This window comes from Bradyrhizobium sp. CSS354 (genome assembly GCF_029051725.1).
Classification (GTDB): domain Bacteria; phylum Pseudomonadota; class Alphaproteobacteria; order Rhizobiales; family Xanthobacteraceae; genus Bradyrhizobium.
In genome coordinates, this window is record NZ_JAACFU010000015.1 from 56,901 (window position 1) to 168,270 (window position 111,370).

Sequence of the window (111,370 nt, forward strand, 5' to 3'; positions counted from 1 at the left end):
AGTTCGATCACCACGCGGTAGGACCGCGCGCAACCCATGAGCATGCAGCAAAATACTTCCGGCACCGCAAGCCCGCAGCCGGGCTCGACCGTCGACGCCGCCGAGATCGCAAAGTTCTCAAAACTTTCGGCCGAGTGGTGGGACCCCAACGGCAAGATGGCGCCGCTGCACCGGATCAACCCGCTGCGGCTCGGCTATATCCGCGATGCCGCCTGCCGCAAGTTCGAGCGCAATTTGCGCAGCCTCAACTGCCTCGGCGGTCTGCGCGTGCTCGACATCGGCTGCGGCGCCGGCCTGCTCTGCGAGCCGCTGTCGCGCCTGGGTGCGCAGGTCATCGGCGTCGATCCGTCGGTCAGCAATATCGCGGCCGCAAAGCTGCATGCCGACAAGGCGCATCTCGCGATCGACTATCGCTGCACCACGGCGGAAGAGATCGACCCGCGCGAGCGATTCGACATCGTGCTGGCGATGGAGGTGGTCGAGCACGTTGTCGACGTCGGCGTTTTCCTGAAGCGCTGCGCCGCGATGCTGAAGCCGAACGGGTTGATGGTGGTCTCGACGCTGAACAGGAACTGGAAGAGCTTTGCGCTGGCCATCGTCGGCGCCGAATACGTCCTGCGCTGGCTGCCGCGCGGCACCCACGAATGGAACAAGTTCGTCACCCCCGACGAGCTGACGAAATACCTGCTCGACAACCGCCTGGTCATCACCGAGCAGACCGGCGTTGTCTACAGCCCCTTCGCCGACAAATGGACCCTCTCGTCAGACATGGACGTGAACTACATGGTGGTGGCGGAAGGCATGGTGTGAGGCCGCGCCGCTTCCAAATATTCGGCGTCGTCCTGGCGAAGGCCAGGACCCATTACCCCAGGGTCTAATTAGGCGAAGGCTGATAACCACGAGTCTTCGCCCAATCACTCCCTGGGGTAATGGGTCTTGGATCTGCGCTTCGCCTGTCCATGACGACACTGAGTTTGTCAGGCAAGCATCGCACCCATGACATCCGCGTGATTGACCTGCTTGAGCGCGAGCGGCACGTTGACATCAACGTCCTCTTCCTCCCACCGCCATCCCACCCATGTTCACCATCGCCAGCCTCTGGATTCCCTTCACCGTCATTGCCGCGCTCGGCCAGGTCGCGCGCAATGCGATGCAGCGGTCGCTGACAAAGCCGCTGGGGACCTGGGGCGCGACCAATATCCGCTTTCTGTTCGGCTTTCCGTTCTCGCTTCTTTTCCTGGCGGTGGTGCTGGTCGCCACCGGCGATCATCTCGGCATGCCGCCTGGCGTGTTCTGGCCGTGGCTGCTGCTCGGCGCGCTCAGCCAGATCGTCGCGACCGGCCTGATGCTGCTCGCCATGAACGACCGCTCCTTCGTGGTGACGACGGCCTATTTGAAAACCGAGGCGATCCAGACCGCCATCTTCGGCTTCGTCTTTCTCGGCGATCATCTGACATGGCTCAAGGTGCTGGCGATCGTGATCGCGACAATCGGCGTCGTCATCACCGCGCTGAGGCCCGGCGGCGAGAAGAGCTTTGCCGAATTGAAGCCGACCATCACCGGTCTGGTCGCCGCGGCGGCGTTCGCGTTGTCAGCGGTCGGCTTCCGCGGCGCCATCATCAACGTGCCTGATGTCTCGTTCGTGACGGCGGCATCATTCACGCTGGTGCTCGGCCTGTTCGTGCAGACGCTGATCCTGACGATCTATCTGCTCTGGCGCGCGCCGAAGGTGCTTCAGGCGATCCTGAAGCTTTGGAAGCCGTCGCTGCTCGCCGGCTTCATGGGCGCCTTCGCCTCGCAGTTCTGGTTCCTGGCGTTCGCGCTGACGGCCGCCGCCAATGTCCGCACGCTCGCTCTGATCGAGGTGCTGTTCGCGCAAGGCGTGGCCTACTACTCGTTCAAGCAGCCGATCGCGCCGCGCGAGATTATTGGCATCGCGCTGATCGTGATCGGCGTGGCGGTGCTGGTGGGAGTCTAATTCCGATCTTCCGGCAGCGTCGGCAGCGGAGACACCTCGATGCCTTCTTCGATCAGCGACTTTGCCTCGTCGGGCGAGGCCTCGCCGTAGATCGGACGGTGCTCCTTGTCGCCGTAATGCATCGCGCGGGCTTCATTGGCGAATCGCTCGCCGACATTGTCGGCGTTCTTCACGATGTGATCGCGCAGCTCCTTGAGCTTGGCGCGCAGCTCGCGCTCCTGCGCCATCAACAGCGAGGTCGGTGCGGATTGCGCAGGCTCAGGCGCGGTCGTCGTGGCGGTGGGCTCAGGCGGCGGCGTGGCGCGTCCGCGGCCCTTCTTGCCGGCGATGCGCGGCGCCATGATCGCCTTGTCGACCTTGGCCGAGCCGCAGATCGGACAAGTCACGAGCTTGCGCTTCACCTGCTGGTCATACGCGGCCGAGCTCTGGAACCAACTCTCGAAGTCGTGGCTCCGGTCGCAGCGGAGAGCGTAGCGGATCATGCCGATCCCCGCACCAGGTGCAGATGGTCCGGCCCCGCCTTGGGGTCGGCGACGCCGAAGCGGCGGCCGTGCTGGAGCGAGGGGATCGCGCGGCGCGCGGTCTCGACCTTGGCCGGATCGATCTTTGCCATGATGATGCCGGGCTCGACATCGCCTTCGGCGAGGATTTCGCCCCAGGGATCGATGATCAGCGAATGGCCATAGGTCTCGCGCTTGTTCTCGTGCAGGCCTGCCTGCGCCGCGGCGAAGATGAAGCAACCGGTCTCGATCGCGCGCGCACGCAACAGCACGTGCCAATGCGCCTCGCCGGTCTTGCGGGTGAAGGCCGAGGGCACCGTGATGAAGTACGCGCCGCTTTCGGCCAGCGCGCGGTAGAGCGCGGGGAAGCGCACGTCATAACAGATCGTCAGCCCGACGCGACCCCAGGGCAGGTCGGAGATCACGGCCGTCTCGCCCGGCTGGTAATTGGCGGATTCGCGATAGCTCTCGCCGTCCGGCAGCTCGATGTCGAACATGTGGATCTTGTCGTAGCTCGCGAGCACATTGCCCTCGGGCCCGATCAGGAACGAGCGGTTGACCGCTTTCTCGTCCGAAAAGCGCAGCGCCAGCGAGCCGACATGGATGTGGATCTTCAGTTCCGCCGCGAGCGCCCGGTACGCCCTTAGGGAGTTGTCGTCGTCTTGGCTCTGGAGGTGCTCGAACAGAGCCTTGCGGTTGAGCTGCATCATGTTGCTGACTTCGGGCGTCTGCACGTAGTCGGCGCCATTGGCCGCAGCCTGGCGGATCAGCCTCGTGGCCTGCTCGAGGCTCGGCTCGGGCATCAGGCCGGTGCGCATCTGCACCATCGCCGCAGTGAAGGTCCTGGTGTCGCTCATGACTCCGCCTTGACGCTTTCGAGCATGCCGTCGAGCTTGCCTTCGCGATCGAGTGCGTAGAGCTCGTCGCAGCCCCCGACATGGGTTCCGCCGATCCAGATCTGCGGGAAGGTCGAGCCCTCGCCGGCGCGATCGTACATCTCCTGGCGCCAGGACGGGTTCTTCGCGATATCGAACTCCGTGAAGGTCGCCTTCTTGCGGGTCAGCAGCGACTTGGCGGCGGAACAATAACCGCAGCCCGGCCTCGTGTAGATCTCGACAGCAGCGGTCATCTTGTCTGGCGCTTTCATGTCATGAATTCATTGAATTATATGGGACTTCACCGGCTCTCGACAACCCGGGCAAACACCAGCACGTCCACTTGCGCCGCCTTGGCCCGGAGCAGGGCCCGCGCACAGGCGTCCAGCGTCGCACCCGACGTCAGGACGTCGTCGATGAGGACAATGCGCCGACCCTGGACGTCCGCCTGACGGTCCGGGGATACCTGGAATGCGCCCTGCACATTGGTGGCGCGCTGGGCCCGCGACAGGCCGATCTGCTGCTCGGTCGCGCGTACCCGGCGCAGCACCTCAGCCTTCGCTTTCACCCCGCTCTGCCGCTCGATGATCCGCGCCAGCGCCCCGGACTGGTTGTAGCGGCGGCGCCAGGCCCTTCGCCAGTGCAGGGGAACGGGCACCAGCATGTCGGCCTCGGTGAGCAGCTCGCCGCCCGCGCGCGCCATCCAGCGCCCCATGGCGGGCGCCAAATCCGTGCGGTCCTGGTATTTCAGCGCATGCACCAGGGTGCGCGCGACGTCGTCATAACGCACCGCGGCGCGCGCTCGCTGGTAGGCCGGCGGGCTCGCGATCGCCTCCATCGACAGCATGTCGGGGCCGGGATCGTACACAAAAGGAATGCCGAGCCGCGGGCAGTAGGGCCGTTCGATGAACGACAGCCGCGCCCAGCACGCCGCGCACACGCCCTCGCCGTCGACCGGCTCGCGGCAGGACACGCACAGCGTCGGCAGCGCGATGTCGAGCGCAAGCCGTGCCGCACGTGACAGCACATGGCGGCCAGCCGTCCATGCGACACGCAGGGGGGCGGCGATGGAACGAGAAGGGGCGTTGCCGGCTTCCATGGGACGAGGCTAGCGTTCCGCGATTGTCGGCTCAAGCAGGACTCTCGTGCCCCGGACGCAGCGCAGCGCGTAGCGGTGCGCTGCTGAGCCGGGGCCCAGGAGCTGTGTGCGCAGAAGCATGGATCCCGGCCCTGCGGAGCGTCACTGCGTGCCGCACCGCGTCCGGGACAGGAGAGAGGAGATTGCCAGAACCAGCGTGATCGGCGTAACCAGCGGCATGGCTCAAGACCCGCAAACCCCGCCCGTTTTGCTCGATCGTGCTTTGCTGCACGGGCGACAGCGCCGTGCGCAGGCGCAAGGTGCCGTGAGCTTCCTGTTGGATCGGGTCGCCGAGGACATGTGCGACCGGCTGGCTGCGGTGATGCGGGAGTTTCACACAGCGGCCGATCTCTGGACGCCTGGCGAGGGTCTCGCGGTGCTGCGCGCGCGACTGCCCTCGATCGAGCGCATTGAGCTCGATGCGTCCGGTGCGGAGAAGCTGCCCTTTGCACCGGAAAGCCTCGATCTTGTCGTCTCGGCGCTGGCGCTGCAATTTGTCAACGATCTGCCGGGGGTGCTTGCGCAAATCCGTCGCGCGCTGAGGCCGGACGGCCTGCTGCTGGCGGCGATGATCGGCGGCGACAGCCTGACCGAGCTGCGCCAGGCCTTTGCCGCGGCTGAGGCCGAATGCGAGGGCGGTGTTTCGCCGCGTGTGGCGCCGTTCGCCGATCTGCGCGACGTTGGCTCGCTGTTGCAGCGAGCAGGATTTGCGCTGCCGGTCACCGATGTCGACCGCGTCGTAGTGCGCTACGCCAACGCGTTCGCGCTGATGCACGATATCAGGCGCATGGGTGCCGCCAATGTGCTGATCGAACGGCGGCGCACGCCGAGCCGGCGATCGACGCTGCTGCGGATGGCTGAAATTTACGCGCAACGCTTTGCCGATGCCGACGGCCGCATCCGTGCGACATTCGATATCATCTGGCTCTCCGGTTGGGCCCCGCATGCGAGCCAGCAGCAGCCGCTGAAGCCGGGGTCGGCGAAGGCGAGCCTCGCGGAGGCGGTGCAGAAGGCGCGGAAAGAGTGACGTGTCCCGGACGCGCTGCAGCGCCCTTGCGCTGCTGCGCAGAGCCGGGACCCAGCTCTGCGGCCTCTGGGCCCCGGCTCTGCAGCGCACCGCAAGAGCGCTGCGCTGCGTCCGGGGCACGCGCAACTCACATCAACAAATCAATCAAATGCGGGATCAGCGGAATGTCCGCGGGCGGCATGGGGTAGTCGCGCAGCTTGTTGGCGCGGACCCAGGCCAGGGTCTGGCCTTCGCGCGGCATGACTTGCCCTTCCCAGCGCCGGCAGATGTAGAGCGGCATCAGGAGGTGAAAGGTCTCGTAGCCGTAGCTCGCGAACGTCAGCGGCGCCAGGCACGGCTCGGCGACGGTGATGCCGAGCTCTTCGTGGAGTTCGCGGATCAGGCTTTGCTCCGGCCGCTCTCCGGGTTCACACTTTCCGCCGGGGAATTCCCAGAGGCCCGCCAGCGTCTTGCCCGCAGGGCGCTGCGCGATCAAGACGCGCTTGTCGGCGTCGACCAGCGCGCAGGCCACCACGAGCGTCAGTTTGAGATCAGCCATGCCTGGAATGTCGCTCCCTGAAAAGATCATCCGCAACGGTTGGTTAACCCTGTTAGGGCCGGTGTTTCCGAGGTCACCATAAGTCATATTTAATCCACGGATCCTAGGGTGGAAACGCTGAAACCATTCCGGGCCAGATCCATGCGCGCTGAGTTTCGTACCGTCTTCCGCCGCTTCCGTCGCGACCGGCGCGGCAATGTTGCGGTGATCTTCGCAATCTGCTGCGTTCCCCTGATCACGTTCGTCGGCAGTGCGATCGACTACTCCCGCGCGACGCAGGTCCGGGCGAAGCTTCAGGGCGCGGCCGACGCGGCCAGCGTCGGTGCGATCGCCAAAGCCTCGCCGGGGTTTGCTGCCGCGGGCTCGATGACCACGGATGGTTCGATCACCGTGGGCGTCACCGACGCCCAGAAAATCTTCGATGCCAATCGCGCCAACCTGACCGGCTATACGCTCAACAGCGTCACCCCGACAGTCGTCAAGACCGGCTCGACCATCAACTCGACCGTCTCGTTCACCGCCACCATCAACACCATGTTTCTCGGCCTGATCGGCAAGACCACACTGACCATGAGCGGCACGTCGGCGTCGACGGCCAACATGCCGCTCTATGTCGACTTCTATCTCCTGCTGGACAATTCTCCGTCGATGGGCGTCGCAGCGACACCGGCCGACATAACGAGTTTGCAGGGAAAGACGGGTGGATGTGCATTCGCCTGTCACGACACCACCAAGGCGGCCGGCACAAGCAACTACGACATCGCCAAAGCAAATGGCATCACGACCCGAATTGACGTGGTGCGCCAGGCGAGCGCGAACTTGATGGACACAGCCCAGAGCACGCAGACCTATTCGAACCAGTTCAGAATGGCGATCTACGATTTCGGCGCTTCGTCAGCGACGATCGGATTGAGAAATCTGTTCGCGCTCTCGTCGAGCTTGAGCTCCGCCAAGACGGCGGCGGGAAACATCGACCTGATGGCGGTTGCCGGTCAGAATGACGTGTATACTATCGACAAAGATACTCCCTTCACCACTATTTTTCCCGCAATCAATACCGCAATCGCCGCGCCTGGAGCAGGTACGTCCGCGTCACCGCTGAAATATCTGTTTTTTGTATCCGATGGGGTCGCTGACGAAGCCAACTCGGGCATGACGATGTGTAGTGTCTCGTCTTCTTCGTATCCTCTCGCGTCATCGAACCGCTGTCAGTCGCCGATCAATCCGGCGCTCTGCACGACCATCAAGAACCGCGGGATCAAGATCGCGGTGCTGTACACGACATACCAACCGCCTACTGACGGCTGGTACAACACATGGATATCGCCCTTTAACCCCGGGCCGTGGGGGCCGTCTCCGAACAGCAAGATCGCGCAGAACATGCAGAGCTGCGCTTCGCCAGGATTCTATTTCGAGGTGAGCCCCACCCAGGGCATTTCGGAAGCGATGAACGCGCTGTTCAAGAAGGCAATCGCGGACGCGCGGATTGCGGGTTGAGTTGGATCAAGGCTCTTTCACCGTCACCCTGAGGTGGCCGCTTCTTCAGCGGCCCTCGAAGGCCGACGGCCCGGCTATCGGTAGTCCTAAACACTACGACCTGTAGTCCCCGTTGATCGCGACATACTCCTTGGTGAGGTCGCAGGTCAGCACGCGGTCGCGGCCCTTGCCGAGGCCGAGCGAGACCTTGATCGCGATCTCCGACGCCTTCATCGCCTCCGACACCTGCGCCTCGTCATAGGACGGATCGCGCGCGCCGCTCTTGGCGACGCGGATGCCGTTGAACGAGATCGAGAGCTTGTCGCGGTCAGCCGGCTCGCCGGCCTTGCCGACCGCCATGACCACGCGGCCCCAATTGGCGTCTTCGCCGGCGATCGCGGTCTTCACCAGCGGCGAGTTCGCGATCGACATCGCGATCTTGCGCGCCGAGGCCTTGGTCTTGGCGCCCTCGACGGTGATCTCGACCAGCTTGCGCGCGCCTTCGCCGTCGCGGGCCACCTGCTCGGAAAGGTTGGCGAGCACCTGGTTGAAGGCCTTGACGAAGGCTTTCAGGCGCGGGTCGCTGGCGCGGCTGATCCTTGGCGCGCCGTGTTCTGCAGCAGCACCGGTGGCAAAGGCCAGCAGCGTGTCCGAGGTCGAGGTGTCGCCGTCGATCGTGACCGCGTTGAACGTGTCCTCGACGCCGCTCTTGAGCAAGGCTTGCAGCGCGGCAGGTGCGATCGGTGCGTCGGTGAAGATGAAGGACAGCATCGTGGCCATGTCGGGCGCGATCATGCCGGCACCCTTGGCCATGCCGTTGATCGTGACCTTGGCCTTGCCGAGCTTCACGGTCGCGGTCGCGACCTTCGGGAAGGTGTCGGTGGTCATGATCGCCTTGGCGGCCGCCAGATAATCGCCGGCCTCGGCGGTTTGCGCGAGCCGACCGAGCACGCCGTCGAACTTGGTCGCATCCAGCGGCTCGCCGATCACGCCGGTCGAGGCCAGGAAGATCTCGCCCTCGGTGCATCCGACGGCCTTGGCCGCGATCTTGGCGGTCAGCGCGGTGGAGCTGCGGCCGGTCTTGCCGGTAAAGGCATTGGCGTTGCCGGAATTGACCACCAGCGCGCGCGCCTTGCCGCCCTTGAGCTTGGCGCGGCACCATTCCACCGGTGCGGAGGGGCATTTCGACTTGGTGAAGACGCCTGCGACCGCGGTGCCCTTGTCCATCACCGCCAGCAGCACGTCGGTACGGTTCTTGTAGCGGATGCCGGCCTCGGCCGTCGCGAGACGGACCCCCGCAATGGTGGGCATGTTCGGAACGTTTTTCGGGGCGAGGGGAGAGACGGTGGAGGACATCGCGGGCGCCTTGATGGGATCTGGATATGCAGATGCCCGGCGCGGGGGCCGGGCATCACAGAGGCTTAGATACTCTTCACGTCACCGAAGTGACAGCGAATTCTTACTTCTTCGCGGGCGGCGCCATCTTGCTGTCAGACGGCTTGGCCGCATCGGCCGGCTTGGCGTCCTTGGCCGCATCCGCCGGCTGGTCCATCCGCTCGACCTTCGCCTCCGCGCGCAGCTTGGCGACATAGTCGGCCTGGGCCTTGCGGGTGACATACTGCTCGATCTGCGCCTTGACCTGCTCGAAGTCCGGCGCCTTGCGGCTGCGCTTTTCCTCGACCTTGATGATGTGCCAGCCGAACTGCGACTTCACGGGGTCGGAGATCTTGCCCGGCTCGAGCGCGAAGGCGATTGCCGAGAATTCCGGCACCATCTGCTCCTTGGTGAAGAAGCCGAGGTCTCCGCCGTCGGCCGAGCCCGGATCCTTGGACTTCTTCTTGGCGAGCTCGGCGAAATCGGCGCCCTTGTCGAGCTCGGCCTTCACCGCCTTGGCCTCGTCCTCGGTCTCGACCAGGATGTGGCGGGCGTGCACTTCCTGCTCGCCGGTGATCTGCTTGGAGGCCTCCTCATAGACCTTCTTCATGGCATCCGGGGTGGTGGCGGCCTTGCCCTCGCCGGCAAGCAGGCTGTCCATCAGGAGGCGGTTGCGGGCGAACGCCAGGCGCTTCTTGAACTCCTCGCCGTCGGCGAGCTTCTTGTCCTCGGCGGCCTTGCCGACGATCTTCATGTCGATCAGGAAGGACAGAACGTTCTCGTCCTTGGTCGCCGGGTCCATCTGGGCGAGGCTCGGCCCGAGTTCCTCTTCGGCCATGGCGACGTCGCTCTTCTTGATTTCAGCGCCATTGACCTTCGCCAGCACCGGATCGTCGGCAGCCCGGCCGGGCCCCGCGATCAGCGCCAGCGCAAGGCAGCCCACCAGGGCGGTGGCGAGGCCGAAGCGCAGGCCGGTTTTGGTTACCGGGAACGAGGTGGTCATGGAAAATCCTTTTGTTGAAGCAGGGGGCTGCTCGAGCGGGGCGGACACTCGCCCAATTCAGGGGGCCTTGGCAACGCGAAAAGTCTGTCAAAATGATGAATTAGCCGCAATGCACCCGCCGTTGACAAGGCCCTGACCGGGCCATATCTCTGCCCGGTCGCGTCCATGCGATGGCGTTTATTTTGCTGCGTTTTTGGCCGTTGAACCCAGACTTGCCCAACTCCCACCCATATGGCGGATGGACCCCCCGCAGTCCGGGCTCCGGCGCCCAGCAGGCGTCACGGTGAGTTGATAGGCAGGAGGGTGACAACCTCTTGGCTGCAACGCGAACGCGGTTGAATCGCGAACACAGGAACTAAGCATGATCGGCGCGCTCGCCCGCAAGTTTTTCGGCTCCGCCAACGACCGGCGGGTGAAGGGATATCAGTCCCGCGTCAACGCGATCAACGCGCTGGAGCCCGAGGTCTCGAAACTCTCCGACGAGGCCCTCAAGGCTCGCACTGTCGAGTTCAGGAAGCAGCTCGCCGAGGGCAAGACCCTGGACGACCTGCTGGTCCCCGCTTTCGCCACGGTCCGCGAAGCCGCCAAGCGCACGCTCGGCCAGCGCCATTTCGATGTCCAGCTGATCGGCGGCATGGTGCTGCACGAGGGTGACATCGCCGAGATGAAGACCGGCGAAGGCAAGACCCTGGTCGCAACGCTTGCGGTCTACCTCAACGCGCTCGCCGGCAAGGGCGTCCACGTCGTCACCGTCAACGACTACCTCGCCCGCCGCGACTCCGGCTGGATGGGCCAGATCTATGGCTTCCTCGGCCTGACCACCGGCGTGATCGTGCACGGCCTCGACGATGCCGAGCGCAAGACCGCCTATGCCTGCGACATCACCTACGGCACCAACAACGAATACGGCTTCGACTATCTGCGCGACAACATGAAGTACCGGCTCGAGGACATGGTCCAGCGGCCGCACTTCTACGCCATCGTCGACGAAGTCGACTCCATCCTGATCGACGAAGCGCGCACGCCGCTGATCATCTCCGGCCCGCTCGACGACCGCTCCGACTTCTACAACACCATCGATGGCTTCCTGCCCAAGCTCGACAAATCCGACTACGACGTCGACGAGAAGCAGCGCACGGTGACGCTGACCGAAGCCGGCATGGAGAAGATCGAGACGCTGCTGCGCGATGCCGGCCAGCTCAAGGGCGAGTCGCTCTACGACGTCGAGAACGTCTCCGTCGTACACCACATCAACCAGGCGCTGCGCGCCCATACGCTGTTCACGCGCGACAAGGACTACATCGTCCGCGACGACGAGGTCGTCATCATCGACGAGTTCACCGGTCGCATGATGCAGGGCCGCCGCTATTCCGAAGGCCTGCATCAGGCGCTGGAAGCCAAGGAGCACGTGCAGGTCCAGCCGGAAAACCAGACGCTGGCCTCGATCACCTTCCAGAACTATTTCCGGATGTACGAAAAGCTCGCCGGCATGACCGGCACGGCGCTGACCGAAGCCGACGAATTGTTCGACATCTACAAGCTCGAGGTCGTGGAAATCCCGACCAACCTGCCGGTCGCCCGTCTCGACGAGGACGACGAGGTCTATCGCACCCAGAACGAGAAATACGCCGCGATCCTGGCCGAGATCGAGCGTGCCAATGCGCGGCTGCAGCCGGTGCTGGTCGGCACCGCCTCGATCGAAAAATCGGAAGTGATCGCCGAATATCTCAAGAAGCACGGCTATCGGCAGATCGATTTCGGCAGCGAACATTCGATGCAGAAGCTGTACGCCGCGGCCCGCGCCGGCAAGCCGGCAAAGCTGTTCGCGGTGCTGAACGCGCGCTTCCACGAGCAGGAAGCCTACATCGTCGCGGAAGCCGGCGTACCCGGCGCGATCACGATCGCGACCAACATGGCCGGCCGCGGCACCGACATCAAGCTCGGCGGCTCGCTGGAAATGCGCATCCAGCAGGAGGCCGCTTCGATCGAGGACGAGGCCGAAAAGGCCAAGAAGATCGAGCAGATCAAGGCCGACATCGAGCACTTCCGCGACATCGTGCTGAAGGCCGAGGAAGAGGTCGAGATCGAGCCGGCGAAGGGTTCGAAGCCCGCCAAGACCGTGAAGAAGCCCGGCGGCCTCTACATCATGGGCTCCGAGCGCCACGAATCCCGCCGTATCGACAACCAGCTCCGCGGCCGTTCCGGCCGTCAGGGCGACCCCGGCCGCTCGAAATTCTTCCTGTCGCTGGAAGACGATCTGATGCGCATCTTCGGCTCGGATCGCCTCGACAGCATGCTGCAGCGTCTCGGCCTGCAAGAGGGCGAGGCGATCATCCATCCCTGGATCAACAAGGCGTTGGAGAAGGCGCAGCAGAAGGTCGAGGCGCGCAACTTCGACATCCGCAAGAACCTGCTCAAGTTCGACAACGTCCAGAACGACCAGCGCAAGGTGATCTTCGACCAGCGCGTCGACCTGATGAAGGACGACAGCGTCGCCGAGACCGTCGCCGACATGCGCCACGCCTTCATCGACGACCTCGTCGCCAAGCACGTGCCCGAGCATGCCTATGCCGAGCAGTGGGACGTCGCGGGCCTGAAGGAAGAGCTCAAGCGCGTGCTCGATCTCGACCTGCCGGTCGAGGACTGGGCCAAGGAAGAGGGCATCGCCGACGAGGAACTGCTCACGCGCATCGAGACCCGCGCCGACGAGCACATGGCCGCCAAGGTCGCGCAATGGGGCCCCGACGTGATGCGTTACGTCGAGAAGACCATTCTGCTGCAGACCCTCGACCATCTCTGGCGCGAGCATCTGATCATGCTCGACCATCTGCGCCAGGTCATCGGCCTGCGCGGTTACGGCCAGCGCGATCCGTTGCAGGAGTACAAGACCGAAGCGTTCAACCTCTTCCAGGAGATGAGCGCGCATCTACGCGAGGCCGTCACTGCGCAGCTGATGCGGGTCGAGATCGTGCCGCCGGAGCAGGAAGCCCCGGTGCTGCCGCCGATGGAAGCCCACAAGTTCGACCCGAACACCGGCGAGGACGAAATGGCGCTCGCCAGCGTCACGCTGGGCGCGCAGGCCACCGACGCCGCGTTGCGCGATCCGAAGAACCCGGCCAGCTGGGGCAAGATCGGCCGCAACGAGGATTGTCCGTGCGGCTCAGGCAAGAAGTACAAGCACTGCCACGGGCGGTATGCGTAAGGCTTGAATGTGAGGCGTCGACGTCGGCGCCTCAGTCTCCGCTGTCGTCGCCCGGTTTAGCCGGGCGACCCAGTACGCCGCGGCTTCTCGGTTCAAATCACATGGGTCTCTGGAATACTGGATCGCCCGATTAAATCGGGCGATGACAGCGAGTATGTGGCGCGCAGCTCTATCTCCATCGCCGGGACGACCGTGTTAAGGGAGCGCGCTAAACGCACCCTCAATTCGAGCTGTCGATCAAGCTCTCCAGCAGCCGCTTCAATTCGCTCGTCGACTTGTCGCCGTAGCTCTCCAGGATGTGCTCTTCCTGGTCGACCGCGAGCGAGTTGAGCTTCTTGCTCAGCACCTTGCCGCGGTCGGAGATGAACATCAGGACCTTGCGGCGATCGTTCGGGTCCTGCACGCGGTAGACCAGCGTGTCAGAGACCATGCGGTCGATCATCTTGGTCAGCGTTGGATGGTTGAGCAGCACGGCATCCGCCAGCTCGCCCATCGAATGGCCGTTGCCATCCGACAGCACTTTCAGGATGCGCCACTGCTCGACGGGGACGCCTTCCTTGCTCAACCGCAGTTCGAGCTGCCGGTTGATCTCCCGGTTGGCTTGCGCGAGCAGGTAGGCGAGGTGTTCGGTGATCGGGGTGTTCGGTTTTGCCACGGCTAAGACTTTGTCTTGACCCAAATGAGTGAATGTCTTGCAATCGATGCTGCATCTATATGCACTTCAATTCTTGAATATTCAATATTTTCAAAATAGGATATTGCCCAACAATAGGGCGGGTGCCGCGGCCGCCTGCTGAATGAGCTTTCAAGTCTGGTGTCAGACAGGAGTTGGCGTGCGCGCGACGGTAAACTTCCCGGCTCACGGCGGTCCGGCCTTACCGCCGTCCTTGCTGTTCAGGAATCTGTCGCCCGCGGCAGCGGATTTCGACCTGTCGCCGGTTGACGCGCATTTCATGAAGCGCCGCGGTGCACACAACAAGCTCCGCATCGGAGGCTTCATGTGCTGCACCGGCTCGCCCGGCGTTTGGGGCCCGTGCGCGACAAGCAGCGCGCAGCTCGCGGTCGCCGAGATCAACAAGCGCGGCGGCATCCTCGGGCGCGAGATCGAGCTTTCGATCTATGACGCTGGCGGTCCGCTCGACGAGATTCTGAGCCGCGCCGAGCAGGCGATCGCTTCGGATGAGATCGACCTCATCGTCGGACTGCATACCAGCGCGGTGCGCGTGGCGCTGCGCAAGGTCACCACCCGCCACCGCATCCCCTACATCTACACACCCGTCTACGAGGGCGGCGAGCAGACACCGGGCGTCATGGCGATCGGCGAGACGCCGCGCTGGCAGAGCCGCCCCTCCATTCACTGGCTCGCCGACGTCAAGAAGGCGGCGCGCTGGTACCTGATCGGCAGCGACTATGTCTGGCCCTGGCAGTCACACCGCGCGGTGAAGCGCTACATCAAGGAGGCCGGCGGCCATGTCGTCGGCGAAGAGTTCGTTCCCCTCGGCGAAGACAACCACGAGCCGCATCTGGAGCGCATCCGTGCCGCGAGGCCGGACGTCGTGCTGATCTCGTTGATCGGCACCGACAGCATCACGTTCAATCGCGCGTTCGGCGAATGCGGCCTGGGCGCCACGACGCTGCGGCTGGCCGGGGCGATGGACGAGACCGTGTTGCTCGGAATCGGCGCCGACAACAGCGAGAACCTGTTCTGCGCCTCCGGCTATTTCCCCGGCATCGGATCGCGGGCCAACGACGACTTCCAGAGCCGCTATCGCGCGATGTTCGGGCCGAACGGGCCTCCGATCGGCTCGCTCGGTCAATCCAGCTATGAGGGACTGCGCTTCCTCGAGGCAGTCGCGAACAAGGCGGGCACGTTGGCGATGGGCCCGATGCTCGCGGCCGGCCGCAACATCGTCTATGGCGGCGCGCGCGGCCCCGTCACCGTCAGGAACGGTCACACCCGGATGCAAATGTATCTCGCCGGGGCGGATGGCCTCGACTTCAAGCTGATCAAACCGATCTGATGCCGGCGCGGCCATCTGCAAACGCCAGATTCCAAAATAATACTTGAAAAGGAAAATATTTCCGTCTGTAATATCGAGGTGAAGCCGATTGGCGCGCGCCGCACACGTGCGCCCATGAGGCTCCAATGCCAGGGATTCCAATTCCAGGGATCAAGAAGCCTTTGAGGAGAGCGCCGTGACAGTTGTCCTTCCCACGCCAGCCCAATTGCGCAGTGTCGCCGACCAGTGCGGCCTTTCGCTATCCGACGACGATGTCGCCTCGTTCCGCGGCCTGATGCAGGGCTCGATCGAAGCCTACAATCTCGTCGGCGCCATGCCGGACGAGGTGCCGGAGGTCAAATATCCGCGCACGCCGGGCTATCGGCCCTCGCCGGAAGAGAACCCGCGCAACGCCTGGTATCGCAAGTCGACCGTCAAGGGTGCGGCGAGCGGCAAGCTCAAGGGCAAGACGGTCGCTCTCAAAGACAACATCATGCTCGCCGGCGTTCCCATGATGAACGGCTCGGCGACGCTGGAAGGCTACGTCCCCGATTTCGACGCCACCATCGTCACGCGCATGCTCGATGCCGGCGCCGAGATCGCCGGCAAAGTCCATTGCGAATCCTTCTGCATGTCCGGCGGCAGCCACACCAATGCGGTCGGCGCCGTCCACAATCCGCACAAGATGGGCTATTCGGCCGGCGGCTCGTCGTCAGGCTCAGGCGTCGTCGTCGCGCTCGGCGAGGTCGACATGGCGATCGGCGGCGACCAGGGCGGTTCGATCCGCATGCCGTCCTCGTTCTGCGGCACCTACGGCATGAAGCCGACCTGGGGCCTCGTGCCCTACACCGGCATCATGCCGATCGAGGTGTTCGTCGATCACACCGGCCCGATGACGGCGACCGTCGCCGACAACGCGCTGCTGCTCGAAGTGCTCGCCGGCGACGACGGCTACGATCCCCGCATCAAGGCGCCCAAGGTCGAGGAGTACACCAAGGCGCTCGGCCAGGGCGTCAAGGGCATGAAGATCGGCATCCTCAAGGAAGGTTTTGAGCAGGCGAATGCCGAAGCCGCCGTGAACGAGAGCGTGCGGGAGGCCGCAAAGCGTTTTAGGGATCTCGGCGCCACGGTCGAGACGGTTTCGATCCCGATGCATCTCGCCGGCCCCGCGATCTGGACGCCGATCGGCACCGAGGGCATGACCCAGACCATGATGTATGGCGACGGCTATGGCCTGTCCCGCTCCGACCTCTATTCGACCACGCTGATGGACTTCCATCGCGGCTGGCGCCGGCAGGCGGATTCACTGTCCGAGACCACAAAGCTGTTCCTGCTGCTCGGCACCTACATCAACAATACTTTCGGTCCCCGTTATTACGGCAAGGCGCTCAACATCTCCCGCCGCCTGACGGCGGCCTACGACAAGGCCTTCAAAGACTACGATCTGCTGCTGCTGCCGACCACGCCGATGAAGGCGACGAAGCTGCCGGAGCCCACGGCCAGCCGCGAGGACTATGTCGCGCGTGCGCTGGAAATGATCTCCAACACCGCGCCGTTCGACATCACCCATCATCCCGCGATGTCGCTGCCCTGCGGCATGGTCGACGGCCTGCCCGTCGGTCTGATGCTGGTCGGACGCATGTTCGAGGAATCCACCATCTACCGCGCCGCGCACGCGTTCGAGCAGATCGGCGACTGGAAGAAGATGTGAGCGAGGGACTTATGCAGACGGACGGACCAGAGCGTTTTCAAGCTAAGTGGATACCGGTTCGCGTCAAGAAAACGCGTCAAAACAAGAACCCATCATATGGCTAACGCGTTCGTCGCGGCGTTCGAGATCCTGAGCTTCGGCGCGATCATCGTCCTGATCGTGCTGGGGCTCGGGATCATCGCCAGCATGATGGGCATCTTCAACTTCGCGCAGGGAGAGTTCGTCCTGCTCGGGGCCTACATTACCTATCTCGCCTACGCCAAGGGCCTGCCGATCTGGGCCGGCATGGTCGCCGCGCCCTTCGTCGTCGGCGCACTCGGCTTCGTGCTGGAGGCGCTGATCATCCGCCGCTTCTACGCAGCACCCATCGTCGCCATGCTCGGCACCTATGCGCTTGGCTTGATCATCCGCGAATCCGTGCGCGGCCTGATCGGCGGCTTCTATCTCACCGTGCCGGAGCCGATCGGCGGCTCGATCGACATCGGCGCCATGCACATCTCGGCCTGGCGCTTCACCATCATCGTCATCACGGCGCTGGTGATGGGTGGCTGCTATCTGCTGCTGGCGCGCACCAGCTTCGGCCTGCGCGTGCGCGCCACGCTGGAAAATCCTTCGCTGGCGCGCGCCTCCGGAATCTCCACGCCGCTGATCTATGGCGCCACCTTTGCGTTCGGTGCGGCGCTTGCCGGCCTAGCCGGCGCTCTGATCGTGCCGGTGTTCAGCCTGTTCGCCGATCTCGGCCTGCGCTTCCTGATCCAGGGCTTTGTCGCGGTCATGGTCGGCGGCGTCGGCTCCTTCATCGGGCCGGTCGCGGGCGCCGGGCTCATCGGCACGCTCAGTGCCGCGCTGCCCTGGGTAATGGCGCCCGTCGTTGCCGATGTCCTCGTTTTTGTTCTCGCCATCGTCTTCATCAAATTCCGGCCGCAGGGCCTCATCGCTGGAAAAGGGGTTTAGTCACATGTCCGATCGCACTCAGCTCTCCCGCCGCCGCTTCCTCTCGAATTTCGCCTTTGCCTCCGGCGCGGTCGCCACCGGCGTCGGCAGTTGGGTGATTCCGGCGCCCTGGGCTAATGCGGCCGAAGCCCCGATCAAGGTGGGCATCGCCACTGACCTCACCGGGCCGATCGCCTACGCCGGCAATGCCGACGCCAACGTCGCGAAGATGGTGATCAAGGAGATCAACGCCGGCGGCGGTCTGCTCGGCCGCCCGCTCGAGCTCTATATCGAGGACACCGCCTCGAACGAATCCGTCGCGGTCGGCAACGTCCGCAAGCTGATCCAGCGCGACAAGGTCGACATGGTATTGGGCGGCATCACCTCGTCGATGCGCAACGCGATCAAGGACCCGATCGTCGCGCGCGGCAAGACGCTCTACATCTATCCGCAGCTCTACGAAGGCAAGGAGTGCACGCCCTATCTGTTCTGCACTGGGCCGACGCCCGCGCAGCAGTGCGACGAGTTCATTCCCTGGCTGATCAAGAACGGCGGCAAGAAGTTCGCGCTGCCGAGCGCCAACTACGTCTGGCCGCACACGCTCAACGTCTATGCCCGCAAGGTGATCGAGGCCAACGGCGGCGAGGTCGTGTTCGAGGAATATTATCCGCTCGACCAGGTCGATTTCTCCTCGACCGTCAACCGCATCATCTCCAACAAGGTCGACGTCGTCTTCAACACCGTCATCCCGCCCGGTGTCGGTCCGTTCTTCAAGCAACTCTATGAGGCCGGCTTCCTCAAGAATGGCGGACGGCTGGCTTGCGTCTACTATGACGAGAACACGCTCAACATCAATCAGGCGGCCGAGATCGAGGGGCTCGCCAGCTGTCTCGATTATTTCAAGGTGCTGACCAAGGAGAACCCGTTCGACGCCAAAATCCAGGCGGCCTACGAGAAGGATTTCCCGGGCAACTTCCTGTTCGCCGCCGGCAGCGCCGCCACCGGCACCTATCGCGGCCTGAAGCTGTGGGAAGCCGCCGTCAAGGAAGCCGGCAAGATCGACCGCGAGTCGGTTGCGGCTACGCTCGACCACGCCAAGATCGCCGAAGGTCCGGGCGGACCGGCCGAGATGGTGCCGGGCAAGCGGCACTGCAAGATGAAAATGTACACCGCGGTCGCCAAGGGCGGCAATTACGAGATCGTCGGACGCAGCGACGGGCTCGTCGATCCCAAGGAGTGTTAAGCTGGAATGCTGAAGTCGATGGGCGCAGTGAAACAGGCAATCCCCGCCGAGATCGGCGGGGAGGCGGTCGGCGCGATGACTGAACACGCATCAGCGAAGCAAGCCGCTCCGGGACGAAAGGTCTTGCCGATCGTGGAGGGCGCCGTGCTCGTCGCGGCGCTGTTCGCGCCGCTGGTGCTGCAGGACTACCTCACGGTGTTCGCGACGCGGGTGATCATCCTCGCGCTGTTCGCGCTGTCGTTCGACCTGGTGTGGGGCTATGCCGGCATCATGAGCTTCGGCCAGGCGCTGTTTTTTGGTTCAGCCGGCTATGGCGTGGCGCTGCTCGCGCGCGACCTCGACATCACCAACATCTTCCTGGTGCTGCCTGCGGGCACCATCATCGGCCTCACCTTCGCGCTGCTGCTCGGCGGCTTCCTGCTGCTGGGGCGGCATCCCTCCAGTGTGATCTTCGTCTCGCTGGGCACGCTGACCGGATCCTACGCCGCCGACCGGCTGGCGCGCGGCTGGTACTATCTCGGTGGCCAGAACGGCATCCCCTCGATCGCGCCGATGACGGTCGGCAGTTACGAGTTCTCGGAAGGGCCGCCGTTCTATTATCTCGTGCTTGGCCTTCTTGTTGTGGTCTACCTGCTTTGCCGTTTTCTGGTGCGCTCGCAGTTCGGGTTGGCGCTGGCCGGCCTGCGCGAGAACGAGCAGCGCATCGCCTTCTTCGGCTACAAGGCGCAGCACCTGAAGGCGATCATCTTCGCGATCGGCGGCGCGGTGGCGGGTCTTGCCGGCAGCCTTTACGCCTTCCACGAAGGTTTCGTGTGGCCCAACATGGTCGGCGTCGTGGTGTCGACGCAAGTCGTGCTCTACGTGCTGTTCGGCGGCTCCGGGACGCTGATCGGCGCCGTCATCGGTGCCGTCATCGTCGAGGGTGTCAGCTTCTGGCTCTCGGACAATTATCGTGAGGTCTGGCCGATCATTCTTGGCGTGCTGCTGTTGCTCGTGATCCTGTTCCGGCCGCTCGGCCTGATCAGCTTCGTGCTCGGCGAACGCGAGCGGGTCGGCAGCTTCGGAGCAAAGGCGAAGGAGAAGCGCGATGCCGCTCCTTGAAGCCACCGGCGTCAAGAAAATCTTCGGCAAGCTCACCGCGCTCGATGGCGCGGCGCTGACCGTCGGCGAGAACGAGTTCCACGGCCTGATCGGCCCGAACGGCTCCGGCAAGAGCACGCTGATGAAGTGCATCGCCGGCGCCGAGATGCCGACACAGGGCAAGGTCTCCTTCGTCAACACCGACATCACCGCGTTCACGCCGACCGAGCGTGCCCGCGCCGGCATGAGCCTGAAATTCCAGATCACCAGCGTGCTGCCGACGCTGACGCTGTACGACAACATCCTGCTCGCCTTGCAGGCGCAGTCCTCGCTGTTCGATCTCGTGTTCTCGCGCACGCGCGGGCTCCTGCACGATCAGGTCATGACCATGCTGACGCAGTTCCGCCTCGCTGACCGCGCTTTCGACGCGGCGGCGGCGCTGTCGCATGGCCAGCAGCAATGGCTGGAGATCGCGATGGCGCTGGCCGGCAAGCCGAAGCTTCTGCTGCTGGACGAGCCCACCGGCGGCATGAGCCTGGAGGAGCGCCGCGTCACCGGCGAATTGCTGCAGCCGATCAAAAAACATTGCTCGCTGGTCATCGTCGAGCACGATCTCGATTTCATCCGCGACACCTGCGATCGCCTCACCGTGCTCGACCAGGGCAAGGTGCTGGCATCCGGCACTGTGTCGGAGATCCAGGCCAACAAGGCCGTCCAGGAGATCTATTTGCGCCGTGCCTGAATTTTTGGACATCAAGCATCTCGACGCCGGCTATGGCCGCAGCCAGGTCCTGTTCGACGTCAACCTCGGCATTCCCTGGCGCGGCGGTGTCGCCGTGCTGGGCCGCAACGGCGCCGGCAAGACCACGCTGATGAAGACCATCGTCGGCGAGCTGCCGGCGTGGAAGGGCGAGGTCGCCTTCGATGGCCGCGACATCAGCCGCCGCGCGACCCAGGAGCGCGTACGCGCCGGCATCGGCTACGTGCCGCAGGAGCATTCGGTGTTCGCGCGCCTGTCGGTGCGCGACAATCTCGCGGTCGGCTCGCTCGCGAGCAGGAAAGCCGACGCGGTCGACCACGTGCTGACGATATTCCCAAAGCTCGGCCAGCGCCTCGACCAGCCCGCCGGCACGCTTTCCGGCGGCGAGCGCAAGATGCTCGCCATCGGCCGCGCGATGCTGGGCGATCCCAAGCTGCTTCTGCTCGACGAGCCGACCGAAGGCGTCTGGATCGGTGTGATCGAGGAGATCACCGAGCGCCTGATCGAGCTCGCGAAAACTATCGCCGTCATCATCGTCGAGCAGCACCTCGACCTCGCACTCCGCGTCGCCGATTACGCCTACGTACTGGACCGCGGCCGCGTCGCGCTGCAAGGCGAAGCAGCCGAGGTGAGGGGCAATCCGGAGCTGCTGCGGTATCTGGCGCCGTAGGTTGTGTGCTGCTGACCCCGACCATGTCTCACAGCGCGCGTCCATATCAGTTCCGTCATCCTGAGGCGCGAGCCGCGCGGTGCAAGCGCACCGCGTAGCGAGCCTCGAAGGATGCACGGCCGCGCTGGGCCGGGCCGTCGCCCTTCGAGGGTAGCTGAAGAAGCGGCCACCTCAGGGTGACGGTGAAGGGCTTCTGAGAAACGGATTGACGATGGACAGCCCACCGATGCTGCGGCCGTGCTGCATGTCCTCGCTATACAGCGTCTCGCAGCCAGCCTCGATTGCGGCCGCTACGATCAGAGCATCGTAGAAGGCAAGCGTATGGTCGCGCGCAAGCGCAAGCGCCGTAGCGTGCGTGTCGGCGGTGAGCGGTGCGATATCCGGAAACCGAAATCGGATGGCTTGCACCGCGGCCTCGATAACGGACCAGTCCTGTCTTTGCTTCTTGCGCAGCACATTGGTGAACTCGTTCAGCACCTGCGCACTGATGACGCCGCCGCCAGCGATTGTGGTCAGCGCGCGCTCGCGCCGGATGTCGGCCGAAAAGGCATAGACCAAGATGTTGCTGTCGAAGAACGAACTCATCTCTCGTTCGCTTCGTCGCGGTCGAATTTGTAACCCTCGGGCAGGGGAATCCGGAACTGCTCGGCTTGCTTGAGAAATTCCGCTCGTCTGTCGACCTTCTCTACGGCGATCTGGCCTGTCGAAGCCTCTACGACGTTGAGCTCGTCACCGGGGGCGAGGTTCAAGGCCTCAACGAGTGCCTTAGGCAGACGGACTGCGAGGCTGTTACCCCATTTGGAGACCAGCATGGAATGCTCCATGATATACAGGATTATTGTATATCATAGAGAGGATATCATCGCAATTCAAGGGCTTCAGGTCCTGGAATGCCGCTGATCATCCCGGACGGCCGTCAGCTTGGTAAGAATCGGGAAGGGGCGCGAGGTTCCCGCCCGTTTACTTCACGGCCCCAAACCGGCTGTCGAACGAGTTCGACTGCACGACCGGCGCGGCTCCCATGATCTGGGTTGCTTCACCCGCGCCATCCGACACCGACGGCTTGAGCGCAGGGCGGGTTGCGGCGAGACGGGTGTCGGGCTTCGCAGGTTCGGCAGGCTTGGCGGCGGCAATCGCTGGCTTCGGCGCGTCCTTGGATGTATCGCGACCCGGCACGAACCGGGTCACCGCGGCCTTCAGCCGGGACGCCGCGCTCGGCGGCGTCGTGGTCGTCGCGGCCGGGGCGACAGATGCCGTGGCTTGCGGCGAAGGCGTGGTCGCCGTGGCCTCGGCGTTGCCCATGCCCATCTTGCGGCCGAGATTCGAGAAGAAGCCGGATTTCTCAGGTGCAGCAGCGGTGGCGACGCGGGTGTTGGCGGCGGGCGCGCTGACGGCGACAACCGGCTCCTCCTGCGGCGAGGGCGCGGCTGCATCGAGATTCGGCTTCGGCGGATTGACGTGCCCAGGGATCGTGCCCGGCGCCTTCGCCATGGCCAGCATCTGCAACGTCGTGCCTTCGGCGCCCTCCGACAGGCCGGTCGAGCCTTCCGGAATCTTCGCGGCGAAGATTTTGTTCATGCCGCCGTCGATGCCGGTGTTCATGCGCGCAACGGGCGTGCCGCGCGAAACCAGCTTGCTGTACTCCGCCTGGTCGCGCGCATCCTTCTCGCGCACAGCGCTGGCGATCTCCTCGGGGATCACATAGGCCGGGCACTTTGCAGACGCGTCGAACACCGGATCGCGCTTGGCGTCGGGCGGCTTGGCGGCGTCGAAGACGTACTTCTTCTCGCAGAAATCGACCTTCGGCTCCTGCCGCGTCACCTCGAAATGATCATAGCCTTCCTTGATCATCTTCCAGAACGGCATGTTCGGATTGTTCCGGTGCTTGGCCATGTTCACCGGCGTCATCTTGAACGGATAGGCCTGCAGCTGAAACGCCTTCTGGCCGCCGAAGAAGGACTCGCGCCCGAGCGAATAGATCTCGGCGATCTGCTCGTCCGTCATCGCGTAGCAGCCGCGCGACGAACAATCGCCATGCACCATCAGCTGCGAGCCGCTGCGGCCCAAGGCCTTGTCGAACGCGTTCGGATAGCCCGTGTTGAACGACAAATAGTATGCCGATTGCGGATTCATCTGGCCCGGATTGATCGAGTAGAATCCTTCCGGCGCCTGGCGATCGCCTTCGCGCACCTTCGGCCCGAGGTCGCCCGACCAGCGACAGATCGGATAAGTCTTGAGCAGCGCGAACTGGCCGTTGCGGGTCTGCTTCCAGACCTCGAGCTCGGCCTCCTGCTTGAACAGGCGCACCAGGATCGGCGATTGCAGATCCATGTTCTTCTCGACCATGGCGGCGAGAAGCTTTGGCGGCACCGGCTGGTTGGCCTTGGCATTGGTCGCAAGCGAAACCTGGTCGGTGTCGCAGCCGGCCAGCACAAAGCTGGCGGCAAGCGCCACCGAAACCAAAAACGCGCGAGCAAGCGAACGAGAAATCAAGATAGACCCCACAGCGGCCAGAGCATCGCGCGCAAACCCCAATCTTGAAGCATGATCCGACCGGAGACCCGGACCCGTCGCGACGGGCTTTTTCGCAATCACGCTCCAGCGCTTTTGCCCTGAAGCCATTGATTAAAATTCTAACCTCTGGGTCATGTGGTCGCAACCCGAACGGGGATCACGAGCCCGTTGGCCCAAAGGCGTGGTCAACGAAGACTTAAACTGGGCCGTAACTTGGGCCTCGCGGCCAAACCGGTACAGAGATCGCTGATTTGGGCAAAAAAAGGGTTAACGCGGGGCTACCGGGGGCCTACGGCGCGGTTTGGCCGGCCTCAAGCTCAGTGTCGTCCTGGCGAAAGCCAGGACCCATTACCCCAGGGAGGGTGATGCATCCGACGGGCCCCCAAACCCGCCCGAATCAGCCCAGTTTCCGGCCGATATCGAGGAATTTCTGCCGCCGATGCTTGCGGATGGCGTCGCCGTCCATACCCCGCAGCTCGTCAAAGGCCTTGGCGATGGCGTCGCCCGTGGTGGCGATCATGGCGGCGGGGTCGCGATGGGCGCCGCCGACCGGCTCCTTCAGGATGCTGTCGATCACGCCGAAGCGGAGCATGTCCTGGGCGGTGATCTTCATGTTGTTGGCGGCTTCCTGCGCCTTGGAGCCGTCGCGCCAGAGGATCGAGGACGCGGCCTCGGGCGAGATCACGCTGTAGATCGCGTGCTCCAGCATCAGGACCTTGTTGGCGGTGGTGATGGCGATGGCGCCGCCGGACATGCCCTCGCCGGTGATGATGGCGACGTTCGGCACGGTCAGCGCCATGCAGGCATCGGTCGAGCGCGCGATCGCCTCGGCCTGGCCGCGCTCTTCCGCGCCGATGCCGGGATAGGCGCCGGCGGAATCGGCGAGCGACAGCACGGGCAGGCCGAACCGCTCCGCCATCTCCATCAGCCGTACGCATTTGCGATAGCCCTCGGGCCGCGCCATGCCGAAATTATGCTTGATGCGGCTCTCGGTGGAATCGCCCTTTTCCTGGCCCATCACGCAGATGGCCTCGCCGCGGAAGCGGCCGAAGCCGGCCACCAGCGCCTCGTCCTCGCCGAATTTGCGATCGCCGGCGAGCGGGGTGAACTCGGTGATCAGGCCCTTGATGAAGTCGTTGAAATGCGGCCGCTGCGGATGCCGTGCGACCAGCGTCTTCTGCCACGGCGTCAGGTTCAGATAGAGGTCGGCCATCGCCTGCGCCGCCTTGTCCTCGATCCGCCCGATCTCCTCGGCGATGTCGCTGCCGGAGGCCGCAAGCGTCCGCAATTCATCGAGCTTGGAATCGAGCTCGGCGACGGGCTTTTCGAAATCGAGATAGCTGCGCATCTGGTCTGGCATCAACTCAATATAGGGACGACGGGGCGAGGCGGCGAAGCGGATTCGATGTCGCGGAAAGAAGTTTAGGTTCGTCAATGAGTTGGCCTGTGTGCTCGCAGGGAGCGGCGGCCAAATCATCGTGAGGCCCCGGCTCTTTCTGCGGAGATGTGGCCGAAGTCAAGGCGGTTTCGGGCTGTGGCCTGTAGCCGGGCTACCGGAGACTCATTTCTCCGCCAGCGGGTGCAGGTCGCGGACCAGGCTCTTCAGCCGCTCCTCGACCACGTGGGTGTAGATTTGAGTCGTCGAGATGTCGGTGTGGCCGAGCAGCGTCTGCACGATGCGCAAATCGGCCCCGTTGTGCAGCAGGTGGCTGGCGAAGGCGTGGCGCAGCACGTGGGGGGAGACCAGCCGGGCCTGCAGCCCCGAAGCAACCGCGAGCTCCTTCAAGTCGCGGGCAAAATGCTGCCGCGTCAGATGTCCGCTCTCGCCGAACGAGGGGAACAACCATTTCGAGGCCGCCACGCTGTTCTTCTTGTCTGTCTTGCTGTTGTCCTTGGCCGCCTCCGTCGCCGCGAGATAATCGGCCATCGCCTGACGCGAGGCCTCGTTGAGCGGTACCAGCCGTTCCTTGTTGCCCTTGCCGCGCACCACGATCATGCGGGCGTCGCGCTTCGCGGCCGTGCGCGGCAGCGCCACCAGCTCGGAGACGCGCAGGCCGGTGGCGTAGAGCACCTCGAGCAGGCAATAGAGCCTCAAGGCGCGCAGCCGTTTCGACGGCGAGGCATCCTCCGCCTCGCTCAATTCCTTGGCGCGGCGGAGCATGCGGTCGACATCCGCGATCGACAGCACCTTCGGCAGGCCGCGGCCGCGCTTGGGGCCGGACAGGATCGCCGCGGGATCGTCGGTTCTGATGCGTTCGTTCAGGAGGAAGCGATAGAGATGCCGCATCGCCGACAGCCGCCGCGCGACGCTGGTGGACTTGAAGCCGCGCGCGTCGAGATCGGCGAGATAGTCGCGCAGCGTCTGTGTTTCCGCATCCGCAAATGCATGGCCGACGCGGCCGAGAAACTCGGAGAAGTCGGTGAGGTCGCGGCGGTAGGCGTCGAGCGTATTGGGGCCGGCGCCCTGTTCCGCCGCGAGCATGTCGAGGAACAGGCCGGTGAGTTTTGTGTCTGAGGGCTTGCTGGCGGAAGATCTGGCACGCATGCCCGGCAGCCTAGCTCCTATTTCTTGAGAAACTTATCCGGCGGGATCGTCACCGTCATTTCCCGCGGCTTCGGATTGACGAAGTTCGCCAGCGCGAAGACCACGCCATAGACGATGCCGGCGATCACGGCGACGACCGTCAGGAAGCGGAACAGGCTGGGCATCGGCAGGATCTCGAGGGGTCTCGGTCAGGGGCTTGGCGAGCAAATTAACCAATGAAATCATCCAACACGTTCGCCGTTTCGTGGCAAGAGTCCTCTGGCGAGGGCCCCTGCGGGGTCGTATAGGTGGCCAAAGGATGCCGCCTTTGGCGGCAGATCGAGCGAGACCCAATCGAGCGAGACAAATGCCCGACGCCGCGTTGCCGATCCAAGCTTCGCCCGAGGCCGACATCCTGTCGGCGCTGGGGACGCGCTCGATCGTGCTCGTCGGCATGATGGGGGTGGGCAAATCCACCATCGGCCGCCGCATGGCTCTCAGGCTCAAGCTGCCCTTCATCGATGCCGACACCGAGATCGAGGCGGCGGCCGGCATGACCATACCGGAAATTTTCGAGCGCCACGGCGAGCCGCATTTCCGCGACGGCGAGGCCCGCGTGATCGCGCGTCTGCTTGACGGCGGTCCCATCGTGCTGGCGACCGGCGGCGGCGCCTTCATGCGCGAGGAGACGCGGGGCCGGATCGCGGCGAAGGCGATCTCGATCTGGCTCAAGGCCGATCATGACGTCATCATGCGCCGCGTGCGCCGGCGCGCCGACCGTCCGCTGCTCCAGACCGCCGATCCCGAAGGAACCGTGACGCGCCTGCTCACCGAGCGCGAGCCGGTTTATGGCCATGCCGACCTCACCATCGCCTCGCGCGACGTGCCGCACGACAAGATCGTTGATGAGACCATCGAGACGCTACGCGCGCATCTTTGCGGCGAACAGGCGTCCCCGCCACCAGCCGACGTCGCGAGTGCCGCACGATGACCGCGCCCTTGAAACATTCCGATCCCGTCAACGTCGAGGTCGCGCTGGAGAATCGCGCCTATGACATCGTCATCGGCCGCGGCGTGCTGGCCTCGCTCGGCGAACGGGTCGCGCGTCTGCGTCCCGGCGTGCGCACCGCGATCGTGACGGATCGCACCGTCGCGAAATACTGGCTCGAGCCCGCCGAGGCATCGCTCGCAGCCGCGGGCATTCCGACATCGCGCATCGTCGTCGAGGAAGGCGAGATCTCCAAGACCTATGCCGGCCTCGAAAAGGTCAGCGAGGCCCTGATCGCCGCGAAGATCGAGCGCAACGATCTCGTCATCGCGCTCGGCGGCGGCGTGGTCGGCGATCTCGCCGGCTTTGCGGCGGCCATCCTGCGCCGCGGCGTCGACTTCGTGCAGGTGCCGACCTCGCTGCTGGCGCAGGTCGATTCCTCCGTCGGCGGCAAGACCGGCATCAACTCGCCGCAGGGCAAGAATCTGCTCGGCGCCTTCCATCAGCCGGTGCTGGTGATCGCCGACACCGCCGTGCTCGACACGCTATCGCCGCGGCAATTCCGCGCCGGCTATGCCGAGGTCGCCAAATACGGCGTGCTCGGCGACGAGGCCTTCTTCGCCTGGCTCGAAAAGAACCATTCCGACATCTCCAAAGGCGGTTCGGCGCGCGAGCATGCGATCGCGACCTCCTGCCGCGCCAAGGCCGGCGTGGTCTCGCGCGACGAGCGCGAGACCGGGGAGCGTGCGCTGCTCAATCTCGGCCATACGTTCGGCCATGCGCTGGAAGCCGCGACCGGCTTCTCCGACCGCCTGTTTCACGGCGAGGGCGTTGCGATCGGCATGACGCTGGCGGCGCAGCTCTCGGCCAGGCTCGGCATGATCGGCGAAGCCGATGCGACGCGAGTCGAGCGTCACCTCATTGAAGCCGGCTTGCCGACGCGCTTGCAGGACATCGCCGGTTTCGCGCAGGAGGGGCTTGCCGATGCCGACGCGCTGATGGCGCTGATGGCGCAGGACAAGAAGGTCGAGCGCGGCAGGCTCACCTTCATCCTGCTGGAGGCGGTGGGGCGCGCAATCATCGTGAAGAACGTCGAGCCGGCTCCGGTGCGCGACTTCCTCAAGGACAAGCTCGCCCAGAAGGCGTGACACGCGGCTGAACGGCGTTAAAGCGTTTTCGAGCGAAGTGGGTACCGGTTCGCGTCAAGAAAACGCGTCAAAACAAGAAACCAGAGTGGTTCATGGATTGGCTCGGATTCACCATCGTCATTCTCTGCCTGCTCGTCTCCGGCTTCTTCGCCGCGAGCGAGACCGCACTGACCGGCGCCTCGCGCGCCAGCATGCTGCGGCTCTCCAAGCAGGGTAATCGCGACGCCGACGTGGTCTCGCAGCTGCTCGACATGCGCGAGCGCCTGATCGGTGCGCTGCTGCTCGGCAACAACATCGCCAATATCAGTGCATCCGCGCTGGCCACCAGCATCTTCACGGCCTGGTTCGGCGACGTCGGCGTGCTCTACGCCACCGGCTTGATGACCGCACTGGTCGTGATCTTCGCCGAGGTGCTGCCCAAGACCATCGCAATCAACGCGCCCGACCGCATGGCGCTCGCGGTCGCGCGCCCGATGCGGCTGACGATGTACGTGCTGGGGCCGTTGCTGCGGATCGTGGAAGTCATCGTGCGGCTGTTGATGCGCCTGTTTGGCCTTGCCGGCGAGCACCAGGCGATCCTGTCGCCGACCGAGCGCCTCCGCGGCGCGGTCGACCTGCTGCATCATGAAGGCAAGTTCGAGAAGCTGGACCGCGACATGCTCGGCGGGCTGCTCGATCTGCGCGAGCTCCAGGTCTCCGACGTCATGATCCATCGCACCGAGATGACGATGATCAACGCCGACCTGCCGCCGGAGGATCTGGTGCGCGAGGTGCTGGCGGCCGAATACACCCGCATCCCGTTGTGGCGCGAGAAGCCGGAAAACATCATCGGCGTGCTCCACGCCAAGGATTTGCTGCGCGCGATCCGCGCGGCCGACGGCGAGACCTCGCGCATCGACGTCTCCACCATCGCACTGCCGCCGTGGTTCGTGCCGGAGATGCGGCCCGTCTCCGAGCAGCTCAAGGCGTTCCGCCGCCGCAAGACCCATTTCGCCCTGGTCGTCGACGAGTACGGCGAAGTGGAAGGTCTCGTGACGCTGGAAGACATTTTGGAAGAGATCGTCGGCGACATCTCCGACGAGCATGACGTCGTGGTCGCGGGTGTGCGCGCCCAGCCGGACGGCTCGGTCGTCGTCGACGGCTCGGTGCCGATCCGCGACCTCAACCGCGCCATGGACTGGCACCTGCCTGACGAAGAGGCAACGACGGTCGCCGGCCTCGTCATTCACGAGGCGCGCTCGATCCCCGACCGCGGCCAGAGTTTCACCTTTCACGGCTTCCGCTTCCGCGTCCTCCGCCGTGAACGCAACCGCATCACCGCACTCCGTATTTCACCGGTGCCGCGCGAGACGGAAATGGAAGAAGCCAAGCGGCGGCGGGCCGGGACGTCGTTTTGATTCCTCGGTCATTCCGGGGCGATGCGAAGCATCGAACTATGGTGCGCAATTGCGCACCTGAGAATCTCGAGATTCCGGGTTCGGCTCTTCGAGCCGCCCCGGAATGACCAAGCTAATTTTCTCCCGGCGCTTGCGCGTGGATCGCCAGCGCGTGCACGCTGCCTGCAAGTTCCGCGGCCAGCGCCGAATTTATCATGCGGTGGCGATCGACCCGGCTCTTCCCTTTGAAGCTCTGAGACACGATATATACGCGGAAGTGCGTCTCGCCGCTCGGCCGATGGCCGGCGTGGCCCTCATGCAAATGTGACTCGTCGACGACCTGCAGGCTTTCCGGCGTGAAAGCTTCCTGCAACTTGTTGCTGATAGTGTCTCTCATAGCCATGGGTGTGCCATTAAGGTGCGCGACCGCACTCCGTCAATTGCGTAGGCTGCCCTTGGGTAGCCGTTCTTCAGGACGCCGAGGCGAAGCTTCGGCTATGTGTTTTCAGCTAATTGCAATGTCAAGACTTGAAGGTTTTTGCATTGCGTAGTCAAAGTCAGCCATGCCGATCGATTCATCAAAGTTCTTCGACTCCATCCGGGTCAAGCCGAAAGGCAAGCAACCGGAAGTGAAGCCGCGCGACGCCGTGGTCAATTGCGAATGGACCGGGTGCCAGAACAAGGGCGCCCATCGTGCGCCCAAGGGTCGCGACAATCAGCGTGAGTACTGGCACTTCTGCCTGAACCATGTGCGCGAGTACAACCAGAACTACAATTTCTTCTCCGGCATGAATGCCGACGCTGTCGCGCGCTATCAGAAAGATGCGCTGACCGGTCATCGTCCGACCTGGAAGATGGGCGCCAATGGCGGCGTCAAGAAAGGCGCGGAAGCCGAGATCGACGGCGCCTTCGATCCGTTCAGCATGTTCCAGGAGCTCAATGGCCGCACCGGCTGGCGCGCCGGGCCGCAGGCCGCGCCCAAGGCCGAGACGCGCAAGATCATGAATGCCGAGCGCAAGGCGCTCCAGGTGATGGGCCTCGGCCCCGAGTCCACGCTCGCCGACGTCAAGTCCAAGTACAAGGCGCTGGTGAAGCAGCACCACCCCGACGCCAACGGCGGCGACCGCTCCACCGAGGACCGCCTGATCGAGATCATCAAGGCGTATAATTACCTGAAGACCGTGGTGCGCGAGGCCTGAGGCCGCGCCACTGTCTTCCCTTCTCCCCTTGTGGGAGAAGGTGGCGCGAAGCGCCGGATGAGGGGTTGCTTCCTCAATTTCCAATGCAAGGGATTCTGCGGGGAGAGAACCCCTCACCCGTCTCGCCGCTGCGCGGCGAGCCACCCTCTCCCACAAGGGGAGAGGGAAAGAACGCCGTTCCATGCAGGCTACGTTTCATCACGCCTTCGGCATCGCCCCCACATATGACGAGCTCGGCCGGATCAGCCGTCCCGTCCGCTGCTGCTCGCGCGCATGCGCCGTCCACCCGGCTGCGCGCGCCACCGCGAAGATCGGCGTGAAGGCCTGCCTCGGAATCGCCAGCGCATCGAGCAGGATCGCGGTGAAGAACTCGACATTGGTCTCCAGCGGCCGGTCCGGGTTCTTCTTGCGCAGCGCGCTGCGGATATAGGCTTCGACCTCGCCGGCAAAGGGCAGGTCGGCGCCGTCCGAGGCCAGCGCCTCGATCGCGGTCTTGAGCACGTCGGCGCGGGGATCGCGAACGCGATAGACGCGGTGGCCGAAACCCATCATCCGCTCGCCGCGGGCGAGTGCCGCGTCCACCCAGGTCTGGATGCGCTCGCGCGAGCCGATCGCGTCGAGCATTTCCAGCACCGGCTCCGGCGCGCCGCCATGCAGCGGGCCCGTCAGCGCGCAATAGCCGGCGGTGACGGCGGCAAACAGATCAGCCTGCGTTGAGGCCACCACGCGCGCGGTGAAGGTCGAGGCGTTCATGCCGTGGTCGCTGGCGGTGACGAGGTAGGCGTCCAGCGCCGTGACCTCGCGTGGTTCAGGCGCGCGCCCGTGCAGCATGCGAAGCGTATCGGCAGCATGGCTCACGTTCGGATCGGGCGCCACGGGATCGAGACCCCGAGCGCGGCGGACCAGCGCGCCCGCAATCACCGGGAATGCGCCGACGATGGTCGCCTCATGGGCGAGGCCGTGCTCGGCGCGAAGTCCCGCGACCGCCGCGCGAAACCCGTCGATAATGCCCATGCCGCGCGTTGCCGGCAGCAACTCATCCAGCCGCGCGAAGGCGCGCTCGCGTGCGGCGCCCAGGCTCGCGCGCACATTGGCTTCGCTCAGCGTGGTCGTGCTGGCGCCGTTCCAGAGCCGGGCGGTGACGCCCTCAAAGCTCGACTGGCTCGCCAGTCGGCCAACATGCTCGCCTGCGATGATCAACTCGCCGCGCTCGCCGTCGACATGGCTCAGCACGGTTTCGGCCGCGGGAACGCCGTCCAGCCCGATCTGGCTTTTGGTGAGGTGGATGTTCATGGCCCAAATCTCCTTTGCACCAGCCAAAGGTCAGGTCTCTCGACAGATTGATCAATCTTGATTACATAAATCAATATGAAAAATTCCGAGGAGCTCTACCTGTCGGCCAGGGAAGCCGCCGCCGAGCTCGCGATCTCGCCGGCCACGCTCTACGCCTATGTCAGTCGCGGCCTGGTCCGCTCCGAGCCGACGCCGGACTCGCGCAAGAACCGCTATCGCGCCGAGGACGTCCGGGCGCTGAAGGAGCGCCGGGTGCCGTCGCCGGAGCCGCGCGGTCTGCGCAGCTTCGATGCCGATCTGCCGGTTATGGACACGGAGATCTCCACCATCACCGAGGACGGCGCGATCTATCGCGGCGTCAATTGCGTCGATCTCGCCGAGCACGACACGCTGGAGCACACCGCGACGCTTCTGTGGGACGTCTCCGGCGTCGATCCCTTTGCGCCGGATAATCAGCCCGCGGTGTCCGATGAGATGCGCCTGATCGCGCAGGCGGCGCACCGCGCCGCGCCGATCGATCGCGCCATTGCCGTGCTGGCGCTCGCATCGAGCGCCGATCCCCGCGCCTTCACCCGCGCGCATGACGGACGCGCGATGGTCGGTGCGCGCATCGTCCGGCTCCTGGTCGCGACCATGCTCAATACGGAGCCGTCCGCCGAGCCGCTGCACCAGCAGATCGCGAGGGCCTGGGCGCCCGACAACAAGCACGCGGCCGATCTCATCCGCCGCGCGCTGGTTCTGCTCGCCGAGCATGAATTGAACGCGTCCACCTTCACCGCGCGCTGCGCAGCCTCGACCGGCCTCAATCTTTATGACTCCGTCATCGCCGGCCTCGCCGCCCTGAAGGGGCCGAAGCACGGCGGCGCCGGCGTGCTCGCCTCGCAGCTCGTCAAGACGCTGGTGGATCGTGACGTCGAGCCAATGGTCCGCGAACGCGTCGCGCTCGGCGAACGCTTTGCCGGCTTCGGTCACGGCGTCTACAAGCGGGGCGATCGGCGCGCGCAGTCGCTGCTGAATGCCCTGGCCCGCGCCGGCGCACCGCGCAAATTCACCAAGGAGGTGCCGGAGCGGATCGCGGAGGCGACCGGCGAACTCGTCAATATCGACTACGCGCTCGCGGTGCTCGTGCACGCGCTGCGCCTGCCTGGAGGCAGCGAGCTCGCGCTGTTCGCCATGGCCCGCAGCGTCGGCTGGATCGCCCATGCCAGCGAGCAATTGCAGTTCGGCAAGCTGATCAGGCCAAGGGCGCGTTATGTTGGGCCTGCACCGGGGCGACGGGCAGGGGGGCCGGACGCAAAGGCCTAGATCATACGTGCGGGCATGCGTGTCAGCTCAGACTCCCCGCAAAGCGCTCCGCGAGCTTGTTCTTCTTGAATGCATCCGCCACCCAGTCCACGAAGGCTCTCGTCTTTGCCGGCACCAGCTTGCGCGAGGCATGGTAGATCGAGATCGCGCCGGCGTCGCAGTACCAGCGCGGCACGAGGCGCAGCAGCGAACCATTTTCGAGCGCGGGCAGGGTGTCGGCGGTTGCGAGCATGGCGACCCCGAGGCCCAATAATGCCGCCTCACGCATCGCAGCGGGATCGTTGACCACGATCGCCTCGGAGAGCGAGGCCTGAATTTCCCGACCTGAAACGTCGCGCATCGACCAGTGCCGAATGCGCCCGGTCTGCAGCGAGCGCATGACGATGCCGTCCAGTGTCGCCAATTCGTCCGGCTTGGTCGGAAATGTTCGTCCCGACATATAGGCTGGAGACGCCACGGCGACGATGTGTGCCGGCGCAAGTGTTCGGCTCACGAGACCGGGGGACAACTCGAATCCGCCTCCGATTGCGGCGTCGTAGCCTTCACCGACGAGATCGACTTGGCGATTCTCGAAGTGCCACTCGGCGCGTACCCGCGGATAACGGGCCAGGAAACCGGGAAGCAGCGGCAGGATATGGCCTATGCCGAATGTCGGCGGCAGGCTCACCTTGAGAAGGCCAGCCGGCTCATTGCTCCCCGTCGATATCCCAGTAATTGCTGCCTGCAGTCCCTCCAAATTGTCGGCGATCGCTGCGCGGAACGTCTCCCCGGCCTCCGTCAGAGTCAGCTTTCGCGTGGATCGATGAAACAGCCGGACGCCCAGATTGCGCTCCAGCATCGCGACATTGCGGCTGACAGCAGCCGGCGTCACCGAGAGACGCCGACCTGCCTCGGAAAAGCTGCCGCATTCCGCGCTGCGGAGGAAGGATTCCAGATTAGCCAGCGTTTCCATCAGCTCATTCGAAAGTAATCGTTGAAAATCTTACTCCCAAGTCCCCTCTAATCAAGAGGGAATGGTTGCGCCATTTTGAGGTCACTGATCAGTCGATCTGATCTCCATACATCTCGGGAGCAACTTCCATGTCCACCATCGGCATTATCGGCGCGGGCAATATCGGCCGCGCCATCGCCCGGGCGTTCGCGCGTAAGGGCATCGCCACGACCTTGTCTAACAGCCGCGGTCCGGAGAGCTTGACGACGGCTGTGGCCGACATCGGTCGGCTCGTGACCGCCGGCACTCGCGAGGAGGCGGCCGCCAAGGATATCGTGTTCGTCGCGGTCAACTGGTCGAAGCTGCCTGCCGCGCTTGCGGGCCTGCCGCCGTTCGGCGGCCGCATCGTGGTTGATGCCAACAATCCGATCGAGGCGCCGCTATTCAAGCCGGCTGAACTCGGTGGTCGCGCCTCGTCGGAGGTCTTCGCCGATCTGGTGCCCGGAGCGCGGGTAGTGAAGGCATTCAATCATCTGCTGTCAGAACTCCTCGCAGCTGACCCGACCACCGATGGGGGCAAGCGCGTGCTGTTCTACTCGGGAGATGATGCCGGAGCTAAGACCGCCATCGGCGCGCTGATCGAACAACTCGGATTCTTCGGCATCGATCTTGGCTCGCTCGCGATCGGCGGAAGGTTGACCCAGTTTCCGGGTGGCCCGCTTCCCGCGTTGAACCTGGTCAAGTTCGATTGATGATCCGTCGCGGATATTCGCCGACGAATGATGTGAAGAAAGGCTGCGACATGACAACCGGCAATATCGAATTCGACCATCTGCTTCGTTCAAATCTGGAGCGCGTGTTCAACGAGCGCGACGAGGACAAGCGGCGAGCGGCCATAGCCGAGTTGTTCGTCGATGAGCCCGTCATGTACGAGCCGACGAATATCGTCCGCGGGCGGGCAGAAATATCGAGGATCGCGGGAGATCTTTTGAAGCAGTTCGGGCCGACTTTCAGGTTCGTGCCCGATGGCGCGGCTGTCGGGCATCACGGCTTGGGCCATCTAGCCTGGCACGCCGGGCCCGAGCACGGCCCGACCACCGTGACAGGGGCCGACGTGGCTGAAGTCGAAAATGGTAGAATCTCGCGGCTGTGGGTACTTCTCAATACGCCTTGAAAGAAGGTCGCGACGCTGGCGCTAGATCTGCGGCTTCGCCGCGGCGACAGCGCCGCCGTGCCGCCGGCGGTAGACCCACGCCGCTACGCCCAGCAAAATCGCCGCTGCAGCCACAGTCAGAATCCAGATGTGCTTGCCGATATGCCCGTGATGCGGCAGCCCGGCATATTCGTGCAGGGCCGACACCGCCAAAACACCCGGCAGCACATGCGCCGGTGCCCAGACCAGGATCGCCGGGATGTTGATGGCGTAGAAGCGGGCCGGGGGCATGCCCAGCGCGCCCGCCGTGACCGGGACGAAGGCACGGATCGGCGGCACGAAGCGGGCGAAGAACACCGCCCAGGTGCCGAAGCGGTGGAAGAAAGTCTCGCTCTGTTCGACCACGCGCGGATAATTGGTCAGCGGCCAGGTGTTGAGGATCTCCCGTTGCTGCCGGTGCCCGATCCAGTAAGCCGAACCGTCGCCGAGCACTGCGCCGAGCGCCGCCGCCAGCAACACCCATTGCAGCCTGAGCTCGCCGCCCGGGATCAGGGCGCTCAGCGCCAGGATGATGGTCGAGCCGGGGATCACCGACCCCACCACTGGAACCGCCTCCAGCAGGGCCGCCAGGAACAGGGTCAGATAGGCCAGCCACGCATGGGCCGAGACGAATGAAATGAGGGGATCGAGAAAGGACGTCACATCGTCTCTATGGTGGGATTGGGTCTCGGGGTTCGGACCCTGCATTCGGACCCTACATAAGTAACGAGCGGCGGTAAAAGTGCCACCCGCGTGGGCAGGACGTGCCTTCCGCACGAAATTCAGGCGTGATTCGCAGGGCAGCCTTCCAAAAATCGCGTTCCTTGCCTATCTAAATGAAAAGACAACGGAACTTTGATTGGGGGGCGGGCTTCTGCCCGCACGTTGTCTCTGATAGGTTCGCAACAGCACCCAGCCGCAGCCAACGTGCAATAACTGGTCTCGGGATCGCCCGGGACCTCGGAGGATTGATGACGACCGCCGCGATGTCCAAAGTTGAGGAAGTTTCCGGTTTGCCCGACATGAAGGTGTCGGTGCGCCAGGTGTTCGGGATCGACAGCGATCTCGAAGTCCCCGCTTATTCCGAAGTCGATCCTCACGTCCCCGAAGTCGATTCCGATTACCGCTTCGATCGCGCCACCACGCTCGCCATTCTGGCCGGCTTCGCCCACAACCGCCGCGTCATGGTCACGGGCTATCACGGCACCGGCAAATCCACCCATATCGAGCAGGTCGCCGCGCGGCTGAACTGGCCCTGCGTGCGCGTCAACCTCGACAGCCACATCAGCCGTATCGACCTCGTCGGCAAGGACTCGATCGTGGTCCGCGACGGCAAGCAGGTCACCGAATTCCGCGACGGCATCCTGCCCTGGGCGCTCCAGCATAATGTCGCGCTGGTGTTCGATGAATACGACGCCGGCCGTCCGGACGTGATGTTCGTGATCCAGCGCGTGCTGGAAGTCTCCGGCCGCCTGACGCTGCTCGACCAGAACAAGGTGATCAAGCCGCATCCGGCATTCCGCATGTTCTCGACCGCCAACACCGTCGGCCTCGGCGACACCTCGGGCCTCTATCATGGTACCCAGCAGATCAACCAGGGCCAGATGGACCGCTGGTCGATCGTCACCACGCTGAACTATCTCAGCCATGACGAGGAAGTGGAGATCGTGCTGGCCAAGGCCAAGCACTATCGCACCACGGAGGGCCGCGACATCGTCAACAAGATGGTTCGCCTCGCCGATCTCACCCGCAACGCCTTCGCCAATGGCGATCTGTCGACGGTGATGAGCCCGCGCACGGTGATCACCTGGGCCGAGAACGCCGACATCTTCGGCGACATCGGATTTGCGTTCCGGGTCACCTTCCTCAACAAGTGCGACGAGCTCGAACGTCCCCTCGTCGCCGAGTTCTACCAGCGCTGCTTCAACGCGGAGCTGCCGGAATCGGCGGTGAACGTGGCGCTCAGCTGAGGTTTGAGATGTCGTCCCGGACAAGCGAACTCCTGGCGGCGCGAAGCGCCGTCTGGAGGAAGCGCAGATCCGGGACCCATAACCACGGGGCGTGGTTGTTGCGAAGATCGGGGCCGTCAGTGTGCTCAATAACTGCATGCGGTGGTTATGGGTCCTGGCCTTCGCCAGGACGACGGTGAGATCGAGATGAGCACCACCTCCAACTCCAAATTCCGCAACACCAAGGAAGCTCCGACCGAGCCGTTCAAGCGCTCGGTGGCCTCCTGCCTGAAGGCGATCGCCAAGGCGCCCGAGCTCGATGTCAGCTTCGCCGCCGAGCGCCCCGGGCTCGCACCGGGCAAGGCGCGGCTGCCCGAGCCCGCGCGAAAGATGACCAGGCGTGATGCCGCGATCGTGCGCGGCCATGCCGATTCGATCGCGCTCAAGCTCGCCTGTCACGATCCAAAACTGCATCGCAAGCTGATGCCGGGCAATCCGCAGGCGCGCGGCGTGTTCGAGGCGGTGGAGCAGGCCCGTGTCGAGGCGATCGGCGCGCGGCGCATGGCGGGCGTTGCGAAAAACCTCACCGCGATGCTCGACGACCATTTCCATCGCGGCAAGTTCGACGAGATCACCGATCGCGCCGACGCGCCGCTCGCCGACGCGCTGGCGATGCTGGTGCGCGAACGCCTGACCGGCATGGCGCCGCCGGCGGCCGCCAAGAAGATGGTCGATCTCTGGCGTCCCATCCTCGAAGACAAGATCGGCAGGCGCCTCGACCGGCTCGACACCGTGGTCGAGGACCAGACCAGGTTCGGCGATGCCGTGCATGATCTCCTGACGGCGCTCGAGATCGGCGACGAGCGCAGCGCCGACAGCGAAGACAATGACGAGAACGACGAGAACCAGGACGGCGACAACGATCAGTCCGGCGCCGAGGGCTCGCCCGATTCCGACGCCGCGCAGGAGATGAGCGCCGACCAGGCCCAGGCATCGAGCGAGGAGATGAGCGAGAGCGCGATGGAAAGCGCGCAGGCTTCGACCTCCGACACCTTCGACGACGGCGAGCTCGGCGACGACGAGACGCCGGGCGAGGCGACGCGGCCGAATTCGCACGGCAAGAACGAGCCGCGCGGGCCGGAATATCACGCCTTCGCGCCGAAGTTCGACGAGGTCATCGCCGCCGAGGATCTCTGCGACCATGACGAGCTGGAGCGCCTGCGCGCCTATCTCGACAAGCAGCTCGCGCATCTGCAGGGCATCGTCGCCCGGCTCGCCAACCGCCTCCAGCGGCGCTTGATGGCGCAGCAGAACCGCGCCTGGGAGTTCGATCTCGAAGAGGGCATTCTGGACCCCGCGCGGCTGTCGCGCGTGGTGACCGATCCCTATCACCCGCTGTCCTTCATGCACGAGAAGGAGGCGACGTTCCGCGACACCGTGGTGACGCTGCTGCTCGACAATTCCGGCTCGATGCGCGGGCGCCCGATCACGGTCGCTGCGACCTGCGCCGACATCCTCGCCCGCACGCTGGAGCGTTGCGGCGTCAAGGTCGAGATTCTCGGCTTCACCACGCGCGCCTGGAAGGGCGGGCAATCGCGCGAGGCGTGGCTTGCCGCCGGCAAGCCGGCCAGTCCCGGCCGCCTCAACGATCTCCGCCACATCATCTACAAGTCGGCGGATGCCCCGTGGCGTCGCGCGCGTAAGAATCTCGGCCTGATGATGCGCGAGGGGCTGCTGAAAGAGAACATCGACGGCGAGGCGCTGGATTGGGCGCACAAGCGCCTGCTCGGCCGGCCCGAGCAGCGCAAGATCCTGATGATGATCTCGGACGGCGCGCCGGTCGACGATTCCACCCTGTCGGTCAATCCCGGCAACTATCTCGAGCGGCACCTGCGCCACATCATCGAGGAGATCGAGACCCGCTCGCCGGTCGAGCTGATCGCGATCGGCATCGGCCATGACGTGACGCGCTATTATCGCCGCGCGGTGACGATCGTGGACGCCGAAGAGCTCGGCGGCGCCATCACCGAAAAACTCGCCGAACTCTTCAGCGAGACCAATACCGCGCCGACGCAGCCGGCCGGTCGCCCGCGACGCAAACTGCATTCGTGAGCAACCATCGATCCCGCCGCAGCTTTATCGGCCACGCGGCGGCGGGATTTTCCACTCTCGCACTGTCTCGCCTGGCGCAGGCGCAGCCCGCGCCGAAGCCGGCGCTCATCGAGCACGCCGTCGCAGCCCCTGTCGGCATCGAGGTCAACGCGCGGCCGATCCCAAATTTCGAGCCGCGCGACCGCGCGCGCACGCGCTTTGGTTCGCTGGACTATCGCGGCGGCCTGGTGCTGACTTCGCCGCATCGCGGTTTCGGCGGCCTGTCCGGCTTCCGCTTCCTCGACAGCAAAGGCGAGCGCTTCCTCGCGATGTCCGACCAGGGCACCTGGTTCACCGGCCGCATCCGTTATTCCGGGCGGAGCATGACGGGTCTCGACGACGTCGAGGCCGCTCCGGTGCTCAATGCGCAGGGGCGGCCGATCACGGAGAAGCGGCTGTGGTACGATACCGAGGCGCTCGCACGCGACGGCGACCTCGTCTATGTCGGGCTCGAGCGCGTCAACCAGATCATGCGGTTCGATTTTTCAAAGGGCGGCACTCGCGCCCGCGGCGAGGTGCTGCCGACGCCGCCGGGGTTGCGGAAACTGCCCTACAACAAGGGTCTCGAGGCGCTGGTGTTCGTCCCCAAGGGGCAGCCGCTCGCGGGGACCTTGATCGCGCTGTCGGAAGGCGGCTTCGACGCCGACGGCAATCTGATCGGATTTTTGCTCGGCGGCCCGACGCCCGGCCAGTTCAGCGTTCGCCGCACCGACCAGCAGCTCATCAGCGACGCCGTGCTGCTGCCCTCGGGCGATCTCCTGATTCTCGAACGCAAATTCTCCTGGTTCACCGGCGTCGATATTCGCATCCGCGCGATTCCCCTGAAATCGATTGCGCCGGGCGCATTGGTCGACGGCCCCGTGCTGTTCAAGGCCGATCTCGGCCACGAGATCGACAACATGGAAGGCGTCGACGCCCATTTCACGCCCGAGGGCGAGACCGTGCTGACGCTGGTGTCCGACGACAATTTCTCGATGCTCCAGCGCACCCTGCTGCTGCAGTTCGCGCTGGTGGAATAGCCGCAATGCATCCTCCGCCAGCCGCCATGCCCGCGGCGCGGCTGGCAATCGGCGCATCGCTCACTACACTCTCTCCATCTCGCGCCCCCCATCCCCCGCCTCCATCCCCGGAACTCCCCGCATGAGCGCCCTGTTTTCCCCGATCAAGCTGCGCGGCCTGAATTTGAAGAACCGCATCGTGGTGTCGCCGATGTGCCAATATTCGGCCGAGGACGGCGTCCCCACCGACTGGCACTTCACCCACATCAACAATCTCAGCCTGTCGGGCGCGGCGATGTTCTGCATCGAGGCGACCCATGTCGAGGCGATCGGCCGCATCACGCCGGGCTGCCTCGGGCTCTACAGCGATGCCGCCGAGGCCGCGCTGAAGCAGATCCTCACCTCGGTGCGGAAACATTCCTCGACAGCGGTGGCGATGCAGCTCGCGCATGCGGGCCGCAAAGCCAGCAGCGCGCGGCCCTGGGACGGCGGCCAGCTGATCCCGCAGAGCGAGGGCGGCTGGCAGACCGTGGCGCCGTCCGCACTGCCGCACAAGGAGGGCGAAGCTGCGCCGCTGGCACTCGACGCCGCCGGCCTCAAGCGCATCCGCGAGGCCTTCGTCGATGCGGCGAAGCGCGCTGATCGGATCGGCATCGACGCGATCGAGCTGCACGGCGCGCACGGCTATCTCCTGCATCAATTCCTGTCGCCGATCTCGAACAAGCGCACCGACGAATATGGCGGCTCGCTCGAGAACCGCATGCGCTTCCCGCTGGAAGTCTACGACGCGGTCCGCGCGGTGTTTCCGCACGACAAGCCGGTCGGCATGCGGGTGTCGTCGACCGACTGGGTCGAGGGCGGCTGGGACCTGGCGCAGACCATCGCATTTGCCAACGCGCTGAAGGCGCGCGGCGTCGACTGGATCGATGCCTCCTCCGGCGGCGTTTCGCCGCTGCAGAAGATCGCGCTCGGCCCCGGCTACCAGGTGCAGTTTGCAGAAGCCATCAAGCGCGAGACGGGTTTGCCCACCATCGCCGTCGGCTTGATCACGGAGCCGAAGCAGGCCGAAGACATCGTCGCCTCCGGCAAGGCCGACATGGTCGCGCTCGCCCGCGGCTTGCTCTACGATCCCCGCTGGGCCTGGCACGCCGCAGCCGAACTCGGCGGCGAGGTCGAAGCCCCGCCGCAATATTGGCGCTCGCAGCCCTCCACGCAGAAGGCGCTGTTCGGCAAGACGACGTTCGGGGCGCGGTGAGGGGGCGAGTGTGGCGCGAGGACCGCGCCACATTTACAGTGTCGTCCCGGCGAAGGCCGGGACCCATACGCCGAGGCCGCGGTGACAGCGCAAGAAGGTCATTGCTTGTCTTCGCCAAACCGAATTCGGTGGTTATGGGTCCCGGCCTTCGCCGGGACGACGATGAGGGGACGCAACGCCCACCTCACGCATCCGTAAATCCCCTCACCTTCCACCTCCGCCAAATCTGGCCTAACCTCGCGCGCGTTCAACGCCTCACGGAGGCCCGCCATGCGGTTTCGTATCCGGAAAGCTGCCCACGTCATCGAGCGCGTGGGTCTTGCGATGGCGGGCGCGGCGTGCGGGTTGTTCGTCGGCGCTTATGTGGGATCTGCAATTCCCGCGCTCACCACCGAAGGCTTCCTGCTGCTGATGATGGTGCTGGGCTTCGTCGGCTTCTATCTCGGCATCGACACGCCGCAGCTGCCCTTCGACGAGGCCCACGGCGACATCGACGCCGCGGAGCTGTTGAGCTCCGCCGGCACGCTCTGCGCCACGTTCACCGCGCTCGCCTCCGTAGCCATCATCGTGCTCCGCCTCGAGCCGCATATCGCCTGGAGCTGGTTCGCTTTGTTCGGCTGGATCGCGGGCGTGGCGATGCAGATCGTCGCGGGGGCGAAGGCGCGGATGCGGACGTAGGCTTCTTCCTTCTCCCCTTGTGGGAGAAGGTGGCATAGGCGGCCTTCGGCCACCGTTCTTGAAAACGCCGATGCTTCGCATCGGCTATGGCGCCGGATGAGGGGTCTCTCTCCGCAGATCCAACTGTGAGAGATGTACCCGCGGAGAGAGACCCCTCATCCGTCTCGCCACTCTGCGGCGAGCCACCCTCTCCCACAAGGGGAGAGGGTGATTAAGCTGACGTCTCGCTCCCTCTAAAACACCACGCCCACTTTCGTGCCGCGCTTCCACGCCACGCGGCAGCGCTTCTTGGTGTTGACGTGCAGCAGCTCGAAGCGATCGGGAATCTTCACCTGCCCGCCGAGATCGACGCAGGCCCCTCCCGGCGAATAGTCGATCAGCGTGCAGGGGATCACCGGCGCGCGCGGGTCGGTGATGATCTTGGCCTGGCGGGACACCAGGCCGGCGGGCTTGACGCGGGCATGTCGTCGCGGATGCATTGGCACTCTCCTCCAATTTCCGCGGATGGCGCGGGTGGTTTTGGGAGATGATGCAGAGGAGTTGATGCGATCCGGCTAAGGCGGGGCGGAGAATTTTAATGAAATGTGTCGGTGAATGGAGAAAGCGGCGGTAGCGGGGTGGGGCGGGCGCTCCAAATTCGCCGTCGTCCCGGCGAAGGCCGGGACCCATACCGCGTGATCTCTCGGTTGCGGAAAGTAGGAGTACCGAGCGACGAGTCTTCGCCAAACTGCTCCCTGTGGTTATGGGTCCCGGCCTGCGCCGGGACGACACCTTTTTTGGGGCGGCAGTACCGCCAAGCAAACCTCACCCCACCACGATCTCCCCCGCCTCCGCCGCCATGCCCACATGCGGCGGCACGGGCATCGGCACGGTCACATAATCCTTCGGCAGATTCACCGGCCGATAGTCCGGCTCCACCGCCATCCGCTTCACCACGCTCTCATGCACATGCGCGCCTTCGGGGATGGGGCGCGGTTCGCAATCGGGGATGTAGAACCCCAGAAACACCTTCCGCTCCGGCCATTCCTTGTACGTCGCGCTCTTCGGCAGATACTCCAGCACGCGCCACAGCGCCGTCATCGAATTGTGCAGCTCACCCGTCTTTCCGGTGTAGGCCGGCGACACGTATTGGAACGGCGAGTTCTTGCGCTGGATGCCCCAGGCGAGCTGGTTCACCGTGCGCGGGTTGAAGTTCAGCCCGGCCTTGGCCGCCTCCTCGATCATCCAGAGCAGCGGATATTTGGACTCGCCGCTCTCGGCTTCCGGATAGCCGCCGCCGACGTCGCAATGCACGCCGGCGAACCACACCTGCAGGATGTCCTGCGGCTCCTTCTTCTCGTCGGGCACATAGCGGTTGCGCCAATAATCCTGCGGCTCCTCATACGCCTTGAGGCGGAACATGCAGCGCCGCTCGTCGATGGCGATCGCTTGGCGGAAGATGTTGACGCTGGGATTGCGCAGCGTGAAGGCGAGCTCCTCCAGGCTGAACAGGAAGAAGAAGTTGTCGCGCCGCGGCACGATCACGCTCGCCACCGTGTCCCAGACGCCGATGAAGTGGATGGTTGGCCAGCGTGTCGAGGTGATGCGCGCGAATTGCGCGGCGAGATCGAACGCGTCCTTCGGCAACGGGCCGCTCTCGTCGATCGCGACGTCCTTGAGGTCCTCGACATCGTTGCCGCGCCCGGTGCCGGAATACTGCTTGTAGGCGACGAGGCCCGAGCCTGCGAGGTTTGCTTGCTCCGGCGAGATCAGTCCGATCTTGTGGATCAGCCCCGCCAGCACCCGCACCGTGTAGGCGCCGCGCGAGAAGCCGAACAGATAGATCCTGTCGCCCGGCGCGTAATGCTCGATCAGAAAGCAATAGGCCGAGAGCACGTTGTCATCGAGCCCGTAGCCGGTGGCGAGCCCCAGCACCAGATTGACGTTGGCCTTGAGCCGGTGCCACGTCGACGGCTCCGTCACGGTGCCGACCCCGGGATCGTAGAACACCATCTGCCGCGGCTTCGTCTTGTCGGTCTTGCGCAGGCAGCGATAGAGCTTCAGGACGTTCGAGATGTTTTCGGAAATCTCGTTGCCGGTGCCGTCACAGCAGATGACGAGATTCTTCGGCTCGGATGTATGCTCGGCGTTGCGCTCGTGCTCCACGGTACTCCTTTCCCGCTGATGCTACCCGGGCGAGTATAGCGGAAAAGCGCGGAGAAGGAGATGGTGGTGAGATTGAACGCGTGATCGCGCCACAAACTCGTCATGCCCGGGCTTGTCCCGGGCATCCACGTTCTTGCTTCCGCGCGAAAGACGTGGATGGCCGGGCCAAGCCCGGCCATGACGGAGTTCGGCGATACGCCGAGCCCGCCCTCTATCCGCCGCCCGCTACTTCTTCTTCTGACCGATCTCCGGCTGCCACGCCGCATCCTTGCGGCTGGGCGCTGCGGCGCTGGTCTTGATCTTGTCCTTCTTCGGCTTCTTGGTTTCGCGGTTGCTGCGTTGCTGTCCCTTGGCCATGACGTCGTCTCCTCCTGGGTTTCGAGTTCGTCCGCGTGCGAGATCGGCGCTGCAATGGTCACTGGGCATGACGATGAGACGCGTCCGCCCGAGCCATTAGAGATCGCCGCCGCGCACACGAGGCGCGAAAGATGCAGCGCAACATCGACGCGCGGCAATTGCGTGAGCTGCGCTGACGTGGTCGAGCGTACGCCCGCGCCATGCCGATGGCGAGGACTAAAACGCCGCGCGCGCGTGTCGCGCTTGCCGCTTAAGTCCCGGCCCGCGCTGACATAAAGCTGGCTATTGCCGGGTAACAAGCGCATGGTCCGCCACAGCTGGCGTCGGTTGGGGCCCCTTCTTTGCGAAAGGCAGGCGCGCATGACCATCCGCTCGCGGCGAGAAACCATTACCTTCAAGCATCCATTCCACATCCGCGGTGTCGCGCGCGAATTGCCGGCCGGCGCCTATGAGGTCGTCACCGACGAGGAGATGATCGAGGGCCTGTCCTTCGCGTCCTATCGTCGCGTCGCCACCATGATCACGGTGCCCTCCGAAGGCGTGCGCGGTGCGACGGAGATGCTGTCGATCGGCTCGGTCGACCTGGCGGATGCCCAACGTATCGATGCGAGTGCCTGTAATGACTGACATCCCAGTCGACCTCGACAGCCACCGCGGCATGGCCGCCCAGAAGGCAACCGATCTGCGCCGCGCGCTGGCCGATGTCGAGGCCCAGGTCAGGGAGCTGCGCGAGCGCGAGGCCGAGCTCGAAAACCGCATGATGTCGGTGCCCGCCACGTCCTGGCCCGAGGCCGCCGTGAAGGCCCGCCATCTGCTCAACCTCTATGCCGCGAGCCTGCCCGCCGAGGACACCCGCCACCGCGCGCTGGTGGCCGCGCTGTTCGACGATTTCGCAAGACTCAACGGCGACGGCTGACGGTAAGCCAACTCCGGCGTCGTCCTGGCGAAAGCCAGGACCCATAACCACCGAAGTGCATTGTTTTGTACGCTTGTGCCACAGCGTGCTTCGCTGACCGGCTCCCCCCGTGCGCCATCGCGCACAAGCCCGGCACGACGCGCGGCCGCAAAAGGAACACCCCATGACGCTCACCAGCAGCCGCTTCATCGCCCACGACCAGGACCGCGGCATCGTCCAGTTCTCGATGCAGGACGGCGCAAAGGAGATCGCCTGCGCGATCTCGACCTCCGCCATGGACGACCTCGAGCGCGGCCCGCGCGCCAGGCCCAGCGAGCGCGAAGAGCAGTTCACGCGCCTGCGCGAGCGCATCGAAGCCTGCACCGGACGCAAATATCAGGCGACGGAGTTCGAAGGCACGCCGCCGGGGATCGTGCTGCGGAGCATTGATTTTCGGGGGTAGGGCGCGCAAAGCAGCGATCCCGCGTCTCACGCGGCCCGGTCGAGTTCCTTCTCGTAGGCCTTCAGGCTTCCCTTCAAGGTCTCTTCGAGTTTGGCCGTGCGTGATCCTATCGCCGCATTGGCCGCTCGCACGGCGGCCGCTTCGATCGCCTCGTCGCGGCTGAGCTTGTCGTGATGAAACAGCCATTTTGCGACCGTCGCCCAATCCCACAGCGGACTGTCGGACGTCACGCGGGCGACCGGCGCGGGAAAATCCTTGGCGCGCTGACCCTTGGAATATTGCGTCATCGCCGCACGCGTCATTCCGGTTCGGGTGGCGATATCGGAGAGGCTGACGAGCGGGTCGGGCTCAACGCGATCGACGTGGGCGCCGGCGGCCTGCACGTTTTGCACCGCCGTGACGATGGCCTCGCTGACTGATTTCGCCTCCCGGGTGAAGTCGACGATGATGTGGCCCTTCTGGAAGGCGATCGCCGCATCGTCGCAGCCGGCATCGTAGAAGCGCTGCTCGAAATCCTCCGCCGCAGGATCGAGGCCGGACGCAATAATGCTGAACTCGAACTTCTTCACTTGTCTTCCTCCTTTCCGTGCGGGCACCGGCCGATCGCCCGCATCACCTGCCGAGCATGGTCTTCCGGATTCTTCGGCGTACCGTTCACGCCGACCTGGCAGCCGTCACGTCCGGCATGCGCGCAGAACAGCCGCCCCCAATGCCCCATCTTGCGCCACCGCCATCCGATCGACTCGGCGTGCGCGACGACGGCCTCAATCTCCTTATGCGGGTGCCTCGGCCGATCAGCCATGAGGAGACCTGAATATAAGGCAAGTGTTAACAAATGTCAACACTATTGAGCAGCGACCGTCGGGGACTGCGATCAGTGCTTTGATCACGCGCTTTTCCTCGACGCTTAGCGACGTTGGTTTCTTCATGGTTTTTGAGAGCGTGGCGTAGCTTCGCTATTGGGAAATTTCCTGCAGAAGATCCCGTAATCAGGGTTGTCTCTGACGTGAGAATGCTGAAATTCGCTTGCGTGACATCTGATGCAAAGTAGCTTGATGTTTGTCGGATGATTGTCCGATTTGTCGGCGTTTAAATGGTGCGCATGCAGGAACTTCCGATTCCCCGGGCCTGCCAAGTCAATTCCGCAGTTAGTTCGTTCGCACCGGTATCCTCGCTTTTCCTTCAAGGCCTTCGCAATTCTGTAAAAGTGTGGGCTGTAAACGTTGGTGGGAGCGTTTATTGCGTCAAATTTTGGCATGGCCCAAACACAGCTTTTGCCAAATTCATCGAAGAACGCCTTGATTGAGAAGCCTTGAACTGCTTCGAGCCGACGCTGAGCACTCTGTCTCATCGAGAAGGATTTGTAGTTTAGCTCATCGAGGCATTGCTGGCATATCTTCAATTTTTCGTCGCTTTTGATTGCGGTGTCACCGCGGATTCGTTTGATGCTGAAAAGGCCGTCATCTCTGGTGGCAACGACGTATCGAGTTTTAAATCGCCCCGCCTCCATCATCATGCTCAGAGTGCTGCACATTGCGAGATGATATTTGGGCATGGATGTTCGCCCGCCATACTCAGCGACATCCCTAATGTACACGATAACGCGTCTGCCTTTGTAAATGTGGGTGCCGTCGTTTAGGACACGTACCTCGTCAAGGGGGATTTCAATTCCCTCGCCGGCGAGACGTTCAATTTCTTCAGTTGTCAAAACCTCCGAAGGCGCTGGCGGTGTATAATCGCGTAGATTGGCTCCCATCGCGTTGCGCAATGCGTTTAGCTCTGGGTTGTCATCGAAATTTGGAAGCTTCACTGATTAAGCGCTCCGAGTATCTTTGACAATTGATCCTCAGCCGCAGTTCTAACCCGGAACTCAACCCGTTGAGATCCGATGACATCTTCTGCCCCCTCCGGCGTGAGAAGCCGCCTCGCCGAAGACAAGCCATTGGCCGTTACTCGAGCAAGAATCCAACGTAACGTCTCATCATCGCGGATAGCCGAGATGGCGAAAACATGCATTAAGACAGAGCGAGCGCGCTCCTGGGATAGTCGCATATTCTCGTAGTAGGCTGGTTCGGGAGTTAAGTTCTTCCAGAGCGAGGATGTGTGACCCTCAATGCGAACTTCCTCGATTGCATCCACGTATTTTGGCGATCTGAGGATTTTGATGTACCGAGGGAAAAAGCTATTAAGGGCCGTCTTGAACCCGTCCTTTACCGTCGCGGCGCCAGTATCGAATTGAACGGTTGGCTCCTCGAAACGCACCGAAAGGTCTGGTCTTATTGAGGCGCGCCATTTAGGTAAGTCGTCCCTGAACTCCTCGGACAGCTCTTTGTAAATCTGCCCCCGAAGATCAGTGTAGTGCGTGGCGATCTCACGAATTCGGGTCTGCGCCTCAACGATCTTCGCTTCGTTCTTCTTTACCTGAAGCATGAATACAATTGCGACGAGCAGGAAGATCATCATAAGGCCCGTCATGAGGTCACTCAGAGGCACCCAGTGGTCCTCTTGTGGACGAGCCCGCGAATTGCGAGTTTCTAGGCTCATGATCTTAGCTCCGGCCCATCTGAACTACCGCACGTAGCCGATCGGTTAGAGGTGTATAATCGTCAACAAACTGCTTAGAGAGTGCAGTCAGCTGTCGACCCAAGGAAGAAATGGATTTCGATAACTCCGTTTCGAGAGCCGCATCTAGCTTGGCAAACTGCTCGGTCGTTTTGTCGGCCAGGGATCTGACGTGGTCGTTAATCTGAGTCCTGGATGCCTGAGTCGTTTCCAGCAACAAGTTGCGAATATCAGCAATCGACGACTGGAGGCTACCTGCGGCTTCCCGCAGAACTTTCGTCATTTCATCCTGATTTTGCTTTACACCAAAAGTGAGTTGCTGATCGAGTTGAACGACTTTCGCTTCGATCGAGTTAGTCATCGCTCGAACATGATCGTTCATTTGTGCGCCCGTCGTCTGGGTTGTCTCAAGCAATACATTGCGAATGTCTGCTACGGACGACTGGAGTATTGTGCTGGCACCCTGCAAGATGGCTGTCATTTCTTCCTGGTTTCGTTTCACTCCCTGCGTCACTTGCTCGGTGAGCTGAACTATTTTGGTTTCGATTTGAGGCAGACCTGAAGAGGCCGCGCCGAGAAGACGGCCGAGCTGCGCGAGAGACTCGGTGATCTGGCCGCGCTGAGTCTCAAGTCCGGTAAGCAGGCTATCAAGAGCCTTGGCAACTACGGAGAAGTCTTCGGCATTTGAGATGAGCGCCTCGTATCGAGATGAGGCTGTCACCATGTTCTGTGCCGCGAGCCCCTGATGATGGATCATCTCGCTGACTTGTTCTCGGTATTTTGCCTGCCACTCGAGCATCGCTCCGACGGCTTCGTTGAGCTGCTTGAAATTGTCTCCAAACTGCTCGGAAATTTTTGAGTTGAAGTCCCTGATGACCTCTTGTAGCGCAATGATCAGAGCCTTCGAGTTGCTCTCAGCGAGCCGTTGCATGAAGGCGGCTTGCGATCTCCCGAGGGCGTCGAGCCGATCGTTCGTGTCCTGACGGCTAAGCTTCAGTTGGGAAATGACAGTCGACTCCCCCTCTCCGACGAGCGAACGCTGCAAACCGACGAGCTGTCCGTAGAGGTCGTCCACCGTAGCGCCTTCGGTGCCGCCAGTAGGGTCTGAACGTCTTACTCCGAAGATCGCGTACCGTAGCTTCAGCGTAAGCGCCGCGCCAACGCCAACCACGGAAGCGATGAATGCTGTTTTAAGACCATCAAGCAGCGTCGGAATGCTTGCATCGATTTTTTGCGGGTCGAACTGGTAAAGGCCCTCCGCAATTCCGAGAAACGTGAAGAAGATGCCCGCCGTGGTGAAGATCGAGGGGCCTTCGTGAACGGTGTGCTCATTATATTTGAATACGTGCGCGATCACCAAGCAGACGAGCAGCATGCTGACCGCCCATTGAGTTATTGGCGGCAGCGAAAGAAACATTTGCAATACACTGTTCGTCAGCGCGATGAATCTATCCATTCAGTCTCTCCCCCAACCAAAGAATAATAAGCTTTGCTTGCGATCGGCTCGATGGCGTTCAAACTTTCCAGCCAATCACAATGCCGTCTTCCAAATAGATACGATTCTGAAATCGGTTCTTGCCGGTTTGGCCATACTTCCACGTTTCCTTGGTTCGCGTTCGTATGATCTCACGTCCGATGCCCGCTGGACGGCCCCGGGATTCGGTTAGCTGTTCTGCCGTCATCCCTTGCCATACCTCGCGAGCAATTATTCGAGCGGCTTCCTGAGGGCCGTATTTCTTGGTCAAATGTCGACGCCGCCAAACGTAGCGGACTATCCTAACGGCGAGGAACGCGCCGATAAGGAAAGCGAAGCCGACGATCAATGAGGATCCATCATCGTTGGAGGCGACTGTCGATTTTTGAGAGCCGGAGGAGCTAGCGGCGGGGCTATTTGAGATTTTCTTCGTCGCGATCTCCGAACCCGATTGCGTTGGCGCCAGTGAACTAGAATTGGCGGCTTGCGGCGCGGGACTCTGTTCGGGATTAGATGTAGCGAATTTGTTGATCGCAGTGATACGCGACCTCGTCGCGTCCAGAATGCACGACCAGGTCAAATTGCCCGTGACCGAGGAGCAGGTCGTTTCTCGTTGCGTCAGCCAGTTTCGCTGGCTCTCTAATAAAGCTTGGCGATCTTTCGAGATTCTCAGCGCTTGTTGATAGGTGCGTCCCATGAACGCATCCCATTGAGCTAAGGTGACGTCGCCGCATATAGCGCGATCCACGGGTGACTTAACAACTCGACAGTCAAAGCTTGGGTTGGGCTGACTCGCCGGCGTCTGTTGTGAGGGGATTGTTGATCGGACTTCCGGAAGGATGCCGGTCTCTAAGCAGTCAACACGTTGGTTGACGTCTGCAATCGCTAGACAGTGACGTGCGATTGCATTTTGATCTTGCGAAATAGCACTAGTGTTGAGCGCGGTCAGGAGCGCCGCTCCCCCGATAACTGAACACACAATTGCGTGGTGTCGCAGTCTGCTCGTAGCCCGCCCCCGCCTAGCAACTTTTGCTTGTAGTTTGTTCTACCTTATCCAAAAGGATGGGGCGCGAAACAGCCTACTTTCGTACCTCCAAAACAAAACGGCCGGATCTTCCGATCCGGCCGTCACGTAAAACTTGATCCGGCTAAGCTACGCCTCGCGACGCAAGCCCTCGCCCAATCCGAAATTCTTAGCTCGCCTTCTTCTCCGGCGCCGGCGTCGGGCCGACCTTCTTCTGGATGGCGCGCTTCAGCTCGAGGGCGCGCGGCGACAGCACGGCGGCCTTGGCCTTGAGCAGGAAGGGATCGAGGCCGCCATTGTGGTCGACGCTCTTGATGGCGTTGGTGGAGACGCGCAGGCGCACGTTGCGGCCCAGCGCTTCGCTGATGAAGGTCACGTTGACCAGGTTCGGCAGGAAGCGGCGCTTGGTCTTGATGTTGGAGTGGCTGACCGTGTGGCCGACCTGGGGGCCCTTGGCCGTCAATTCGCAGCGGCGAGACATGGCAAAATCCTCAATCTTTCCCAACGATGTGCGGCCGCCATTCGGGGCGCCACGGGCAAATTCTCTGTCCTTGCAGGGAGCGGGCGGACGTATAGGGGGGAAGCGGCGGGACGTCAAGGCGACGGGCCGTTTTTGGCCCGTCGTTCCCCCATTGCGCGCTTGCGCAATGTGGGCGCGCGAGAGCGCGAAACCGGGATCTCGAGCGGCATAAAGCGGTGTCATCGCCCGGCTTGCCGCCTTCGCTGAAGCTTCGGCGGGCCGAGCACCCGTGTGGCGTAGCCTTGGCGGAGCCGGGACCGGGCGATCCAGTACGCCGAGACGGCGCGGCTGACCAGAGGGGCCGCGGCGTACTGGATACCCCGGTCAAGCCGGGGCATGACAGGGGAATGGGAGGAGAGAGGTGCGCGCTTCTGACCCGCCCCGATCACCAAAACGGCAATGATTATCGCGCCTTACCATCACATAAAGGGCGTATTCGCGCCCGAAGAGTGCAATGGAGTTCCGGACGCGGACAGGCCCGGACACATTGCTTGGCGCGGTTTTTGGCTTAAGTAACAACCGTTCGCGCCCCGATTGGATTGTTTCGTGCTCACAACGCCTCATCTTGCGCCAAGTCTGCGTCCAAATGAGCTGCGCCCAAATGAGCTGCGCTCAGCGGAGCGGCGCGCAAGGAATCCGCGCGTAAGTCATCCGCGCTCTGCCGGCCGGTGGGTCATGGCGGCCCTTTTCGGGCTGGTCTTGGCGTGGGCGGCGGAGCCCGCGGCGGCGCAAGGCAAGCTCGAGGCGCAATACGAGGCGACGCTGGCGGGCATTCCCGTGGGTAAGGGCGCCTGGAACATCGACATCCAGGACGATGTGTTCGCGGCCGCGGCCTCCGGCGGCACCTCGGGGCTTTTGAAATCGTTCGCGGGCGGGTCCGGCACCGGCGCCTCGCAGGGCCGCGTGGTCAACGGCGCGCTGGTCGCGACCGGCTACCAGGCCTCCACCACCACCTCGAAGAAGACCGAAGAGATCCGCATCACGCTCGACAAGGGCAATGTGAAGGATTTTGCCATCCTGCCGGAGCCGCCGGTCGATCCCGACCGCATCGTCGTCACCGACGCCCATCGCCGCGGCGTCTGGGACCCGATGACGGCCTCGCTGGTGCGCGTATCCGGCACCGGCGACGTGCTGTCGGCGGACGCCTGCCACGGTAGCGCCGCCGTGTTCGACGGCCGCATGCGCTACGAGCTCAAGCTCGATTTCAAGCGCATGGAGAACGTCAAGGCGGAGAAGGGCTATCACGGCCAGGTCGTGGTCTGCTCGCTGTATTTCGTGCCCATCGCCGGCTACATCCCCGACCGCCCGGTGATCAAATATCTCGCCGCCCAGCGCAACATCGAGGTCGCGTTCGCGCCGATCGCCGGCACGCGCATCCTGGTCCCGTTCTGGCTGAAAGTGCCGACCCCGCTCGGGCCGGCCATGCTGGAAGCGACCAGCTTCATCACCAGCGCCCAGCCGCCCAAGGTCGCGAAGACGCAGTAGGCTTGGCGTAGCCCCCGCTGCCGTAGCCCGGATGGAGCGCAGCGTAATCCGGGGTTCTTTGCTTCGGCCCCCGCATTGCGCTCCGCTCCATGCGGGCTACGGACCTCACCTTTTGGCCGAAAATAAACACAAGCAATTTCAACAACATGCCTACTGTGCATGGGGTTGTTTTCGCACTTTTTGTTTGGGAGGGCTCCAGGGCCGGGAATCCATTTGACTCCTCCCCGATTCTGATTCGACTCCGCGCCGTCCCCAGCTTTAACGATTCCGCCATCGAAACGTCGCTTGTGCGGCGGGCCAAAACTCCATCTAGTGCGAGCCCATAAGCCTCCCGCGACATCTTGCGTGAACGGAACAGGACTCAAGGGGGAGTCAGCGATTCGGCCGCGATTCGTTCTCAACTCGTTCCGAAGCTTAAAGCCAACGGGAAAAGCGTCGCAAAGTGAGACAGTTGCGCGGGATCTGGGGAGGATGCTCCCACACTCTCGGTGTCATCGCCCGGCTTGACCGGGCGATCCAGTACGCCGAGGCGTCTGTGGTTGAGCGGAGAAGCCGCGGCGTACGGGATGCCCCGGTCCCGGCTCCGCCAAGGCTACGCCGAGGCCCACACCGGTGTTCGGCCCGCCGAAGCTTCAGCGAAGGCGGCAAGCCGGGGCATGACGGCGGAGAAGCCGCAGCCAGGTGACTTCCAGGCGCTTCGCACCACAGCCCCAAAACAGCACTGACATTCGCCCCAATCGCCATTACCTAATCCCCCAGATGCCTTTTTCCTCCTCCCCCTTCGCTTCCGAGCGGCTTCCCGGCGCCGGCGTCACTGCGGTGCTTGGTCCCACCAACACCGGCAAGACCCATCTCGCCATCGAGCGGATGCTCGCGCATCCCTCCGGCATGATCGGGCTGCCGCTGCGCCTGCTGGCGCGCGAGGTCTACAACAAGATCGCCGCGCGGGTCGGCCCCGATGCCGTCGCGCTTGTGACCGGCGAGGAGAAGATCAAGCCGAAATCGCCGCGCTACTGGGTCTCGACCGTCGAGGCGATGCCGCGGGATCTCGACGTCTCGTTCCTCGCCGTCGACGAGGTGCAGATCGCGTCTGATCTGGAGCGCGGCCACGTCTTCACCGACCGCATCCTCAACCGCCGCGGCCGCGACGAGACGCTGCTGCTGGGCGCTGCGACCATGCGACCGATCATCGAGCGGCTGCTGCCGGGCGTCTCCATGATCACGCGGCCGCGTTTGTCGCAGCTGGAATTCGCCGGCGACCGCAAGATCACGCGGCAGCCGCGCCGCACCGCCATCGTCGCCTTCTCGGCCGACGAGGTCTACGCCATCGCCGAGCTGATCCGCCGCCAGCATGGCGGCGCCGCCGTGGTGCTGGGCTCGCTGTCACCGCGCACCCGCAATGCGCAGGTCGCGATGTTCCAGAACGGCGAGGTCGATTATCTCGTCGCCACCGACGCCGTCGGCATGGGCCTCAATCTCGACGTCGACCACGTCGCCTTTGCCTCCGACCGCAAGTTCGACGGCTACCAGTTCCGCCGCCTGACGCCGTCCGAATTCGGCCAGATCGCCGGCCGCGCCGGCCGCGCCACCCGCAACGGCACCTTCGGCACCACCGGCCGCTGCGCGCCGTTCGAGCCCGAGCTCGTCAGTGCGCTCCAGAACCACACCTTCGATCCCGTGAAGGTTTTGCAATGGCGCAATTCGAAGCTGGATTTCGCTTCGCTCGGCGCGCTCCAGGTCTCGCTGAACCTGGCCCCGGGCCACGAGGCGCTGACGCGCGCGCCGATCGCCGAGGACATGCGCGTGCTCGACCACGCCGCCCGCGACGCCGAGGTGCGCGACGTCGCGCATGGCAAGGACGCCGTGGAACGGCTGTGGGAGGCCTGCCAGGTCCCGGATTATCGAAAGCTGTCGCCGGCCGCCCATGCCGAGCTGGTCACGACGCTGTACGGCTTTCTGATGCGGAAGGGATGCATCCCCGACGCCTGGTTCAGGACGCAGATCGACCAGGCCGACCGCGTCGACGGCGATATCGACACGCTGTCGGCCCGGATCGCGCAGATTCGCACCTGGACCTTCGTCGCCAACCGTCCCGACTGGCTGAAAGACCCGGAACGCTGGCAGGGGATCGCCCGCGAGGTCGAAAATAAATTATCGGATGCGCTCCATGAACGCTTGACTGAGCGTTTCGTTGATCGCCGGACCAGTGTATTGATGCGCCGCCTGCGGGAGAACACGAGCTTGAATACGGAAATCGGCAAGACCGGCGAAGTCATCGTCGAAGGCCATGTCATCGGCCGTCTCGATGGCTTCACCTTTGCACCGGATGCGGCGGAAGCCGGCTCCGATGCGAAAGCGTTGCAGGCTGCAGCGCAGGCCGTGCTCGCCGGCGAGATCAACGCGCGCGCCGAAAAACTGGGCAATGCGCCGGACGAGCAGTTCGTGCTGACCTCGGAAGGCATCATTCGCTGGACCGGCGATGCCGTGGCGCGGCTGTCTGCCGCAGAGGACGCGCTGCATCCGCGTATCCGCATCATCTCCGACGAACGCCTCACGGGCGCCCCCCGCGACAAGGTGCAGGCCCGCCTCGACCTCTGGCTCAAGACGCATATCGAAAAGCTGCTCGGGCCGCTGTTCGAGCTCAGCAAGGCCGAGGACGTCACCGGCATCGCCCGCGGCATAGCCTATCAGCTCGTCGAGGCGCTCGGCGTGCTGGAGCGCCCGAAGATCGCCAACGAGCTGAAGGATCTGGACCAGCCCTCGCGCGCGACCTTGCGCAAATACGGCGTCCGCTTCGGCGCCTATCACCTCTATTTCCCCGGCCTGCTGAAGCCGGCGGGGCGAGCGCTGGCCGCGCTGCTGTGGGCGCTGAAGCAGGACAATGTGGATCCCTCCGCGCTGTCGGGCGCGCAGCATCTGGCGAGCTCCGGCCGCACCTCGTTCCCGGTCGACAAGCAGCTGCCGCGCGATGCCTATCGCGTGCTCGGCTACAAGCAGGCCGGCGAGCGCGCCGTCCGCGTCGACATCCTGGAGCGCCTGGCCGATCTGATCCGTCCGGCGCTGGCCTGGCGCGAGAACGCGTCCGGCGAAAAGCCCGCCGGTGCATTCGACGGCCGCAGTTTTGTCGTGACGCAGGCGATGACGTCGCTCACCGGTTCGGCCGGCGAAGATTTTGCCTCCGTGCTGCGCGCGCTCGGCTATCGCATGGACAAGCGTCCGCCGCTGCCGGCGAAGCCGGTTGTTGCGGCTGTTGCCGAGGCGCCTGCTGCTGACGCGGCTGCTGCTGACGCCTCCAGCGAAGAGACGCCCGCAACCGAAACGCCGGTCGAGGACGCCGCAGCGCCTGCGGACACCGCGATCGAAGCCGCCGCCGAGCCTGTGACCGTCGAAGACGCGCCAGGGATGGAGCAGCACGACGAGCCCGCGCAGGATGAGCCGGTGCTTGAGGCTTCCGTCACGCCGGAAGACGCTCCCGGCATCGCGCCACCGGAGGAAGAAGCTGCAGTCTCCGCTGAGGCCGCCGCTCCTGCTGAAGCCGCTCCCGCCGAAACCGCATCTGCCGAGACTGCTGCAGCCGAAGCCGCGGCGTCGGCCGATGCGGCAGCACCCGTGGAGGCCGCGGCCACGCCCGCCGAGCCCGAGCTCATCGAGGTCTGGCGTCCCGCCGGCCGTCACGATGATCGCAAGCCGCGCCACGAGCGCCATCGCAACCAGCGTCATCACCAGCCGCGTCCGCAGGCGACTGCTGAAGCAGGCGCCGCGCCTGCCGAAGGCGAAGCTGCGCCGGCCGCCGACGGCGAGAAGCGCGGTGAGCGTCATCGCCATGGCGGTCATCGTCGCGATGGTGGCAGAGACTTCCGCAAGCCGCGCGAAGGTGGCGCCGAAGCCGCGCCGCGCCCCGAGGGCCGCGACGACAAGAACCGCCGCTTCGAGGGCAAGAATGGCGGCAACAAGGACCGCGACAAGGATCGCAACAAGGGCAAGTTCGGCGGCGATCGCGACAAGGGCCGCGACAACCGCGGACGCGACCGCGACAAGGGCCGCGACCGCCAGGGCGGACCGTCGCTGCGCCCCTACGCATCGAGCGCCACCCCGCGCGAACGCGATCGTCCGGTCGATCCGAACTCGCCGTTCGCGAAGCTCGCTGCGCTGAAGGAGCAGCTGTCAGGGCGTAAGGAGTAGCGTAGCGTTTTCAAGCGAAGTGCGGAGCGGTTCGCGTGAAGAAAACGCGTCAGAAGGATTAGAGTCACGACCGAGCGGCAGCGCATCGACAAATGGCTGTGGCACGCGCGGGTGGTGAAGGCGCGCACCTCCGCTGCCGAGCTTGTCGAGTCCGGCCATGTTCGCGTCAACGGCGCACGCGAGAAATCGCCGGGGCATGCGATCAAGATCGGCGACGTGCTCACCGTTGCGCTCGATCGCACCGTGCGCGTCTTGAAAGTCATCGCCTTCAACGAGCGCCGCGGCGACGCCGCCTCGGCCCGTGTGCTCTACGAAGAGCTGAGCGAAGGCCATCCGAATTCTCAGCGCAATTAATTGCGCTTTGAATTCATTTCTTGGTCGATCAAGCGCATAAAGCCGTCATGATCGGCCGTTCCTGAGCTTGCGGCGCCGGGCCATCCGCGCTACGCAAGCCGCGACTTTTAAAAGAGCTTTTCGGAGCGTTGGATGACTTACGTCGTCACTGAAGCGTGCATCAAGTGCAAGTACACCGACTGCGTCGAGGTCTGCCCGGTCGATTGTTTCTACGAGGGCGAGAACATGCTCGTCATCCATCCTGACGAGTGCATCGACTGCGGCGTGTGCGAGCCGGAATGCCCCGCCGATGCCATCAAGCCGGACACGGAACCGGGCCTGGAAAAGTGGCTCACCGTCAACGCCGACTATGCCAAGAGCTGGCCGAACATCACCCAGAAGAAAGAATCACCTGCCGACGCCAAGGATTTCGATGGCATGGAGGGCAAGTTCGACAAGTATTTCTCGCCGAACCCCGGCTCCGGCGACTAATTCGGGTCAAACTTAACCCTATTAGCGGCGTAACCGCTGAAAACCAGCCCTTAAGACCCCTAAATCATTGATTTTTGCGGGAAATGTGCTATATTGGGCACATTGAGCCGAACCCTGGTTAGCCCCGTCGGCCCCGTTGGGTTCCCGTGAAACCAAATGTCGAACAGGGGCGTGGCAGTTTCCGCGCGCAGGCTGTGTCACAGAAGACGCGTAAAAAGAGTACTTCAGCGAAGGCTTCCCATAAGGACGCCAAGAAAGTCGCCGCGGCCAGCCGTAGCGCATCCAAGGGTCGGACCGCGACGAAGGCGCCGGCTGCAAAGTCCTCGAAGAACAAAAGAAGCGCAATGCCTCACAAGACTGCCAAGCCGGCCGCGAAAGCGACCGTTGCCAAGCCTGTTGCCGCCAAGCCTGCCGCCAAGCCCGCTGTTGCCAAGGCTCCCGCTGCCAAGGCTCAAGCTGCCAAGCCCGCCGCGCCGAAGGCTCCTGTTGCGGCTGCTCCTGCCAAGGCTCCTGTCGCTGTCGCCAAGCCGGCCGTGAAGCCCGCGGCTGCTGCGCCGAAGGTCGAGGAAAAGAAGGTCGTGACCCAGCGTCAGGGCTTCAAGGCCAACGAATTTGTCGTCTATCCCGCTCACGGCGTCGGCCAGATTCTGGCCATCGAGGAGCAGGAGATCGCCGGCGCGAAGCTCGAGCTGTTCGTCATCAACTTCATCAAGGACAAGATGACGCTCCGCGTGCCGACCGCTAAGGTCGCCAATGTCGGCATGCGCAAGCTGTCGGAGCCCGCGCTGGTGAAGCGTGCGCTCGAGACACTGAAGGGCCGTGCCCGCGTCAAGCGCACCATGTGGTCGCGCCGCGCCCAGGAATACGAAGCGAAGATCAATTCGGGCGACATCGTCGCAATCGCGGAAGTCGTGCGCGACCTCTATCGCTCCGAGTCGCAACCCGAGCAGTCCTACAGCGAACGCCAGCTCTATGAAGCCGCGCTCGACCGTCTCTCCCGCGAGATCGCGGTGGTGCAGCACTCGACCGAGACCGAAGCGGTCAAGGAGATCGAGGCCCAGCTCGCCAAGAGCCCGCGCCGCACCGGCGCCAAGTCCGAAGCCGCCGAAGGCGAGGCCGATACGGACGCCGAGGGCGATAGCGACGAGACCGATGGCGGCGCCACGGTCGCCGACGAGGCCGCGTAAGCGTCTCGCGCGTCGATCGCAACAGGTCAAAAGCCCGGCCGTTTGGCCGGGCTTTTTGTTTTGGGCGCCGGATGATCTTGCTCGGTCCGTAGGGTGGGCTAGCCGAAGGCGTAACCCACCATGCTGCCGCAAAGAAGTGGTGGGTTATGCTTCGCTAACCCACCCTACAAAGTTGACCAACCTCACTTCACCGGCCGCTTCTCGAGCTTCCGCGCCAGCGTCCGACGGTGCATCCCGAGCCGTCTTGCCGCTTCCGAGATGTTGAAATCGGTCTCGATCAGGGTCTGGTGGATGCGTTCCCATTCCAGCGTCTTGATCGATGTCGGCCGGCTGTCGAGCGCGACCTCGGCATTGCCTGCGGCCTTGTTGAAGGCGGCCTCGATGTCGTCGGTATTCGACGGCTTTGCCAGATAGTGGCATGCGCCGAGCTTGATGGCCTCGACCGCGGTGGAGATGCTGGCAAAGCCCGTCAGCACCACGATCAACATCTCCGGATCGTGCGTATGCAAAAGCTCGACGCAGGCCAGCCCCGAGGCGCCGCCGAGCTTGAGATCGACGACGGCATAGCCGAACGATCGCTCCTCCAGGACCTTCCGCACGTCCTCGATCGAGGCGGCGAGCACGACCTCGTAGTCGCGGCGCTCGAACGAACGCTTCAGGGTGCGGGCGAAGCCGGCATCGTCCTCGACGACGATGAGCGAACGGTCAAGCGTCAAAGCTGCCTCCGATCGCGAGCGTTGCGAGCGGCAGCGTGAGGCGGACCGTGGCGCCGCGCTTCCTGTGGTTCTCGGCGGTCACGCTGCCCCCTAACTTGCGCACCACGTTCACCACCAGGAACAGGCCGAGCCCGCCGCCGGCGCGGCCCTTGCTCGACTGATAGGGTTTTCCGATTTGTGCCAGCATCTCCGGTGCAAAGCCGGGGCCGCGATCGCTGATCGACAGCACGAGATTATCGCCCTCGCGCCCGGCAACGAGCTCGACCCAGTCGCGCGAGACCTCGTAGGCGTTGTCGAGCACGTTGAAGATCACCTGCTTCAGCGCGACGTCCGAGACGATCGCGACGTCATCGCCGAAGGTGTTTACGAAGTACAGCGTGCGCGCCGAGCGCGCGTCGCGCCACTCTTCCACCAGCGCGGTGACGAAAGCCGCCACCGTCGTCGGCGACGATCCTTCGCCGCGGGCTTCGCCCGCCGACACCAGGATGCCTGTCACGATCGACTTGCAACGTTGCAGCGAGGTCTCCATCTCCGCGAGGTCCTCGGCCAGCTCCTGATCGGCGGCGAGGTGGGGCATGCGGCGCCAATCGCCGAGAATGACCGAGAGCGAGGCGAGCGGCGTGCCGAGCTCGTGAGCCGCGCCGGAGGCGAGCAGGCCCATGCGCACGATATGATCCTGCTCGGCGGCATGCTGCCGCAGCGCCGCCAGATGCGCGTCCCGCTCGCGCAAATTCCTGTTGATGCGGGTGACGAACACCACCAGCAGCACGGCATTGAGCACGAAACCCAGTAGCATACCGGCCACCGTGAGCGTGTAGGTCTCGCTCAGCGGGTTCGGCGGCAGATCGAGCGGCCGGTAGGCGACGGTCAGCCAGACGAAGCTCGCGCAGGTCAACGCGACCAGCGACCAGGTCGAGCGGCCATCGAGCAGCACCGCGCCCAGCGTCACCTGGAGCAGGAACAGCGAGGTGAAAGGATTGGTAGCGCCGCCGCTGAGGTAAAGCTGCGCGGTCAGCGCGGCGACATCCAGCATGAGGGCGACCAGCAGCTCGTTGTTGGTGATCGCGGCGCGATGGCGCACCCAGACGAGGCTGGAGATGTTGAGAAATATCAGTGCGCCGATCACCGCGCCCATGCGGGTGAGGGGCAGGGGAATGCCGAGCCAGACATGCACGCCGCCGATGGTCACGATCTGGCCGACCACTGCGGTCCAGCGCAGCTGGATCAGCAGCGCCATGTTCTTACGGTTGGTCTCGTCGTCGGTCGGCGCAGCGCCGATCAGCTCGCTGCGCGCGTCCGCCTGCGATTGCAGCGTGACGGCGCCATGCGTTCTTCCGTCGTCAGGTGGGCTCGACGATCGTTCCAGCATCTGATCCCGTCCTGCGGGCGACAGCATCGGAGCCGCCGGCCGCTTCGTGGACGAAGCCGCTCCAGGGCTTCTTGCGGCGGAATAGCCCGCCGCCGAATGTGACGATAAGTCTGCCGGCCAGCATGAAAGCCAGGGCAAACCACGTCAGCGCGTAGATCAGGTGGTTATTGGGAAAGCTGATCACGGTCAATCCGCCGATTGGGCCGTTGCCGGATTGTGATCTCTCGGCGTCGATGAAGAAGGGCGCGAAATGGTCGAGGCCGCGTGCCGCCGCAATCGCGGCGACATCCCGCGAGTACCACCGATTGTGTTCAGGCACGTTGGTTCTGAGGAATCCGCCCTTTGGCTCCGTCACGCGCAAGAGGCCGGTGATCTCGACCGGGCCTTGCGGATTGCCGTCCCGGCGCGTCGAGGCGTCGCGCCGGTCGGAGGGCACGAAGCCGCGGTTGACCAGGATCAGCGTGCCGTCGTCGCGCCTGAGCGGTGTCAACACCCAATAGCCCGGGCCATCTTCGGTGACGGCCTGAACCAGCGTCTCGCGGTCATGCAGGAAACGGCCGCTGACGCTGACGTGCCTGTATTCGTCGCTTGCGGCGGAGACGGTCGGCCATGCCGCCGGCGAGGGGATCGGCTGGGCCCGAGCATGAACGCGCTGCTCGACGCGATCGATCAGCGCCAGCTTCCAGGCCCGGCGCTCGATCTGCCAGACGCCGAGCGCGATCAGAAGCGCGAAGGCCGCGAGCGAGAGGACCGCGAGCCACGAGGACGGGCGCGCAGCGTCGCCGCGGGCTCCGTTTGCCTTGCTCGTCACGGTCCGGATTTCGTTCATTTCATCCCGGTCATCTGGTGGATCGGCATCATGTTGCTGTTGAGGTGGTTCATCACCCACAGCGAACCGGACAGCGCGATCACCACCATGACGATGGTGAAGATCAGCGCCATCATGCTCCAGCCGTTTTCGGACGTCGTGTTCATGTGCAGGAAGTAGATCATGTGCACGACGATCTGCACCACCGCGAAGGCCATGATGACGAGCGCGGTGATCTGCTTGCTCGGAAGCGCGCCGCTCATCACCAGCCAGAACGGGATCGCGGTGAGCACGACCGAGAGCACGAAGCCGAGCATGTAGGTCGAGAACGAGCCGTGAGCGTGGCCATCGCCATGGTGGTGATCGTCCGCGTGGGCGGCGTGAGTATCGGTGTTCATCGCAGAACTCCCAGGAGATAGACGAAGGTGAAGACGCCGATCCAGACCACGTCCAGGAAGTGCCAGAACATCGACAGGCACATCAGGCGGCGGCGGTTGGCCTCGATCAGGCCGAACTTCCAGACCTGCACCATCAGGGTCACCAGCCAGATCAGGCCGCAGGAGACGTGCAGGCCGTGGGTGCCGACCAGGGTGAAGAAGGCGGACAGGAAGGCGCTGCGCTGCGGCGTCGCGCCTTCATGGATCATGTGGGCGAACTCCGACAGTTCGATGCCGATGAAGGCGGCGCCGAACAGCCCGGTGATCGCCAGCCACATCTGGGTCTGCGCGATCTTGTTCTGCTGCATCGTCAGCATCGCAAAGCCATACGTGATCGACGACAGCAGCAGCATCGAGGTGTTCACCGCGACCAGCGGCAGCTCGAACAGATCCTTCGGCGCCGGCCCGGCGGCGTAATTGCCGCCGAGCACGCCGAAGGTGGCGAACAGGATCGCGAAGATGAGACAGTCGCTCATCAGATAGATCCAGAAGCCCAGCGAGGTGCTGTAGCCTTCCGGATGCGGGTGTTCGTCGGCGAGGTAGAACACCGGTTCGCCGGTTTGCGTGGGATTGACAGCGACAGTCATTTACTTGGCTCCGGCGAGCAGTTTGGTGCGCGCGTCTTCGGCCCGGATGACGTCGTCGGCCGGAATGTCGAAATCGCGGTGATAGTTGAAGGTGTGACCGATGCCGACGGCGAGCATCGCGATGAAGCTCGCGGCCGCCAGCCACCAGATGTACCAGATCAGGCCGAAGCCCATCGCGGTGGCAAGGCCGGCAAGGATGATGCCGGTGCCGGTGCTGCTGGGCATGTGGATCGGCTTGAACCCAAGGAGCGGGCGCTGATAGCCGCGCTTCTTCATGTCCCACCACGCGTCATTGTCGTGAACGACGGGGGTGAAAGCGAAGTTGTAGGCCGGCGGCGGCGAGGAGGTCGCCCATTCCAGCGTGCGCGCATCCCAGGGATCGCCGGTGACGTCCTTGAGCTGCTCGCGCCTGAGGAAGCTGACCGCGAACTGGATCAGCATCGAGAGGATGCCGAGGAAGACCAGGAAAGCTCCGATGCCGGCCACGATGAACCAGATCTGCAGGCTCGGGTCGTCGAACACACGTAGCCGGCGGGTCACGCCCATCAGGCCGAGCACATAGAGCGGCATGAAGGCGAGGTAGAAGCCCGTGACCCAGAACCAGAATGACAGCTTGCCCCAGAACGGGTCGAGCTTGAAGCCGAACGCCTTCGGGAACCAGTAGCCGATGCCGGCGAACGCGCCGAACACGACGCCGCCGATGATCACGTTGTGGAAGTGCGCGATCAGGAACAGGCTGTTGTGCAGGACGAAGTCGGCTGGCGGCACCGCGAGCAACACGCCGGTCATGCCGCCGAGCACGAAGGTCAGCATGAACGCGATCGTCCACATCATCGGCAGCTCGAAGCGGATGCGGCCGCGATACATCGTGAACAGCCAGTTGAACATCTTCGCCCCCGTCGGGATCGAGATGATCATCGTGGTGATGCCGAAGAAGGAGTTGACGCTGGCGCCCGACCCCATCGTGAAGAAGTGGTGCAGCCAGACCAGGTAGGACAGGATCGTGATGACCACCGTGGCGTAGACCATCGAGGTGTAGCCGAACAGCCGCTTGCCCGAGAAGGTCGAGGTCACTTCCGAGAAGATGCCGAAGGCGGGGAGAACCAGGATGTAGACCTCGGGATGACCCCAGATCCAGATCAGGTTCACGTACATCATCGGGCTGCCGCCGAAATCGTTCGTGAAGAAGTTTGTGCCGACGTAGCGGTCGAGCGAAAGCAGCGCGAGCACGACGGTCAGAACCGGGAAGGAAGCGACGATCAGCACGTTGGTGCAGAGCGCGGTCCAGGTGAACACCGGCATCCGCATCATGGTCATGCCCGGGCACCGCAGCTTGACGATGGTGCAGATCAGGTTGATGCCGGACAGTGTCGTCCCGACGCCCGCGACCTGCAGCCCCCATATGTAATAGTCGACGCCGACATCCGGACTGTAGCCGATGTTCGACAGCGGCGGATAAGCGAGCCAGCCGGTGCGGGCGAATTCGCCGATGAACAGCGAAGCCATCACCAGCACCGCGCCGCCGACCGTCATCCAGAAGCTGAAATTGTTCAGGAACGGGAACGACACGTCGCGCGCACCGATCTGGAGCGGCACGACGAAGTTCATCAGGCCGGTAACCAGCGGCATCGCCACGAAGAAGATCATGATCACGCCGTGGGCGGTGAAGACCTGGTCGTAGTGATGCGAGTTGAGATAGCCCTCCGAGCCGCCGAAGGCGAGCGCCTGCTGCAACCGCATCATCAGCGCGTCGGCGAAGCCGCGCAGCAGCATCACGATGCCGAGGATCATGTACATGATGCCGATGCGCTTGTGGTCGACGCTGGTGAACCACTCGCTCCAGAGATAACCCCAGACGCGGAAATAGGTCAGGCCGGCGACCATGATGAGGCCGCCGGTTGCAACCACGGCAAAGGTGCCGACGACGATCGGCTCGTGCAGCGGCAGCGATTCGAAGGTGAGCCGGCCGAAGATGAGCTTGAGAAGATCAGGAGACATGCGGGATCTCTTTACGAATCTGACTTCGGACGTTGTCCGAGGAAGAAGGACGAGGACTTCAGCGGCGTGAAAGTCGGCCGCTTCAGGCCGGCGCCGAGCAGCGGCGCGGTGTCGAGAGGTGCCGTGATGGAGGCGGTGGTCCTGCCCTGCGGCGCCTCGGGCGTGCAGGTGCCGGCGACGAAGGTCGGCTCCGGCCCAAGCGCCGTGCCGCGGCGGGCGTATTTGTCGTAGGCCAGTGACAGGGTGTTGTTCAGGCCCTCGTGGCCGAGGCCGCCCTTGGCGTCGATCGCCATCATCTCGCTCTGGCACATCTTTCCGGTCTCGACGCACATGTTGAGGATCAGGCGGTAGAGATCGGAATCGATCGTGCCGTAGCGCCGCACCGGCTCGTTCTGGCTGGGCTTTTCGAGTTGGAGATATTCGGCACGCCCGAGCGAGCCGCCGCCGGACTTGGCGCTGGCGATCCAGGCGTCAAAGTCCTTGTCGTCGAGACCCTGGAAGTTGAAGTGCATGCCGGAGAAGCCGGCGCCGCTGTAGTTCGCCGAAAAGCCCCGGTAGGTGCCGGCGTGGTTCACGACGGCGTGGAGCTTGGTCTCCATGCCCGGCATCGCGTAGATCTGGCCGGCCAGCGCGGGGATGTAGAACGAATTCATCACCGAGGACGCTGTGATGCGGAAGTTGATGGGACGATCGACCGGAGCTGCCAGATCGTTGACGGTGGCGATGCCGTAGTCCGGATAGATAAAGAGCCACTTCCAGTCGAGCGCGACGACGTCGACCTCGAGCGGGGCCTTTGACTGGTCCACGGCGCGGTCGGCATGGATGCGGCCGAGCGTGCGATAGGGGTCCAGCAGATGCGTACCCATCCAGGTCAGCGCGCCCAGGCAAACGATAATCAGAAGCGGCGCCGACCAGATCACCAGCTCGAGGCTGGTCGAGTGGTCCCATTCCGGCTCGTACCGGGCGTCGGTGTTGGACTGGCGGTAGCGCCAGGCGAACAGCACCGTCAGCGCCATCACGGGCACGACAATCAAGAGCATCAGGACGGTGGAAATGATGACGAGGTCGCGCTGTTGCGCCGCGATATCGCCGGCCGGCGCCAGCACGACGTAGTTGCAGCCGCTGAGCGCAACCGCCAGGGGTAGCAGCGCCAGAATCTTGAAACGGGACACGGGCCGAGCCTTATGAGAATGAGTTTCCTTTGCGGGCCCAAGGGGTAGCTGCGGCGCAGCAATCGGGACATTGGACAATTTGTCCAATGTTGCAGTGCGGGATGTTGCGCCAGACAGGCTTGGATTGCCTGGCGCCTTGCCGGGCGGTCGGCTTTGGTTTTCAGGACGTTAAGGGCGCACGAATGGCGATGGCACAGACCCCCGCAATGGCAGACCACTCGGGCGAGCACGGCCACGACCAGGCCAGTCCCGGCGAGATCGCTATCGGCGTCATCATCGGCCGCACCTCGGAATTCTTCGACTTCTTCGTCTTCGCGATCGCCTCGGTGATCGTCTTCCCGCGCCTGGTATTTCCGTTCACGAGCGAACTGACCGGCACCCTCTATTCCTTCATGATCTTCGCGCTGGCCTTCATGGCGCGGCCGATCGGCACCGTCATTTTCATGACGGTCGACCGCGAATACGGCAAGACGGCCAAGCTGATCTCGGCGCTGTTCCTGCTCGGCACCGCCACCGTCGCGATCGCGTTCCTGCCCGGCTATCACGAGATCGGCGTTGCCGCGATCTGGCTGCTGGCGCTGGCGCGCATCGCACAGGGTCTGGCCTGGGGCGGCGCCTGGGACGGCATGGCCTCGCTGCTGGCGCTGAACGCGCCGCCTTCGAAGCGCGGCTGGTACGCGATGGTGCCGCAGCTTGGCGCGCCGCTCGGTCTGATCGTGGCGAGCGGGCTGTTCGCCTATTTCGCCGGGAATCTCTCGGCCGACGATTTCTTCGATTGGGGCTGGCGCTATCCGTTCTTCGTCGCCTTTGCCATCAACGTCGTGGCGCTGTTCGCGCGGCTGCGCATGGTGACGACGGAAGAATATGCCTCGCTGTTCGAGACCCGCGAATTGCAGCCCTCGCGCATCTCCGAGACCGTGGCGCGCGAAGGCCAGAACATCATGCTCGGTGCGTTTGCACCGCTGGCAAGCTTCGCGCTGTTTCACATGGTCACGGTGTTTCCACTGTCCTGGGTGTTCCTGTTCACCCGCGAAAGCCCGGTGCGCTTCCTGATCATCGAGATCGTCGCCGCCGTGTTCGGCGTCGGCGCGATCGTGCTCTCCGGCGTCATCGCCGATCGCGTCGGCCGCAAGTCGTTGCTGATGGGATCGGCGATCGCGATCGCGATCTACAGCGGCTTTGCCCCGCAGCTGCTCGATGCCGGCGCGTTCGGCGAGACCATCTACATGGTGATCGGGTTCATCCTGCTCGGTCTGTCGTTCGGCCAGTCGTCGGGTGCGATCGCCTCGAACTTCAAGCAGACGTATCGCTACACGGCTTCGGCGCTGACCTCCGACATGGCCTGGCTGTTCGGCGCCGGCTTTGCACCGCTGGTCGCTCTGTTGCTTGCGACCAATCTCGGCGTCATTGCCTCGGGTGCGTACCTGCTGTCGGGCGCGTTCTGGACCTTGCTCGCGCTATGGCTCAGCGGCCAGCGCGAGGCCGGCGATATGGACGCGGGGCGCTGATCGGGCGGAGCTTGTAGGGTGGGCAAAGGCGCGTAAGCGCCGTGCCCACCATCTATCAACAATCCTGATCGGGAATGGTGGGCACGCTTCGCTTTGCCCACCCTACGGCAGTTTAGCGTACGTCAATCCGCCACGACCTTAACACGATCGCGCACCTTTACCTGCGCGTTGCGATCGAGGCCGTTGAGGACGCGAAAACGCTCGGCCGGGTGATCGACGCCGGCCATGCGGTGGGAGAGCGATTCCACGGTGTCGCCGGGCTGCACGGTGATGACCTTGATGCGCAGCGGGCGCGCGGCCTGGATCTCGTCGAGCGTCAGGCGGCGGAATGAACCGACGGTCTCGCGCGCATTGCGCTCGCTCTCGGTCGACTTCTGCCGCGCCGCGAAGATGAAGCGGTAGACGTCGCTGCCGAAGCGCAGCGCATAGACCTTGAACTGCCACTGGTCGCCCTTGGCGGTGGCGGACGCAGCCGGAAAACCGTTGATGGTGATGTCCTCGGTGGAGGCCTTCTCGACACCCTCCATCCAGCCGGAATTCAGGTAATCGCCGAGCGACTGTTCGGCCGGCACCCGCACGACGTCGAAACGCATCGCCTGCGAGCCGCCGTCGCGCACGCCGATCACGGCCTGCGCGGTATTGTCCAGCGTAAAATTGTCCGGCGCCTGGAAGGTGAAGCCGAGCTTCGGATGCAGGAAGCGCCGGCCGCGGACAAATCCTTCGCTGGGATCTTCGCCGTAGACGAGATTGTCGATCGCGGCGAGATAGGTCTCGCGGTCGCGCTCGCCGCCCTCTGGCGCAGCGTATTGCCGCGCGATGGTCTGCGCGTTCTGCACGCGCTCGGGCGTTGCCGGATGCGACGAGGTGAAATCCTGCGCGCGCGGATCGAGCGAGGTCTTGCCGACCTTCAGCTCGGCATTGCGCTCCATCGCCGAGAGAAAGCGTGCGGCACCATAAGGGTCGAAACGGGCCTTGGCGGAAATCCCGACGCCGACACCGTCGGCCTCGAACTCCTGATTGCGCGAAAAGCTCGCCATGGTGAGCTTGGTCTTGGCGAGCGCGAGCGCGGTGAGATCGGGATCGTTGCTCATGTCGGTGACGACGCGGGTGACGATCGCGGCCTGGCGGGCCTGGTCCTCACGCATCGCGGCGTGCTTGGACAGCACATGCGCCATCTCGTGGCTGAGCACGGAGGACAATTCCGACGTGTCACTCGCGAGCGCAAGCAGACCGCGCGTGACATAGAGCTGGCCGTTCGGCAGCGCGAAGGCGTTCACCGCGCCGGAATTGAGAATCGTGACCCGGTAACCCTGGTCGGGGCGGTCGGACGCCGCGACCAGCCGGTCGACGGTCTTGCTGACGAGCGATTCGAGCCTGGGGTCGTCATAGGTACCGCCATAGCTCGCCAGGATGCGCTCGTGCTCCTTCTCGGTGGCGGGGGTCTGCGCGACGGCGGGCTTCGGCTTGGGCATCGCGACGGTCGGCGGCGCCGCCGCGGTCTGGAAGCGGCCCATATCGCCGCAACCGGCAAGGGCTGAACCGAGCACGAGGCATAGCGCAGCCGGCGCTGCCCGCAGGCGGCGGCGTTCACCTTGTCCGTGCCGTCCTAGCACCCCATTCACGTCGCTTAACCCGTGCCTGGCCCCTTTTAGGGCCTTACCCCTGTCGGCTCGTTTGCGCCCAGCAACTCGATTTGTCCCACGAGGCGTACATCGATACGCGGCCCCGTATTCCCCTCAGCCCAGCCCCGGACGCGAATACGTTTATTTTCCAGAGACTTAGGGGCGATCCCGGCGCTTTCGAACGCGGGTACCATGCGCTTTGAAATAGTCACGGCGAAGCCGCGTGTCCAGTTTCGTCCGAAGTTGAGGTAGGTCATTGCCCCAGCTTGCCGGACCGACAGGACTTTGCCTTCGACCACCACAAAACGCCCGATCCCCGCCAAAATATCGTCCGAACTTTCCGCGTTTTTTATGGCCGACGGGTCAGCCCAGCTGCCCTTTTTTTGGCGCCTCGCCTCAGCCTCCGACGTCATCAGGAGGGCCGCGCAGTCCTTATCGGCGATCTCGGCGGAGACGATGGCGTCGCCTTGGGCGAGGAGCGTCGCCTGCACGGAGATGTCGCTCTCGCCGACAAAGACCAGCGCGCCCTGGCGGCCATAGCGATCGGGCGTGTCGTCGGCACTGCGCAGGATCACGTCGCGACCGACGAGCAGCGCGGTCAGCGCCTGCTTCGTGGTCGCGGTCGGCTCGATGCCGGTCAGCCGAATTTCCCGGCCGTCATCGAGACGCAGACTGCGCGCATCGACCGCGGTGACGCGGCCTTCGCCTTGGGACTCGAACTGGCACGGGCTCGCGAATGCGTTCTGACTCGCGACGAGAAGGATTGCGATCAGGCGAAGCCGTTGTGTCACGTTGCCCGGTGAGGTTGCGTTGCGCGACAGTCTTAACTCAAGCGTGGCGTGCCGCGAAGAGGCTTCGTCAGGCTCAGTCATTGCGAGCGCAGCGAAGCAACGACGTGGAAGCAGTTGCCTGTACTTCGCCATTCCGCTTTGCGGAAAACATGCGCGCCAATCCTGTTCTCGTAGCGCAGCTTCGCTTGATGCGCTCTTGTGCATGCGGCATGATTGCGGCAACAGCTTTAACCAAGAGCAACAACCAAGCCGCCATCAGAGTACGGCGCGATAAGGGAGGTCTTTTCGATGAAGCATGTTTTGTCGGGCATTTTTGCTGCTGCGTTGGCGCTGAGTGCAAGCGCCGCGCAGGCCCAGGATAAACCGCCACTGAAGATCGGCGGCATCCTCGACATGTCGAGCCTGTATGCCGACATCACCGGCCCCGGCAGCGAGACCGCGGCCAAGATGGCCGTGGAGGACTTTGGCGGTGAGGTGCTCGGCCGCAAGATCCAGGTGCTGGCCGCCGACCATCAGAACAAGGCCGATCTCTCCGCCAACATCGCCCGCGACATGCTCGACAATCAGGGCGTCGAGATGATCTACGACGTCGCGGCCTCCGCGACCGCGCTCGCCGCCGGAGAGATCGCGAAAGCGCGCAACAAGATCATCATGTTCAACGGCCCGGGCTCGATCCGTCTCACCAACGAGGCCTGCGGTCCCTATACCATTCACTACGTGTTCGACACCTACGGCCAAGCCAATGTGACCGGCCTTGCGGCCGTGAAGTCGGGCCTCGACACCTGGTACTTCCTCACCGCTGACTACGCCTTCGGCCAGGATCTGGAGAAGGACACCAGCGCCGTCGTGACCAAGACTGGCGGCAAGGTGCTCGGCAGCGTGCGTCATCCGCTCAACACGTCGGATTTCTCGTCGTTCCTGCTCCAGGCCCAGGCCTCGAAAGCAAAGGTGATCGGGCTCGCGAACGCCGGCGGCGACACCGTCAACGCCATCAAGCAGGCGGCCGAGTTCGGCATCACCAAGGGCGGTCAGAAGGTCTCGCCGCTGCTCGCCTTCGTGACCGACATCGACTCGATCGGGCTCGAGACCGCGCAGGGCCTGTTGCTTGCGGAAGCCTTCTACTGGGATCTCAACGACGACACCCGCGCGTTCTCGAAGCGCTTCCAGGAGCGCATGAAGCGGCCGCCGACCTCGGCGCAGGCTGGCGTCTATTCGTCCGTGACGCACTACCTGAAAGCGGTGAAGGCGGCCGGCACGACCGACGCTGCGACGGTGATGAAAGTGATGAAGGAGACGCCGATCAACGACTTCTTCGCCAAGAACGGCAAGATCCGCGAGGACGGCCGCATGCTGCACGACATGTACCTGTTCGAGGTCAAGAAGCCGTCGGAATCCAAGGGCCGCTGGGATGACTACAAGCTGCTCGCCACCGTGCCGGGCAGCGAGGCGTTCCAGTCGCTGGAGCAGTCGCGCTGTCCGCTGGTGAAGAAGTGACGGCGTGACGTCAGTCACGACGTCATCCCCGGGCGCGAAGCGAACCCGGGACCTCGAGGTTCCGGGTTCTCGCTTCGCGAGCCCCGGAACGACGGAGATACAAAACAACAACAAGGGAGACGCCCCATGAGTAACGACATGGTCCTGCAAAAGCTCGAAGGCGGGCTGCTCACCATCACCATGAACCGGCCCGAGCGGAAGAACGCGCTCAACCCGGACATGGTCGCCGGGCTGGTCGTGGCGGCGCGGCGCGCGGCGGATGATCCGGAGGTGCGCGCGGTCTTGTTCAAGGGCGCGGGTGGCAGCTTCTGCGTCGGCGGCGACGTCAAGTCGATGGCGGAGGGCCGGGCGCCGCTGCCGTTCGAGGTGAAGATGGCGAACCTGCGCCGCGGCATGGAGGTGTCGCGCATCCTGCACCAGATGCCGAAGCCTGTGGTGGCACAGCTCGACGGCGCGGCGGCCGGCGCGGGTCTGTCGATGGCGCTGTCGTGTGACCTCCGCGTCGCCTCCGAATCCTGCAAGATCACCACCGCCTTCGCAAAAGTCGGCTTCTCCGGCGATTACGGCGGCACCTATTTTCTCACCCAACTGCTCGGTAGCGCGCGGGCGCGCGAGCTCTATCTGACCTCGCCGGTGCTTTCCGCGAAGGAAGCGCATGCGATCGGCATGGTGACGAAGGTCGTCCCCGACGCCGAGATCGACGCGGCCGCGCACGAGTTCGCGCTGTCGCTGGCGCAGGGGCCGTCGATCGCGCTCGGCTTCATCAAGCGCAACATCAACAATGCCGAGCATCTGGCGCTGGAGGATTGCTTCGATGGCGAGGCGATCCACCATACCCGCTGCAGCGATACCGAGGATCACAAGGAGGCCGCAAAGGCGTTCGTCGAGAAGCGCAAGCCGACCTTCAAAGGCGCATGACAATGGCGCCCTATATGCGGTTGCGACAGATCTGCCTGGTCGCGCCGCAGCTCGCGCCCGTGATCACTGACATCGCTGATATCATGGGCCTCGCTGTCTGCTACCGCGACGGCAACGTCGCGAAATACGGCCTGGAGAACGCGCTGCTGCCGGTCGACACGATCATGCTGGAGGTGGTTGCGCCGTTCAAGGACGGCACCACCGCCGGCCGCTTCATCGAGAAGAGCGGCGGGCGCGGCGGCTACATGGCGATCTTCTGCTGCAACGATCCCGACGAGCGCGGTCGCAATGCCAACGCGCTCGGCGTGCGCACCGCCAACGTCATCGACCACGCGCCCTATCACGGCGTGCAGCTCCATCCCCGCGACTGCCGCGGCGCCTTCATCGAGTTCAACCACACCGAAGGCAGCGACGACATTTTAGGGCCTTATCCGCCGGCGGGGCCGGACTGGCAGAAATTCATCCGCAAGGACGTGACGCAGGCGTTGACGAGCGTGGAAATGCAGAGCCCGGACCCGAAAGGGCTGGCCGAGCATTGGGGCAAGCTCATCGGCGTTGCGCCGAGTGGCGATGCTGAACTGGCGCTGCCCAACGCGACCTTCCGTTTCGTGAAGGGCGCCAGCGAAATCATGAGCGCGCTGGAGTTTCGGGTGGCGGATACGGCGCGCGTGTTGCACGCCGCCAGGGCAAAGGGTCTTGCGGTCGCGGGCGATGAGTTCCTGCTGGGCGGGGTGACGTTCCGGCTTGTTGCTTGATCGCTTGGTGGGGCGGAAGTAGTTGTCACAATCAACGCCATCGTCCCGGCCTAGTGCGCAATTGCGCACGGCGGCCGGGACCCATACTGCGTGATCTATCGAGGGAGCACGGTGTTCGTACCGAAGAACGACTAAGAGTCTTCGCCAAACATCTCCCTCCGGCCAAAGTTGAAAGCTACCGCCCCCTAAAATTCGCCGTCCGCCGTTCTTCCGTTGCCTTCACGCCTTCCTTGAAGTCTTCCGTCGCGCGCAGCCGGGTCTGCTCCTCGAGCTCGTGATTGGTCGCGGCCATGACGCGGTCGGCCAACCCGGCGCGCATCGTGGCGCGGGTGGAGACCAGGCCGAGCGGCGAGCATTCGGCGATCTCGCTGGCGAGCTTCAGGGCGGCCGCCTTGACCTGGTCCTGCGGCACGAGTTCGTTGGCGAGGCCCCATTTGAAGGCCTCTTCGCCGGTGACGCGGCGGCTGGTGTAGAACATCAGCTCGGCGTTGTTCTTGCCGATCAGCTCGGGCAGCGTCACGGTCAGGCCGAACCCGGGATGGAAGCCGAGCTTGGTAAAGTTTGCGGAGAAGCGCGCTTCGGGGCAGGTGACCCGGAAGTCCGCCGAGACCGCGAGGCCCAGTCCGCCGCCGATGGCGGCGCCCTGCACGGCGGCGACGATCGGCTTCTTGGCGCGGAAGATGCGCACGGCCTGGATGTAGAGGTGATTGATCGCCCCGAGGCTGTCAGCCGGATCGCCCTTGGCCGTCTTGTCGGCTTCGCGCGCCTCTTGGGCCTGGCGGGCCGGGTCTTGGAAGTTGGCACCGGCGCAGAATGCCTTGCCTTGCGCCGACAGCACCGAGGCGCGAATCTCGATGTCGCGGTCGAACTCGTCGAGCGCATCCGCGATCTGGTTGATCAGCGAAATGTCGAAGAAGTTGAGCGGCGGGCGGCGGATCTCGATGGTGCCGACGTGACCAATTTTTTCGACGCCGATATCTTTGTAAGTGCTCATGATGTCCTCGAATGATTAGCGCAAGCCAAGCCCGCGGGCGATGATGCCGCGCAGCACCTCGGTGGTGCCGCCCTGGATCGTGAGTTTCGGCGCGGTCTTGATGGCGAAGTCGAGCTGCCGCTCCAGCGTCTCGCGATTGGTCGCGGTCTCCTCGACGAAGGCGGCGAGATCGCGCACGCGGTGCGGAAGCTGCTGCTCCCACACCGTGCCGATGTCCTTGACGATGGAGGCTTCGACGACCGGCTCCTTGCCAGCCTGCAGCATGCCCGCGACCGAGACCGACATGCGCCGCATGGTGTGGAGCTGCGCCACCAGCCGGCCGATCCCTTCGGCACTGCGGGTGTCTGGATTGGGGCCAACGGCGCGAACCAGCTCGGTCAGCACGTAATAGGTCTCGAGAAAGCGCTCGGGGCCCGAACGTTCATAAGCGAGCTCGCTGGTCGCCTGCTTCCAGGCGCCGTCGACTTCGCCGAGCACGTGATCGTCGGGCACGAAGAAATCGGTGAAGACGACCTCGTTGAACTCGTACTGGCCGGTGATCTGGCCGATCGGGTTCACCTGGATGCCCGGCTGCTTCATCTTGACCAGGAACTGGGTCAGGCCGTGACGGCGGTTCTCCTTGGTCGGCTGCGACGTCCGGAAGATCGCGATCATGTAGTCGGCGATATGCGCCGACGAGGTCCAGATCTTGGTGCCGTTGATGAGATAGCCGCCGTCGGCCTTGGTCGCGCGGGTCTTCGCGGCGAACAGGTCCGAGCCGGAGTTCGGCTCGCTCATGCCGATCGCGAAGCAGATCTCGCCGCGGCAGATACGCGGTAGGATGTCCATCTTGATGTGCTCGGGCGCGTACTTGATCAGCACCGGTCCGCTCTGGCGGTCGGCGACGAAGAACCGCCGCGTCGGCGCGTTGGCGACGCGCATCTCCTCCGTCACCACGTAACGTTCGAGGAACGAGCGCTCCTGGCCGCCATATTTCTTCGGCCATGTCATGCCGAGCCAACCCTTGGCGCCGACCCGGCGGGAAAATTCCGGCGCGTCGGTGTCTTCGCGGTTGGGCTTGTGCGGATCGAAGGTGCCGGCGGCGATTTCCTCCGCGAGGAAGGCGCGCACTTCCTTGCGCAGTTGCTCGCATTTCTCGGGCAGGCGGATCGGATCGAAACGGAGGGCAGCGGTCATTGTTGTCTCGTCCCTGATCAGCGCGAAGCCACGAGCGGCCACAATTCGTCGGCGCCGCGGTTTGCAACCAGCTTGCCGAGCTCGACGGCCCAGTGGCTTTCCGAACCGAAATCGTCGCGCCAGGCCAGCGCCCGCAGCGAATAGCGGTGCAGGATGTGCTCCAGGGTGAAGCCGATCGCGCCATGGACCTGGTGCGCGATGGCGCCGCCCTTTTCCGCGGCTTCCGCGCAGCGGATCTTTGCGGAGGCGGCTTCGAGATAGACCTCGTCATTGAACGACTTTGCGTTGGCGATGGCATCGGCCGCAGAGGTAGCCGCGGCAAGCGCAGCAGCCGACTCGCCGGCGAGGCGAGCGAGATTGTGCTGCACGGCCTGGAATTTGGAGATCTTCTTCTCGAAGGCGACGCGCTCGTTGGAATAGCGCACGGAGATGTCGAGCATCGATTCCAGCGCGCCCGCGATCTGAAGGCTGCGCGCGACACCGCCCATCAGCATCATTGTGGTCTGGTCAAAGCCACTCGGGGCGGACCTGATGGTGAGGGGCTGGACCTTGTCGAGCGTGACGGTGTCGCTGTGGTCGTAGCCGACATTGAGCCCGGTTTCGATCCGACCCTTGCTCGCATCGACCAGCGCGATCGAGGCGCCGTCCTTGCCGTGGGCCAGCACTGCAAAGTGCTTTGCGGCCTTCGCAAAGGGCACGCCGCGGGCGCGGCCGGAGAGCGCGCCGTCGGCGTCGCGGGTGATGCGATCCTTGGGCGAAGCCGGCAGCACCGTCATCTCGCCCTCGGGGGATGCGATCTTCGCCTGCGCCAGCAGCCAGCCTGCCAGCATGGTTTCGGCCAGGGGAACCGCGACTGCGAAACGGCCGGCGGCGTTCAGCAGCGCAAAGCCGTCGGCGAGGCTCGCGCCGGAGCCGCCGAGATCGTCGGGCACCCACGACAACGGCAAGCCGGCCTCGCTCAGCGCCTGCCATAGCGGCGCCTGCCACGTATCCTTCTTGTCGTTGTTGACGGTCTGCGGATCGGCGAGATCGGCGAAGATTTTCTCCGCGGTCTCGACGACGATATTGTCACTCTCCGCCACAGCGTTCCCCGTGTTTTGCCATTGGCGCGTCCGGCCCCGTGGGCGGGCGCGCAGGTTCTTCTTGCGCCCGATGATCCAAAAAAGCCATGCCCCTGACAAGCGCTGATCGCAGGTCAACCTGCGGCGCGGGCATGGGCGATGAGCTAATTCCGCTTAGCGGAGTTTGCTCGATTTGCAGGGCGCGGCAAACTCGCTAAACAGAACGTCGACAGTCAATCAAGGGGAAGGAAATTCGGATGGCAAAGGACAGTTTGTGCGCAATCGTGACGGGGTCCGCCTCCGGCCTGGGTGCTGCGACCGCGGAAATTCTCGCACGGAGCGGGGCCCGGCTCGTCATCAACTATTCCTCGAGCCAGAAGGAAGCGGAGGCGACCGCGGAGCTGTGCCGCAAGGCGGGCTCACCGGAAGTTCTGGTCGCGCAGGGCGACGTCTCGAAGGATGACGATGGCCGCAAGATCGTTGCGGCAGCCAGCAGCTGGGGCCGGCTCGACATGCTCGTCAACAATGCCGGCACCACCAAGCATGTCGCCCATGCCGATCTCGACGGATTGTCGGCGGAGGATTTCCAGCGCCTGTACGGTGTCAACACCATCGGCCCGTTCCAGATGGTGCGCGCGGCGCGCAGCCTGCTGGAGGCCGGCGCCAAGGCCTCTGGGCGGCCGTCCGCCGTGGTCAACATCTCCTCGGTCGCCGGCATCAGCGGCGTCGGATCGTCGATTGCGTACGCCGCGAGCAAGGGCGCGCTCAACACCATGACGCTGTCGCTGTCGCGCGCGCTGGCGCCGCTGATCCGCGTCAACACGGTATGTCCGGGCTATATCGACACCCCCTGGTTCACCAAGGGCCGCGGCGAGGCTGGCGCCAAGCAGGTGCGCGACAGCGTCGTGGCCAAGGTGCCGCTGAAGGTCGCGTCATCGGCGGAAGACATCGCGCAGCTCGTCTGCTTCCTGGCGATGCCGGCCTCCAGCAACATGACCGGCGAGGTCGTGCGCATGGATGCGGGCATGCATTTGGTGACGTGAGGTCGCCAAACTCTCTCCACGTCATGGCCGGGCTTGACCCGGCCATCCACGCGTTCCCGCGCGGATCAAAAGACGTGGATGCCCGGGTCAAGCCCGGGCATGACGATGAGGTGGCGGTGTGCCGCTTTCGACGCTTTGAAGCGTCACCCCTTGATCACGCCGCTCGCCACCAGACGGTGCCAGATGAACAGCACCACCACGGCGCCGATGGTGGCCATGATGAATCCCGCGCCCTGATCGGGACTGTAGTGCCCGATGGCCTGGCCGATGAAGGTCGCGAGAAATGCGCCGGCGATGCCGAGGATGGTGGTGAGGATGAAGCCGCTCGGATTGTTCGGTCCCGGCGCCAGCCAACGCGCGATGAAGCCGGCGACGAAGCCGACGACGATGATCCACAACAAACCGCCCATGCTCATGACAGTGCTTCCCTCGCTTTGACTAACTGAATCAGACTCTGCCCGCGATCTCTTGCTCGGTCGGCAGCCGTCCGTCCGGCGTCAGATGGTCAACCACCTGCGGCAGATACTGGCTGAGGCCCGAGAGCAACTCGTCACGCGACAGGCCGCTCTGGGCGGACAGGCTCTCGATCTGGTCGGCGCCGAGCGCATTGGCGAGATCGCCTGGTGCGATCGCCTTGTTCTCGCCCTTGCCGACCCAGGTACTGGCTGCGTCGCCATGACCGCTCTGCTGGAGCTGGTTGAGGAGATCGCCGAGCCCGCCGCTGAGCACGCTACCGGCCGCGCCGCCCGCGAGCAGGCCGCCAAGGCCACCCTTCAACAGGTCACCGAGGCCGCCGCCAGCGCCCGCATTCACCGGCGGGGGGAGATGCGTCGGCGTCGGGGACGGCTGCGGCGCGCTGCCGCTCTGGTTGCCGCTCAAATGCTTGAATGCCTTCCAGGCGAGCAGGCCAAGGAGCGCCATGGTCATGGGCGACATGCCGCCGCTGGATGAGGATTGTGAACTCGGCGTGCTTGGGCCGCGCGGGCCGTTCTGCATGCCGTTGAGGACGTCGAGCAAACCCATGGCGTTCTCCTTTGGCGCTTTCTTGCCGTAACAAGCCCCGCTCGAAAACATATGAGGCTGTCATGACGGTTACAAGGCGATTGCGCCGCAACTGCGGGAATGGGCAGCAGGCACAGCCTCTGCTATCGAGGGCAGATCGTTGAGGGGGCAAGCCAAGGTGGTTACGGATCGACCGATCGTGGTGGCCGGCGCAGGCGCCATCGGATGTTTCGTCGGCGGCACCCTGGCCGCTGCCGGCCGCCGCGTCGCGCTCCTGGTGCGGCCGCGGGTGAAGGCCGAGATCGAGCGGTTCGGCTTGCATCTGACCGCTTTCGAAGGCTCAGAGAAGAAGCTCAGCGCGGGGCAACTCGCGCTGTCGGAAGATCCCGCGATCTTCCACAGCGCCGGCATCGTGCTGGTCACAGTGAAGAGCGCCGACACGGTCGGTGTCGCGGATCAGATTGCGCAGCATGCGCCGCACGACGCCGTCATCGTCTCGCTGCAAAACGGCGTCGGCAATGTCGCGGTGCTGCGCGAGCGCCTCGGCGACCGCCGCGTGCTTGCCGGCATGGTGCCCTTCAACGTGGTCGGGATGGGCGAGGGCCGCTTCCACCGCTCGACCTCCGGCGACATTCATGTTGGCCAAGATGATACGAACACGGCCGCCGCACTGTCGGTGCCGGGGCTCGCCATGCGCGCGAGCCGCGACATCACCGGCGTGCAATGGGGCAAGCTGATCATCAATTTGAACAACGCACTCAGCGCCTTGTCCGACATGCCGCTCGCCGCGCAATTGGCGAACCGCGACTGGCGAAGGCTGTTCGCCGACCAGATGGCGGAGGGGCTAGCGGCGATGAGAGCCGCCGGCATCACACCGGTCTCGGCGACGCCGATCCCGTCGTCCTGGACGCCGACCTTGCTGAGACTGCCGGATCCGATTTTCAACCTGATCCTGGGAAGGATCATGAAGATCGATCCCCAGGCGCGTTCCTCGATGTGGCAGGATTTGAAGCAGGGCCGCAAGACCGAGATCGACTATCTCCAGGGTGCGATCATCGCGCTCGCCGAACAAAACAATGTCGACGTGCCGCTGTCGCGCCGCATTGTTGCGCTGATCAACGAGGCTGAGGCCGCGGGCAAGGGCCCGCCGCGGCTGACGCCGCAGCAGATTCGCGGGTAACGCATGAGTTCAGGCTGGGCGAGCGGAGACGTGCGATGAAACGTGGTTTGACGATCGGGGTCGCGCTGTCTTTGCTCTGCGTTGCGTCCTCGGTCGCGGAGGCCCGGCCGCCGACGGTCATGAACTCTCCCGGCTATGACAGGCGATTGCAGGAGAGCAGGTCGCAATTAGGTAGTTCACCGACAACAACGGCCCCGGCGACCGCGCCGGTAGCTCAACCGAAGCGCAGCAAGAAGAAGCCTCCGAACTGAGGTGCAGGCGGCGCCACATCCTCCGCCGTCGTCCCGGACAAGCGCGCCCGAAGCGCGCGCCGATCCGGGACCCATAACCACAGGGAGTTGTTGTGCGAAGACTCGCGGTTACGAGTCTCGTGCCAAACTACTTCCTGTGGTTATGGGTCCCGGCCTTCGCCGGGACGACGGCGGAGGGTGTAGCTCTGCCGGAATGACACCAAAGAAGCTCAGCCCTTCTTCGCGGGCTTGCTCGGCGTCTGGCTGAACAGCTTCTTGATGTCGTTCAATCCATCCGACAGCCGCGGCCATTCGCAGGAGAACGAGCCCTTGGTGCAGGGCGCGCCCTTCGGCCGCGGCCGCGCGTCGCCGATGGCGGCCTGTTGGACCTTGGGCCGCTCGACCGGCACCGGCACGCGCTCGACCTCGGTTCGCAACGCGACCCGCTGAAGCTGCTGCACCTGTTGTTCCTGCTGCTCGCGCTGCTGGCGCGCGGTGGCCTGCGCGGCTTCATTGCTGCGGCGCTGATTGGCGAGATAGGCGGTGTAGGCTTCGTCGATCTTCTTCTGCTCCTCCGGCGTCGGATTGGGGCCGGCGATGTCGAAGGTGCGGTCCTGGAGGAAGTCGTAATAGGAATACCCGCCGCCTGCCTTGCGCCGGCCGGCGAATTTGGCGTTGCAGTCGGCAAGCGCAGCCGTCTTCTCGGACTTGGTCGTGGCTTTCTCGGCGGCATCGGCGCAAGCCTCGAAGTCAACAGGCGCGCGCTTCCACCATTGTGCCTGGGCATGCGACGGCGCCAGCAGGAAAAATCCTGCTGCGGCAACGACAAGCGCCGCACGACGCCATGCAACTAAGTTCGACATTCTACGAGAGCATTCCTTGCAAAACTCAACCCGAACTGAGTCAGGCTGATTTTTGCCCCTTTATGGCCGGCTTGTCACCCATGGAACTCGGGAATTTCATGGCTGCGATGCTGACATTTTTTGCTTGACGTGGCGCGGGAGTCACAGCGTCACTTCATCCTGCGCTCGCCTCGTCGGCGACGCCAAGAAAACGAAGTGGAAACGCCTGATGCTGCTGCCCCTGTCCGACGTGCCGCGCTGGTACGCCGAGCGCAAACCGCAAGGCACGATCGCCGTCCGTCACGGGCAGGATACGCTGACATGGGACGCGCTCGAACGCGGCGCCAACCGGCGCGCGCGGGCATTTGCGGCCAAGGGCGTCAAGCCCGGCGACTTCGTCGCGATCGGTTTGCCCAATGGCAATGCGTTCTTCGAGACTTCCTTTGCGGTGTGGAAATGCGGGGCGACGCCGACCTCGCTGTCATGGCGGCTGCCGCGCGGCGAAGCCGCCGCGGTGCTCGACATCCTGAAGCCGGCGCTGGTGGTCGGCGGCGAAGCCGACTGGAACGCACCGAACCGTCTGCCCGCGGATTTCGTGCCGGAAGGATTTTCGGACGAGCCGCTCACCGCGCCGGTGGCGCGTTATTGGAAGGCGATGACCAGCGGCGGTTCGACCGGCCGCCCGAAGGTGATCCTCGATCACCAGCCGGCAGTGATCGACACGGTCGCTGCGCCGCCGCTCAACATTCCCTTCGGGGTCTCGCTGCTCAATCCCGGTCCGCTCTATCACAACGCGCCGTTCATCGTGTCGCATTACGCGCTGTTCACCGGCGGCCAGCTCACCGGCCTCGTCAAGTTCGACGCCGAGGAGGCGCTGCGGCAAATTGCACGCGAGCGCGTGCAATGGGTCAATTTCGTGCCCACCATGATGCACCGGATCTGGGCGCTGCCGGAGCACGTCCGCAACGCCTATGATGTGTCGAGCCTGCAGACCGTCTTCCACATGGCCGCTCCGATGCCACCCTGGCTGAAGGAGAACTGGATCGCCTGGCTCGGGCCCGAGCGGATCTGGGAGCTCTATGGCGGCACCGAGAGACAAGGCTCCTGCATCATCTCCGGCACGGAATGGCTGACGCACAAGGGCTCGGTCGGCAAGATCGGCGAGATGGCGCGCTTGCGCATCATCGGCGAGGACGGCAACGACGTCGCGCCGGGCGAGAGCGGCGAGATCTATTTCCTCAACAATGACGGCAAGGATGCCACCTATCACTATCTCGGCGCCGAGCCGAAGCGCCGCGCCGACGGCTGGGAATCGCTCGGCGATATCGGCAGGCTGGATGCGGACGGCTACCTTTATCTGGGTGACCGCCTCGCCGACATGGTGCTGCGCGGCGGCGCCAACATCTATCCCGCCGAGGTCGAAGCTGCCGTCTCCGCCTGTCCGGGCGTGCGCTCCTGCGTGGTGGTGGGATTGCCTGATCCGGAATTGGGCCAGCGCGTGCACGCCATCATCGAGCCGGAGGGCGATGCGGACGGCCAGGCCATCGCCGACGGCATGGCGGATTTCCTGAAAGACCGGCTCAGCCGCTACAAGCATCCTGAGAGCTTCGAGCTCGTCACTGCCCCGCCGCGCGACGATTCCGGTAAAGTTCGCCGCACCCTGTTGCGCGACGAGCGCGCGGCGTGGATGAAGGAGGGGCGCGCCTTCCGGATTTTGCCCGCGAAGGCGCGGGCGCACGCCGATTAAGAGAATTCACGGGAAGGACTGAGATTATGACCATCACCATCGCTGCGAACGCTGTGCCGAAGCCGCCGGCCGAGATCATCGAGGGCTTTCGCGGTGCGCCGACCTCGGTCATTTCGGACAATCTCGGCCGGCTGCCGGGCGCCGTGGGACTCAAGCCCTATCATCGCGGCGCCAAGCTGGTGGGCACGGCCTTCACGGTCCGCACTCGTCCCGGCGACAATCTCGCCATCCACCGCGCGCTCGAGCTGGTGGGCCCCGGCGACGTCATCGTGGTCGATGGCGGCGGCGATGAGACCCGCGCGCTCGTCGGCGAGATCATGAAGAACATCGCGCAGTGGCGCAAAGCCGAAGGCTACGTCATCGACGGCGCGATCCGCGACGTAGCGGCGTTCGCGGCCGATGATTTTCCATGTTATGCCCGCGCAGTGATCCACCGCGGCCCCTACAAGAACGGCCCCGGCGAGATCAACGTGCCTGTGACCATCGGCGGCAGCGTGATCTCGCCCGGCGACATCGTCGTCGGCGACGAGGACGGCGTAGTGTCGTTTGCCGCCGCAGGCGCTGCAGCGCTGCTGGACGCCGTGCGCGCCCAGGTCGCGCGCGAGGAGGAGACGCTGAAGGCGATCCGTGAGGGCCGTTATCAGGGCTCCTATGGCAAATCCTGAACAGCGCGAGGCTTAGGTCAAAGCAATGGTCGAATCGATCGCACGTCGACGTTGGCCATTGCCTCTTTCGAAAGTGATTTCACAACTTTGTTTCGGTCAGACTTCCTTCGTGCTTTTTGCTGCTGGGGATACTTCAAGTGACGAGGAATTACGCGATCGTCCTGCCTAGCTTCTTCGTTCTGTTGGTCTCTGGAAGCAACGAGGTTGGTTCGCAGAACATGCCGCCTTTTGGCTCCGGCCGCGGGGCAGCGCCCATTTTCAATCGCGATCGCGTCACTGATAGTCATCTGGCAGTCAAGGCCGCTTCGACGGATACAGAGCGACGACTAACTGAAGGGGTTTACGCAAAAGCCAACGGTCTCCCTCCAGGTGAGGTGGAAAAGCGCTTTGCGGCAAGTGGAGTCCTGCGATGTCCTGGTGGAGATAGCAGCGCTCAAGTGACTGGTGCGCGCGACGTGATTACCACGGCGGCTCACGCATTTCGGGACCTTTGCAAACCCCATACGTCACCTGACAAATGTATATTCGAGTACTATCTCGGAGCCGAGAGGCGTGCCATTCCTTTGTCAGCGACCCTATGGATGGGCACATGCGTTGAGAGTGCGCCCAAGGCGATTGTCAGCGACTGGGCAGTCGCAAAGCTCGTGTCTGCCGCGGAAGTGACGCCTTACGAGATCAATGAACGAACTGAAAGTGTGGTCGAGCTGGAGCGTGTCCTGGCGGTTGTCGGTTACGACATCGAAGCCACGGGAAAAAGGGACAGGTACGGCCCCTTCAACAAGACGATTCAGGAGTGCCAGATACGCGACGTAAGGGACTGGTCGATATTCGAAACGAGCTGCGAGTTCACAGTAGGGGCATCAGGTAGCGCTTTGTTTCGTCTGTTGGACGGTCGAACGACTCTGTTCGGCGTCCTCAATGGAGACTATCACGACAAAGAATATTGCCCACGAGGCAGCTGCGAGTTCAAGAGCCGGCATTGGTCGAGCGTGTATGTTACCGTGAAGGGTGAGTTCAAGGACCGCCTTCTGGCCGCCGTGAGCCAGTCTGCTGCAAAATAAAGCGTAAAGGGAGGATGGCGTGAGCCAGAAGGACGAATTCCATAATCTCGACGATACCGCCGACGGGCTGTTTCGCGAGCTCGCGGCAGGAGTGACCACGCGCATCTTCTCCGGCGAGCACGCCATGCTGTCGGTGGTGACGCTGGCGCCGCATGCGCAGGGCACGCTGCATCATCATCCCGAGGAGCAATGGGGCGTGTTGCTCGACGGCTCCGCCATCCGCGTCCAGGGCGATGAGGAGATTGCGGTGAAGAAGGGCGACTTCTGGCGGACGCCGGGTAATGTGCCGCACACCATGCGCGCCGGGCCCGACGGCGCCCGCGTGCTGGACATCTTCAGTCCGCCGCGGCCAGAATACAGAAAAGCGGGATCCGGTTTCGGAACGACTTAAAGCGCCAAGAGCAAAAGCAGAGCGCGAGAAAACAGGGAGGGATAACATGACGATCACACGACGCACGCTGCTGGCAGCGCCGGCTATTCTCGCAATGACGCCGGCGTTGGCGCAGGCTTCAAAAATCACGCTGGTGGTGCCGTTTCCGCCGGGCGGATCGACCGATGCGATGGCGCGGCTGCTCCAGAGCCATCTGCAGGCCAAGCTCAACCGCATCGTCATTGTCGAGAACAAGTCGGGCGCGGCCGGCGCGCTGGGCGCGGCGCAGGTCGCCAAGAGCCCGCCTGATGGCTCGACGTTCCTGGTCACCTTCGATTCCCACGCGGTGATCCCCTCCATCCTCGACAAGCCGCCCGTCGATGTCGAGCGCGAGCTGATGCCGGTGTTGCTGGTCGGCACCGCGCCATATGTGATCGCGGCCGGTGCGGGCCGTCCCTACAAGAGCTTCGCCGACGTGGTGGCTGCCTGCAAGGTGACGCCCGGCGCGGTGAAATATGCCTCCGTCGGCATCGGCACGCTCGGCCATCTCGCCATGACCGTGCTCGGCAACAAGGCGGGCGTCGAGATCATGCACGTGCCCTATCGCGGCGGCGGCCCCGCGATGAACGACGTGCTCGGCGGCCATGTCGATCTGATCGCGGGATCGGCGGCCCTGGTCGCAGCCCAGCTCGGCACCAACATGCTGCGTCCGATCCTGCAGCTCGGCCGCGAGCGGCTGCCCGGCCTGCCGGATACGCCGACCGCGATCGAGGCGGGCTTCCCGGATTTCGAGACGCTGGCCTGGTGGGGCATCTTCGCGCCCACGGGCACGCCGCCGGACATCGTCGCAGGCCTCGCGACGGCGTCCAAGGAGATCCTGAGCGAGCCCGCCACCGCCGCCCAGCTCAAGGAGACGCAGCAGATGACGCTGCTGCTCGAGGACGCTCCCGCCTTCAAGACCTTCTTCGACAAGCAGGTCGCCACTTGGGGCAAGGTGGTGAAGGACAACAATATCCGGGCGTGAGATGACCGGCAGCCCTCCGCATTGAGCAATGCGGAGGGCTTCCGATCCCGCCTCCGCTTTGATATGAAGCCCCGGTAACCCGCTCTGCGGGTTCCGCGGTCCCGTAGCTCAGCCGGATAGAGCGACGGTTTCCTAAACCGTAGGTCGGAAGTTCGAGTCTTCCCGGGATCGCCAGTTTTTCAGTGAGCTAAGCGCCGCGACGGCCAGCGGTGCTGGTAGCCCCTCCAATTGCTTTCTATCGTGACGTGTGCCGATCGCCGGCTAGTATACGGCGGGTGCAGGGGGCGTTCGCATGGCGGATTCGTGGTTCTACGCGGAAGGTGGGCAGAAACGCGGTCCGATGCCGATATCGGAGCTCCTTCCGCTACTGGCTCGCATCGCAGATTCACCGCGCGTGCTGGTCCGGCGGGAGGGCTGGGAGAGCTGGAAGCCGGTCGCGGAGGTGCGTGAGATCACGGAGCACCTCTTTCGAACGCAGTCGTCGATGCCGGCACTGCCGCCGGTCGACGCCACGCGGGAGCCGTCCGTTCCCGCAGAAGACGCTGCTGCCTTCAAGGACGTCCAACCCGAGATGACCGGTATCAGCGGTTGGCTCGCGCTACTCGCGTTCGGCCAAGTGATGGGCATTCTGCGCCTGATCTTCAACGTCGGACAATACGTGCAGTCGATCACCGACGAAATCTGGACTTACTTTCCGACGGTGATCTGGAGCGAAATGCTGATAAATGCCGCCATGATAGGCTTCTCGATCTGGACAACGGTGCTCCTGTTCAGACACTCCCACAGATTTCCCGCCTTTTTCATCGTGCAAATGATCTGCGCTGTGCTGATGCCGCTCGTCGATCTCTTCTGCGTCGCATCGGTTTTTTCCGCCGCGCTGAACCGACCTTTCAGCGATTTTTTCATCATTGAAATGCGACAGATCGGACAAACGGTTGTCGGTGTGATGAGTGCCGCGGTTTGGATAACGTACGTGCTTCGCTCCCGCAGAGTCGCGAATACGTTCACGAAATAAGCCGCGTTTGTGGTCCGCGTTGCGTGGGGCCTGATCCCGACCGCGATGCTGAGCTCGATGTTCGGCCGCATGATGCCGGATGCATTGGAGCGGCTGAAGGATCAGGCGCCGCGCGCGGATCGCAAGTCCAACGGGCACGGACCGCGGCCGATTTGCTTCGGCGGCGCGAAAATTGCTACAGGGGTGACCAGGCTGGAACTCTGCCTTCCTGGTTTGTTTCCCGCCTCGCTGCCATATCCGGAGACGATGATGCCCTTCGACTTGATCCTGCGCGGCGGCCGTGTGGTCGATCCGTCCCAGAAGCTCGATGCCGTGACCGATGTCGCCTTTGCGGGCGGCAAGGTCGCCGCGATCGGCGCCGGGCTCAAGGCTGATCCGGGCACTGACGTGCGCGACGTCTCGCAGTTCATCGTGACGCCGGGATTGATCGATCTCCACACCCATGTCTATTGGGGCGGCACGTCGCTCGGCATCGATGCCGAGGAATTCTGCCGCCTCTCCGGCGTCACCACCGCGGTCGATACCGGCAGCGCGGGGCCTGGCAATTTCGCGGGCTTCCGCAAGCATGTGATCGAGCCGAGCCAGGTCCGCATTCTTGCTTATCTGCACGTCTCGCATGCCGGCATCTTCGGCTTCTCGCACCGGATCATGGTCGGCGAGAGCGAGGAGCTGCGGCTGATGAATCCGATCGAGGCGGCCAAGGTGGCCGACGCCAACCGCGACCTCATTGTCGGCATCAAGGTGCGCGTGGGCTTGCACTCCTCGGGCACGTCGGGCGTCGTGCCGCTCGACATCGCGCTCGAGGTTGCGAACGAAGTCGGCATGCCCCTGATGGCGCATATCGACCATCCGCCGCCGAGCTACGAGGAGGTGCTGGCGCGCCTGCGCCCCGGCGACGTGCTAACCCATGCGTTCCGTCCCTTCCCCAACACGCCCGCGACCGCGCAGGGCACGGTGAAGCGGGCGGTGCTCGACGCCCGCGAGCGCGGCGTGCTGTTCGACATCGGCCACGGCAAGGGCTCGTTCGCGTTCAAGACCGCGCGTGCGATGCTCGCCAACGGCTTCTATCCGGACACCATCTCGTCCGACATTCATCAACTGTGCATCGACGGCCCGGCCTTCGACCAGGTGACGACCCTGTCGAAATTCCTGTGCATGGGCATGCCGCTGTCCGACGTCATCGCAACCTCGACCGTCAACGCCGCGATAGCGCTGCGGCGCCCCGAACTCGGCAGCCTCAAGCCGGGCAGCGTGGGCGACGCCACGCTGATCTCGGTGAGGGAAGGCCAGTTCGACTATGAGGACGTCGTCGGCGAGCACCTGATCGGCGATCGCAAGATCGTCTCCGAGGGCGTCGTGATCGGCGGCCGCTGGTGGCATCCGAATTGAGCGGCAGGCCGCTCACGCCGACCTGATTACAGCGGCTTGATTACAGCGACCTCGCGATCAACAGCTTCATGATCTCGTTCGTGCCGCCATAGATCTTCTGGATGCGGGAATCAATGAAGATGCGCGAGATCGGATATTCCTGCATGTAGCCGTAGCCGCCGAACAGCTGGAGGCATTCGTCGGCGGTCTCGACCTGCTTCTCCGAGCACCAATATTTCGCCATCGATGCCGTGACGGTGTCCAGGTCCTTGGCGACCAGCCGCTCGATGCACCAGTCGACGAAGACGCGCGCGATCATCGCTTCGGTCTTGCGCTCGGCGAGCTTGAAGGCGGTGTTCTGGAAATCCATCAGCGGTTTGCCGAACGCCTTCCGCTCCTTGGTGTAGTCGACGGTGAGCTTTATCGCGCGCTCCATCGCGGCGACCGCGCCGACCGCGAGCGCGAGGCGCTCCTGCGGCAGTTGCTGCATCAGCTGCACGAAGCCCTGGCCTTCCTCGCCGCCGAGCAAATTTTCCGGCGGGACCGGGACGTTGTCGAAGAACAGCTCGGACGTGTCGGAGGCATGCAGGCCGATCTTGTCGAGGTTGCGCCCGCGCTTGTAGCCGTCGGCGCCCGCGGTCTCGACCACGATCAGTGAAATGCCCTTGGCGCCGACATCGCCAGTGCGTGCGACCACGATGACGAGATCGGCGGCCTGGCCGTTGGTGATGAAAGTCTTTTGTCCGTTGATGACGTAGGAATTGCCCTGCTTCCTGGCGGTGGTCTTGACGGCCTGCAAATCCGAGCCGGTGCCGGGCTCGGTCATGGCGATGGCGCCGACCATCTCGCCCGAGGCCATCTTCGGCAGCCAGCGCTTCCTCTGCTCCTCGGAGCCGTAATTGAGGATGTAGTGCGCGACGATGGCGCTGTGGACGGAAACGCCGGTCGTCAGCTCCGGCACCGTGCTTTCGAGGTCATCGAGCACGGCGGCATCATAGGCGAAGGTCGCGCCCAGCCCGCCATATTCCTCCGGCACGCTCGCCAGCAGCGCGCCCATCTCGCCGAGCCCGCGCCAGGCAAAGCGGTCGACCATCTTCTGCTCGCGCCATTTTTCGGCATGCGGGGCCAGATCCTTGGCAAGATACTTCCGGAACTGGTCGCGGAAGATTTCGAGCTCTTCGGTCATCCAGGAGGAACGGTAGGACATGGTCACCTCGGTCAATGCGGCGTTCCGGCTTGGTAGGCCAGGGTTTGGCGGCAATTATTGTGTTTTCAGGCTGCGCCGGTGACGCTACCAAGGCGGCCGGAGCAGCGTCTATCGGGATCGTTGATTGTGGCTGTCAAAACTCAAGAGCTCAAGCTCGACATCGCGCGCATCGGCACGGTCTCGGCGATCCTGACGCAGCCGGGCAATGCGCGCGCCTGCTACGTTCTGGCCCATGGTGCCGGTGCAGGGATGCGGCACGCATCGATGGACAAGATTGCGGAGGGGCTCGCTGCTCGCGGCATCGCCACCTTCCGCTTCAATTTTCCCTACATGGAAAACAAGCAGGGCCGTCCCGACCCGCCGGCGGTCGCCCACGCCACGATCCGCGCGGCAGTCGAGGAAGCCGCGCGGCTCTGCCCCGGTGTGATGCTCGTTGCGGGCGGAAAATCCTTCGGCGGGCGCATGACGTCGCAGGCGCAGTCGAAGACTCCGCTGCCTGATGTCAAAGGGCTCGCGTTCCTCGGTTTTCCCCTGCACGCCGACAAGAAGCCGTCGACGGAGCGCGCCGAGCACCTGGCCCATGTCGAGATCCCGATGCTGTTCCTGCAAGGTACCCGCGACGGGCTCGCCGATCTCGGCCTCCTCAAGCCGGTCATCGCCGCTCTTGGCCCGAAGGCGACGCTGCACGAGGTCGAAGGCGGCGATCACTCCTTCGCGGTGCTGAAGAAGTCCGGTCGCAGCAATGAAGAGGCGCTTGCGGAGGTACTTGATGTGCTCGCGGCCTGGATCGACAAACTCGCCTGAAATCTCACGCCGAATATAGCCCTTTGTCGCGCGCCTTCTGGATCGCGAGGGCGGCAATGAGATCGAGGGTCGGCGTCGACAGGCCGGCGGTGCGCGCGAAGGCTTGGGGCGCCTTCACCAGGACGTCGATCTCCATGGCGCGGCCGAGCTCGTAATCCTGCAGCAGCGACGGCTTGTGATTGGGGGCGGGACCACTGCGGCTCACGCGTTTGACCTCGGGGATGAAATGCTGGGCGATCTCGTTGGCCTCGTTCAGCATCCGCGGAATGACGTCCGCAAAGGCGGGGTCATCGCGCACGCCGCGCGCGGTCTGGCCGGTGAGCAGGCACAGCACCGACAATGACATGTTGGTCAGCAGCTTTGACCAGATCGCCTCGCGGATCTCGGCGACCGGCGGCGATTCCAGCCGCGCGTCGGTGAAAACACCGCGCAGCGTCGTGATGCGCTCGCAATTGCGATCGTCGCATTCGCCGATCAGCAGGCGGTTGCGGTCGGGCGTCAGGTTCTGCACCACGCCGGGCGCGATCACCTCGTTGGAGGAGAAGACCACGCCGCCGACGATCCGTTCCTTCGGGATGCAGGCGCGCAAGCGCCCGCCCGGGTCGAGGAAGGAGATGTCGGGTGGGGTCGGGTGTCGCGGCGGCAGGCCGATCCCGTACCACCAGGGAATGCCGTTCTGCGCGAACACGATGGCGGTGTCGTCCTGCAGCAGTGGCTTGAGACTGGAGACCAGCCCGGTCAACGCGGTTGCCTTCAAGGTGCTGATCACGACGTCCTGGGGGCCGAGCTGGGCTGGATCGCCGGAGGCGTTCACCTTGGCGGAGACCTCGGAATCGCCGACGCGCAGCTTGAGGCCGTTGGCGCGGACCGCCTCCAGATGGGCGCCGCGCATCACGCACGAGACCTCGTGGCCGGCGCGGGCCAGCCTAACCGCAATATGGCTGCCGACGGCGCCCGCGCCGAAAATGCAGATGCGCATGTGATGTCTGTCCCTGATCCCTTGATGCCGCCCCGCGGCAGCATGACACAAGCCGCCATGCGATGGACGCGGCCGCCCTACGCTCGAAAGATATGGATCAGGGCGCGGAGCCTCGGTCATAGTGCGCGCCAAACAAACGAGCGGAGGAACACCGATGACCGACAGCCCCGTCCTGTGGACCCTGGATGCGCGTGGGGTTGCGACCGTCACGTTGAACCGGCCGGAGGTCAACAACGCCTATGACGGCGCGTTGATCGCGGGCGTGCTCGCGGCCATGGACGATCTCGGCAGCAAGCCCAACCTGCGCGTCGTGGTGCTCAAGGGCAACGGCAAGCATTTCCAGGCCGGCGCCGATCTCAAATGGATCAACGGCGTGCGGCCACAATCGACTGATGCGAACGAGGCGGCGTCGCGGGCGACGTTCGAGGCCGTGCAGCGGCTCAACACGCTGCCCATTCCGACGGTCGCGCTGGTGCAGGGCGGCTGCTTTGGCGGCGGCACCGGCGTGATCGCGGCCTGCGACGTCGTCATTGCCGCCGACAACGCCCTGTTCTCGATCACCGAAGTGCGCTGGGGCCTGACGGCGGCCATCATCATCCCGCAGCTCTGCGATGCCATCGGTGTACGGCAAGTCCGCCGCTACGCGCTGACAGGTGAACGTTTCGGCGCCGAGGACGCCCGTCGCATCGGCCTCGTCCACGAGGTGGTGCCGCTCGCCGATCTCGACGTCGCAGGCAGCAGGGTGGTCGAGCAGTTGCTCGCCAACGGACCTGAAGCGATGGCCGAGACCAAGCGACTGGCGCTGGAGAGCTCGTTCGGCGGAATGGGCGTCGATGACGCTGCCTACACGCGGCTCGTCCGCCTGCATTCGGTCAAGCGCCAAAGCGCGGAAGCCGCGGAGGGGCTGGCGTCGTTCGCGGAGAAGCGCGGGGCCACTTGGGCAGGTGCTAAAAGCTGAACGCGAGTAGCCCGGATGGAGCGAAGCGCAATCCGGGAACGGACCAACCGAACCTCCCGATTGCGCCGCGTGGCACGAACCCGGACTACGCTTGCGCTCCATCCGGGCTACGGGCCTTTACAGCGACGCCGCGAGTGATCTTTTCAGCAGTGTGAGCAGCGCCTGCACCGCGGCCGCATTGCGTCGCCGCTCGGGGATCGCGGCCTTCACCCACAATTCCGGAATCGGAAAGTCGCGCAGCACCGGCTTGAGCGTGCCGTCGCGCAAGGCATCGGCGACGAGATAATGCGAGATCAAAGCAATGCCGTTGCCGGCGATGGCGCTGCGCGCCAGCACATGTCCCTCGTTGGAGGAGAGCAGCGGGCTGACCTGGATGCTGATGCGGCCGCGCGGGCCGTCAAAGATCCATTCCGGTCCCGTCGGCAGGAAGCTGAGGCAGCGATGCTCGACGAGGTCGCGCGGATGTTTCGGCGTGCCGTGTTTCTTCAGATAAGCGGGTGAAGCGCAGAGCAATCGCTTCAACGCGCAGAGCGGCTCGTCGACCACGCCGCCGAAGGAATGCGGGAAGGCGCCGATGGCGATGTCAAAGCCTTCGGCCACGGGATCGACGGGGCGGTCGATCAGCACGATCTCGAGCTTGAGCCGCGGGTTCTGCGTTTGGAACGCGCTGAAGGCGTCCGCAAGCCGCGCCACCGTCAGCGAGGTCGGCGCCTTGATGCGCAGGTGATCGACGAGATCATGGCCCTTCTCGCCCATGCGCGAGAGCAGGTCGGTGGCGTCGGTGACGACGCCGCGGGCGCGATGCACGTAGCGCTGGCCGGCTTCCGTCAGCCGCAATTGCCGCGTCGAGCGGTGAAACAGCGGCGTGCCGATGCGTGCCTCCAATTGCGTCACGCGCTTGGCCACGACCGAGGTCGAGACATTGAGTTTTCGCGCGGCGGCGGAGAAGCCCGCCGCATCCGCGGTGGCGAGGAAGGCCTGGAGGTTCACGAGGACGTCCATGTCGACCTTTCTCGATTCGTGAAAGCTGATCGCATATTTTGGTGGATTGTAGCTCGGCGCGCGTTAATTCATAGTCCGGTCCAAGCAAGAGATTTGGGAGCAGGACGCGCCATGCAGGCCACCACGATCGAAGAACCGGCGCGCCAGGTGCCGCTCTACGGCGAATATGAAGTCGTCGTGCTCGGCGGCGGACCGGCCGGCATCGTGGCGGCGGCCTCAAGCGCGCGCGCTGGGCGGAAGACGCTTCTGATCGAGCGCTACGGCTTCCTTGGCGGCATGGGGACCGCTGCCGGCGTCACTAATTTCTGCGGCCTGCACGGGAATGTGTACGGCGAGGCCCACCGGCTGGTGCAGGGCATGGCGTCCGAGCTGCTGGCGCGGATCGACCATTTGAACGGCCTCAACGCGCCGCATCTCATTCTCGGCAAGGTCTTTGCCCAGGCCTACGACACCGCCGCCTACAAGATCGCGGCCGACCAACTGCTCGCCAGTCACAAGGTGCACATCCTTTTCCACGCGCTTGGTGCCGGCGTCGTGATGGGCGATAACAGCCGCATCGATGCGCTGATGGTCGAGACCAAGGCCGGCCGGCAGGCGGTGCGATCGGAGATTTTCATCGATTGCTCCGGCGACGGTGATCTTGCGGTCTGGGCCGGCGTGCCGTTCGAATTCGGCGACGAGCACGGCCATCCGATGTATCCCTCGATGATGCTCCGTCTCAACGGCATCGATCCGGCGAAGGCGGGCGAGGCCTGGCGCACCATCCCGCAATTGATGGAGCAAGCCATCGCCGCCGGCACCCACACATTCCCGCGCAAGAGCGCGATCGTGCGGCCGCAGAAATCCGGCATCGAATGGCGCGTGAACTTCACGCAAGTGGCGCGCGAGGACGGCCATGCCATCAACGGCATCGAGCCTGACGACCTCACCCGCGGCGAGATCGAGGGTCGCAAGCAGGCGCTCGCCGCGTTCGAATTCCTGCGCACCGTGCCGGGCTTTGAAAAGTCCTACATCGTCGACCTGCCGCCGCAGCTCGGCATCCGCGAGACCCGCCGCATCACGGGCGGCTACCAGCTCAGCGGCGAGGACGTGCTCGGCTGCGCCTCGTTCGAGGATTCCATCGGGGTCAATGGCTGGCCGATCGAGGCCCATGTCCCCGGCGACGTCGTGTTCACCTTCCCCCCGATCCCGGAATCGCGCGGCTATAACGAGCTGCCTTACCGCATGTTGGTGCCCGAAGGCGTCGACAATCTGCTGGTCGCGGGCCGCTGCGCCTCGATGACCCATGAGGGCCAGTCGGCGGCCCGGGTCTCCGGTGCCTGTTTCGTGATGGGGGAGGCGGCAGGTTCCGCCGCCGCGCTGGCGCTCTCCGGAAACCGCATTCCACGCGATATCCCCATTGAAAAATTGCAGGAAACGTTGAAACAACAGGGCGCCTTCATCGGACGGGACCAGCCCGTGCCCGAGGGCCTGTAACGACTGCATGATAACGACGCCGGAGGAAACGAAATGATCGGGATTGTGCGGCTCGCGCTAGCTGGCCTGATGACGATCACAGCGATGGGCACGGCCCGAGCCGAGGACGCGCTGAAGGCCAGGATCGGCGTGCTCAGGCTATCCTCCTCCGCGCCCGTCTTCATCGCGCAGGACAAGGGCTATTTCCGCGAGGCCGGCCTCGACGTCGAGCTGAAATTCTTCGATGCGGCGCAGCCGATCGCGGTGGCGACGACTTCGGGCGATGTCGATTTCGGCGTCACCGCCTTTACTGCCGGTCTTTACAATCTCGCCGGCAAGGGCGTGCTCAAGGTGATCGGTGGCATGAGCCGCGAGAAGGCCGGCTATCCCCTGATCGGCTATTTCGCCAGCAATAGCGCTTATGCCGCCGGGTTGAAGACGCCGAAGGACCTCGCGGGCAAGCGCGTGGCGATGACGCAGGTCGGCTCCTCCTTTCACTATTCGCTCGGCCTGCTTGCCGACAAATACGGCTTCAAGCTCGCCGACGTGAAGATCGTGCCGCTGCAATCGCTGTCGAATGCGGCGGCCGCGCTGAAGGGCGAGACGGTGGATGCAGCGCTGCTGCCGATCTCCACCGCGCGAAAGCTGATGGACGACGGTGGTGCGAAGTTCCTCGGCTGGGTCGGCGACGAGACACCCTGGCAATTGGGCGCGGTGTTCGCCTCGCCGAAGACGCTGACCAATAAGGTGCTGGTGACGAAGCTGCTCGGCGCTTTGGCAAAGGCCGACCGCGAATATCACGACATCATCCTTGCCGCGATGAAGGACGGTGTCGCGCCGATCAATGACAAGACAAAGCCGCTGCTGGAGATCATCGCCAAATATACCAACCTCCCGGTCGAGCAGGTGGTGGGCAACTGCGCCTATATCGATCCCGACGGCAAGCTGGATGTGAAGAACGTCGACAACCAGATCAAATGGCTCCAGGAGCAGGGTTTTGCCGACAAGGGCTTCGACGCGAATGCGATCATCGCAAAGGAATTCGTGAAGGCGGATTGACCCTTCGTCATTCCGGGGCTCGCGAAGCGAGAACTACGGTGCGCACTTGTGCACCTGAGAATCTCGAGGTTCCGGGTCTGGTCCTTCGGACCATCCCGGAACGACGGAGAACAGGATAGACGAGACAGAATGGACCTGATCGCCAACCACATTACCCATCGCTTCGGCGAACTCGCCGTGCTCGACGACGTCTCGTTCACCGTCGGCGCGGGCGAGGTGGTGGCGATCGTGGGGCCCTCGGGATGCGGCAAGAGCACGTTGCTGTCGATCCTCGGTGGCCTGTTGCTGCCGACCTCGGGCGCGCCCGAGCTGCGTGGATCGCCGCCGGCGGACAGCCTCAATCCGCTCACCTTCGTGTTCCAGGACTTTGCGCTGTTGCCCTGGGCCAATGTCGAGGAGAACGTTGAATTCCCGCTGCTGCACACCCAGCTCTCGGCCGTGCAGCGCCGCGCGCTGGTCGACGATGCCTTGCGCCGCACCGGCCTGACCGATTTTCGCAAGACCTATCCAAAGCAGCTTTCCGGCGGCATGCGCCAGCGCGTCGGCATTTCGCGGGCGCTCGCGGTCAGGCCGGCCATTCTCCTGATGGACGAGCCGTTGTCGGCGCTGGATTCGCAGACCCGCGAACTGCTGATGGAGGATTTCGTCCGGCTGCTCGCCGATGGCGGCATGGGCGCGGTCTATGTCACGCATAATCTCGAAGAGGCGGCGCGGCTTGCCGATCGCATCGTGGTGCTGTCGCGGCGTCCTGGCCGCATTCGCGAAGTCGTGAGCGTGCCGATGACGCGCACTGAGCGCGGTGACATTGCAGCCCGTGAAAAGCTGCTCGCGCTGCAGAACCAGATCTGGTCGCTGATCCGCAACGAGGCGATCGACGCCGAGCGCGAGGTTCAGCATGCTTGATCGCGCTCCGGCGGGAACATCTGCGAAGGATGAAGCGGTCCGGCGCGTCCGCTTTCGTGGCGCCGGCTTCGTGCCGGGGAGCAGCCGTTTCGGCGGCTGGATCGCACTCGCGCTGGTCATTGCGATCTGGCAGGCCGCCGGCAGCACCGGCCTGGTCAATCCGCTGTTCCTGCCGCCGCCCTCGGCGATCGCGCGTGCGATTTACCAGCTCGCGATCTCGGGCGCGCTGTGGCAGCACCTCTCCGCGTCACTCCTGCGTATCGGTGTCGGCTGGCTGCTCGGCACGGCGGCCGGTGTCGCGGTTGGCTTTGCCATCGGCCTGTCGCGGCTGGCGCGCAGCGTCGGCATCACCTTCATCTCGGCGCTGTTCCCGATTCCGAAGATCGCGTTGCTGCCGCTGTTGATCCTCTGGCTCGGCATCGGTGAAGAGCCGAAGATCGCGACCATTGCGCTCGGGGTGTTCTTCTCGACAGCGATCTCGGTCTATAGCGGCGTCGACGCGGTGCCGCGCAATCTCATCCGCATGGCGCAGAGCTTCAATGTGCCGTTCGCCACCATCGTCCGCAAGGTGGTGTGGCCGGGCGCGCTGCCCGCGATCCTCGCCGGCTTCCGCATCACGTCGTCGGTGGCGCTGCTGCTCGTCGTCAGCGCCGAGATGATCGGCGCGCAATACGGTATCGGGGCGTTCGTGCTGCAGGCCGGCAATTTGATGCAGACGGATCAACTGCTCGCGGGCGTGGTAATTCTGTCGGTGTTCGGGTTGATCGTGGGGAAGGTGATCAACTGGCTGGAGATACGGCTGTTGCACTGGCGGTGAGGCTTACCCCGCCGTCGTCCCGGCGAAGGCCGGGACCCATACCGCGTGATCTATCGAGGGAGCGCGGTGTTCGTACCGAAGAACAACTAAGAGTCTTCGCCAAACATCTCCCTGTGGTTATGGGTCCCGGCCTTCGCCGGGACGACGGCGGAGAGTGCGCTAATAGTCTGGGCTCACGCATTCCCGCGATCCTCGCGGAACAGATCCAGCTTCTGCTGCACGGGGCGATCCGAGAAGCTGAACAGCACCGCATCCATGTCCGCCTCGTGCGTGACCCATTGCCAGCTCGGCACCACGAACAGGTCGCGCGGGCCCCATTCGAAGGTCGATTCCCCGATGCGGGTACGGCCGTGGCCTTCGATCGGACAGAACACCGTCGCGTCCGTCGCGCGATAGCGTGCGGTCTTGAAGCCCTTCGGCAGCAACTGGATGAACGTGCCGATGGTCGGCATCGCAAAGTCGCCGGTCTCGGGGTTGCTGAATTTCAGCTTCAGCCCGTGACATGCGTCCCACTCCTGGCTCGCGCGGGCTTTCTCCAGTGCCTCGCGCGTGTAGGCATAGGGGTAGCTGAAGATCGGCGAGGTCTTCGAGCTCCGCTTCACGTCGACCGGTAGCAGATTGTGGCCGTAGCGCGCGAAGCTGTCGCCGGCGGGCCTTGTAATCTTCTGCTGGTCCTCGTTGGAGCCTTCCGCGAAGGAGCAGTCGAAGAACTGCACCAGCGGAATGTCGAGACCGTCGAGCCAGAACATCGGCTGGTCGGTCTCGTTGGAATGATCGTGCCAGGTCATCGACGGCGTGATGATGAAGTCGCCGGGCTCCATCGCGGTGCGCTCGCCGTCGACCGCGGTGTGGGCGCCCTTGCCTTCGAGCACGAAGCGCAGCGCCGATTGGCTGTGCCGGTGGGCGGGCGCGACGTCGCCGGGCACCACCATCTGCACGCCGGCATAGAGCGACGTGGTGATTTTCGACTGCCCGCGCAGGCCTGGATTTTCCAGCACCAGCACGCGCCGCTCGGCTTCTTTCGCCGTGATCAGCTTGCCGGCTTCGGTCATGTAGTCGCGGATGATGTCGAACTTCCACAGATGCGGCCGGCAGGCGCTCTTCGGCTCCGGCGTGATCAAATCGCTCATGACCGTCCACAGCGCGGTGAGATTCTCGCCGTCGATCTTCTTGTAGAACGCCTCGCGTTCCGGCGTCTTGGTCACGGCTTCCATGGTGCGGCTCCCATCGTTTTGTTAATTGACAGTATACTTACGATCTAGGTAGCGTCAACGTGTCGAATGACAGTCCAGGTCGTCTTTCCGGGGCGATGCGTTAGCATCGAACCCGGAATCTCGAGATTCCGGGTTCGCCCTTCGCGCGCCCCGGAATGACAGATAAAAGGGAGGTTCCGATGAAGCTGCACGGTTATTTCCGCTCCAGCGCCGCCTACCGGGTACGGATCGCGCTGAACCTCAAGGGCCTCGGTGCCGAGCACCTGCCGCATCACCTTCGCAAAGGCGAGCAATGCGCGCCCGCCTATCTCGCCATCAATCCGCAGGGCCTGGTGCCCGCGCTGGAGGACGATGCGGGCGCAGTGCTGACCCAGTCGGTCGCCATCATCGAATGGCTCGACGAAACCCATCCTAACCCGCCGCTGCTGCCGAAGGATAGTTTGCAGCGCGCCAAGGTGAGGGCGTTCGCGCTGGCGATCGCCTGCGACACTCACCCCGTGCAGAATCTGAAGGTGCTGGCGCGGCTGCGCGAGCTTGGCCTTGCCGAGGACAAGGTTCAGGACTGGGCGGCCTGGGTCAACCGCGAGGGGCTCGCGGCCTGCGAGACGCTGATCAGGGACGAGCCGGGCCCGTTCTGCTTCGGTGATGCACCGACGCTTGCCGATCTCTGCCTGGTGCCGCAACTCGCCAATGCCCGCCGCTTCGGCGTCGATGTCTCCGCCTATCCGCGTCTGCTCGGGGCGGAAGCTGCGGCCAAGGCGTTGCCGGGGTTCGTCGACGCCGCGCCGGAGAAGCAGCCCGATGCCGAGTAAGCCGCCTCCGATCACGATCAACGCGGTCTATGCCGCGCCGGGCTATCTGTTCCGGCGCATGCAGCAGATCGCGGTCTCGATCTTCATGGAGGAATGCAAGGCGTTCGACCTCACGCCGGTGCAATACGCGGCTCTGATCGCGATCCACACCCATCCCGGCATCGACGCGACGCGGCTGTCCGCGGTGATCGCCTTCGACCGCTCCACGCTCGGCAGCGTAATCGAGCGGCTTCAGGCCAAGGATTTCGTCGAGCGCAGGCCGGCGCCGGAAGACAAGCGGATCAAGCTGCTCTATTTGACAAAATCAGGCGCGGCGATCCTGCGTGACATCATTCCCGCCGTCGAACGCGCCCAGGCGCGGATGCTGGAGCCGCTCAAGCCGGCGGATCGCAAGGCGCTGATGGGGCTCCTGGTGCAGCTCGTCGATCTCAACAACGAGGCGTCGCGGGTGCCGCTCCGGGCGGAGGACGCGCTGGAGCATATGGGGAAGGCGGGGTGAGCGCGAGTTTGTGACGATAGCGGCGCCTCATCCTCGGTGTCGTCCCGGCGAAGGCCGCGACCCATACGCCGAGGCACCTGTGATAGCGCGAGAAGGTCATTGCCTATCTTCGCCAAACCAAACTCGGTGGTTATGGGTCCCGGCCTTCGCCGGGACGACAGCGAATATGAAGCTGCGCTGTTGCCCTCACATCCGCAGCAGCGCCTGCCGGTCGATCTTCCCTGTGCCGGTCTTCGGCAACTCGTCGATGAAGATCACCTCGCGCGGATATTTGTAGGGAAGCAGCTTGCCCTTCACGTAATCCTGCAGCCGGCGGGTCGCTTCGCTTTGATCGGCGGCGCGGCTGTTCATCACCACGACCGCCTTCAGGGTCATGCGCCGGTCCGGCAGCTCGGCGGCGAACACCGCGCATTCGCGGATGTCGGGATGGTCGGCGAGGCACAGCTCGACCTCGAGCGGATAGACCCACTGGCCTGAGATCTTGATGAGATCGTCGGCGCGGCCGCGGAAGAAGTGAAAGCCGTCGGCATCGCGGACGAAGCGGTCGCCGGTGTAGATCCAGCCGCCTTCGCGGATGGTCTCGGCGGATTTGTCCGGCCGGTTCCAGTATAGCGGCGTGTTGGAATCGCCGCGCACCCACAAGATGCCTTCCTCGTCGTCGGCGACATCGCGGCCGTCCTTGTCGCGCAGCGCGACCTCGTAGCCGGGCACGCGCAGGCCGGCGGCGCCGAGCTTCTTCCGCTCGGGACGGTTGGAGAGATAGATGTGCAGCACCTCGGTCGAGCCGAGGCCTTCGACGATCTCGAGACCGGTGAGCGTCTTCCAGGAGTTGAAGACGTCGGCCGAGAGCACCTCTGCGGCCGAGAGCGCCATGCGCAGTGACGAGAAGTCGGTCCTGTCGGCACCCTCGGCTTTCGTCAGCGACGTATAAAGCGTCGGCAGCCCGAAGAAGACTGTCGGCTTGTACTGCTCGATCGCCGTGAAGATCGCCGCGGGCTTCGGCTGGCCCGGCAACAGCAGCGTCGTCGCGCCCGCCGAGAACGGGAAGGTGATCGCGTTGCCGAAGCCATAGGCGAAGAAGATTTTCGGCACCGAGAAGCAGATGTCGCCGGGCGCCAGCTTCAGCACGTTCCGGGCGAAGGCGAGCTCGCTGTAGGCCATGTCGTGCTGGAGATGCACGATGCCCTTGGGCCGGCCGGTCGATCCGGACGAGTACATCCAGAACGCCATCTCGTTGCGATGCGTGTTGGCTTCCGCGAGTTCGGCCGGATGTTGCGGGAGCCAGCCGGCGGCAGAAACGGCGTTCGACGCGGCGTGATCGCCCACAGCGCCGTTGACCACGACCAGGGTGTGCAGGGCCGTGTCCTTGCAGGCCTCGGCGTTGAAACGTGCACAGAACTCGGCGTCCGCTACCGCAACAGAAGCGCCGGAATCCGCGAGATAGAATTGCAGCAGATCAGGCGGTGTCAGCGTGTTGATCAGCAACGGCACGAAGCCGGCGCGCACCGCGCCGAAGAACGCGGCGGGATAGGCCGGGGTATCGTCGAGGAACAGCAGCACGCGATCGCCGCGCTTGAGGCCCAGTGACGCAAAGCCGTTGCCCCAGCGGCAGGCGTCCGCGCAGAGCTCCACGTAGGTGCGCGTCCCCGCGGGGCCAATGAGTGCGAGCTTGTCGCCGCATCCTCTCGCGAGATTGTCGAACAGCACGCGGCTGGCATTGTAGACCTGCGGAACGGAAAAGCCGATCTCGCGCGCGCCCGCGCAGTCGGCGGGCACCTGGTCGTTGATCGGCCCGCTCATGCCTCGTCCCCACCGTTTTTGGCGGCTTCGTAGCGCGCCATGAAGGCCGGCGACATCGCGCGCAGGCGGGAGTCGTCGATGCGGCCTGAACGGGTGATGTAGCTGTAGGCAAAGTCCATCAGGCCCTGCTGCATGTGCTGGGCAAAGTGCTCGTACCAGAAAGCGCTGGTCCGCGCGGCGTTGACGAGCTTCTGCACCACCGGTTTTCGTGCGGCCTGGTAGCGATGCAGCGCGGTCGAGAGATGGGCATCCGATTCCAGCGCCTTGACCAGCGCAATGGCGTCCTCGATCGCGAGCCGCGTGCCCGAGCCGATCGAGAAATGCGCCGAGTGCAGCGCGTCGCCGAGCAGCACCATGTTCTTGAACGACCAGTGCTCGTTCCAGACCCAGGGGAAGTTGCGCCAGACCGATTTGTTGGAGACCAGCGAGCGGCCGCCGAGCGTGTCGGCGAACACCTCCTCGCAGACACCCTTGGACTGCTCCACGTCCTTGTAGGCGAAACCGTAAGCCTGCCAGGTCGCGTGATCGCATTCGACCAGGAACGTGCTCATGGTCGGCGAATAGCGGTAGTGATGGGCGTTGAAGGCGCCGCGGTCGGTCTTCACGAAGGTCTGCGACAGCGTGTCGAAGCGCTTCGAGGTGCCGTACCAGACGAACTTGTTGGAGGAGTAAGACAGCGAGGTGCCGAAATCGCCCTCGAAGGCGCGGCGCACCAGCGAGTTCAGCCCGTCGGCGGCGACAATCAGATCGTGGCCGTTGAGCTGATCGATCGCATGAATCGGCGTGTCGAAGCGCGGGGTGACGCCGGCATCGAGCGCGCGCTGCTGCAGGAATCGCAAGAGCTCGAGCCGGCCGATCGAGGAGAAGCCGACGCCGTCGATGGCGACGCTGTCGCCGCTCAGGTTCAGCGTGATGTTCTCCCAGCTCTCCATGTGCGGCGCGATCGCGTCGACCGTCTCGGGGTCGTCGGCACGCAGGAATTCGAGCGCCTGGTCAGAAAACACCACGCCAAAGCCCCAGGTCGCGTCGGCCGGGTTCTGTTCGAACAGGTCGACCTGATCCTCGGGGTGACGCTTCTTCCAGAGATAGGCGAAGTAGAGCCCACCGGGCCCCCCGCCAATCACGGCGATCCGCAACGTCTGTCCTCCCTGATTGACAGTATACTTACTATCTAGGGGTAGACTAATGTGCTCCGGCTTCCCGCGCCAGCGGAATTATCGGCAAAGCGCGCGGCACGCCGAAGCTCGTGCCCGGACGCGCGTCTGGCGCGTGTCCGAAGCAGTGGCGTGCGAAGCATAGCCAAACCGCGCCAGCTTGGCCATCCGCACGTCAGACGCAGCGCTTCACCCAGACACCATTTACGAGCACGGTGCAGCAGACCGCCGGATGGCTCGCTTCTCTAGCGTGCAGCAAACGGCGCCAGCACGTCTTTGCAGGCGGGCGACAGCGAAGCGGCATTGTTGGCAACGCATTGGATGATCCGACCGCCACCTGGCGCCACGCCGCCGCATAGCGTGCGGACATCCTCGCGACATGCGGACTGGACGATGAACAGCTCTTCGCGCGGCCGCAGCGGGCGCAGCACGATCACGGCAGGCGCGGCTGCCGGTGCGGTTGCCGCCGCAGGAGCAGCGCCCGCAGGTGCCGCCGTTGCTGCCGCGCCACCGCCGCCTGCCGCGGCGCTCACGGCCTTCTCGCAGGCCGGCGAAACCTTTGCCTTGTTCTTATCCAGGCATTCGAGTGCGGGCGCGCCGCCCGGCGGCACGCTGGCACACACCTTGGGATAATCGGCGCGGCACGCGCTCTTGACGGCAGCGACCTGCGCGCTGCTCGGCTGTTTCGCTGCAGTGGGGGCTGCAGCGGCCTTGGGCGCGGCTGCGGCGGTCGGCTTTGCGGCGGGAGCGGTTTCAGCCTTCGGCGCGGCAGGCGCGGACTCCGCCTTGGGTGCAGCCGCCTTGGGTGCAGCCTCGGTCTTTGGCGCAGCTTCGGGCTTCGGCGCCGCAGCAGGCTCGACGGCGCGAACCGCGGTTTGGCATCCCGAGGACAGGCCGGACATGTTCTTCTGCAGGCATTGATAGGCTTCCACGCCGCCGGGCGTGACGCTCGCGCAGTGCGCCATGAAGTCCGAGCGGCATGCGGAGCGGATCGCGTTCTTCTGCGCCTCGGTCGGTGCTTGCGCGAATGCGCCTGCTGCAGTTGCGAAGAGAGCCGCCGCCAGCAACGCCCCGCGTGCCGACGCATGTTTCAACGTGTTGAACATCTGAGTGAATTCCTGCCCTGTCGGTAACGCCGAAGTTTTACAAATCTGATGCAAACGCAATCATCGCGAGTGATGCCTCGCGAGCGATATCTTTGGCCGCTTTGGCTGCCACCGCAAGTAAATATGCCCGCGAAATTGCGACGTAACTACGTCGTCAGAGCTTGACCATGCGCTTGCCGCGGTTCTCGCCCGCGAGCAATCCGATCAGCGCCTTCGGCGTGTTCTCGATGCCGTCGATGATGTCCTCCTGCACCTTCAGCTTGCCGGATGTGACCCAGGCCTGGAGGTCGGCGAGCGCACGCTGGCTTTCCTTCATGTAGTCCATCACGATGAAGCCCTGCATGACGAGCCGCTTCACCACGATCAGGCCGGGCACGCCGCGCGGGCCGTGTGCCGACGGCGCGCCGTCATATTGCGAGATCGCGCCGCAGCAGGCGATGCGGCCGTAATTGTTCATCTGCGGCAGGCAGGCTTCGAGAATGTCGCCGCCGACATTGTCGAAATAGACGTCGATGCCCTTCGGCGCCGCCGCGCGCAACGCCTTGAATACCGCGCCGTCCTTGTAGTCGACGGCGGCATCGAAGCCGAGTTCGGAGGTCAGCCAATTGCACTTGTCGGCGCCGCCGGCGATGCCGATGACGCGGCATCCTTTGATCTTTGCGATCTGCCCGACGATCGAGCCGACCGAGCCCGCGGCCGCGGAGACCACGACCGTCTCGCCCTCCTTGGGCTTGCCGATCTCCAGCAGGCCGAAATAGGCGGTGAGGCCGGCGATGCCGAAAACGCTGAGCAGATGCGTCATCGGCTCGAGCTTCGGCATCTTGGTGAGGTGCTTGGCGGGCACTGCCGCCAACTCCTGCCAGCCGGTGTCGCCGAACACGATGTCGCCCGGCGCAAGCCCCGGCGCCTTCGAACTGATGACCTCGGCGATGGCGCCGCCGGCCATCACGCTGTTGGCTTCGACTGCTGAACGATAGGTCGCGCCGTGCATCCAGGCGCGGTTGGCGGCGTCGAGCGAGATGTATCGAACGCGCAGCAAGGCCTCGCCGTCCTTCGGCTCAGGCATCGCACCTTCGACCATCTTGAAGTGCTCGGGGCCGAGCTTGCCGCTGGGCTTTTCCACCAGAAGAATCTGACGATTGACGCTGCCGCTCATGATGTTTCCCCTAGGTCGTTTGACGATTATTGATGCAGCTGCCGCAAGAAAAACGTGCAAGCCGCATTCGTTGTGCGCTGCATGAAGCTAGATCGCGGGCGCCAGCTTCGCAACGGGAACATCCGCCCCGGCGATCGCACGCCAAGCGTGTTGCGCAGTCTTCATATCTGCGACATCATGAAGCGGTCGGTGTAGCGGGGGTGTTCAATGTCGAACAGGTTTACGCAATTCATTCTGGTGGCGATGGTGCTCGGCATCATCATGGGCGCGGCGATCTACAATTTCCTGCCCGACACGCGGGGCGACTGGGCCTCGTCCATCAACCTGATCGCCGTGATTTTCCTGCGCCTGATCAAGATGATCATCGCGCCGCTGGTGTTTGCGACCCTGGTCGGCGGCATTGCTCATATGGGCTCGGGCTCCAAGCTCGGCCGCATCTTCGCCAAGACCATGGGCTGGTTCGTCAGCGCCTCTTTCGTCTCGCTGATGCTCGGCCTCGTGATGGTCAATCTGCTCCAGCCCGGCGCGAATTTCCCCGGTACGCTGCCTGACAAGGCGCAGTCGACCGGCCTGCCGGTTTCAGCCTTCTCGATCGAAAAATTCCTGACCCATCTGATCCCGACCTCGATCGCGGATGCGATGGCGCAGAACGAGATCCTGCAGATCGTGATCTTCGCCGTGTTCTTCTCGGTGGCGATGGGCTCGATGCCCGAGCGCTCCAAGCCGATCCTGGCGCTGATCGACGATATCGGCCACATCATGCTCAAGGTCACCGGCTATGTGATGCTGTTCGCGCCCTTCGCTGTCTGGGCCGCCATCACCGCGACGGTTGCCAAGAACGGCCTGCTGGTGCTCTGGAAGCTCATCGTCTTCATGGGCGGCTTCTATCTCTCGCTCGCGATCCTGTGGGGCATCCTGGTGGTCGTGGGCTTCATCGTGATCGGGCCGCGCTACGCCCATCTGCTGAAGCTGATCCGCGAGCCGCTGATGATCGCGTTCTCCACCGCGAGCTCCGAAGCGGCCTATCCGAAGACGCTGGAGGGGCTGAACAAGTTCGGCGCCTCGTCGCGGATATCGAGCTTCGTGCTGCCGCTCGGCTATTCCTTCAATCTCGACGGCACGATGATGTACTGCACCTTCGCGAGCGTTTTCATCGCGCAGAGCTATCACATCGACATGCCGCTCGGCACCCAACTCGCGATGCTGGCGACCCTGATGATCACCTCGAAGGGCGTTGCGGGCGTCCCGCGCGCCTCCCTCGTGGTCATAGCCTCGACGCTGTCGCAGTTCGGCATCCCCGAGGCGGGGCTGTTGATGATCATGGGCATCGACACCTTCCTCGACATGGGCCGCAGCGCTACCAACGTGATCGGCAACACGCTCGCGACCTCGGTCGTGGCCAAGTGGGAAGGCGAGCTCGGGCCCGAGCACGAGCTTGGACCGGGCGATGCCGTGCCGGGGGACATGATCCCCGGCGAAGTGCCCGCGATGGCCGGCCATTGATCGGAGTGCATCATGCGCCTTTCAATGGCGATATCGGGCGGCCTGTTGCTGGCAGCGTGCCTGCTGGCCACGGGTGCCTCCGCCCAGACCGGTGGCAGCGAAGGGCTTAGCCCGACGCTGTCAGCGATCAAGATCGCGCACACCGTGCGGCTCGGCTATCGCGAGAGCTCGCCGCCGTTTTCTTTCCTCGACCAGGCCAACCGACCGATCGGCTACAGCCTCGAACTCTGCGAGGCTATCGTCGAGGAGATCGGCGTCGAGGTCGACGATCCCAATCTGAAGATTGCCTACGTCAAGGTCACCTCGGATGACCGCATCGACGCCGTGCTTCAAAACAAGATCGACCTGGAATGCGGCTCGACCACGGCCAATGCCGAGCGCGGCAAGCGCGTTGCCTTCTCGCCGCTGATGTTCGTCGCCGGCACCAAGCTGATGGTGCCGAAGGCGTCCAGCGTCCAGTCACTGACTGATCTGAAGGGTAAGACTATCGTGGTGACGAAGGGCACCACCAACGAGCAGGCGATCCAGGCGGCCGACAAGAAGTCCTCGCTGGGACTGACCATCGTTGTCGGTGCAGATCACGAGCAGTCGTACCAGATGCTCGTCGACGGCAAGGCCGACGCGTTCGCGACCGACGATATCCTGCTGTCCAGCCTGATCGTGCGCCACAAGGCACAGGACAAATTCCGCGTCACCGGCGATTACCTGTCCTACGATCCCTATGGCATCATGTTCCGCAAGGGCGAGCCGCAACTGGCGGCCGTGGTCGACCGCACTTTCCGCAAGCTTGGCTCCAACCACGACCTCGTTCCGCTCTACAACAAATGGTTCACCGCACGGCTTCCGACCGGCGAACGGCTGAACGTGCCGATCTCGCTGCAGCTTGAGGAAGCCTTCAAGGCGATGGACGATTCCGCGAGCGCGAATAACTAGCGCTTGTGCGACGAGCGAAAACTCGCCCTCTCCCTGACAAGGGGAGAGGGCCTAGCAAACGATCAGCGCGGCCTCACGCGCCCGCGGGCACCTGGTCCAGAAATCCCGTGATGCTCCTGATGCGGCCGTCCTTCAGCACGGCGAAATCCGTCCCCTTGATCGGGCTGTCGATGGCATCAGGACCAAGACCCCAACTGAAGCGGACATGGTCGCCGTAGCCGTTGGGCTCGCCGATCAACTTAAACTTGAAGTCGGGGAAGCGTTGCTGCACGCCTGCGATCAGCGCGTCGACGCCGTCATGGCCGTCACCCTTCATCAGGGGATCGACATAGCTCGCATCCGCTGTCCAGTTCTGGCTCAGCAGTTCGCGCCGGCGGCCGGCTGCACGTTCGTTCCAGAGATCGATGTAGCGGCGGGCGATGGTGATCGGGTCGGTCATTGTCGTCTCCTTCGATGGCGCCGTGTCGTTCGGCTGACCTGACTATCGAAGGTTCACGCGCGCTGATCGATTACCTCTGAGGTCATCAGCGCGCGTGAATTTTCCGCAGTTACTTCGCCGCCGTGACCATGATTTCGACGGTGTATTGTGCTGCCGCGAGCTTGGCTTCGACGGTGGCGCGTGCCGGCGTGTTGCCGGGCGAGACCCAGGCGTCCCACACCGCGTTCATCTCGCCAAACGTCTTCATGTCGGTGATGTAGATCGTCGCCGAGAGAAGTTTCGACTTGTCGGTGCCGGCCTTGGCGAGATGGCTGTCGATGGTCGCCAGGATGTCCTGGGTCTGCTTCGTCACGCTTTCGCCGGCGGCGTTGTTGGCGACGACACCGGCGAGATAGACGGTGTTGCCGTGCACCACGACCTGGCTCATGCGCGGGCCGGTTTCAAGACGCTGAATGCTCATTGGGGGTCTCCTTTGAATGGCGGCCCTGTCTAGCGCAGCGGCTTGTCCCGTGCCACCCCAGGCACGCATGCGTTGCCAGGCACGCATGCGTCGTCGGCCATGCATGCGTCGCATTTCAAGGAAACTGACCGAAGAATGTCCAGATCGTCTCGGCGGCGTCGATGTCGCCGTTCTGCGATCCGAGCAAACTGGCGGCGACCTTTGGGAAGCGGGCATCCGGAGAAAATCCGGGCATGCGGTGACCGCCTTGATTGATGCGATAAAGCACGACGTCGTGTCCCTCAGGGCAGCGCGAGGAGATCCGTGTCACCGTGGACTGGTCTGTGGGCGCCCTGTCGGGCAGATCGGTCATTTCGGAATTGTCGGTCTCGCAGCCGTTGAGCTTGCGCCAGAACGCAAGCGTCTCGTCGGTGGACCAGAAACCGTCTGCGGCATAATAGCTCGATCCGCGGCCGCCCTCGTAGGGGACCAGTGGATCGGCCGTGCCGTTCATCAGCAGCATCGGCAGCGGCCGCGACGGATGGCAGGTGACCGCGGCCTCATCGGTGAGGTTCATGCTCACGCTCGCGCCGGCAGCAAACAGATCGGCGCGGGCGCAGACCAGTGTCATCGCCATGGCGCCGCCATTGGAGATGCCGGTGACATAGACGCGGCGAGGATCGGCGGTGCCGTTCGCCACCAGCTTCTCGACGAGTTTTGCGATGAAGGCGACGTCGTCGGTGCCCGCGGGCGGGCCACGGAGCGCCGGTCCCGCCTTGGTCCTCGCATCGGCCCATGCGTGGTTGAGGCCATCAGGAAAGACCACGGCGAACCCTTCGCGCTTTGCGACTTGCGGCCACGCCGTCCGCGTCATCATGTCGGCGCCGCGCTGGGTCTTGCCATGCAGCACGACCACGAGCGGCACGAGCCGCTTTGCCGGCAATTGCACAGCGTAGGACCGCTTCACGCCGTCGATGTCGATCGTATCGGCGGACGCAGCCGGGGCGGCGGCCAATGCCGCAACAAACGCCGCGATGCGCATCCGCCCCCGCATGGTCTAGCCCACGGCCTGCGCCGCGGCGCGGCCCGCATTGCGGCCCGAGAACAGGCAGCCGCCGAGGAACGTGCCTTCCAGCGAGCGATAGCCGTGCACGCCACCGCCGCCGAAGCCGGCGGCTTCGCCCACTGCATAGAGGCCGGGGATGACGCTGCCCTCATCGCCGAACACACGCGAAGAGAGGTCTGTCTCGAAACCGCCCAGCGTCTTGCGGGTGAGAATGTTGAGCTTGACCGCGATCAGCGGCCCTTGCGCGGGATCGAGGATGCGGTGAGGGGAGGCGGTGCGGATCAGCCTGTCGCCGATATAGCGCCGCGCATTGTGGATGTTCATCACCTGCGCATCCTTGACGTAAGGGTTCGTGATTTCACGGTCGCGCGCCTCGATCTGCATCTTAATGTGCTCGAGCTTGAGGAGGTCGCTGCCGACCAGCTTGTTCATGGCCGCAACGAGATCCTCGATCTTGTCGCGCACGATGAAGTCGACACCATGGCTTTTGAACGCTTCCACCGGCGCCGGCGCGCCCTTGTTGGTGGCGCGCTTGATCGTCATGCGCCAGCTTTTGCCGGTGAGATCGGGATTCTGCTCCGAGCCCGACAGCGCGAACTCCTTCTTGATGATGCTCTGGGTCAGGATGAACCAGGAATATTCGTAGCCGGTGGACATGATGTATTGGAGCTGGCCGAGGGTGTCGGAGCCGGGAAACAACGGCGCCGGCAAGCGCGTGCCGGTGGCGTCGAACCACATCGAGGAGGGGCCGGGCAGGATGCGGATGCCGTGGCGCGGCCAGATCGGTGACCAGTTCTGGATGCCTTCGACATAATGCCACATGCGGTCGCGGTTGATCAGCCGCGCGCCTGATGTCTCGGTGATGCCGATCATGCGGCCGTCGACATGCTCGGGCACGCCGGAGATCATGAATTTCGGCGGCTCGCCGAGCCGCTTCGGCCAGTTCTGCCGGACCAGCTCGTGATTGCCGCCAATGCCGCCCGA

The 111,370-nt window shown here is 64.2% G+C and carries 112 protein-coding genes and 1 tRNA gene (2 of these 113 only partly in view); 58 read left to right on the top strand and 55 right to left on the bottom strand.

The genetic code is table 11. The features are described 5' to 3' along the window. The 3 genes from GWG67_RS28780 to GWG67_RS28790 all read left to right on the top strand — a co-directional run. Positions 1-21: the 3' end of a PH domain-containing protein gene (locus tag GWG67_RS28780; RefSeq protein ID WP_035973495.1), read on the top strand. 447 nt of this gene lie to the left of the window's left edge; only the last 21 of its 468 coding nucleotides appear in the window; its start codon lies off the left edge, out of view; it ends in the stop codon at positions 19-21. A 15-nt stretch (positions 22-36) separates the two neighbouring features. Continuing rightward, on the top strand, positions 37-810 hold the full coding sequence (gene ubiG, locus GWG67_RS28785) for a bifunctional 2-polyprenyl-6-hydroxyphenol methylase/3-demethylubiquinol 3-O-methyltransferase UbiG (RefSeq protein ID WP_275172708.1): 774 nt from the start codon (positions 37-39) through the stop codon (positions 808-810). A 268-nt stretch (positions 811-1,078) separates the two neighbouring features. Beyond that, positions 1,079-1,978, top strand: a complete 900-nt coding sequence (locus tag GWG67_RS28790; RefSeq protein WP_275172709.1) for an EamA family transporter — start codon at positions 1,079-1,081, stop codon at positions 1,976-1,978. On the opposite strand, the gene GWG67_RS28795 is transcribed toward GWG67_RS28790, so the two are convergent. Genes GWG67_RS28795 through GWG67_RS28810 form a run of 4 tightly spaced genes read right to left on the bottom strand, consistent with a single transcriptional unit; the run spans position 1,975 to position 4,452 of the window. Continuing rightward, positions 1,975-2,460, bottom strand: coding sequence for a DUF1178 family protein (locus GWG67_RS28795; RefSeq protein ID WP_275172710.1), 486 nt, complete (start codon positions 2,458-2,460; stop codon positions 1,975-1,977). The two genes, GWG67_RS28790 and GWG67_RS28795, sit on opposite strands and share 4 nt — an antisense overlap. After that, positions 2,457-3,335, bottom strand: coding sequence for a carbon-nitrogen hydrolase family protein (locus GWG67_RS28800; RefSeq protein ID WP_275172711.1), 879 nt, complete (start codon positions 3,333-3,335; stop codon positions 2,457-2,459). Before GWG67_RS28800 ends, GWG67_RS28795 begins: the two co-directional genes overlap by 4 nt. Continuing rightward, positions 3,332-3,607 carry a glutaredoxin 3 gene (gene grxC / locus GWG67_RS28805; RefSeq protein WP_275172801.1) on the bottom strand — a complete coding sequence of 92 codons (276 nt, stop codon included), beginning with the start codon at positions 3,605-3,607 and terminating at the stop codon, positions 3,332-3,334. Before grxC ends, GWG67_RS28800 begins: the two co-directional genes overlap by 4 nt. Before the next feature lie 47 nt (positions 3,608-3,654). Next, positions 3,655-4,452 (bottom strand): ComF family protein, encoded by a 798-nt coding sequence (locus tag GWG67_RS28810; protein ID WP_275172712.1) that lies wholly within the window; start codon positions 4,450-4,452, stop codon positions 3,655-3,657. Between the two features lie 217 nt (positions 4,453-4,669). On the opposite strand from GWG67_RS28810, the gene GWG67_RS28815 reads away from it, so the two are divergent. Further along, positions 4,670-5,518 carry a methyltransferase domain-containing protein gene (locus GWG67_RS28815; RefSeq protein ID WP_275172802.1) on the top strand — a complete coding sequence of 283 codons (849 nt, stop codon included), beginning with the start codon at positions 4,670-4,672 and terminating at the stop codon, positions 5,516-5,518. 127 nt (positions 5,519-5,645) lie between these two features. Here GWG67_RS28815 and mutT read toward each other — a convergent pair whose 3' ends face one another. Beyond that, positions 5,646-6,056 (bottom strand): 8-oxo-dGTP diphosphatase MutT, encoded by a 411-nt coding sequence (gene mutT / locus GWG67_RS28820; RefSeq protein WP_275172713.1) that lies wholly within the window; start codon positions 6,054-6,056, stop codon positions 5,646-5,648. 141 nt (positions 6,057-6,197) lie between these two features. Between mutT and GWG67_RS28825 the strand changes: the two genes are divergently transcribed. Beyond that, positions 6,198-7,553 carry a TadE/TadG family type IV pilus assembly protein gene (locus GWG67_RS28825; protein ID WP_275172714.1) on the top strand — a complete coding sequence of 452 codons (1,356 nt, stop codon included), beginning with the start codon at positions 6,198-6,200 and terminating at the stop codon, positions 7,551-7,553. 93 nt (positions 7,554-7,646) lie between these two features. On the opposite strand, the gene argJ is transcribed toward GWG67_RS28825, so the two are convergent. Together argJ and GWG67_RS28835 are read right to left on the bottom strand one after the other, a co-directional pair. Next, complete coding sequence (gene argJ / locus GWG67_RS28830; RefSeq protein ID WP_275172715.1) at positions 7,647-8,888, bottom strand: bifunctional glutamate N-acetyltransferase/amino-acid acetyltransferase ArgJ; 1,242 nt, start codon at positions 8,886-8,888, stop codon at positions 7,647-7,649. A gap of 103 nt (positions 8,889-8,991) precedes the next feature. Next, entirely contained in the window at positions 8,992-9,909 is a 918-nt protein-coding gene (locus GWG67_RS28835; protein WP_275172716.1) for a peptidylprolyl isomerase, read from the bottom strand. A gap of 361 nt (positions 9,910-10,270) precedes the next feature. Between GWG67_RS28835 and secA the strand changes: the two genes are divergently transcribed. Continuing rightward, positions 10,271-13,111 (top strand): preprotein translocase subunit SecA, encoded by a 2,841-nt coding sequence (secA, locus tag GWG67_RS28840; RefSeq protein WP_275172717.1) that lies wholly within the window; start codon positions 10,271-10,273, stop codon positions 13,109-13,111. A gap of 220 nt (positions 13,112-13,331) precedes the next feature. On the opposite strand, the gene GWG67_RS28845 is transcribed toward secA, so the two are convergent. Further along, complete coding sequence (locus GWG67_RS28845) at positions 13,332-13,766, bottom strand: MarR family winged helix-turn-helix transcriptional regulator (protein ID WP_007599198.1); 435 nt, start codon at positions 13,764-13,766, stop codon at positions 13,332-13,334. Between the two features lie 178 nt (positions 13,767-13,944). Between GWG67_RS28845 and GWG67_RS28850 the strand changes: the two genes are divergently transcribed. The 7 genes from GWG67_RS28850 to GWG67_RS28880 all read left to right on the top strand — a co-directional run bounded on the left by GWG67_RS28850 (position 13,945) and on the right by GWG67_RS28880 (position 21,508). Then, the gene (locus GWG67_RS28850) at positions 13,945-15,132 is read left to right on the top strand and encodes a substrate-binding domain-containing protein (protein WP_275172718.1); all 1,188 of its coding nucleotides are present in this window, start codon (positions 13,945-13,947) and stop codon (positions 15,130-15,132) included. Between the two features lie 175 nt (positions 15,133-15,307). Further along, entirely contained in the window at positions 15,308-16,822 is a 1,515-nt protein-coding gene (locus tag GWG67_RS28855; RefSeq protein WP_275172719.1) for an amidase, read from the top strand. A gap of 96 nt (positions 16,823-16,918) precedes the next feature. After that, on the top strand, positions 16,919-17,776 hold the full coding sequence (locus GWG67_RS28860) for a branched-chain amino acid ABC transporter permease (RefSeq protein WP_275172720.1): 858 nt from the start codon (positions 16,919-16,921) through the stop codon (positions 17,774-17,776). Between the two features lie 4 nt (positions 17,777-17,780). Further along, positions 17,781-18,998, top strand: a complete 1,218-nt coding sequence (locus tag GWG67_RS28865) for a substrate-binding protein (protein WP_007599205.1) — start codon at positions 17,781-17,783, stop codon at positions 18,996-18,998. 6 nt (positions 18,999-19,004) lie between these two features. Beyond that, positions 19,005-20,099: a branched-chain amino acid ABC transporter permease gene (locus tag GWG67_RS28870; protein ID WP_275172721.1), complete on the top strand. Its 1,095-nt coding sequence runs from the start codon at positions 19,005-19,007 to the stop codon at positions 20,097-20,099. Next, positions 20,086-20,820, top strand: coding sequence for an ABC transporter ATP-binding protein (locus GWG67_RS28875; RefSeq protein ID WP_275172722.1), 735 nt, complete (start codon positions 20,086-20,088; stop codon positions 20,818-20,820). The genes GWG67_RS28870 and GWG67_RS28875 overlap by 14 nt, the downstream gene beginning before the upstream one ends. Continuing rightward, positions 20,813-21,508: an ABC transporter ATP-binding protein gene (locus tag GWG67_RS28880; protein ID WP_275172723.1), complete on the top strand. Its 696-nt coding sequence runs from the start codon at positions 20,813-20,815 to the stop codon at positions 21,506-21,508. The genes GWG67_RS28875 and GWG67_RS28880 overlap by 8 nt, the downstream gene beginning before the upstream one ends. Positions 21,509-21,679: 171 nt before the next feature. Here the strand turns inward: GWG67_RS28880 and GWG67_RS28885 are convergent, their stop codons facing one another. The 6 genes from GWG67_RS28885 to GWG67_RS28910 form a co-directional block, all read right to left on the bottom strand. Further along, positions 21,680-22,093 (bottom strand): PIN domain-containing protein, encoded by a 414-nt coding sequence (locus GWG67_RS28885; protein WP_275172724.1) that lies wholly within the window; start codon positions 22,091-22,093, stop codon positions 21,680-21,682. Then, positions 22,090-22,320, bottom strand: a complete 231-nt coding sequence (locus GWG67_RS28890) for an AbrB/MazE/SpoVT family DNA-binding domain-containing protein (RefSeq protein ID WP_275172725.1) — start codon at positions 22,318-22,320, stop codon at positions 22,090-22,092. Before GWG67_RS28890 ends, GWG67_RS28885 begins: the two co-directional genes overlap by 4 nt. A 148-nt stretch (positions 22,321-22,468) precedes the next feature. Then, positions 22,469-24,001: a murein L,D-transpeptidase family protein gene (locus GWG67_RS28895; protein WP_275172726.1), complete on the bottom strand. Its 1,533-nt coding sequence runs from the start codon at positions 23,999-24,001 to the stop codon at positions 22,469-22,471. A gap of 418 nt (positions 24,002-24,419) precedes the next feature. Then, positions 24,420-25,382 (bottom strand): acetyl-CoA carboxylase carboxyltransferase subunit alpha, encoded by a 963-nt coding sequence (locus tag GWG67_RS28900; protein ID WP_275172727.1) that lies wholly within the window; start codon positions 25,380-25,382, stop codon positions 24,420-24,422. A 201-nt stretch (positions 25,383-25,583) separates the two neighbouring features. After that, the gene (xerD, locus tag GWG67_RS28905; RefSeq protein WP_275172728.1) at positions 25,584-26,567 is read right to left on the bottom strand and encodes a site-specific tyrosine recombinase XerD; all 984 of its coding nucleotides are present in this window, start codon (positions 26,565-26,567) and stop codon (positions 25,584-25,586) included. A gap of 17 nt (positions 26,568-26,584) precedes the next feature. Then, a complete protein-coding gene (locus tag GWG67_RS28910) occupies positions 26,585-26,731 on the bottom strand; it encodes a hypothetical protein (protein ID WP_035669499.1) in 147 nt (48 codons plus the stop codon). A gap of 182 nt (positions 26,732-26,913) precedes the next feature. Between GWG67_RS28910 and GWG67_RS28915 the strand changes: the two genes are divergently transcribed. The 3 genes from GWG67_RS28915 to GWG67_RS28925 all read left to right on the top strand — a co-directional run bounded on the left by GWG67_RS28915 (position 26,914) and on the right by GWG67_RS28925 (position 30,079). Continuing rightward, entirely contained in the window at positions 26,914-27,537 is a 624-nt protein-coding gene (locus GWG67_RS28915; protein ID WP_275172729.1) for a shikimate kinase, read from the top strand. Beyond that, a complete protein-coding gene (gene aroB / locus GWG67_RS28920) occupies positions 27,534-28,682 on the top strand; it encodes a 3-dehydroquinate synthase (protein WP_275172730.1) in 1,149 nt (382 codons plus the stop codon). Before GWG67_RS28915 ends, aroB begins: the two co-directional genes overlap by 4 nt. Positions 28,683-28,774: 92 nt before the next feature. Next, positions 28,775-30,079, top strand: coding sequence for an HlyC/CorC family transporter (locus tag GWG67_RS28925; protein ID WP_275172731.1), 1,305 nt, complete (start codon positions 28,775-28,777; stop codon positions 30,077-30,079). Between the two features lie 112 nt (positions 30,080-30,191). Here GWG67_RS28925 and GWG67_RS28930 read toward each other — a convergent pair whose 3' ends face one another. After that, positions 30,192-30,461, bottom strand: coding sequence for a BolA family transcriptional regulator (locus GWG67_RS28930; RefSeq protein WP_275172732.1), 270 nt, complete (start codon positions 30,459-30,461; stop codon positions 30,192-30,194). Between the two features lie 160 nt (positions 30,462-30,621). Between GWG67_RS28930 and GWG67_RS28935 the strand changes: the two genes are divergently transcribed. Beyond that, the gene (locus GWG67_RS28935; RefSeq protein ID WP_007599228.1) at positions 30,622-31,257 is read left to right on the top strand and encodes a J domain-containing protein; all 636 of its coding nucleotides are present in this window, start codon (positions 30,622-30,624) and stop codon (positions 31,255-31,257) included. A gap of 198 nt (positions 31,258-31,455) precedes the next feature. Here the strand turns inward: GWG67_RS28935 and GWG67_RS28940 are convergent, their stop codons facing one another. After that, entirely contained in the window at positions 31,456-32,550 is a 1,095-nt protein-coding gene (locus GWG67_RS28940; RefSeq protein WP_275172733.1) for a citrate synthase/methylcitrate synthase, read from the bottom strand. 75 nt (positions 32,551-32,625) lie between these two features. Between GWG67_RS28940 and GWG67_RS28945 the strand changes: the two genes are divergently transcribed. Beyond that, positions 32,626-33,855 (top strand): citrate synthase family protein, encoded by a 1,230-nt coding sequence (locus tag GWG67_RS28945; RefSeq protein WP_275172734.1) that lies wholly within the window; start codon positions 32,626-32,628, stop codon positions 33,853-33,855. 22 nt (positions 33,856-33,877) lie between these two features. Here the strand turns inward: GWG67_RS28945 and GWG67_RS28950 are convergent, their stop codons facing one another. After that, the gene (locus GWG67_RS28950; RefSeq protein ID WP_275172735.1) at positions 33,878-34,807 is read right to left on the bottom strand and encodes a LysR family transcriptional regulator; all 930 of its coding nucleotides are present in this window, start codon (positions 34,805-34,807) and stop codon (positions 33,878-33,880) included. Positions 34,808-34,935: 128 nt separating this feature from the next. Between GWG67_RS28950 and GWG67_RS28955 the strand changes: the two genes are divergently transcribed. Both GWG67_RS28955 and GWG67_RS28960 read left to right on the top strand, forming a co-directional pair. Beyond that, positions 34,936-35,538: an NADPH-dependent F420 reductase gene (locus GWG67_RS28955; RefSeq protein WP_275172736.1), complete on the top strand. Its 603-nt coding sequence runs from the start codon at positions 34,936-34,938 to the stop codon at positions 35,536-35,538. Then, positions 35,538-35,960 carry a nuclear transport factor 2 family protein gene (locus GWG67_RS28960; protein WP_342761062.1) on the top strand — a complete coding sequence of 141 codons (423 nt, stop codon included), beginning with the start codon at positions 35,538-35,540 and terminating at the stop codon, positions 35,958-35,960. Before GWG67_RS28955 ends, GWG67_RS28960 begins: the two co-directional genes overlap by 1 nt. A 21-nt stretch (positions 35,961-35,981) precedes the next feature. Here the strand turns inward: GWG67_RS28960 and GWG67_RS28965 are convergent, their stop codons facing one another. Further along, positions 35,982-36,641: a DedA family protein gene (locus GWG67_RS28965; protein WP_275172737.1), complete on the bottom strand. Its 660-nt coding sequence runs from the start codon at positions 36,639-36,641 to the stop codon at positions 35,982-35,984. Between the two features lie 308 nt (positions 36,642-36,949). Between GWG67_RS28965 and cobS the strand changes: the two genes are divergently transcribed. The 5 genes from cobS (at position 36,950) to GWG67_RS28990 (ending at position 43,009) form a co-directional block, all read left to right on the top strand. After that, entirely contained in the window at positions 36,950-37,948 is a 999-nt protein-coding gene (cobS, locus tag GWG67_RS28970; RefSeq protein ID WP_275172738.1) for a cobaltochelatase subunit CobS, read from the top strand. A 186-nt stretch (positions 37,949-38,134) separates the two neighbouring features. Continuing rightward, the gene (gene cobT, locus GWG67_RS28975; protein ID WP_275172739.1) at positions 38,135-40,039 is read left to right on the top strand and encodes a cobaltochelatase subunit CobT; all 1,905 of its coding nucleotides are present in this window, start codon (positions 38,135-38,137) and stop codon (positions 40,037-40,039) included. Then, a complete protein-coding gene (locus GWG67_RS28980) occupies positions 40,036-41,097 on the top strand; it encodes an esterase-like activity of phytase family protein (RefSeq protein WP_275172740.1) in 1,062 nt (353 codons plus the stop codon). The genes cobT and GWG67_RS28980 overlap by 4 nt, the downstream gene beginning before the upstream one ends. A gap of 121 nt (positions 41,098-41,218) precedes the next feature. Next, on the top strand, positions 41,219-42,331 hold the full coding sequence (locus tag GWG67_RS28985; RefSeq protein WP_275172741.1) for an NADH:flavin oxidoreductase/NADH oxidase: 1,113 nt from the start codon (positions 41,219-41,221) through the stop codon (positions 42,329-42,331). A 270-nt stretch (positions 42,332-42,601) separates the two neighbouring features. Further along, complete coding sequence (locus GWG67_RS28990; protein ID WP_275172742.1) at positions 42,602-43,009, top strand: hypothetical protein; 408 nt, start codon at positions 42,602-42,604, stop codon at positions 43,007-43,009. 233 nt (positions 43,010-43,242) lie between these two features. Here the strand turns inward: GWG67_RS28990 and GWG67_RS28995 are convergent, their stop codons facing one another. The 3 genes from GWG67_RS28995 to GWG67_RS29005 all read right to left on the bottom strand — a co-directional run bounded on the left by GWG67_RS28995 (position 43,243) and on the right by GWG67_RS29005 (position 45,511). Next, positions 43,243-43,488 (bottom strand): PilZ domain-containing protein, encoded by a 246-nt coding sequence (locus GWG67_RS28995; RefSeq protein ID WP_007599245.1) that lies wholly within the window; start codon positions 43,486-43,488, stop codon positions 43,243-43,245. A 325-nt stretch (positions 43,489-43,813) separates the two neighbouring features. Next, positions 43,814-45,154: a DUF2235 domain-containing protein gene (locus GWG67_RS29000; protein WP_275172743.1), complete on the bottom strand. Its 1,341-nt coding sequence runs from the start codon at positions 45,152-45,154 to the stop codon at positions 43,814-43,816. A gap of 225 nt (positions 45,155-45,379) precedes the next feature. Further along, positions 45,380-45,511: a hypothetical protein gene (locus GWG67_RS29005; RefSeq protein ID WP_007599247.1), complete on the bottom strand. Its 132-nt coding sequence runs from the start codon at positions 45,509-45,511 to the stop codon at positions 45,380-45,382. Between the two features lie 360 nt (positions 45,512-45,871). Here GWG67_RS29005 and GWG67_RS29010 point away from each other — a divergent pair, with 360 nt between their 5' ends. The 3 genes from GWG67_RS29010 (at position 45,872) to GWG67_RS29020 (ending at position 46,869) form a co-directional block, all read left to right on the top strand. Continuing rightward, entirely contained in the window at positions 45,872-46,138 is a 267-nt protein-coding gene (locus GWG67_RS29010) for a hypothetical protein (RefSeq protein WP_275172744.1), read from the top strand. Further along, entirely contained in the window at positions 46,131-46,427 is a 297-nt protein-coding gene (locus GWG67_RS29015; RefSeq protein ID WP_007599252.1) for a hypothetical protein, read from the top strand. Before GWG67_RS29010 ends, GWG67_RS29015 begins: the two co-directional genes overlap by 8 nt. 163 nt (positions 46,428-46,590) lie before the next feature. Continuing rightward, positions 46,591-46,869 (top strand): DUF1488 family protein, encoded by a 279-nt coding sequence (locus tag GWG67_RS29020; protein WP_018452941.1) that lies wholly within the window; start codon positions 46,591-46,593, stop codon positions 46,867-46,869. Positions 46,870-46,895: 26 nt separating this feature from the next. Here GWG67_RS29020 and GWG67_RS29025 read toward each other — a convergent pair whose 3' ends face one another. The 7 genes from GWG67_RS29025 to rpmB all read right to left on the bottom strand — a co-directional run bounded on the left by GWG67_RS29025 (position 46,896) and on the right by rpmB (position 52,410). Then, positions 46,896-47,438: a hypothetical protein gene (locus GWG67_RS29025; RefSeq protein WP_275172745.1), complete on the bottom strand. Its 543-nt coding sequence runs from the start codon at positions 47,436-47,438 to the stop codon at positions 46,896-46,898. Continuing rightward, positions 47,435-47,671, bottom strand: coding sequence for a hypothetical protein (locus tag GWG67_RS29030; RefSeq protein WP_275172746.1), 237 nt, complete (start codon positions 47,669-47,671; stop codon positions 47,435-47,437). Before GWG67_RS29030 ends, GWG67_RS29025 begins: the two co-directional genes overlap by 4 nt. A 123-nt stretch (positions 47,672-47,794) precedes the next feature. Further along, complete coding sequence (locus GWG67_RS29035; RefSeq protein ID WP_275172747.1) at positions 47,795-48,679, bottom strand: HNH endonuclease signature motif containing protein; 885 nt, start codon at positions 48,677-48,679, stop codon at positions 47,795-47,797. Further along, positions 48,676-49,344 carry an OmpA family protein gene (locus tag GWG67_RS29040; RefSeq protein WP_275172748.1) on the bottom strand — a complete coding sequence of 223 codons (669 nt, stop codon included), beginning with the start codon at positions 49,342-49,344 and terminating at the stop codon, positions 48,676-48,678. Before GWG67_RS29040 ends, GWG67_RS29035 begins: the two co-directional genes overlap by 4 nt. Before the next feature lie 73 nt (positions 49,345-49,417). Next, positions 49,418-50,887 (bottom strand): hypothetical protein, encoded by a 1,470-nt coding sequence (locus tag GWG67_RS29045; protein WP_275172749.1) that lies wholly within the window; start codon positions 50,885-50,887, stop codon positions 49,418-49,420. Positions 50,888-50,945: 58 nt separating this feature from the next. Next, the gene (locus tag GWG67_RS29050; RefSeq protein WP_275172750.1) at positions 50,946-51,884 is read right to left on the bottom strand and encodes a lysozyme inhibitor LprI family protein; all 939 of its coding nucleotides are present in this window, start codon (positions 51,882-51,884) and stop codon (positions 50,946-50,948) included. Between the two features lie 214 nt (positions 51,885-52,098). Continuing rightward, positions 52,099-52,410: a 50S ribosomal protein L28 gene (gene rpmB / locus GWG67_RS29055; RefSeq protein WP_026232426.1), complete on the bottom strand. Its 312-nt coding sequence runs from the start codon at positions 52,408-52,410 to the stop codon at positions 52,099-52,101. 714 nt (positions 52,411-53,124) lie between these two features. Between rpmB and GWG67_RS29060 the strand changes: the two genes are divergently transcribed. The 5 genes from GWG67_RS29060 (at position 53,125) to GWG67_RS29080 (ending at position 60,128) form a co-directional block, all read left to right on the top strand. Then, complete coding sequence (locus GWG67_RS29060; RefSeq protein WP_027515177.1) at positions 53,125-53,934, top strand: DUF3108 domain-containing protein; 810 nt, start codon at positions 53,125-53,127, stop codon at positions 53,932-53,934. 759 nt (positions 53,935-54,693) lie between these two features. Beyond that, complete coding sequence (locus GWG67_RS29065; protein WP_275172751.1) at positions 54,694-58,116, top strand: helicase-related protein; 3,423 nt, start codon at positions 54,694-54,696, stop codon at positions 58,114-58,116. An 84-nt stretch (positions 58,117-58,200) separates the two neighbouring features. Next, positions 58,201-58,470 carry an RNA-binding S4 domain-containing protein gene (locus GWG67_RS29070; RefSeq protein ID WP_081747864.1) on the top strand — a complete coding sequence of 90 codons (270 nt, stop codon included), beginning with the start codon at positions 58,201-58,203 and terminating at the stop codon, positions 58,468-58,470. Between the two features lie 132 nt (positions 58,471-58,602). After that, positions 58,603-58,941, top strand: a complete 339-nt coding sequence (fdxA, locus tag GWG67_RS29075) for a ferredoxin FdxA (protein WP_275172752.1) — start codon at positions 58,603-58,605, stop codon at positions 58,939-58,941. 344 nt (positions 58,942-59,285) lie between these two features. Next, positions 59,286-60,128, top strand: coding sequence for a CarD family transcriptional regulator (locus GWG67_RS29080; RefSeq protein WP_275172753.1), 843 nt, complete (start codon positions 59,286-59,288; stop codon positions 60,126-60,128). A gap of 182 nt (positions 60,129-60,310) precedes the next feature. Here the strand turns inward: GWG67_RS29080 and GWG67_RS29085 are convergent, their stop codons facing one another. Genes GWG67_RS29085 through cyoA form a run of 7 tightly spaced genes read right to left on the bottom strand, consistent with a single transcriptional unit; the run spans position 60,311 to position 67,215 of the window. After that, positions 60,311-60,844 (bottom strand): response regulator transcription factor, encoded by a 534-nt coding sequence (locus tag GWG67_RS29085; RefSeq protein WP_275172754.1) that lies wholly within the window; start codon positions 60,842-60,844, stop codon positions 60,311-60,313. Beyond that, a complete protein-coding gene (locus GWG67_RS29090; protein WP_275172755.1) occupies positions 60,834-62,213 on the bottom strand; it encodes an ATP-binding protein in 1,380 nt (459 codons plus the stop codon). The genes GWG67_RS29085 and GWG67_RS29090 overlap by 11 nt, the downstream gene beginning before the upstream one ends. After that, positions 62,185-63,042 carry an SURF1 family protein gene (locus tag GWG67_RS29095; RefSeq protein WP_275172756.1) on the bottom strand — a complete coding sequence of 286 codons (858 nt, stop codon included), beginning with the start codon at positions 63,040-63,042 and terminating at the stop codon, positions 62,185-62,187. Before GWG67_RS29095 ends, GWG67_RS29090 begins: the two co-directional genes overlap by 29 nt. Next, on the bottom strand, positions 63,039-63,419 hold the full coding sequence (cyoD, locus tag GWG67_RS29100) for a cytochrome o ubiquinol oxidase subunit IV (RefSeq protein ID WP_275172757.1): 381 nt from the start codon (positions 63,417-63,419) through the stop codon (positions 63,039-63,041). Before cyoD ends, GWG67_RS29095 begins: the two co-directional genes overlap by 4 nt. Continuing rightward, positions 63,416-64,045, bottom strand: a complete 630-nt coding sequence (cyoC, locus tag GWG67_RS29105) for a cytochrome o ubiquinol oxidase subunit III (RefSeq protein ID WP_007604612.1) — start codon at positions 64,043-64,045, stop codon at positions 63,416-63,418. The genes cyoD and cyoC overlap by 4 nt, the downstream gene beginning before the upstream one ends. Next, complete coding sequence (gene cyoB / locus GWG67_RS29110) at positions 64,046-66,043, bottom strand: cytochrome o ubiquinol oxidase subunit I (protein ID WP_275172758.1); 1,998 nt, start codon at positions 66,041-66,043, stop codon at positions 64,046-64,048. An 11-nt stretch (positions 66,044-66,054) separates the two neighbouring features. Beyond that, entirely contained in the window at positions 66,055-67,215 is a 1,161-nt protein-coding gene (gene cyoA / locus GWG67_RS29115) for a ubiquinol oxidase subunit II (protein WP_275172759.1), read from the bottom strand. 182 nt (positions 67,216-67,397) lie between these two features. Between cyoA and GWG67_RS29120 the strand changes: the two genes are divergently transcribed. After that, complete coding sequence (locus GWG67_RS29120) at positions 67,398-68,723, top strand: MFS transporter (protein WP_275172760.1); 1,326 nt, start codon at positions 67,398-67,400, stop codon at positions 68,721-68,723. Positions 68,724-68,845: 122 nt separating this feature from the next. On the opposite strand, the gene GWG67_RS29125 is transcribed toward GWG67_RS29120, so the two are convergent. Both GWG67_RS29125 and GWG67_RS29130 read right to left on the bottom strand, forming a co-directional pair. After that, positions 68,846-70,237: a M48 family metalloprotease gene (locus tag GWG67_RS29125; RefSeq protein ID WP_275172804.1), complete on the bottom strand. Its 1,392-nt coding sequence runs from the start codon at positions 70,235-70,237 to the stop codon at positions 68,846-68,848. 134 nt (positions 70,238-70,371) lie between these two features. Beyond that, a complete protein-coding gene (locus tag GWG67_RS29130; RefSeq protein WP_275172761.1) occupies positions 70,372-71,217 on the bottom strand; it encodes a thermonuclease family protein in 846 nt (281 codons plus the stop codon). Between the two features lie 207 nt (positions 71,218-71,424). On the opposite strand from GWG67_RS29130, the gene GWG67_RS29135 reads away from it, so the two are divergent. The 3 genes from GWG67_RS29135 to GWG67_RS29145 all read left to right on the top strand — a co-directional run bounded on the left by GWG67_RS29135 (position 71,425) and on the right by GWG67_RS29145 (position 74,303). Further along, positions 71,425-72,630 (top strand): ABC transporter substrate-binding protein, encoded by a 1,206-nt coding sequence (locus GWG67_RS29135; protein ID WP_275172762.1) that lies wholly within the window; start codon positions 71,425-71,427, stop codon positions 72,628-72,630. A 126-nt stretch (positions 72,631-72,756) separates the two neighbouring features. Further along, positions 72,757-73,548, top strand: a complete 792-nt coding sequence (locus tag GWG67_RS29140) for an enoyl-CoA hydratase (protein WP_275172763.1) — start codon at positions 72,757-72,759, stop codon at positions 73,546-73,548. Positions 73,549-73,550: 2 nt separating this feature from the next. Next, complete coding sequence (locus tag GWG67_RS29145) at positions 73,551-74,303, top strand: hypothetical protein (RefSeq protein ID WP_275172764.1); 753 nt, start codon at positions 73,551-73,553, stop codon at positions 74,301-74,303. 175 nt (positions 74,304-74,478) lie between these two features. Here the strand turns inward: GWG67_RS29145 and GWG67_RS29150 are convergent, their stop codons facing one another. Genes GWG67_RS29150 through GWG67_RS29160 form a run of 3 tightly spaced genes read right to left on the bottom strand, consistent with a single transcriptional unit; the run spans position 74,479 to position 77,555 of the window. Beyond that, the gene (locus GWG67_RS29150; protein ID WP_275172765.1) at positions 74,479-75,297 is read right to left on the bottom strand and encodes an enoyl-CoA hydratase/isomerase family protein; all 819 of its coding nucleotides are present in this window, start codon (positions 75,295-75,297) and stop codon (positions 74,479-74,481) included. Between the two features lie 15 nt (positions 75,298-75,312). Then, complete coding sequence (locus GWG67_RS29155) at positions 75,313-76,473, bottom strand: acyl-CoA dehydrogenase family protein (protein WP_275172766.1); 1,161 nt, start codon at positions 76,471-76,473, stop codon at positions 75,313-75,315. 17 nt (positions 76,474-76,490) lie between these two features. Further along, positions 76,491-77,555, bottom strand: coding sequence for an acyl-CoA dehydrogenase family protein (locus tag GWG67_RS29160; protein ID WP_275172767.1), 1,065 nt, complete (start codon positions 77,553-77,555; stop codon positions 76,491-76,493). Between the two features lie 236 nt (positions 77,556-77,791). On the opposite strand from GWG67_RS29160, the gene GWG67_RS29165 reads away from it, so the two are divergent. Further along, positions 77,792-78,577 carry an SDR family NAD(P)-dependent oxidoreductase gene (locus GWG67_RS29165; protein ID WP_275172768.1) on the top strand — a complete coding sequence of 262 codons (786 nt, stop codon included), beginning with the start codon at positions 77,792-77,794 and terminating at the stop codon, positions 78,575-78,577. Positions 78,578-78,720: 143 nt separating this feature from the next. Here the strand turns inward: GWG67_RS29165 and GWG67_RS29170 are convergent, their stop codons facing one another. Together GWG67_RS29170 and GWG67_RS29175 are read right to left on the bottom strand one after the other, a co-directional pair. Then, the gene (locus GWG67_RS29170) at positions 78,721-78,993 is read right to left on the bottom strand and encodes a GlsB/YeaQ/YmgE family stress response membrane protein (protein WP_275172769.1); all 273 of its coding nucleotides are present in this window, start codon (positions 78,991-78,993) and stop codon (positions 78,721-78,723) included. 31 nt (positions 78,994-79,024) lie between these two features. After that, entirely contained in the window at positions 79,025-79,600 is a 576-nt protein-coding gene (locus GWG67_RS29175; protein ID WP_275172770.1) for a YidB family protein, read from the bottom strand. Between the two features lie 157 nt (positions 79,601-79,757). On the opposite strand from GWG67_RS29175, the gene GWG67_RS29180 reads away from it, so the two are divergent. Further along, complete coding sequence (locus GWG67_RS29180) at positions 79,758-80,759, top strand: 2-dehydropantoate 2-reductase (protein ID WP_275172771.1); 1,002 nt, start codon at positions 79,758-79,760, stop codon at positions 80,757-80,759. 35 nt (positions 80,760-80,794) lie between these two features. Then, positions 80,795-81,010: a hypothetical protein gene (locus GWG67_RS29185; RefSeq protein WP_275172772.1), complete on the top strand. Its 216-nt coding sequence runs from the start codon at positions 80,795-80,797 to the stop codon at positions 81,008-81,010. A gap of 209 nt (positions 81,011-81,219) precedes the next feature. On the opposite strand, the gene GWG67_RS29190 is transcribed toward GWG67_RS29185, so the two are convergent. Beyond that, on the bottom strand, positions 81,220-81,852 hold the full coding sequence (locus GWG67_RS29190) for a hypothetical protein (protein ID WP_275172773.1): 633 nt from the start codon (positions 81,850-81,852) through the stop codon (positions 81,220-81,222). Between the two features lie 208 nt (positions 81,853-82,060). Here GWG67_RS29190 and GWG67_RS29195 point away from each other — a divergent pair, with 208 nt between their 5' ends. From GWG67_RS29195 to GWG67_RS29230, 8 genes are all read left to right on the top strand, one after another. Continuing rightward, a complete protein-coding gene (locus tag GWG67_RS29195) occupies positions 82,061-83,578 on the top strand; it encodes an AMP-binding protein (RefSeq protein WP_275172774.1) in 1,518 nt (505 codons plus the stop codon). Positions 83,579-83,604: 26 nt separating this feature from the next. Continuing rightward, the gene (locus GWG67_RS29200; RefSeq protein WP_275172775.1) at positions 83,605-84,243 is read left to right on the top strand and encodes an RraA family protein; all 639 of its coding nucleotides are present in this window, start codon (positions 83,605-83,607) and stop codon (positions 84,241-84,243) included. 137 nt (positions 84,244-84,380) lie between these two features. Continuing rightward, positions 84,381-85,304, top strand: a complete 924-nt coding sequence (locus tag GWG67_RS29205) for a hypothetical protein (RefSeq protein WP_275172776.1) — start codon at positions 84,381-84,383, stop codon at positions 85,302-85,304. A gap of 19 nt (positions 85,305-85,323) precedes the next feature. Next, complete coding sequence (locus GWG67_RS29210) at positions 85,324-85,695, top strand: cupin domain-containing protein (RefSeq protein WP_275172777.1); 372 nt, start codon at positions 85,324-85,326, stop codon at positions 85,693-85,695. Positions 85,696-85,741: 46 nt separating this feature from the next. After that, positions 85,742-86,698 carry a tripartite tricarboxylate transporter substrate-binding protein gene (locus GWG67_RS29215; protein ID WP_275172778.1) on the top strand — a complete coding sequence of 319 codons (957 nt, stop codon included), beginning with the start codon at positions 85,742-85,744 and terminating at the stop codon, positions 86,696-86,698. Positions 86,699-86,795: 97 nt separating this feature from the next. Next, positions 86,796-86,872 (top strand) — tRNA-Arg (locus tag GWG67_RS29220). A 118-nt stretch (positions 86,873-86,990) separates the two neighbouring features. Next, on the top strand, positions 86,991-87,713 hold the full coding sequence (locus GWG67_RS29225) for a DUF2569 family protein (protein ID WP_275172779.1): 723 nt from the start codon (positions 86,991-86,993) through the stop codon (positions 87,711-87,713). A gap of 249 nt (positions 87,714-87,962) precedes the next feature. Further along, positions 87,963-89,102, top strand: coding sequence for an amidohydrolase/deacetylase family metallohydrolase (locus GWG67_RS29230; RefSeq protein WP_275172805.1), 1,140 nt, complete (start codon positions 87,963-87,965; stop codon positions 89,100-89,102). Positions 89,103-89,142: 40 nt separating this feature from the next. Here the strand turns inward: GWG67_RS29230 and GWG67_RS29235 are convergent, their stop codons facing one another. Next, complete coding sequence (locus GWG67_RS29235) at positions 89,143-90,288, bottom strand: acyl-CoA dehydrogenase family protein (protein WP_275172780.1); 1,146 nt, start codon at positions 90,286-90,288, stop codon at positions 89,143-89,145. A 126-nt stretch (positions 90,289-90,414) separates the two neighbouring features. Here GWG67_RS29235 and GWG67_RS29240 point away from each other — a divergent pair, with 126 nt between their 5' ends. Beyond that, positions 90,415-91,092 carry an alpha/beta family hydrolase gene (locus GWG67_RS29240; protein WP_275172781.1) on the top strand — a complete coding sequence of 226 codons (678 nt, stop codon included), beginning with the start codon at positions 90,415-90,417 and terminating at the stop codon, positions 91,090-91,092. A 4-nt stretch (positions 91,093-91,096) separates the two neighbouring features. Here GWG67_RS29240 and GWG67_RS29245 read toward each other — a convergent pair whose 3' ends face one another. After that, on the bottom strand, positions 91,097-92,071 hold the full coding sequence (locus GWG67_RS29245) for a ketopantoate reductase family protein (RefSeq protein WP_275172782.1): 975 nt from the start codon (positions 92,069-92,071) through the stop codon (positions 91,097-91,099). Between the two features lie 154 nt (positions 92,072-92,225). On the opposite strand from GWG67_RS29245, the gene GWG67_RS29250 reads away from it, so the two are divergent. Beyond that, entirely contained in the window at positions 92,226-93,029 is an 804-nt protein-coding gene (locus GWG67_RS29250; protein WP_275172783.1) for an enoyl-CoA hydratase-related protein, read from the top strand. Positions 93,030-93,146: 117 nt separating this feature from the next. Here the strand turns inward: GWG67_RS29250 and GWG67_RS29255 are convergent, their stop codons facing one another. After that, positions 93,147-94,031, bottom strand: coding sequence for a LysR family transcriptional regulator (locus GWG67_RS29255; RefSeq protein WP_275172784.1), 885 nt, complete (start codon positions 94,029-94,031; stop codon positions 93,147-93,149). A gap of 111 nt (positions 94,032-94,142) precedes the next feature. Here GWG67_RS29255 and GWG67_RS29260 point away from each other — a divergent pair, with 111 nt between their 5' ends. The 4 genes from GWG67_RS29260 (at position 94,143) to GWG67_RS29275 (ending at position 98,265) form a co-directional block, all read left to right on the top strand. Next, on the top strand, positions 94,143-95,507 hold the full coding sequence (locus GWG67_RS29260) for an FAD-dependent oxidoreductase (RefSeq protein ID WP_275172785.1): 1,365 nt from the start codon (positions 94,143-94,145) through the stop codon (positions 95,505-95,507). Positions 95,508-95,540: 33 nt separating this feature from the next. After that, a complete protein-coding gene (locus GWG67_RS29265; protein ID WP_275172786.1) occupies positions 95,541-96,545 on the top strand; it encodes an ABC transporter substrate-binding protein in 1,005 nt (334 codons plus the stop codon). Positions 96,546-96,674: 129 nt separating this feature from the next. Then, positions 96,675-97,448, top strand: a complete 774-nt coding sequence (locus tag GWG67_RS29270; protein ID WP_275172787.1) for an ABC transporter ATP-binding protein — start codon at positions 96,675-96,677, stop codon at positions 97,446-97,448. After that, entirely contained in the window at positions 97,441-98,265 is an 825-nt protein-coding gene (locus GWG67_RS29275; protein WP_275172788.1) for an ABC transporter permease, read from the top strand. Before GWG67_RS29270 ends, GWG67_RS29275 begins: the two co-directional genes overlap by 8 nt. Before the next feature lie 173 nt (positions 98,266-98,438). Here GWG67_RS29275 and gtdA read toward each other — a convergent pair whose 3' ends face one another. Next, on the bottom strand, positions 98,439-99,479 hold the full coding sequence (gene gtdA, locus GWG67_RS29280; RefSeq protein WP_275172789.1) for a gentisate 1,2-dioxygenase: 1,041 nt from the start codon (positions 99,477-99,479) through the stop codon (positions 98,439-98,441). 179 nt (positions 99,480-99,658) lie between these two features. Here gtdA and maiA point away from each other — a divergent pair, with 179 nt between their 5' ends. Then, complete coding sequence (gene maiA / locus GWG67_RS29285) at positions 99,659-100,291, top strand: maleylacetoacetate isomerase (RefSeq protein WP_275172790.1); 633 nt, start codon at positions 99,659-99,661, stop codon at positions 100,289-100,291. After that, complete coding sequence (locus tag GWG67_RS29290) at positions 100,281-100,790, top strand: MarR family winged helix-turn-helix transcriptional regulator (protein ID WP_275172791.1); 510 nt, start codon at positions 100,281-100,283, stop codon at positions 100,788-100,790. The genes maiA and GWG67_RS29290 overlap by 11 nt, the downstream gene beginning before the upstream one ends. Before the next feature lie 186 nt (positions 100,791-100,976). On the opposite strand, the gene GWG67_RS29295 is transcribed toward GWG67_RS29290, so the two are convergent. The 4 genes from GWG67_RS29295 to GWG67_RS29310 form a co-directional block, all read right to left on the bottom strand. After that, the gene (locus GWG67_RS29295; protein WP_275172792.1) at positions 100,977-102,590 is read right to left on the bottom strand and encodes a benzoate-CoA ligase family protein; all 1,614 of its coding nucleotides are present in this window, start codon (positions 102,588-102,590) and stop codon (positions 100,977-100,979) included. Then, entirely contained in the window at positions 102,587-103,726 is a 1,140-nt protein-coding gene (locus GWG67_RS29300; RefSeq protein ID WP_219684556.1) for an FAD-dependent monooxygenase, read from the bottom strand. Before GWG67_RS29300 ends, GWG67_RS29295 begins: the two co-directional genes overlap by 4 nt. A 263-nt stretch (positions 103,727-103,989) precedes the next feature. After that, positions 103,990-104,850, bottom strand: a complete 861-nt coding sequence (locus tag GWG67_RS29305; protein ID WP_275172793.1) for a cysteine rich repeat-containing protein — start codon at positions 104,848-104,850, stop codon at positions 103,990-103,992. Between the two features lie 154 nt (positions 104,851-105,004). Then, positions 105,005-106,006 carry an NADP-dependent oxidoreductase gene (locus tag GWG67_RS29310; RefSeq protein WP_275172794.1) on the bottom strand — a complete coding sequence of 334 codons (1,002 nt, stop codon included), beginning with the start codon at positions 106,004-106,006 and terminating at the stop codon, positions 105,005-105,007. A 207-nt stretch (positions 106,007-106,213) separates the two neighbouring features. Here GWG67_RS29310 and GWG67_RS29315 point away from each other — a divergent pair, with 207 nt between their 5' ends. Further along, positions 106,214-107,509, top strand: coding sequence for a dicarboxylate/amino acid:cation symporter (locus GWG67_RS29315; RefSeq protein ID WP_275172795.1), 1,296 nt, complete (start codon positions 106,214-106,216; stop codon positions 107,507-107,509). A 12-nt stretch (positions 107,510-107,521) separates the two neighbouring features. Beyond that, the gene (locus GWG67_RS29320; protein ID WP_275172796.1) at positions 107,522-108,442 is read left to right on the top strand and encodes an amino acid ABC transporter substrate-binding protein; all 921 of its coding nucleotides are present in this window, start codon (positions 107,522-107,524) and stop codon (positions 108,440-108,442) included. A 73-nt stretch (positions 108,443-108,515) separates the two neighbouring features. Here the strand turns inward: GWG67_RS29320 and GWG67_RS29325 are convergent, their stop codons facing one another. The 4 genes from GWG67_RS29325 to GWG67_RS29340 form a co-directional block, all read right to left on the bottom strand. Beyond that, a complete protein-coding gene (locus GWG67_RS29325) occupies positions 108,516-108,881 on the bottom strand; it encodes a nuclear transport factor 2 family protein (RefSeq protein WP_275172797.1) in 366 nt (121 codons plus the stop codon). A 109-nt stretch (positions 108,882-108,990) separates the two neighbouring features. Further along, positions 108,991-109,341: a RidA family protein gene (locus GWG67_RS29330; RefSeq protein ID WP_007599359.1), complete on the bottom strand. Its 351-nt coding sequence runs from the start codon at positions 109,339-109,341 to the stop codon at positions 108,991-108,993. A gap of 115 nt (positions 109,342-109,456) precedes the next feature. Continuing rightward, positions 109,457-110,374, bottom strand: coding sequence for a PHB depolymerase family esterase (locus GWG67_RS29335; protein ID WP_275172798.1), 918 nt, complete (start codon positions 110,372-110,374; stop codon positions 109,457-109,459). A 3-nt stretch (positions 110,375-110,377) separates the two neighbouring features. After that, positions 110,378-111,370, bottom strand: partial view of an FAD-binding dehydrogenase gene (locus GWG67_RS29340; RefSeq protein WP_275172806.1) — the 3' portion only. 666 nt of this gene lie beyond the right edge of the window; only the last 993 of its 1,659 coding nucleotides appear in the window; its start codon lies off the right edge, out of view; its stop codon occupies positions 110,378-110,380.

Bases quoted from the DNA above. Each gene is read 5' to 3' on its own strand.
- ubiG (WP_275172708.1), top strand. From the start codon at position 37: ATGAGCATGCAGCAAAATACTTCCGGCACCGCAAGCCCGCAGCCGGGC.
- GWG67_RS28790 (WP_275172709.1), top strand. From the start codon at position 1,079: ATGTTCACCATCGCCAGCCTCTGGATTCCCTTCACCGTCATTGCCGCG.
- GWG67_RS28795 (WP_275172710.1), bottom strand. From the start codon at position 2,460: ATGATCCGCTACGCTCTCCGCTGCGACCGGAGCCACGACTTCGAGAGT.
- GWG67_RS28800 (WP_275172711.1), bottom strand. From the start codon at position 3,335: ATGAGCGACACCAGGACCTTCACTGCGGCGATGGTGCAGATGCGCACC.
- grxC (WP_275172801.1), bottom strand. From the start codon at position 3,607: ATGACCGCTGCTGTCGAGATCTACACGAGGCCGGGCTGCGGTTATTGT.
- GWG67_RS28810 (WP_275172712.1), bottom strand. From the start codon at position 4,452: ATGGAAGCCGGCAACGCCCCTTCTCGTTCCATCGCCGCCCCCCTGCGT.
- GWG67_RS28815 (WP_275172802.1), top strand. From the start codon at position 4,670: ATGGCTCAAGACCCGCAAACCCCGCCCGTTTTGCTCGATCGTGCTTTG.
- mutT (WP_275172713.1), bottom strand. From the start codon at position 6,056: ATGGCTGATCTCAAACTGACGCTCGTGGTGGCCTGCGCGCTGGTCGAC.
- GWG67_RS28825 (WP_275172714.1), top strand. From the start codon at position 6,198: ATGCGCGCTGAGTTTCGTACCGTCTTCCGCCGCTTCCGTCGCGACCGG.
- argJ (WP_275172715.1), bottom strand. From the start codon at position 8,888: ATGTCCTCCACCGTCTCTCCCCTCGCCCCGAAAAACGTTCCGAACATG.
- GWG67_RS28835 (WP_275172716.1), bottom strand. From the start codon at position 9,909: ATGACCACCTCGTTCCCGGTAACCAAAACCGGCCTGCGCTTCGGCCTC.
- secA (WP_275172717.1), top strand. From the start codon at position 10,271: ATGATCGGCGCGCTCGCCCGCAAGTTTTTCGGCTCCGCCAACGACCGG.
- GWG67_RS28860 (WP_275172720.1), top strand. From the start codon at position 16,919: ATGGCTAACGCGTTCGTCGCGGCGTTCGAGATCCTGAGCTTCGGCGCG.
- GWG67_RS28865 (WP_007599205.1), top strand. From the start codon at position 17,781: ATGTCCGATCGCACTCAGCTCTCCCGCCGCCGCTTCCTCTCGAATTTC.
- GWG67_RS28870 (WP_275172721.1), top strand. From the start codon at position 19,005: ATGCTGAAGTCGATGGGCGCAGTGAAACAGGCAATCCCCGCCGAGATC.
- GWG67_RS28875 (WP_275172722.1), top strand. From the start codon at position 20,086: ATGCCGCTCCTTGAAGCCACCGGCGTCAAGAAAATCTTCGGCAAGCTC.
- GWG67_RS28885 (WP_275172724.1), bottom strand. From the start codon at position 22,093: ATGAGTTCGTTCTTCGACAGCAACATCTTGGTCTATGCCTTTTCGGCC.
- GWG67_RS28890 (WP_275172725.1), bottom strand. From the start codon at position 22,320: ATGCTGGTCTCCAAATGGGGTAACAGCCTCGCAGTCCGTCTGCCTAAG.
- GWG67_RS28900 (WP_275172727.1), bottom strand. From the start codon at position 25,382: ATGCCAGACCAGATGCGCAGCTATCTCGATTTCGAAAAGCCCGTCGCC.
- xerD (WP_275172728.1), bottom strand. From the start codon at position 26,567: ATGCGTGCCAGATCTTCCGCCAGCAAGCCCTCAGACACAAAACTCACC.
- GWG67_RS28910 (WP_035669499.1), bottom strand. From the start codon at position 26,731: ATGCCCAGCCTGTTCCGCTTCCTGACGGTCGTCGCCGTGATCGCCGGC.
- GWG67_RS28915 (WP_275172729.1), top strand. From the start codon at position 26,914: ATGCCCGACGCCGCGTTGCCGATCCAAGCTTCGCCCGAGGCCGACATC.
- aroB (WP_275172730.1), top strand. From the start codon at position 27,534: ATGACCGCGCCCTTGAAACATTCCGATCCCGTCAACGTCGAGGTCGCG.
- GWG67_RS28925 (WP_275172731.1), top strand. From the start codon at position 28,775: ATGGATTGGCTCGGATTCACCATCGTCATTCTCTGCCTGCTCGTCTCC.
- GWG67_RS28930 (WP_275172732.1), bottom strand. From the start codon at position 30,461: ATGGCTATGAGAGACACTATCAGCAACAAGTTGCAGGAAGCTTTCACG.
- GWG67_RS28935 (WP_007599228.1), top strand. From the start codon at position 30,622: ATGCCGATCGATTCATCAAAGTTCTTCGACTCCATCCGGGTCAAGCCG.
- GWG67_RS28940 (WP_275172733.1), bottom strand. From the start codon at position 32,550: ATGAACATCCACCTCACCAAAAGCCAGATCGGGCTGGACGGCGTTCCC.
- GWG67_RS28945 (WP_275172734.1), top strand. From the start codon at position 32,626: ATGAAAAATTCCGAGGAGCTCTACCTGTCGGCCAGGGAAGCCGCCGCC.
- GWG67_RS28950 (WP_275172735.1), bottom strand. From the start codon at position 34,807: ATGGAAACGCTGGCTAATCTGGAATCCTTCCTCCGCAGCGCGGAATGC.
- GWG67_RS28955 (WP_275172736.1), top strand. From the start codon at position 34,936: ATGTCCACCATCGGCATTATCGGCGCGGGCAATATCGGCCGCGCCATC.
- GWG67_RS28960 (WP_342761062.1), top strand. From the start codon at position 35,538: ATGATCCGTCGCGGATATTCGCCGACGAATGATGTGAAGAAAGGCTGC.
- cobS (WP_275172738.1), top strand. From the start codon at position 36,950: ATGACGACCGCCGCGATGTCCAAAGTTGAGGAAGTTTCCGGTTTGCCC.
- cobT (WP_275172739.1), top strand. From the start codon at position 38,135: ATGAGCACCACCTCCAACTCCAAATTCCGCAACACCAAGGAAGCTCCG.
- GWG67_RS28985 (WP_275172741.1), top strand. From the start codon at position 41,219: ATGAGCGCCCTGTTTTCCCCGATCAAGCTGCGCGGCCTGAATTTGAAG.
- GWG67_RS28990 (WP_275172742.1), top strand. From the start codon at position 42,602: ATGCGGTTTCGTATCCGGAAAGCTGCCCACGTCATCGAGCGCGTGGGT.
- GWG67_RS28995 (WP_007599245.1), bottom strand. From the start codon at position 43,488: ATGCATCCGCGACGACATGCCCGCGTCAAGCCCGCCGGCCTGGTGTCC.
- GWG67_RS29005 (WP_007599247.1), bottom strand. From the start codon at position 45,511: ATGGCCAAGGGACAGCAACGCAGCAACCGCGAAACCAAGAAGCCGAAG.
- GWG67_RS29010 (WP_275172744.1), top strand. From the start codon at position 45,872: ATGACCATCCGCTCGCGGCGAGAAACCATTACCTTCAAGCATCCATTC.
- GWG67_RS29015 (WP_007599252.1), top strand. From the start codon at position 46,131: ATGACTGACATCCCAGTCGACCTCGACAGCCACCGCGGCATGGCCGCC.
- GWG67_RS29020 (WP_018452941.1), top strand. From the start codon at position 46,591: ATGACGCTCACCAGCAGCCGCTTCATCGCCCACGACCAGGACCGCGGC.
- GWG67_RS29030 (WP_275172746.1), bottom strand. From the start codon at position 47,671: ATGGCTGATCGGCCGAGGCACCCGCATAAGGAGATTGAGGCCGTCGTC.
- GWG67_RS29040 (WP_275172748.1), bottom strand. From the start codon at position 49,344: ATGACGGGCCTTATGATGATCTTCCTGCTCGTCGCAATTGTATTCATG.
- GWG67_RS29045 (WP_275172749.1), bottom strand. From the start codon at position 50,887: ATGGATAGATTCATCGCGCTGACGAACAGTGTATTGCAAATGTTTCTT.
- rpmB (WP_026232426.1), bottom strand. From the start codon at position 52,410: ATGTCTCGCCGCTGCGAATTGACGGCCAAGGGCCCCCAGGTCGGCCAC.
- GWG67_RS29060 (WP_027515177.1), top strand. From the start codon at position 53,125: ATGGCGGCCCTTTTCGGGCTGGTCTTGGCGTGGGCGGCGGAGCCCGCG.
- GWG67_RS29065 (WP_275172751.1), top strand. From the start codon at position 54,694: ATGCCTTTTTCCTCCTCCCCCTTCGCTTCCGAGCGGCTTCCCGGCGCC.
- fdxA (WP_275172752.1), top strand. From the start codon at position 58,603: ATGACTTACGTCGTCACTGAAGCGTGCATCAAGTGCAAGTACACCGAC.
- GWG67_RS29080 (WP_275172753.1), top strand. From the start codon at position 59,286: ATGCCTCACAAGACTGCCAAGCCGGCCGCGAAAGCGACCGTTGCCAAG.
- GWG67_RS29090 (WP_275172755.1), bottom strand. From the start codon at position 62,213: ATGCTGGAACGATCGTCGAGCCCACCTGACGACGGAAGAACGCATGGC.
- GWG67_RS29095 (WP_275172756.1), bottom strand. From the start codon at position 63,042: ATGAACGAAATCCGGACCGTGACGAGCAAGGCAAACGGAGCCCGCGGC.
- cyoD (WP_275172757.1), bottom strand. From the start codon at position 63,419: ATGAACACCGATACTCACGCCGCCCACGCGGACGATCACCACCATGGC.
- cyoC (WP_007604612.1), bottom strand. From the start codon at position 64,045: ATGACTGTCGCTGTCAATCCCACGCAAACCGGCGAACCGGTGTTCTAC.
- cyoB (WP_275172758.1), bottom strand. From the start codon at position 66,043: ATGTCTCCTGATCTTCTCAAGCTCATCTTCGGCCGGCTCACCTTCGAA.
- GWG67_RS29120 (WP_275172760.1), top strand. From the start codon at position 67,398: ATGGCGATGGCACAGACCCCCGCAATGGCAGACCACTCGGGCGAGCAC.
- GWG67_RS29125 (WP_275172804.1), bottom strand. From the start codon at position 70,237: ATGGGCCGCTTCCAGACCGCGGCGGCGCCGCCGACCGTCGCGATGCCC.
- GWG67_RS29130 (WP_275172761.1), bottom strand. From the start codon at position 71,217: ATGACTGAGCCTGACGAAGCCTCTTCGCGGCACGCCACGCTTGAGTTA.
- GWG67_RS29135 (WP_275172762.1), top strand. From the start codon at position 71,425: ATGAAGCATGTTTTGTCGGGCATTTTTGCTGCTGCGTTGGCGCTGAGT.
- GWG67_RS29140 (WP_275172763.1), top strand. From the start codon at position 72,757: ATGAGTAACGACATGGTCCTGCAAAAGCTCGAAGGCGGGCTGCTCACC.
- GWG67_RS29145 (WP_275172764.1), top strand. From the start codon at position 73,551: ATGGCGCCCTATATGCGGTTGCGACAGATCTGCCTGGTCGCGCCGCAG.
- GWG67_RS29150 (WP_275172765.1), bottom strand. From the start codon at position 75,297: ATGAGCACTTACAAAGATATCGGCGTCGAAAAAATTGGTCACGTCGGC.
- GWG67_RS29155 (WP_275172766.1), bottom strand. From the start codon at position 76,473: ATGACCGCTGCCCTCCGTTTCGATCCGATCCGCCTGCCCGAGAAATGC.
- GWG67_RS29165 (WP_275172768.1), top strand. From the start codon at position 77,792: ATGGCAAAGGACAGTTTGTGCGCAATCGTGACGGGGTCCGCCTCCGGC.
- GWG67_RS29170 (WP_275172769.1), bottom strand. From the start codon at position 78,993: ATGAGCATGGGCGGTTTGTTGTGGATCATCGTCGTCGGCTTCGTCGCC.
- GWG67_RS29175 (WP_275172770.1), bottom strand. From the start codon at position 79,600: ATGGGTTTGCTCGACGTCCTCAACGGCATGCAGAACGGCCCGCGCGGC.
- GWG67_RS29185 (WP_275172772.1), top strand. From the start codon at position 80,795: ATGAAACGTGGTTTGACGATCGGGGTCGCGCTGTCTTTGCTCTGCGTT.
- GWG67_RS29190 (WP_275172773.1), bottom strand. From the start codon at position 81,852: ATGTCGAACTTAGTTGCATGGCGTCGTGCGGCGCTTGTCGTTGCCGCA.
- GWG67_RS29195 (WP_275172774.1), top strand. From the start codon at position 82,061: ATGCTGCTGCCCCTGTCCGACGTGCCGCGCTGGTACGCCGAGCGCAAA.
- GWG67_RS29200 (WP_275172775.1), top strand. From the start codon at position 83,605: ATGACCATCACCATCGCTGCGAACGCTGTGCCGAAGCCGCCGGCCGAG.
- GWG67_RS29215 (WP_275172778.1), top strand. From the start codon at position 85,742: ATGACGATCACACGACGCACGCTGCTGGCAGCGCCGGCTATTCTCGCA.
- GWG67_RS29225 (WP_275172779.1), top strand. From the start codon at position 86,991: ATGGCGGATTCGTGGTTCTACGCGGAAGGTGGGCAGAAACGCGGTCCG.
- GWG67_RS29230 (WP_275172805.1), top strand. From the start codon at position 87,963: ATGCCCTTCGACTTGATCCTGCGCGGCGGCCGTGTGGTCGATCCGTCC.
- GWG67_RS29235 (WP_275172780.1), bottom strand. From the start codon at position 90,288: ATGTCCTACCGTTCCTCCTGGATGACCGAAGAGCTCGAAATCTTCCGC.
- GWG67_RS29245 (WP_275172782.1), bottom strand. From the start codon at position 92,071: ATGCGCATCTGCATTTTCGGCGCGGGCGCCGTCGGCAGCCATATTGCG.
- GWG67_RS29250 (WP_275172783.1), top strand. From the start codon at position 92,226: ATGACCGACAGCCCCGTCCTGTGGACCCTGGATGCGCGTGGGGTTGCG.
- GWG67_RS29255 (WP_275172784.1), bottom strand. From the start codon at position 94,031: ATGGACGTCCTCGTGAACCTCCAGGCCTTCCTCGCCACCGCGGATGCG.
- GWG67_RS29260 (WP_275172785.1), top strand. From the start codon at position 94,143: ATGCAGGCCACCACGATCGAAGAACCGGCGCGCCAGGTGCCGCTCTAC.
- GWG67_RS29265 (WP_275172786.1), top strand. From the start codon at position 95,541: ATGATCGGGATTGTGCGGCTCGCGCTAGCTGGCCTGATGACGATCACA.
- GWG67_RS29270 (WP_275172787.1), top strand. From the start codon at position 96,675: ATGGACCTGATCGCCAACCACATTACCCATCGCTTCGGCGAACTCGCC.
- GWG67_RS29275 (WP_275172788.1), top strand. From the start codon at position 97,441: ATGCTTGATCGCGCTCCGGCGGGAACATCTGCGAAGGATGAAGCGGTC.
- gtdA (WP_275172789.1), bottom strand. From the start codon at position 99,479: ATGGAAGCCGTGACCAAGACGCCGGAACGCGAGGCGTTCTACAAGAAG.
- maiA (WP_275172790.1), top strand. From the start codon at position 99,659: ATGAAGCTGCACGGTTATTTCCGCTCCAGCGCCGCCTACCGGGTACGG.
- GWG67_RS29290 (WP_275172791.1), top strand. From the start codon at position 100,281: ATGCCGAGTAAGCCGCCTCCGATCACGATCAACGCGGTCTATGCCGCG.
- GWG67_RS29295 (WP_275172792.1), bottom strand. From the start codon at position 102,590: ATGAGCGGGCCGATCAACGACCAGGTGCCCGCCGACTGCGCGGGCGCG.
- GWG67_RS29305 (WP_275172793.1), bottom strand. From the start codon at position 104,850: ATGTTCAACACGTTGAAACATGCGTCGGCACGCGGGGCGTTGCTGGCG.
- GWG67_RS29310 (WP_275172794.1), bottom strand. From the start codon at position 106,006: ATGAGCGGCAGCGTCAATCGTCAGATTCTTCTGGTGGAAAAGCCCAGC.
- GWG67_RS29315 (WP_275172795.1), top strand. From the start codon at position 106,214: ATGTCGAACAGGTTTACGCAATTCATTCTGGTGGCGATGGTGCTCGGC.
- GWG67_RS29320 (WP_275172796.1), top strand. From the start codon at position 107,522: ATGCGCCTTTCAATGGCGATATCGGGCGGCCTGTTGCTGGCAGCGTGC.
- GWG67_RS29325 (WP_275172797.1), bottom strand. From the start codon at position 108,881: ATGACCGACCCGATCACCATCGCCCGCCGCTACATCGATCTCTGGAAC.
- GWG67_RS29330 (WP_007599359.1), bottom strand. From the start codon at position 109,341: ATGAGCATTCAGCGTCTTGAAACCGGCCCGCGCATGAGCCAGGTCGTG.
- GWG67_RS29335 (WP_275172798.1), bottom strand. From the start codon at position 110,374: ATGCGGGGGCGGATGCGCATCGCGGCGTTTGTTGCGGCATTGGCCGCC.